95 protein-coding genes (2 of these 95 only partly in view) are annotated in these 115343 nt (G+C 45.2%); 62 read left to right on the top strand and 33 right to left on the bottom strand.

Going from position 1 to position 115343, the window contains the following annotated elements; genetic code table 11:
* From K7B07_RS08435 to K7B07_RS08290, 30 genes are all read left to right on the top strand, one after another.
* A protein-coding gene (locus tag K7B07_RS08435) for a CusA/CzcA family heavy metal efflux RND transporter (RefSeq protein WP_223708899.1) crosses the window boundary here: on the top strand, nucleotides 1-3413 show its 3' portion. The gene continues 967 nt to the left of window position 1, outside the view; the window shows 3413 of its 4380 coding nt (coding positions 968-4380); its start codon lies beyond the left edge, outside the window; its stop codon occupies nucleotides 3411-3413.
* A 16-nt stretch (nucleotides 3414-3429) separates the two neighbouring features.
* Complete coding sequence (locus tag K7B07_RS08430; RefSeq protein WP_223708898.1) at nucleotides 3430-4659, top strand: efflux RND transporter periplasmic adaptor subunit; 1230 nt, start codon at nucleotides 3430-3432, stop codon at nucleotides 4657-4659.
* A gap of 74 nt (nucleotides 4660-4733) precedes the next feature.
* Entirely contained in the window at nucleotides 4734-5084 is a 351-nt protein-coding gene (locus K7B07_RS08425) for a SpoIIAA family protein (RefSeq protein WP_223708897.1), read from the top strand.
* A gap of 144 nt (nucleotides 5085-5228) precedes the next feature.
* On the top strand, nucleotides 5229-6104 hold the full coding sequence (locus K7B07_RS08420) for a bestrophin family protein (RefSeq protein ID WP_223708896.1): 876 nt from the start codon (nucleotides 5229-5231) through the stop codon (nucleotides 6102-6104).
* Between the two features lie 16 nt (nucleotides 6105-6120).
* A complete protein-coding gene (locus tag K7B07_RS08415) occupies nucleotides 6121-7017 on the top strand; it encodes a cation diffusion facilitator family transporter (protein WP_223708895.1) in 897 nt (298 codons plus the stop codon).
* A gap of 111 nt (nucleotides 7018-7128) precedes the next feature.
* The gene (locus tag K7B07_RS08410) at nucleotides 7129-7344 is read left to right on the top strand and encodes a hypothetical protein (protein ID WP_223708893.1); all 216 of its coding nucleotides are present in this window, start codon (nucleotides 7129-7131) and stop codon (nucleotides 7342-7344) included.
* Nucleotides 7344-7943 carry an LTA synthase family protein gene (locus tag K7B07_RS08405; protein ID WP_223708891.1) on the top strand — a complete coding sequence of 200 codons (600 nt, stop codon included), beginning with the start codon at nucleotides 7344-7346 and terminating at the stop codon, nucleotides 7941-7943. Before K7B07_RS08410 ends, K7B07_RS08405 begins: the two co-directional genes overlap by 1 nt.
* Nucleotides 7944-8014: 71 nt before the next feature.
* Nucleotides 8015-10534, top strand: coding sequence for a heavy metal translocating P-type ATPase (locus tag K7B07_RS08400; protein ID WP_223708890.1), 2520 nt, complete (start codon nucleotides 8015-8017; stop codon nucleotides 10532-10534).
* A 262-nt stretch (nucleotides 10535-10796) separates the two neighbouring features.
* The gene (locus tag K7B07_RS08395; RefSeq protein WP_223708888.1) at nucleotides 10797-11507 is read left to right on the top strand and encodes a DUF2490 domain-containing protein; all 711 of its coding nucleotides are present in this window, start codon (nucleotides 10797-10799) and stop codon (nucleotides 11505-11507) included.
* Nucleotides 11508-11548: 41 nt separating this feature from the next.
* Entirely contained in the window at nucleotides 11549-12997 is a 1449-nt protein-coding gene (locus K7B07_RS08390) for a S41 family peptidase (protein WP_223708887.1), read from the top strand.
* 145 nt (nucleotides 12998-13142) lie between these two features.
* Nucleotides 13143-14027 carry a phosphatase PAP2 family protein gene (locus K7B07_RS08385; protein WP_223708885.1) on the top strand — a complete coding sequence of 295 codons (885 nt, stop codon included), beginning with the start codon at nucleotides 13143-13145 and terminating at the stop codon, nucleotides 14025-14027.
* Nucleotides 14014-15597, top strand: coding sequence for a phosphoethanolamine--lipid A transferase EptA (eptA, locus tag K7B07_RS08380; RefSeq protein ID WP_223708884.1), 1584 nt, complete (start codon nucleotides 14014-14016; stop codon nucleotides 15595-15597). Before K7B07_RS08385 ends, eptA begins: the two co-directional genes overlap by 14 nt.
* A 758-nt stretch (nucleotides 15598-16355) precedes the next feature.
* The gene (locus K7B07_RS08375; RefSeq protein WP_223711351.1) at nucleotides 16356-18659 is read left to right on the top strand and encodes a TonB-dependent receptor; all 2304 of its coding nucleotides are present in this window, start codon (nucleotides 16356-16358) and stop codon (nucleotides 18657-18659) included.
* Between the two features lie 616 nt (nucleotides 18660-19275).
* Nucleotides 19276-19896 carry a conjugative transposon protein TraK gene (gene traK / locus K7B07_RS08370; RefSeq protein WP_223708882.1) on the top strand — a complete coding sequence of 207 codons (621 nt, stop codon included), beginning with the start codon at nucleotides 19276-19278 and terminating at the stop codon, nucleotides 19894-19896.
* A 3-nt stretch (nucleotides 19897-19899) separates the two neighbouring features.
* A complete protein-coding gene (locus tag K7B07_RS08365) occupies nucleotides 19900-20382 on the top strand; it encodes a hypothetical protein (protein WP_223708881.1) in 483 nt (160 codons plus the stop codon).
* A 2-nt stretch (nucleotides 20383-20384) separates the two neighbouring features.
* The gene (gene traM / locus K7B07_RS08360; protein ID WP_223708880.1) at nucleotides 20385-21638 is read left to right on the top strand and encodes a conjugative transposon protein TraM; all 1254 of its coding nucleotides are present in this window, start codon (nucleotides 20385-20387) and stop codon (nucleotides 21636-21638) included.
* 26 nt (nucleotides 21639-21664) lie between these two features.
* Nucleotides 21665-22552, top strand: coding sequence for a conjugative transposon protein TraN (gene traN, locus K7B07_RS08355; RefSeq protein ID WP_223708879.1), 888 nt, complete (start codon nucleotides 21665-21667; stop codon nucleotides 22550-22552).
* Nucleotides 22553-22573: 21 nt separating this feature from the next.
* A complete protein-coding gene (locus tag K7B07_RS08350; protein ID WP_223708878.1) occupies nucleotides 22574-23098 on the top strand; it encodes a hypothetical protein in 525 nt (174 codons plus the stop codon).
* A 32-nt stretch (nucleotides 23099-23130) separates the two neighbouring features.
* Entirely contained in the window at nucleotides 23131-24018 is an 888-nt protein-coding gene (locus tag K7B07_RS08345; protein WP_223708877.1) for a hypothetical protein, read from the top strand.
* An 11-nt stretch (nucleotides 24019-24029) separates the two neighbouring features.
* Nucleotides 24030-25526: a hypothetical protein gene (locus K7B07_RS08340; RefSeq protein WP_223708876.1), complete on the top strand. Its 1497-nt coding sequence runs from the start codon at nucleotides 24030-24032 to the stop codon at nucleotides 25524-25526.
* A 47-nt stretch (nucleotides 25527-25573) separates the two neighbouring features.
* A complete protein-coding gene (locus K7B07_RS08335) occupies nucleotides 25574-26710 on the top strand; it encodes a hypothetical protein (RefSeq protein ID WP_223708875.1) in 1137 nt (378 codons plus the stop codon).
* Between the two features lie 17 nt (nucleotides 26711-26727).
* A complete protein-coding gene (locus K7B07_RS08330) occupies nucleotides 26728-27708 on the top strand; it encodes a bifunctional DNA primase/polymerase (protein WP_223708874.1) in 981 nt (326 codons plus the stop codon).
* On the top strand, nucleotides 27708-28520 hold the full coding sequence (locus K7B07_RS08325) for a DNA adenine methylase (RefSeq protein WP_223708873.1): 813 nt from the start codon (nucleotides 27708-27710) through the stop codon (nucleotides 28518-28520). Before K7B07_RS08330 ends, K7B07_RS08325 begins: the two co-directional genes overlap by 1 nt.
* A gap of 134 nt (nucleotides 28521-28654) precedes the next feature.
* A complete protein-coding gene (locus K7B07_RS08320) occupies nucleotides 28655-29293 on the top strand; it encodes a hypothetical protein (protein ID WP_223708872.1) in 639 nt (212 codons plus the stop codon).
* Nucleotides 29294-29379: 86 nt separating this feature from the next.
* Complete coding sequence (locus tag K7B07_RS08315) at nucleotides 29380-30168, top strand: hypothetical protein (protein WP_223708871.1); 789 nt, start codon at nucleotides 29380-29382, stop codon at nucleotides 30166-30168.
* A 6-nt stretch (nucleotides 30169-30174) separates the two neighbouring features.
* The gene (locus K7B07_RS08310; RefSeq protein WP_223708870.1) at nucleotides 30175-31086 is read left to right on the top strand and encodes a hypothetical protein; all 912 of its coding nucleotides are present in this window, start codon (nucleotides 30175-30177) and stop codon (nucleotides 31084-31086) included.
* Nucleotides 31087-31310: 224 nt separating this feature from the next.
* A complete protein-coding gene (locus tag K7B07_RS08305; RefSeq protein WP_223708869.1) occupies nucleotides 31311-32147 on the top strand; it encodes a DNA adenine methylase in 837 nt (278 codons plus the stop codon).
* A 3-nt stretch (nucleotides 32148-32150) separates the two neighbouring features.
* On the top strand, nucleotides 32151-33359 hold the full coding sequence (locus K7B07_RS08300; RefSeq protein WP_223708867.1) for a metallophosphoesterase family protein: 1209 nt from the start codon (nucleotides 32151-32153) through the stop codon (nucleotides 33357-33359).
* Nucleotides 33349-35136: an ORC-CDC6 family AAA ATPase gene (locus K7B07_RS08295; RefSeq protein ID WP_223708865.1), complete on the top strand. Its 1788-nt coding sequence runs from the start codon at nucleotides 33349-33351 to the stop codon at nucleotides 35134-35136. The genes K7B07_RS08300 and K7B07_RS08295 overlap by 11 nt, the downstream gene beginning before the upstream one ends.
* 1 nt (nucleotide 35137) lies before the next feature.
* Nucleotides 35138-36046 (top strand): hypothetical protein, encoded by a 909-nt coding sequence (locus tag K7B07_RS08290; RefSeq protein WP_223708864.1) that lies wholly within the window; start codon nucleotides 35138-35140, stop codon nucleotides 36044-36046.
* Nucleotides 36047-36412: 366 nt separating this feature from the next.
* Here K7B07_RS08290 and K7B07_RS08285 read toward each other — a convergent pair whose 3' ends face one another.
* A complete protein-coding gene (locus K7B07_RS08285) occupies nucleotides 36413-38173 on the bottom strand; it encodes a choice-of-anchor Q domain-containing protein (protein ID WP_223708863.1) in 1761 nt (586 codons plus the stop codon).
* A 374-nt stretch (nucleotides 38174-38547) separates the two neighbouring features.
* Here K7B07_RS08285 and K7B07_RS08280 point away from each other — a divergent pair, with 374 nt between their 5' ends.
* From K7B07_RS08280 to K7B07_RS08270, 3 genes are all read left to right on the top strand, one after another.
* On the top strand, nucleotides 38548-38922 hold the full coding sequence (locus tag K7B07_RS08280; protein ID WP_223708862.1) for a chorismate mutase: 375 nt from the start codon (nucleotides 38548-38550) through the stop codon (nucleotides 38920-38922).
* Nucleotides 38923-39087: 165 nt separating this feature from the next.
* Nucleotides 39088-40716 carry a sensor histidine kinase gene (locus K7B07_RS08275; protein WP_223708861.1) on the top strand — a complete coding sequence of 543 codons (1629 nt, stop codon included), beginning with the start codon at nucleotides 39088-39090 and terminating at the stop codon, nucleotides 40714-40716.
* Nucleotides 40717-41460, top strand: coding sequence for a LytR/AlgR family response regulator transcription factor (locus K7B07_RS08270; RefSeq protein WP_223708860.1), 744 nt, complete (start codon nucleotides 40717-40719; stop codon nucleotides 41458-41460).
* A gap of 69 nt (nucleotides 41461-41529) precedes the next feature.
* Here the strand turns inward: K7B07_RS08270 and K7B07_RS08265 are convergent, their stop codons facing one another.
* Nucleotides 41530-43032, bottom strand: a complete 1503-nt coding sequence (locus K7B07_RS08265; RefSeq protein WP_223708859.1) for a hypothetical protein — start codon at nucleotides 43030-43032, stop codon at nucleotides 41530-41532.
* A 218-nt stretch (nucleotides 43033-43250) separates the two neighbouring features.
* On the opposite strand from K7B07_RS08265, the gene rbsK reads away from it, so the two are divergent.
* From rbsK to K7B07_RS08230, 7 genes are all read left to right on the top strand, one after another.
* The gene (rbsK, locus tag K7B07_RS08260) at nucleotides 43251-44174 is read left to right on the top strand and encodes a ribokinase (protein WP_223708857.1); all 924 of its coding nucleotides are present in this window, start codon (nucleotides 43251-43253) and stop codon (nucleotides 44172-44174) included.
* A gap of 20 nt (nucleotides 44175-44194) precedes the next feature.
* Nucleotides 44195-45235, top strand: coding sequence for a nucleoside hydrolase (locus K7B07_RS08255; RefSeq protein WP_223708855.1), 1041 nt, complete (start codon nucleotides 44195-44197; stop codon nucleotides 45233-45235).
* A 27-nt stretch (nucleotides 45236-45262) separates the two neighbouring features.
* Entirely contained in the window at nucleotides 45263-46267 is a 1005-nt protein-coding gene (locus tag K7B07_RS08250) for a GRP family sugar transporter (RefSeq protein ID WP_223708853.1), read from the top strand.
* A 376-nt stretch (nucleotides 46268-46643) separates the two neighbouring features.
* Nucleotides 46644-49865: a SusC/RagA family TonB-linked outer membrane protein gene (locus K7B07_RS08245; protein WP_223708851.1), complete on the top strand. Its 3222-nt coding sequence runs from the start codon at nucleotides 46644-46646 to the stop codon at nucleotides 49863-49865.
* A gap of 11 nt (nucleotides 49866-49876) precedes the next feature.
* The gene (locus K7B07_RS08240) at nucleotides 49877-51856 is read left to right on the top strand and encodes a RagB/SusD family nutrient uptake outer membrane protein (RefSeq protein WP_223708849.1); all 1980 of its coding nucleotides are present in this window, start codon (nucleotides 49877-49879) and stop codon (nucleotides 51854-51856) included.
* Between the two features lie 50 nt (nucleotides 51857-51906).
* Nucleotides 51907-53106 (top strand): nucleoside hydrolase, encoded by a 1200-nt coding sequence (locus tag K7B07_RS08235; protein WP_223708847.1) that lies wholly within the window; start codon nucleotides 51907-51909, stop codon nucleotides 53104-53106.
* Nucleotides 53107-53178: 72 nt separating this feature from the next.
* Nucleotides 53179-54849, top strand: coding sequence for a DUF4978 domain-containing protein (locus K7B07_RS08230; RefSeq protein WP_223708845.1), 1671 nt, complete (start codon nucleotides 53179-53181; stop codon nucleotides 54847-54849).
* A 152-nt stretch (nucleotides 54850-55001) separates the two neighbouring features.
* On the opposite strand, the gene K7B07_RS08225 is transcribed toward K7B07_RS08230, so the two are convergent.
* Nucleotides 55002-55748, bottom strand: coding sequence for a DeoR/GlpR family DNA-binding transcription regulator (locus K7B07_RS08225; RefSeq protein ID WP_262903499.1), 747 nt, complete (start codon nucleotides 55746-55748; stop codon nucleotides 55002-55004).
* Between the two features lie 218 nt (nucleotides 55749-55966).
* Here K7B07_RS08225 and K7B07_RS08220 point away from each other — a divergent pair, with 218 nt between their 5' ends.
* The 10 genes from K7B07_RS08220 (at nucleotide 55967) to K7B07_RS08175 (ending at nucleotide 71713) form a co-directional block, all read left to right on the top strand.
* Nucleotides 55967-59026 (top strand): SusC/RagA family TonB-linked outer membrane protein, encoded by a 3060-nt coding sequence (locus K7B07_RS08220; RefSeq protein WP_223708841.1) that lies wholly within the window; start codon nucleotides 55967-55969, stop codon nucleotides 59024-59026.
* A 17-nt stretch (nucleotides 59027-59043) separates the two neighbouring features.
* Nucleotides 59044-60843, top strand: coding sequence for a RagB/SusD family nutrient uptake outer membrane protein (locus tag K7B07_RS08215; protein ID WP_223708840.1), 1800 nt, complete (start codon nucleotides 59044-59046; stop codon nucleotides 60841-60843).
* 24 nt (nucleotides 60844-60867) lie between these two features.
* Nucleotides 60868-62079 (top strand): BT_3987 domain-containing protein, encoded by a 1212-nt coding sequence (locus K7B07_RS08210; protein ID WP_223708838.1) that lies wholly within the window; start codon nucleotides 60868-60870, stop codon nucleotides 62077-62079.
* Nucleotides 62080-62129: 50 nt separating this feature from the next.
* On the top strand, nucleotides 62130-63329 hold the full coding sequence (locus K7B07_RS08205) for a glycoside hydrolase family 172 protein (RefSeq protein WP_223708836.1): 1200 nt from the start codon (nucleotides 62130-62132) through the stop codon (nucleotides 63327-63329).
* A 111-nt stretch (nucleotides 63330-63440) separates the two neighbouring features.
* A complete protein-coding gene (locus K7B07_RS08200; protein WP_223708834.1) occupies nucleotides 63441-64262 on the top strand; it encodes an N-acetylmuramic acid 6-phosphate etherase in 822 nt (273 codons plus the stop codon).
* Between the two features lie 25 nt (nucleotides 64263-64287).
* On the top strand, nucleotides 64288-66222 hold the full coding sequence (locus K7B07_RS08195; protein ID WP_223708832.1) for a hypothetical protein: 1935 nt from the start codon (nucleotides 64288-64290) through the stop codon (nucleotides 66220-66222).
* A complete protein-coding gene (locus K7B07_RS08190) occupies nucleotides 66222-67535 on the top strand; it encodes a sugar MFS transporter (protein WP_223708830.1) in 1314 nt (437 codons plus the stop codon). The genes K7B07_RS08195 and K7B07_RS08190 overlap by 1 nt, the downstream gene beginning before the upstream one ends.
* Nucleotides 67536-67564: 29 nt before the next feature.
* A complete protein-coding gene (locus tag K7B07_RS08185) occupies nucleotides 67565-69433 on the top strand; it encodes a beta-N-acetylhexosaminidase (RefSeq protein ID WP_223708828.1) in 1869 nt (622 codons plus the stop codon).
* Nucleotides 69434-69461: 28 nt separating this feature from the next.
* Nucleotides 69462-70328 carry an N-acetylglucosamine kinase gene (locus K7B07_RS08180; protein ID WP_223708826.1) on the top strand — a complete coding sequence of 289 codons (867 nt, stop codon included), beginning with the start codon at nucleotides 69462-69464 and terminating at the stop codon, nucleotides 70326-70328.
* A gap of 41 nt (nucleotides 70329-70369) precedes the next feature.
* The gene (locus tag K7B07_RS08175; RefSeq protein ID WP_223708825.1) at nucleotides 70370-71713 is read left to right on the top strand and encodes a DegT/DnrJ/EryC1/StrS family aminotransferase; all 1344 of its coding nucleotides are present in this window, start codon (nucleotides 70370-70372) and stop codon (nucleotides 71711-71713) included.
* 150 nt (nucleotides 71714-71863) lie between these two features.
* Here the strand turns inward: K7B07_RS08175 and K7B07_RS08170 are convergent, their stop codons facing one another.
* The 6 genes from K7B07_RS08170 to K7B07_RS08145 all read right to left on the bottom strand — a co-directional run bounded on the left by K7B07_RS08170 (nucleotide 71864) and on the right by K7B07_RS08145 (nucleotide 75772).
* Entirely contained in the window at nucleotides 71864-72070 is a 207-nt protein-coding gene (locus K7B07_RS08170) for a hypothetical protein (RefSeq protein ID WP_223708823.1), read from the bottom strand.
* 220 nt (nucleotides 72071-72290) lie between these two features.
* Nucleotides 72291-72536 carry a hypothetical protein gene (locus tag K7B07_RS08165; protein ID WP_223708821.1) on the bottom strand — a complete coding sequence of 82 codons (246 nt, stop codon included), beginning with the start codon at nucleotides 72534-72536 and terminating at the stop codon, nucleotides 72291-72293.
* A 256-nt stretch (nucleotides 72537-72792) separates the two neighbouring features.
* A complete protein-coding gene (locus tag K7B07_RS08160) occupies nucleotides 72793-73002 on the bottom strand; it encodes a hypothetical protein (RefSeq protein ID WP_223708819.1) in 210 nt (69 codons plus the stop codon).
* Between the two features lie 227 nt (nucleotides 73003-73229).
* Nucleotides 73230-73895, bottom strand: coding sequence for a response regulator (locus K7B07_RS08155; RefSeq protein WP_223708818.1), 666 nt, complete (start codon nucleotides 73893-73895; stop codon nucleotides 73230-73232).
* Between the two features lie 5 nt (nucleotides 73896-73900).
* Nucleotides 73901-75463 carry a tetratricopeptide repeat-containing sensor histidine kinase gene (locus K7B07_RS08150; RefSeq protein WP_223708817.1) on the bottom strand — a complete coding sequence of 521 codons (1563 nt, stop codon included), beginning with the start codon at nucleotides 75461-75463 and terminating at the stop codon, nucleotides 73901-73903.
* Nucleotides 75464-75604: 141 nt separating this feature from the next.
* Nucleotides 75605-75772 (bottom strand): hypothetical protein, encoded by a 168-nt coding sequence (locus K7B07_RS08145; RefSeq protein WP_223708816.1) that lies wholly within the window; start codon nucleotides 75770-75772, stop codon nucleotides 75605-75607.
* Nucleotides 75773-76138: 366 nt separating this feature from the next.
* Here K7B07_RS08145 and K7B07_RS08140 point away from each other — a divergent pair, with 366 nt between their 5' ends.
* Complete coding sequence (locus K7B07_RS08140) at nucleotides 76139-77128, top strand: hypothetical protein (protein ID WP_223708815.1); 990 nt, start codon at nucleotides 76139-76141, stop codon at nucleotides 77126-77128.
* A gap of 267 nt (nucleotides 77129-77395) precedes the next feature.
* Here K7B07_RS08140 and K7B07_RS08135 read toward each other — a convergent pair whose 3' ends face one another.
* The 3 genes from K7B07_RS08135 to K7B07_RS08125 form a co-directional block, all read right to left on the bottom strand.
* Nucleotides 77396-78088 carry a hypothetical protein gene (locus K7B07_RS08135; RefSeq protein WP_223708814.1) on the bottom strand — a complete coding sequence of 231 codons (693 nt, stop codon included), beginning with the start codon at nucleotides 78086-78088 and terminating at the stop codon, nucleotides 77396-77398.
* A 26-nt stretch (nucleotides 78089-78114) separates the two neighbouring features.
* Nucleotides 78115-79128 carry an alpha/beta fold hydrolase gene (locus K7B07_RS08130; protein ID WP_223708813.1) on the bottom strand — a complete coding sequence of 338 codons (1014 nt, stop codon included), beginning with the start codon at nucleotides 79126-79128 and terminating at the stop codon, nucleotides 78115-78117.
* A 153-nt stretch (nucleotides 79129-79281) separates the two neighbouring features.
* Nucleotides 79282-80430: a helix-turn-helix domain-containing protein gene (locus tag K7B07_RS08125; protein ID WP_223708812.1), complete on the bottom strand. Its 1149-nt coding sequence runs from the start codon at nucleotides 80428-80430 to the stop codon at nucleotides 79282-79284.
* 234 nt (nucleotides 80431-80664) lie between these two features.
* Here K7B07_RS08125 and K7B07_RS08120 point away from each other — a divergent pair, with 234 nt between their 5' ends.
* Both K7B07_RS08120 and K7B07_RS08115 read left to right on the top strand, forming a co-directional pair.
* The gene (locus tag K7B07_RS08120) at nucleotides 80665-83580 is read left to right on the top strand and encodes a family 78 glycoside hydrolase catalytic domain (RefSeq protein WP_223708811.1); all 2916 of its coding nucleotides are present in this window, start codon (nucleotides 80665-80667) and stop codon (nucleotides 83578-83580) included.
* A gap of 122 nt (nucleotides 83581-83702) precedes the next feature.
* Nucleotides 83703-85238: a choice-of-anchor I family protein gene (locus tag K7B07_RS08115; protein ID WP_223708810.1), complete on the top strand. Its 1536-nt coding sequence runs from the start codon at nucleotides 83703-83705 to the stop codon at nucleotides 85236-85238.
* A gap of 4 nt (nucleotides 85239-85242) precedes the next feature.
* Here K7B07_RS08115 and K7B07_RS08110 read toward each other — a convergent pair whose 3' ends face one another.
* The 7 genes from K7B07_RS08110 to K7B07_RS08080 all read right to left on the bottom strand — a co-directional run bounded on the left by K7B07_RS08110 (nucleotide 85243) and on the right by K7B07_RS08080 (nucleotide 92183).
* Nucleotides 85243-85632 (bottom strand): VOC family protein, encoded by a 390-nt coding sequence (locus K7B07_RS08110; protein ID WP_223708809.1) that lies wholly within the window; start codon nucleotides 85630-85632, stop codon nucleotides 85243-85245.
* Between the two features lie 65 nt (nucleotides 85633-85697).
* Nucleotides 85698-87689: a tetratricopeptide repeat-containing sensor histidine kinase gene (locus tag K7B07_RS08105; protein WP_223708808.1), complete on the bottom strand. Its 1992-nt coding sequence runs from the start codon at nucleotides 87687-87689 to the stop codon at nucleotides 85698-85700.
* A 222-nt stretch (nucleotides 87690-87911) separates the two neighbouring features.
* Nucleotides 87912-88757 (bottom strand): formylglycine-generating enzyme family protein, encoded by an 846-nt coding sequence (locus K7B07_RS08100; RefSeq protein ID WP_223708807.1) that lies wholly within the window; start codon nucleotides 88755-88757, stop codon nucleotides 87912-87914.
* Nucleotides 88754-89503, bottom strand: coding sequence for a hypothetical protein (locus K7B07_RS08095; RefSeq protein ID WP_223708806.1), 750 nt, complete (start codon nucleotides 89501-89503; stop codon nucleotides 88754-88756). The genes K7B07_RS08100 and K7B07_RS08095 overlap by 4 nt, the downstream gene beginning before the upstream one ends.
* A gap of 16 nt (nucleotides 89504-89519) precedes the next feature.
* On the bottom strand, nucleotides 89520-90251 hold the full coding sequence (locus K7B07_RS08090) for a hypothetical protein (RefSeq protein WP_223708805.1): 732 nt from the start codon (nucleotides 90249-90251) through the stop codon (nucleotides 89520-89522).
* A gap of 36 nt (nucleotides 90252-90287) precedes the next feature.
* Nucleotides 90288-90785: a GNAT family N-acetyltransferase gene (locus tag K7B07_RS08085; RefSeq protein WP_223708804.1), complete on the bottom strand. Its 498-nt coding sequence runs from the start codon at nucleotides 90783-90785 to the stop codon at nucleotides 90288-90290.
* Between the two features lie 27 nt (nucleotides 90786-90812).
* Nucleotides 90813-92183: a M20/M25/M40 family metallo-hydrolase gene (locus K7B07_RS08080; RefSeq protein ID WP_223708803.1), complete on the bottom strand. Its 1371-nt coding sequence runs from the start codon at nucleotides 92181-92183 to the stop codon at nucleotides 90813-90815.
* Nucleotides 92184-92290: 107 nt separating this feature from the next.
* On the opposite strand from K7B07_RS08080, the gene bshA reads away from it, so the two are divergent.
* Nucleotides 92291-93418, top strand: coding sequence for an N-acetyl-alpha-D-glucosaminyl L-malate synthase BshA (bshA, locus tag K7B07_RS08075; RefSeq protein WP_223708802.1), 1128 nt, complete (start codon nucleotides 92291-92293; stop codon nucleotides 93416-93418).
* 85 nt (nucleotides 93419-93503) lie between these two features.
* On the opposite strand, the gene K7B07_RS08070 is transcribed toward bshA, so the two are convergent.
* The 11 genes from K7B07_RS08070 to tsaB form a co-directional block, all read right to left on the bottom strand.
* Complete coding sequence (locus tag K7B07_RS08070) at nucleotides 93504-94106, bottom strand: 3-keto-disaccharide hydrolase (RefSeq protein ID WP_223708801.1); 603 nt, start codon at nucleotides 94104-94106, stop codon at nucleotides 93504-93506.
* Between the two features lie 142 nt (nucleotides 94107-94248).
* On the bottom strand, nucleotides 94249-94647 hold the full coding sequence (locus tag K7B07_RS08065; RefSeq protein ID WP_223708800.1) for a GreA/GreB family elongation factor: 399 nt from the start codon (nucleotides 94645-94647) through the stop codon (nucleotides 94249-94251).
* 278 nt (nucleotides 94648-94925) lie between these two features.
* On the bottom strand, nucleotides 94926-96269 hold the full coding sequence (gene argH / locus K7B07_RS08060) for an argininosuccinate lyase (RefSeq protein WP_223708799.1): 1344 nt from the start codon (nucleotides 96267-96269) through the stop codon (nucleotides 94926-94928).
* A gap of 49 nt (nucleotides 96270-96318) precedes the next feature.
* Complete coding sequence (locus tag K7B07_RS08055; RefSeq protein ID WP_223708798.1) at nucleotides 96319-96684, bottom strand: four helix bundle protein; 366 nt, start codon at nucleotides 96682-96684, stop codon at nucleotides 96319-96321.
* Between the two features lie 67 nt (nucleotides 96685-96751).
* A complete protein-coding gene (locus tag K7B07_RS08050) occupies nucleotides 96752-97816 on the bottom strand; it encodes a M20 family metallo-hydrolase (protein WP_223708796.1) in 1065 nt (354 codons plus the stop codon).
* Between the two features lie 28 nt (nucleotides 97817-97844).
* Nucleotides 97845-98642: an acetylglutamate kinase gene (argB, locus tag K7B07_RS08045; protein ID WP_223708794.1), complete on the bottom strand. Its 798-nt coding sequence runs from the start codon at nucleotides 98640-98642 to the stop codon at nucleotides 97845-97847.
* A gap of 18 nt (nucleotides 98643-98660) precedes the next feature.
* A complete protein-coding gene (locus K7B07_RS08040) occupies nucleotides 98661-99629 on the bottom strand; it encodes a Rossmann-fold NAD(P)-binding domain-containing protein (protein ID WP_223708792.1) in 969 nt (322 codons plus the stop codon).
* 109 nt (nucleotides 99630-99738) lie between these two features.
* A complete protein-coding gene (locus K7B07_RS08035) occupies nucleotides 99739-100887 on the bottom strand; it encodes an aspartate aminotransferase family protein (RefSeq protein ID WP_223708790.1) in 1149 nt (382 codons plus the stop codon).
* 146 nt (nucleotides 100888-101033) lie between these two features.
* Nucleotides 101034-101678: a rhodanese-like domain-containing protein gene (locus tag K7B07_RS08030; protein WP_223708788.1), complete on the bottom strand. Its 645-nt coding sequence runs from the start codon at nucleotides 101676-101678 to the stop codon at nucleotides 101034-101036.
* Nucleotides 101679-101765: 87 nt separating this feature from the next.
* The gene (locus tag K7B07_RS08025; RefSeq protein ID WP_223708787.1) at nucleotides 101766-102104 is read right to left on the bottom strand and encodes an ArsR/SmtB family transcription factor; all 339 of its coding nucleotides are present in this window, start codon (nucleotides 102102-102104) and stop codon (nucleotides 101766-101768) included.
* A 104-nt stretch (nucleotides 102105-102208) separates the two neighbouring features.
* Nucleotides 102209-102871, bottom strand: coding sequence for a tRNA (adenosine(37)-N6)-threonylcarbamoyltransferase complex dimerization subunit type 1 TsaB (gene tsaB / locus K7B07_RS08020; RefSeq protein ID WP_223708786.1), 663 nt, complete (start codon nucleotides 102869-102871; stop codon nucleotides 102209-102211).
* 73 nt (nucleotides 102872-102944) lie between these two features.
* Between tsaB and K7B07_RS08015 the strand changes: the two genes are divergently transcribed.
* Together K7B07_RS08015 and K7B07_RS08010 are read left to right on the top strand one after the other, a co-directional pair.
* A complete protein-coding gene (locus K7B07_RS08015) occupies nucleotides 102945-103325 on the top strand; it encodes a RidA family protein (protein ID WP_223708785.1) in 381 nt (126 codons plus the stop codon).
* Nucleotides 103326-103499: 174 nt separating this feature from the next.
* A complete protein-coding gene (locus K7B07_RS08010) occupies nucleotides 103500-105344 on the top strand; it encodes a 2-oxoacid:acceptor oxidoreductase subunit alpha (RefSeq protein ID WP_223708784.1) in 1845 nt (614 codons plus the stop codon).
* Nucleotides 105345-105422: 78 nt separating this feature from the next.
* On the opposite strand, the gene K7B07_RS08005 is transcribed toward K7B07_RS08010, so the two are convergent.
* The 3 genes from K7B07_RS08005 to K7B07_RS07995 all read right to left on the bottom strand — a co-directional run bounded on the left by K7B07_RS08005 (nucleotide 105423) and on the right by K7B07_RS07995 (nucleotide 106921).
* On the bottom strand, nucleotides 105423-106031 hold the full coding sequence (locus K7B07_RS08005) for a porin family protein (protein WP_223708783.1): 609 nt from the start codon (nucleotides 106029-106031) through the stop codon (nucleotides 105423-105425).
* 78 nt (nucleotides 106032-106109) lie between these two features.
* Nucleotides 106110-106544: a class I SAM-dependent methyltransferase gene (locus tag K7B07_RS08000; RefSeq protein WP_223708782.1), complete on the bottom strand. Its 435-nt coding sequence runs from the start codon at nucleotides 106542-106544 to the stop codon at nucleotides 106110-106112.
* Nucleotides 106541-106921 (bottom strand): YybH family protein, encoded by a 381-nt coding sequence (locus K7B07_RS07995; RefSeq protein ID WP_223708781.1) that lies wholly within the window; start codon nucleotides 106919-106921, stop codon nucleotides 106541-106543. The genes K7B07_RS08000 and K7B07_RS07995 overlap by 4 nt, the downstream gene beginning before the upstream one ends.
* Before the next feature lie 96 nt (nucleotides 106922-107017).
* On the opposite strand from K7B07_RS07995, the gene K7B07_RS07990 reads away from it, so the two are divergent.
* From K7B07_RS07990 to K7B07_RS07965, 6 genes are all read left to right on the top strand, one after another.
* A complete protein-coding gene (locus tag K7B07_RS07990) occupies nucleotides 107018-108562 on the top strand; it encodes a patatin-like phospholipase family protein (protein WP_223708779.1) in 1545 nt (514 codons plus the stop codon).
* A gap of 116 nt (nucleotides 108563-108678) precedes the next feature.
* Nucleotides 108679-109305: an endonuclease III domain-containing protein gene (locus K7B07_RS07985; RefSeq protein WP_223708778.1), complete on the top strand. Its 627-nt coding sequence runs from the start codon at nucleotides 108679-108681 to the stop codon at nucleotides 109303-109305.
* 279 nt (nucleotides 109306-109584) lie between these two features.
* A complete protein-coding gene (locus K7B07_RS07980; RefSeq protein ID WP_223708777.1) occupies nucleotides 109585-110163 on the top strand; it encodes an RNA polymerase sigma factor in 579 nt (192 codons plus the stop codon).
* 34 nt (nucleotides 110164-110197) lie between these two features.
* Complete coding sequence (locus K7B07_RS07975) at nucleotides 110198-111244, top strand: FecR family protein (RefSeq protein ID WP_223708776.1); 1047 nt, start codon at nucleotides 110198-110200, stop codon at nucleotides 111242-111244.
* Nucleotides 111245-111269: 25 nt separating this feature from the next.
* Complete coding sequence (locus K7B07_RS07970; protein ID WP_223708775.1) at nucleotides 111270-114632, top strand: SusC/RagA family TonB-linked outer membrane protein; 3363 nt, start codon at nucleotides 111270-111272, stop codon at nucleotides 114630-114632.
* Nucleotides 114633-114652: 20 nt separating this feature from the next.
* A protein-coding gene (locus K7B07_RS07965) for a RagB/SusD family nutrient uptake outer membrane protein (RefSeq protein ID WP_223708774.1) crosses the window boundary here: on the top strand, nucleotides 114653-115343 show its 5' portion. It continues 1100 nt past the right edge of the window; 691 of the gene's 1791 nt are visible here — the first part of the coding sequence; the start codon lies at nucleotides 114653-114655; its stop codon lies beyond the right edge, outside the window.

Below are 115343 nucleotides of genomic sequence, written 5' to 3'. Positions count from 1 at the left end.
CCGAGGGGGTTATAGTTGAATCATACTTAGACAGAAGCGCGCTGGTTGACCGGGCCATTGGGACGGTAGCCAAGAATCTAATTGAAGGGGCGCTAATAGTGATATTTGTTCTGGTTCTTTTTCTTGGCAATTTGAGAGCGGGTTTGGTGGTTGCGTCTGTGATTCCTTTGTCAATGCTGTTCGCCATTGCTTTGATGCAAGTCTTTGGGGTTTCAGGAAATCTAATGAGCCTTGGGGCGATAGATTTTGGCCTAATTGTAGATGGCGCCGTAATTATTGTGGAAGCGACCATGCATACGCTAGCTGCACGAGGAATCATAAAAGTATACTCCCAAAAGGAAATGGATGAGAAGGTGGAAAAGTCGGCTGTGCGAATGATGAGTGCAGCAGCTTTCGGACAAATTATCATTTTGATCGTATATCTGCCCATTCTCGCATTGGTAGGAATCGAGGGAAAAATGTTCCGTCCGATGGCCCAGACAGTATCATTCGCGATTTTAGGAGCTTTTATTCTTTCGTTGACGTATGTTCCTATGGTGTCTTCGTTACTATTAAGTAAGAAAGTATCTCACAAAAAGAACTTTTCGGATCGCATGATGGATTTTTTCCAGCGTGTTTATTCACCAATGATCCATGCTGCATTACGCAAGCGTTTATTGGTGGTAATTTCCGCGGTAGCGCTATTAGTGATAAGTGTTTTCGTATTTATGAGGATGGGAGGAGAATTTATTCCAACTCTTGAAGAAGGAGATTTTGCCATAGAGACACGACTTCTGACAGGTAGTTCGCTTTCTCAGTCCATTGACAAGGTCAACCAGGCGTCCAAGATTCTGGTGGATAAGTTTCCTGAAATCACAGAGGTTGTTGGAAAAGTCGGTGCAGCTGAGATACCAACGGACCCGATGCCAATGGAAGCAACCGATCTTACAGTTATTCTCAAGGATAAGAAGGAGTGGGTAAGTGCGAAAAATAGAGAGGAACTGGCAGAGAAAATGACAAAAGCGTTGGAAAATATACCCGGTGTAACCTTTGGGGTTTCCCAACCTATCCAGCTTCGCTCGAATGAACTCATTTCTGGTGTTCGTCAGGATATTGGTATAAAGATATTTGGTGACGATTTACAGGTACTCACTGATATTTCGCAAAAAATAGGTAAAATAGTTAGTACTGTTAATGGGGCAAAAGACCTTTATCTGGAACAAGCCACTGGTCTGCCGCAGATCGTGGTTAAAATAGATAGGGATGCGATAGCGCGTTACGGCTTGAGTATAGAAACGGTAAACCAGGCAGTTAGTGCCGCGTTTGCCGGACAAAGCGCTGGATTAGTTTATGAAGGTGAACGCCGGTACGATTTGGTTGTCCGGTTATCTAAAGAAAATCGCCAAGATATCAAGGATGTAAAGAATATATACATCACTTCTCCCAACGGGGACCAGGTTCCGTTAGATCAGTTGGCCTCTGTTCAATTTCAGGTGGGTCCTAATCAGATCCAACGGGAGGATACAAAAAGAAGAATCATTGTCGGCCTTAATGTTCGGGGACGCGACATAGCAAGTGTTGTGGAAGAGATTACTCAAAAGATAAATAAAAGCATAAAGCTTCCCGCGGGATATTATATCACCTATGGAGGTCAATTTGAAAATCTGCAGGAGGCCAAGCAAAGGCTTTCTATTGCAGTCCCGGTGGCTTTATTACTTATCCTTTTGCTCTTGTATTTTTCTTTTGGATCTGTAAAACAGTCGCTTTTAATCTTTAGTGCGATTCCCATGGCGGCTATTGGAGGTGTATTTGCTTTGTTAATTCGTGGTATGCCTTTTAGTATTTCTGCTGGAGTTGGATTTATCGCCCTTTTTGGGGTAGCTGTGTTAAATGGAATCGTACTGATTACTGAATTTAACCGACTTAAAAAGGAAAATATGTATGAATTAAAGGATATAGTCCTTAAAGGCACGGCGATCCGGTTAAGACCCGTATTGATGACCGCTGCTGTTGCGTCACTCGGTTTTTTCCCGATGGCTATTTCTACTGCAGCTGGGGCGGAAGTTCAAAAGCCACTGGCCACTGTGGTGATAGGCGGGTTAGTTACATCAACTATACTTACACTTATTGTATTGCCTGTTTTGTATACGTATTTTGAGACCTTTAAAGGCAAGATCAAGAAAACAGGGCCAGTTGCCACAGCAATTATTTTGGGCTTGCTCTTAATTTCTCCTACAGTTAAGGCACAAGAAGTCACAGGTAAGCCGCTAACAATGCAAGATGCGATTTCAATCGCACTCCAAAATAACCAAGCTGTCAAATCTTCTCAATTGCTCATTCAGCAACAGCAAGCCCTGAAAGGAACTTCGACAGATCTCGGTAAAACTAATTTTGGATTTCAATATGGTCAGTTCAATACGGGTTTTATAAATGATAACAACATAAATGTGCAGCAGAGTATACCCTATCCTGGACTGTTCAGCAGTCAGAAGAGGCTTAGTCAGGCAAAAATCGAAGGAGCAAAGGTTAACCTGGAAGTAACCAGAAATGAGCTAGTGTATCAGGTAAGAAACACTTACACACAGTTAGCCTACTTGCTTGGGTTGAGAGAATTGTATCAAAATCAAGATACAATCTATCGCAACTTTCAGAAGGCTGCTTCATTGAGGTATCAGTCTGGTGAAACAAATCTTTTGGAAGAAACAACCGCTAAAACGCAGTATAATGAAATTCTCAATCAGATGGCAAAGAATGAGGCGGAAATAGCAATTTTTACTGCTGAGCTGCAGCGTTTGTTAAACAATAAAGACAGCGCTAAAATATCTACGACTGAATTCAGAAAGTTGTTTTTTGATTTAGAAAAGTTTGACAAGACCGTGGCATCTAATCCTATTCTGGCTTATCAAAAGCAGCAAATTGAAATTGCGGACAAAGCCATTGGAGTTGAACGCGCAAAGGCTGGGCCAGATTTCAATGTTGGTTATTTTAATCAGTCCATTAAAGGGAATTACACCGTAGGTGGACAAAATCAATACTTTGGAGGAAGTAAACGATTTCAGGGATTACAGGCCGGCATTTCGATACCGTTATTTTTTAAACCATACGGATCGCGTATAAAAGCTGCGAAGATAGAACGAATGGTTGCAGAATCGGAATACAATCTCTATGAAACCAATTTGTCTAAGCAGTTTAGTCAGGCGTATCAGGATATGATCAGAGACAACCGAAGTCTCGAGTATTACGAAAAGAGCGCTCTTCCTAATGTCGATCTTATTTTGAAACAAGCACAAATTGCCTTTCAAAATGGAGAAATTGCCTATGTAGAATTTCTGCAAGCGTTGCGCACTTACACGGATATCCGCTTCAACTATCTTGGCACTGTAAATCAGTATAATCAGTCCATATTCAAATTACAATATCTAATTGGTCAATAATATTAATTATTTCAGAATGAAAAGAAATATCAAACTAAAATGGTGGTTGACTTGTATAGTTTTTACTGCCTTGTGGATTAGCTCATGCGGAAATAAAAAATCTTCAGAAAACGCAAGCGATCAAAAAAAGACAGAAACGCACGATGAAAGTATCGTAGAGCTCAACCAGGGACAGTATCAGACAGCAGGGATTATTTTAGGATCTCCTCAGAAAAGACCATTGAGCGGAATTCTGAAGGTAAATGGATATATAGATGTTCCACCTCAGAATCTTGTTAGTATAACGACTCAAATGGGAGGAATTGTTAAGTCTACACCGCTGCTCCAGGGAAGTCAGGTGAGAAAAGGACAAGTCATCGCGGTTTTGGAAAATCAGGAATATGTTCAAATGCAGCAGGATTACCTGGAGAGCAAGAATCAATTGGAGTTGGCCGATTCAGAATTTAAACGTCAGCAGGCATTGGCAGAACAGAATGTAAATTCGGCGAAAATATTGCAACAGGCAAAGACGAACTATCAAAGTCGATTAGTACAGGTGAGCGCACTTAAAGAAAAGCTCCAGCTTATCAATATAAACACCGAGAAACTATCCGCAGCAACTATTCGAAGCAGGATTGAAATATATTCGCCAATTACTGGTTACGTAACAAAGGTAAATGTGAATTCTGGCAAGTTTGTTAACCCGAATGATGTAATGTTTGAGATTGTAAACGCTTCTAACCTGCATGTGGAGCTTAATGTTTTTGAAAAAGACGCAAGCAAGATAAAGCCAGGCCAGAAGGTACATTTTACTTTAACAAACGACACAACTGATCGAACAGCAAAGGTACAACTGGTTGGCAAGGAGATTAATCCAGATAAGACAATTACCGTTCATACGATAGCAGATGGCACAAGTGGTCACTTTATTCCTGGCACTTATGTAAAAGCGTTTATTGAAACAGGTAGTACGGAAGTGTTATCACTGCCAGAAGAGGCTGTTGTTGATTTTGAGGGCAAGCAATATATTTTTATCAATGCTGATAGTTCAGGAAACACACCAGAGAGGTCAGATACAGTAAACAAAAAAAGCCCTAACCAAGAGCAGGTACATCGATTCCAGATGGTTCCCGTGGAAGTGGGTATCTCTGATGCCGGTTTCATTGAAATCAGGACCCAGGAAGGCTTGGACGTTACAGGAAAAGTTGTTTTGAAGGGGGCCTATGATCTATTGTCCAAAATGAAGAATAGCGAAGAGGAAGAATAGATATTTAAAGGGTAATATTTTTTCATCTAAGTATGTTCAGCCATAGCTGTACATACTTAGTTAATCAATAAGAGATGTTAAAGATTCTTGGTCAATCGCAGGGAAACATAATCGCGATAAAGGTTGTTGAACATTTCGCTAAAACAGATTACCGGGCGTTGCTTCCTATTATCGTAAATCGTCATAACGCATTTAAACAAATAAAGTGGTATATCGAAATAGAAAGTTTTACGGAGGATGAATTAAAGCGGTTCATCAATAGCCTAAGATCTGAGTTTGAGTACAATGAGAAGTTTGTAAAGATTGCGATGGCTGTTGATGAGAAGTGGCAGAATATGATATCGACATTTGTAACTCAGACAACAGGAGTTAGATTTTTTTCTTTGGGGGATAATGTTAGTGCGTTCAATTGGTTAAAAAGCTAGAGTATGTGATGCCCATACTCCACTCATTTTTTATATGACATAATACTAAAGGGGGCGACAATCTGAATTCAGAGTTTATGATAAGTAAATTTCACATAAGCAATAATGATTATTATGAGCGCTATACATGAATAACTTATGCTATTGAATCGAAAAATATCGATTGGGTATTTTATCAACAAAATTAAGGGACAAATCGTCCTCGTTTCGGCATTTGCATTAATCATAGGACTGCTGGATTGCCTACCGGTATTTCAGAAAACCATGATCCCGTTAAGTGTCCCTACTCTTGTGGGAACGGCTGTTGTGATAATACTTACGTTCCGGACAGCACAATCTTATGAAAGATGGTGGGAAGCACGGGCCGTTTGGGGTGCAATTGTCAACGACTCTCGCACTTTCATCCGGCAGTTGATTCAGTGTATACCTAACCGGGACAGGGATACTATTAAGGATTTTGCAGACCGGCAGATTATTTGGGCTTATGCGTTGGGCGAGGCCTTGCGTCTACGCGGTTTTTCTCCCAGAGTTTTGGCCTATCTTAAAATCTATCGTATTAGTTCAGTCAATATTCCCAACGCACTGTTGGAAGCCCACTCGACTGAAATAAAGCAGCTTGCCGGAAATGGGGTGATATCTGATATACAGCAGGTACAATTAAATGAAACTTTGGCAAGACTTTGTGACAGCATGGATAAAAGTGAACGGATAAAAAATACCGTGTTTCCAAGATCCTACAGTATTCTCGTACATACTTTAATTTATGTATTTGCTGCTATTCTTCCTTTCGGATTGGAAGAATCACAACTTGGTGTAGAGATGGTAATAACAATTCTAATTCCAGTATTATTCATTGCGATTGAAAAAACAGCTATCCTCATGCAGGATCCGTTTGAAAATACGCCAGTTGATCTGCCCGTGACTTCTTTGGCAGAAACAATTGAAATCAACATCAGGCAAATGACCCAAGATGAGAATATTCCAGCAAAGACAGAAAGCGATTCATATTTCGAAATGTAATTAATACTAAAAAATTATGAGTGATACAAATAAGCAAGCAGTTTCGGCCGGAAGTAAACACAAAAAGGCGCTTCTTGTTGTGGTTTCTTTGAGCGGAACCTACCTGATCGCGGAAGTAATAGGTGGTATTGTCACTAAAAGCCTGGCATTGCTTGCTGATGCAGCTCACATGCTCACCGATGTTGTTGGGCTACTCTTAGCATTTATTGCCATTAAAATTGGCGAAAGGAGAGCCAATGACCAGAAAACATTTGGTTATTATCGTTCAGAAATTCTGGCCGCGATGATCAATGCGGTAGTGTTACTTTGCATTTCCATTTATGTACTATACGAAGCATGGCAAAGATTTAAAAACCCGCCAGAGATTCAAAGTAAGTCAATGTTGATCGTTGCTGGTATCGGGCTAATTGTAAATATCGTTGGAATGATGATTCTTAAAAAAAGCACGGGTAAGAGTCTGAATATGAAAGGTGCTTACTTTGAAGTTCTTTCAGATATGCTTACCTCAATTGGTGTGATGATTGCCGGCATAATAATGCTTACTACTGGTTGGTATTATGCAGACCCTCTCATTTCTGCAGCTATTGGTTTATTGATTTTTCCGCGAACATGGAGATTGTTGATGGAGGCAATAAATGTATTATTGGAAGGAACACCAAAGGATGTAAATATCGCTGACTTACGCAAATCGATGGAACAAGTATCTGGGGTAAAAGGAGTACATGATATACATGTTTGGGCGCTTACATCTGGAGTGAATGCTATGAGCGCTCACGTTCTTGTTGGTTACTGTGAAGATTACAATGCTCTGCTAAAAGTATTAATTGAAAAGGTGACAACAGATTTTAAGATCAGCCATACTACTTTCCAGATAGAAACTGAAGGATACGCTGTTCAAGAAACTCACTTGTAAATAGAAGTTGTTTGACTGCTCCTATTCGGCAGATGGTTCGTCAAATGCAAAACAGAGTAATAATATTAGCACCCGTATTTTATATACGGCGGCGATGGTTATTTCGATAATATGAACGATTTCTTCGGAGGTCAGGGATTTGATATTATAGATAGGAATAGAGGAAATCCTTTGTCAGATCAGATTGCGGTAAAGCGGTATAATATACCTGACAGTGAAGTGAGTTTTGAAAACGCCTGGGGTGTTTGTGACGAAGACTTATATAAACAGGCGATTAAATATGTAGACAAAAGTTCTGCGAAAAATACGCCATTTTTCAATTTATAATGACTACTTCCAACCATAAGCCATATACTTTTCCTAAAGGAAAGATTGACCTGTCCCAGGGTAATCGCGATGCCGCTGTCAAATACACAGATTACGCACTGGGAAAATTCATTGATGCTGTAAAAAAGAAATCTTGGTTTAATAATACAGTATTTCTTATTGTAGCGGATCATTGCGCAAGTAGTACCGGTAAATGGGAAATAGATGTTGCAAAGCATCATATTCCTGCAATTATCTATAATCTTTCCGATCAAGCCAAAATCATCAATAGATTAACCTCGCAGATTGACCTGATGCCGACATTATTTGGATATCTGAATTGGAGTTACAATACAGAACTCTATGGATTGGATATCAACCAAATACCAAACGGTGAGGATCGGGCATTCATTGGCAATTACAGAACATTGGGAATGCTGAAAGGGAACCTATTTACACAGCTAGATGACCGCAAGAGAATAAGGCAATTTAATGTTTCTGAAAAAGACAGGTCTTTAAATGATGTTAAAGATCAAAACAAGCAGATGATTTTAGAGACTATTTCAAATTATCAAACAGCAAGTGAACGGTTTAAGAATGGAAAGATGAAAGTGAATTAGCATATCCGCTATAATGAGGATTAATGGGAAGTGCAATTTTGCAATAAAATCGGCCCCTTAATTAAATATAAATGAAAAAAACAGAAATAGATTTGGATAGACTTCTGCCGGATATTCCGGATGAAGGAGACTGCTGTGTTAAGCGAATGATTGATTTGTTAGAAGGAAGACAAGGAATTGAAAAAGTGCATTTAAAGACAAAGGGAGGTCAGGAAAAATCACGATTTTGCTTTCATTACAACCCTGCAATTATTTCCCTAAGCCGTGTCCAAAAGCTAGCTGCGGATGCGGGGGCAGATTTCACAAAAAAGTATGGGCACCTTTTAGTCCAACTTGAAAATGTACGGCATCCCCGTCATGCAAGAGTCATAGAAAACGGCTTAAAAAGGATAAAGGGGCTTACAGAAGTATCTGTTTCCAGAACCGGGGTCATAAGCCTGGAGTTCGACAAAAACCAAACAAATGAAAAGGAGGTTTTCAAAGTTATAAATGGTTTTGGCCTTAAAATCCTGGATGTAAAAAATCAACACGATCATTTTGGAAAGCATGAAGGTGAAAATATGGAGCATACACATAAGGAAGATGGTACAGGCAAAGATAGTCATGGGCATGACTATAACCACGATCATGACCATACGCATGACCACAAGGGTATTTTTGGAAAAAATTCAGAACTGGTTTTTAGTATTATATGTGGAGCCCTACTCGGTATAGGTTTCGGGCTATCATTTATTACAGGCCTATCTGAATGGATTCCAAGGGGATTTTATTTTGCAGCTTACTTTTTTGGCGGCTTTTATGTCACAAAAGAGGCTTGTGAGGCGATTTCCAAGGGGGAATTTGAAATAGATTTTTTGATGCTCGTTGCTGCTGTTGGAGCAGGTGTCTTAGGTCAATGGGCGGAGGGAGCTTTGTTATTGTTTTTGTTTAGCCTGGGGCATGCCTTAGAACACTTTGCGATGGAAAAGGCTCGTAAATCAATTGCGGCATTAACCGATCTCGCTCCAAAAACTGCCTTGCTCAAGGTTGGCGAAAACGTTAGGGAAGTACCTATAGAGCAATTAAAAGTGGATGATATAATCATGGTGCGGCCACATACGAAAATTGCGGCAGATGGAATAGTTTTGGCAGGAAACAGCAGTGTTAACCAGGCACCTATTACGGGAGAAAGCATCCCTGTTGATAAGTCTGCCATTGATAATTCTGATCAGAATATTTCAGATTCTAATAAGTTAGATACCGAGCATCGGGTTTTCTCTGGCTCGATTAATGGAACTGGGTCTCTTGAAATAAAGGTTATGAAACAGGCAAGTGATTCCACAATTTCCCGGGTAATTAAAATGGTAAACGAGGCTCAGACGCAAAAATCACCCACCCAACAGTTTACCGATAAATTTGAAAAATACTTTGTTCCCTCTGTGCTTATTCTTGTTGCTTTGCTTTGTTTCGCCTTTCTCGTTCGGAATGAAACTTTTAATGAAAGTTTTTACCGCGCAATGGCTGTCTTAGTGGCAGCAAGCCCCTGTGCATTAGCAATCTCTACTCCAAGCGCCGTATTAAGCGGTGTAGCACGTGCTGCACGCGCCGGCGTGTTAATAAAGGGCGGGCGTCCGTTGGAGGATTTAGGTTCTTTGACTGCGTTAGCGTTTGACAAAACGGGTACCTTGACTGAAGGCAAGCCAAAGCTAACTCAGGTTGTCCCCCAAAACGGTATTAGTGTAGAGGAGTTACTAAAAATCGTTGTTGCTGTCGAAAGCTTAAGTGACCATCCTCTGGCTAAGGCTATTGCAAGAGACGGAAAGGCACGTCACAATAATGTCCGGCTACCTAAAGCTTCGGATGTAGAAGCAATAATGGGTAAAGGAATTAAGGCTATTTTAGAAGGTGCTACCATCTATATCGGAAACCTTACTCTCTTTGAAACACTTGATGACGTAAAGCCGTCGAAAGACTTTCTTAAAACTGTTCATCAATTGGAGGAAAATGGGAATACCACGATGATAGTTAGAAAAGAAAAAGATTATATCGGTATGATAGCTGTCATGGATACACCTCGTGGAGAAGCAAGAAAGACGCTTGTTGCACTGAGGCAAGTAGGTATTCATAGAATGGTAATGCTCACTGGAGATAATCAGAAAGTCGCCGAAGCTGTAGCTAGCCAGATTGGTATCACCGACGTACTAGGCGGACTTCTTCCAGAACAAAAGGTTGAGGTAATAAAAAAAATCCGCCGAGAAGAAAATAAGCTGGCAATGATAGGCGATGGCGTAAATGACGCTCCGGCTATGGCAAATAGTACCGTTGGGATTGCAATGGGGGCCGCTGGTTCAGATGTTGCGCTGGAAACAGCAGATATTGCTCTTATGGGAGATAAATTAAACCTACTCCCATTTGCAATTGGTTTGAGTCGTAAGGCTAAGGGGATTATCAAACAAAATCTTTGGATAAGTCTGGGAGTTGTGGCCATGTTGATTCCCCTTACAATTTTGGGTATCGCTACTATCGGACCAGCTGTTATCGCGCATGAAGGTTCTACACTAGTTGTTGTCTTCAATGCGCTACGGCTGCTTGCTTATAAAAATGATCAGTGACAGATCTCAATATACAAGCGAGTTCAGTTGAACGTAAAAGCTGCAAAACGGTTTGAAATGGTGAGACTGTAATACGGATCACAAATGAACATAAAGTCATTAATAGAATAGATACAGTATATCAGGGTGATCCCTGAAATAACCCTTCAGCAATGCGACTTTCAAATTGATTTAGGTTGGGCCAAAGCATTTAAAAATCAACTTGTTGAAATTCAAAATAAAATATATAATAAATAAATGCTTTTTAAATTACTTACACTGCATGATCCGAAGATTTTTATTTCAGGCATTTTCATCGGCGTTAGCAAATTTATGTCTGGCGCAAAGCGAAACAAACCCTGAGCATCTTTCGGGATTTATGGCTACGTCCGTGACCTACAATTATGCCCCGAAATGGATCGCGTGGATGGAGCTGCAGGCACGATCCATTGAGCAATTCAAAACCATAGACTATTATGAAGTGAAAGGAGGAACGGGCTATAATTTCAATGCCTATAACCAGGCGCTGATTGGGGTTGGACGCTATGCTACCTATGGACAAAAAAGCCTCTCCCAGGAAGAATTAAGGCTTTGGCTGCAATACACGTTTAGTCATGCTATTTCAAGAATTGATTTTGACCATAGGTTAAGAGCGGAGCAGCGGTTCTTTCATCAACTGAAAACAGAACAAAGATCAAATGATCAGCGATACCGGTATCGTTTAAGCGCGACAATACCTATCAACAGGAAAAGGGTAATAGCAAAAACATTTTTTGTAAATACTTTTGATGAACTGTTTTTGGGTCCCAAAGAAAATGCATTTAAAAGAAACCGCGTGTATTCAGGAATCGGGTACCAGTTTAATGGGAATATTGGAATAGCAACAGGGTACTTATGGCAACGGGAGTTATCTCGATCTGGCAACAGAAGCCTGCATTTTATCCAGCTGGCTGCAAATATTGTTATAGATCGCTGGGGTGATAAGGATAACTAAAAATTGTATTTCTGGTGTACGTTCATCTCAAAAATTATAAAATGCGTAGTATTTTTTTTGTAGTAATCTTGCATTCATTTATCCCTATCACGAATGCTCAGCCCAAATACGCAAAGCAACAAATCATCGAGGATTTGAAAATATTGAAGGACATTATAATTGAGACAAATCCTATCTTAACGAAGGAGCAAAAAGATAGTATAGAGGGAAAACTCTCTCAGGCGCTAAGAATGTTTCCTGCTGATAGTGCAAGTAGTGTTGAGATGATAAAATACTTTAAATCTCAAAATATTAATACCTTTTATGATGATCACGCCAATATTATTTTGGGGGAGAAAGCCCTTCCAACATCAGCAGCTTTCTTTCCCCTTCCTTTATACAGTATTGATAGCGCTCTTTTAGTAAATATTGAAAATGGTCCCGTCCCTTACGGTAGTATTATTGAAAGTATCAATGGTCTTCCAATAGCTGAAATCGTAGGTAAACTAACAAAAGGTAATGAGCAAGGTAGCTTTGGCAAATACATGTTGAACACATCCTTCTCTTTTTTATTTTTTCTCGCTTATGGTGCTGCAGACAAATTTGATATTAGTTATAAAGATGATATAAAAAATACAAAAAGAAACAACGAAACTTGTAAGGCAATAACTTTAACAGAAGCATTGAAAATGAATAGTGGTGCGATCTTCCCGTTAAATCGCAATAACGCTCAAAATCAAGTAAACATACAAACGCAATTTGATAACAACTCAAAGACATATTATCTGAAACTGAATTCTTTTGGATTGTCAGAGGGCAATGATAGCTCCCTCGCCTATCTGCAATTTCTGAGTTTATTTAATAAGGTGTTTATGGATATTCGACTAAAGTCTGCAAAAACTTTGATTTTGGATATTCGGGGTAATCCTGGTGGTAAAATGGAGATACCGGGTTTATTATTCTCTTACTTAAGGGATACCGTCTTTAATGAAGTGCTTTATGAAAAGATGCCACCCATGAAAAATATACCATTCAAGTACTTAAAAACTATTGACAATAATTTTATTGGATCAAAAAGTGAACTTCGAAAGCGGCTATATCGTTTGTACGACGGGTTTAGCGAAAATCAGAGTCAAGCAAATAGAATAGTGATATATAAAAGGAAGCCCAATCCATACTTTTTTTCCGGAGATACCTACCTGCTGGTAGATGGGGGTACCTTTTCAGCTGCTGCATATTTTGCGGCGTTGTTTAAGGTATATAAGCGAGGCTCAATAATTGGCTCGCCGATTGGAGGGCCTCTTAATAAGATTACTGCCGGACATCTTTTGCAATATGAACTTCCTAATACAAAGGTTGTTATAACCGTTCCTTTGATGTTGATAACATTTGGCAAGGATAATTTGGTAGACGAATATATCACACCTGACTACTTGGTACCTTTTCAACAGGAATATCAGTATTTTCTTTTTAAGAAAGACTGGGGCAAAGATATTAATACAATTCCATAGTTTGTTCATCTGTTCTTAGGATGCCTATCATCAAAATAATTAGCCGAAGTGAAACGAATTAATCAACTATCTATAATTACAGCTTAACGAACATTTTTCCCTTCAATGGCAGATCAAGTCGTAGTAATAACTATTACAAGTAAACATGGACAAGCAAAAAAAATTTACAGTTTTTAATAGTTGGATTGGTGCATTCGCCATCCGGAGCAACAATATCATTAATAACTATTCAAGGCTCAAGGTATTTTTGTTTATTTTACCCGCTTTTTTACTGGCTTCAATGGTCTTGTTGCTGTATAGTCAAAATGCATTAAATGTTGACAGATACATACAAATTCAAGAGGAAACCTTCTTTTTTATTAATTATAATCTGGGACAATATCCAAATCTTCAATTTAACCTTACCCAATTGGGCGATGCACTCATTTTTTTATCTTTTTTGAGTATTTTTATTGTGTATGCACCAAAAATCTGGGAGGCTTTAATACCTGGCTTGCTGGTTTCTGCGCTGTTTTCCTGTTCGCTAAAAAAGATATTTGTGGTACCTAGACCTGCAGCACTATTCAATAGTAATAGTTTTATTATCGTCGGGAAAAAATTATCGGGGTTTAACAGTTTACCTTCGGGGCACTCCATTACCATTTTTACGATTCTTACCGTGTTATTGTTTGCATTTACACCTCAAAAGCTGAAGTATAAAATTCTTTTTTTTCTTTCCGTAATCATCATAGGTTTGGTGCTTGTCTTTACGAGGGTGGGTGTAGGAGCGCATTACCCGCTCGATGTCATCACAGGAGGTATTATAGGGTATATTTCGGGGCTTATAGGTATTTTTATCAGCCGGAAATACAAATTTTGCACATGGGTTAACAATAAAAGATTCTATCCGATATTTATTCTGTTATTCCTGATTGGTTGTGTCATATTAATCAACAAAATAATTAATGAAAATCTAATAATATTTTATTTGTCACTTGCCAGCCTGGTTGTTTCACTGTATAAAATTATTACTATTTATGCTAAAAAATAATTTGAAATTAAAGCAGTTTTATAGTACAAAGCTAAAGCCGCTCTTTAATTTAAAGCTAATCCAGTTTGCCTTATTAATGGGTTTTTTGAATTTCCTGTTCTTTCATTTTCCATTCTACACCTTTGTTTTTAATAACGTTGATTATAAAAGTTTAAACGGTATTATTATAATTGCAAGCCTAATAATTCTCATGTTGGTTGCAAACGCTTTTGTTTTTTACCTGATATTCTTCCTCTCGCGGTTTGTTGGGAAATTTTTATTGGTTTTAATATTTATTCTCAATGCAATTGCCCTTTACTTTGTCAATACTTACCATATTATTGTAGATGGAATTATGATGGGCAATGTGCTCAATACCGATTACGGAGAAGCCAGCAGTTTTTTTTCTATTAAATTGATTATATACATAATCCTATTGGGAGTTATTCCTGCCATTTACATCATTAAAGTAAAAATAACAAGCGTTTCGTTAAAGCGGTTTTTAATCACCTCCTCGCTTACTTTATTATTTATGATTACGCTGGCATTTATTAATTCAAGTAATTGGCTATGGATTGATAAAAATTCAAAACAATTAGGAGGGCTTGCGATGCCCTGGTCCTATTTCGTAAATACCGGTATTCATTATGTTCATCAATACGAAAAAAATAAAAAAGAAATTTTATTACCAAATGCAACATTAAAAGATAGCGCTAAAGCCGTTGTAGTCTTAGTCATAGGAGAATCTGCAAGAAGGGAAAACTTTTCTTTGTACGGCTACTCAAGAAACACGAATCCACTACTTTCCCAAACTCCGAACCTATTTCATTTTGACGCCACGTCCTGTGCTACATATACTAGCGCAGGTGTAAAATGTATTTTGGAGCACGCCCCTACCAACGATTTGTATGAAATCTTACCCAATTATTTATATAGAAATAATGTAGAAGTTATATGGAGATCCACCAACTGGGGAGAACCCCCTGTTCATATTCAAAATTATCAAAATAAAGATGGGTTAATGCAAAATTGCAAAGGCGACAGTTGTAATTACGACGCAATCCTTTTAAGTGGCCTGAAAGAACAAATCCTGATCAGCAAAAAAAATAAAATATTAGTTGTCCTGCACACAAGTACAAGCCATGGTCCTACGTACAGCAAGAAATACCCTCCGCAATTTGAAACCTTTAAGCCCGTTTGTAATAGCGTTGAATTGGGAAATTGTTCTCAAAAAGAACTGATTAATGCCTATGACAATACTATTGTCTATACTGACTATCTCTTACATAATGTAATTGAAGATTTAAAACAATTAAATGGCTATAAAAGCACAATGATTTTTGTGTCGGATCATGGAGAATCTTTAGGCGAAAAAAATCTATATATGCACGGGGTGCCTTTGAGTATCGCTCCCAAGGAACAATACGAGATCCCATTTATCGTCTGGTTATCTGATAGTTCAAAACAACTCAAACCCAATAAACAACTGACCCAAAATCATATATTTCATAGTGTTTTAAATTTTTTAAGTATCCAAAGCCCCATTTATAATGAAAACATGAACATTTTTAAACAGTACACTAAAAAATAGAGATATTTTTTTTAGGTCTTTGCTTGGGCGTATTACCCTGTATTTAAAGATTTCTAGTAAAAAAAAATGCCGCTTAAAATAGGCGTAACGCCACGAATTGCATTGATCCTTACCTTTATAGACTTATCATAAGCGAAACTAATGTAGGAGCCATTCTGACACTGTTCTAGAAAATTTTATATTCTTAGGCTTATTTTACATTATCGAATCAAATTAACTGGATATGATATTTAATTAGAAAATACTGCATGAAAATCGATAATCTCCAAAAAAGAGAGAAAATAATTCGCCTAGGATTAAGAAATTTTGGCGAAATATTTCCCATCTACTAATATCTCACCATAACCGCCCTTGATTAGGTACAAGAGGAAGGAAAACTAACCAGATCTTTAAATTTTGATTTGTGCTTGAATTCGTCAGTACTACTAGGCAAAAGCTTTTCCCAAATAGCAAAGAGAATATTTTGATTCAATTAAAACAACAGTTTCTCCTAACTCAAAAATTGATATTATTCGATGGTAGATATTTTGGAACAAACTTCATTTGCTGGACAAATAGCTAGAGCGTTTTACCAATATGACTTTTCTGCTGCGTGGCATTTATATATACCTCTATTTAAAGCGAGTTAATTTTTCGCTTATCGTAAATGGTTATTCCCATGATTTAATACTTTCGAATCGTTACAACTAGTAAATAATATTTTAATGTTTATGAGGGAATTTAGACATCAACATCAAATAGTGATATTTTTTGTGTTAATGTTAGTAGCCAGCGACCTGTTGGCGCAGTCCGGAGCGATAAAAGGAAGGGTAATTACGAGCGATCATCAGCCCGCATCTTATGTAACTATTACTGTTGTCAACACTAACCGGAGCGCCATAACCGATGAAGCCGGTTTTTACACGCTTACTAAGATCCCGATTGGAAATTATGAGCTGGAAGCTTCTTTTATCGGATACGAAACCTTAAAAAAATCGGTAACTGTTGCTTCGAACAGGACGGTGGCAGCCGATTTTCAGATAACCATCTCCAATAGCCAGCTACAGGAAGTGATCGTTACTAATTCTAAAAACAAATTTGTTTACAAATCCAGTGAATTTGTGGCACGTATGCCTTTGAAAAACCTGGAAAATCCCCAGGTTTATAATGTAGTAGGCCGTGCTCTCATACAGGAACAGGTTATTATAGAGCGTACCGATCTTTACCGTAATATCCCCGGTTCTGTTCCTAACTTTTCGGCTGGTGGTTCTATGGGATTAAGCATGAGAGGCTTTTCTACAACCATCGGTATGAGAAACGGTATGGCAACCAGCGCCATTGTACCACTGAATCCTGCCATATTGGAGCGCATTGAATCTATAAAAGGTCCTTCCGGCACTCTGTTTGGTAGTAACAGAAACGTAACTTTTGGCGGTGTTTATAATTATGTTACCAAGCGCCCTTATGAAGAATTTGGCGGAGAAATCAGCGTTGCAGGTGGCAGTTATGAGTTTGGCCGTATATCGGCCGATATCAATACACCTATCAATAAAGATAAAACAGCTTTATTTCGTATCAATGCAGCTGCACAATCGGAAGGCAGTTTCCAGGACCAGGGATTTAATAAGAACTACACGATCGCCCCTACTTTTTCTTACCAGGTGAATGATCGTTTAAAATTCATACTGGATATGGAGATGACTCGTGGCAATTATACCGTTGTTTCATTCGGCCTTGGCAACCTGACCAATATTACCGCCAGGAATTTTAAAGACCTGCCGCTGGATTATAAAAAATCTTATATCAATAACAGTGTTGATGTAAACAACGGTATTAATAATATACAGGCCCAGGTGGAATATAAGATATCCGATAAATGGAAATTACAAACCAATTACCTGTACTCGGTAGGGTACTATAAAAGCCTATACTGGACTGCTCTTAATATGGTCAACGATTCGATGTATTCGAGAGTGGTCAGAAACCAGACCCCTGAAACCTTTGGCAACATAGAAGTACAGCAAAACTTCATCGGCGATTTTAAGATCGGGTCTATTCGTAATCGCCTGGTAGCAGGTATCGACTATAACCATAATTATAATGACCTGTACAGGGCTACTGTCAATTTCGATGTGATCAATATACGCCAACCTTTAAAAGGCATGAGCATACCTGCGCTGGATTCTATGTCGGCAAAACAGGGCTTTTCAACTACCTCAACAGTTGCCAAAAATGCAAGCGTTTACGCCTCTGATGTGGTAAATATTACGGATCATTTACTGGCAATGCTTAGCTTAAGAGTGGACCGTTTTTCTACCAAAGGCACTTATAATGCACTAACCGGCTTATATACCGGTGCCTATGAGCAAACTTCCTTATCGCCCAAGTTTGGCATGGTGTATCAGGTTATCGCTAACCAATTATCAGTGTTCGGGAACTATATGAACGGATTTGTGAACCTGGCGCCGGTAACCCAGCCCGATAATACGATCCTTGTATTGAAACCTCAATACGGAAACCAATTAGAAGGAGGTGTGAAATTTGACCTGTTCAATACACGGCTGGCAGGAAGCATCAGCCTGTATGATATCAGCGTTACTAACTCAACGCGTACAGAATTGATTGATGGAAAAAATTTCACATTCCAGGATGGTACCCAGCGCAGTCGCGGTGTGGAAGCGGAGGTAATTGCCAACCCTATTCCCGGGATGAATATAGTAGCAGGCTATGGCTTTAACGAGAACAGGTATCGCAATGCGGCACCCTCCCTGCAAGGTAAATATGTAATTTTTAGTCCGAAGAATATTGGTAATCTCTGGGTAAGTTATTCCATCCAGGAAAGTAAAGCCAAAGGACTGGGACTGGGTGCCGGTGTGAATTATGTAGACGACTCATGGTTTGATGCCGCCAATAGTTTTAAAGTTCCCGGTTATACCTTGCTCAGCGCCTCGGTATTTTACGATGTTTTAAGATACCGGTTTGCATTGAAAGGAAACAATCTTTCGAATGAGCGGTATTGGAATAATAACGGAACACCGCAAAAACCCTCCAATTTTATAGCCAGTGTCTCATTCAAACTCTAAAGGCAGGTTTAAAAAAATCATTCAATGATTTCATCTCGGGCTCGGATTAGTACCGGGCCTTTTTTTATCAAGGCTCTTATGGGGTATCTATGCTTTTCAACCGGAACACCGAGGTTTACGTAACCCTAGCTTACCGTAACAAGAGAGAACAGGGCTTAACCTCCCGTTTAACAGTTGAATGTAATCGCTGCAAAACAACTGCCTTAAAAGAAACCTACCCGGACTTCTAAAATAATGACAGATACAGAGCCTTTAATCAAAAAGCCATTTTTATTATGGGGGTACATTCCTGAACATTTTTAGCGTAATCATGATGAAATCTGTTTGATTTGCATGCGTATTTATTGTTTTGAGACGCCTCAAATACAACATGTTGGCCTTGAAGACAATCATACTATTTAAACTGTTTGTTTGCATTTAAGATCTAGTGCTGATACCATAGGTCCAAATATTCAACAAATATTTTTATTATTTTATTGGCTTCTGATATCCACCCTTCCTGTACTTAATATCTCGGTTAATTCTTTAAAAATTTTTCCCACCTACCAAAATCTCACAATAACCGCCTTTTTGTAAGCTCACTTTTGTTCCTGTTTACAACAACAATAATGGGAACATGATCAAACAGTTAAAAAATATTGACACCGCCTTTAAGCATATTCGATTGTTTACTGCTGTACTAATCCTTGCGAGTACCTTATTTGCCGGGTTCTGCTTTTACTACTGCATTAAAAAAGTGAGTGAGGCGCAAAGCTCTATTTATGTTATTGCTAATGGTAAAGCGCTTCAGGCAACGGCGTCCAGTCGAAAAAACAACCTTGCTGTAGAAGCAAGAGACCACATTCGGACTTTTCATGACTGCTTTTTTTCCTTCTCGCCTGATGATAAGGCTATTGAAGAGAGTATTCGCAGGGCGCTATACCTGGCAGATGAAAGTGCAAAACAACAATACGATGCGTTGAAAGAAAAAGGATTTTATGCGAGCATTGTAAGCGGTAACATCAGTCAGCAGGTTATTTATGATAGCATTTCTCTTAATCTGGATCAATATCCATATCATTTCCGTTTTTATGGGAAACAGCAAGTCATTCGCTCGAGTGCCACCATTACGCGTAACCTTATTACAGAAGGCTATCTGCGTGAACTCAATCAACGCAGCGATAATAATCCACATGCTTTTCTTATAGAAAAATGGTTCACCATAGACAACAATATTCTTTCCACTACAAGAAGGTAAATCATGTTCAAAATAAAAAGGAGAATACAAAAGCTTGGTACACAATCGGACCTATTTCATCAAATCGGTAAAAGAAGTGCAAAAGGCCAGCGAGATTGTGCGGAATGGATGCATCGGAAAACGAGGCATTGGGAAAAAAAACAGCAGAAAATTTTCTTATTTGTTCTTTGCCTTGTTCTTGGGGGCACAAGCACCTACAGAATAGTTGAACTATTTGAGGGCCAGGAGAGTATTTCTACCTCAAATAAGATAAGGCAACAGCCATTGCCTCGACTGATCCGGCCGTCAGAACCTGTTACATTCCCAATGATCACCGATACCGCTGTTTTCTCCCGCTTCCGGGTGTTCATTGACAGTCTCTTCGAAACACCAGAGGGCAGAAAGCAATATGAACAGTTTTTAAAAGAGCGGCCAGGGTTCTTAGATAGCCTTGCCTTTGCCGAAAAAATCTCAAAACAATCATTCCCTAATCAAATAAAAAAATAAAAATGCAAGACACATTACTCATCCAGGAACGAAAGAGAAAGTTCTTATTGATGATCCCTGTCCTTACGGTTCCCTTTATCGTTTTTCTCTTTTATGCCCTTGGCGGCGGCAAAGGAAATGAACAGACGGAAAACTCACAGAGCAGCGCCTTAAGCACAACACTTCCTGACCCTTTAGTAAATGATCAACAGAAAACGGACAAGTTAAGCTTGTACGAACGGGCTCCCAGAGATTCCGGTCAACCCGGAATCTCTGACCCTTTTGGCTCCTGGAAGCCAGATTCCGCCCGGTCAGCATTTCCGCAAGGAAATAATGCTTTTAGTTACTCACCCGATATACCACTTTATCCTTCTATTCCTCCGTTAAACGAACAGCTTCAAAAATCGAGAGAAGCCCAAATGGAAGAAAAAATTCAACAATTGCAAAAGAGGCTTGAATATCCAGATGAAATTCCTGTGAAACCCAACTCACAGGTTCCCGTCTCAGCCAAAGAAAACACAGCCGAATTAGCACGTCTGGAGTCGATGATGCAGTCTCTTTCTCAGCCTGCTGAAACCAACCCCGAATTAATGCAGGCCGGTAATTTATTGGATAAAATACTCGACGTACAACATCCTGATCGGGTCAGTCAGCGTTTAAAGAAGCAATCGCTGGAGAATAAAGGAAACGTGTTCCCCGTAACAGTTAACCAGGAAAAGGAGATCAGTGATGTGTTTACTAATGATGATCTGAATAAATCTGCAGTCGTCTCCTCTGGCTTTTATGATGAAGATCCCTCCTTTTCGGATGATCAAAATGCAATCCAGGCTGTTGTGCATGAGAGTCAAACACTTGTTACCGGTGGCACCATAAAAATTCGCCTGGAACAGGATGCTTATATCCAGGGCCAATTAATTCCAAAAGGGAGCTTTGTTTTTGGAACCTGCACTTTAAATGGAGAACGACTTGGGGTCACGTTCAGCTCAATCAGAAAAGGCAATTCAATATATCCTGTTTCACTAATTGCCTATGATATGGATGGTCTGCCTGGTATCCGTATCCCCGGCAGCATTAACCGGGATGCATCAAAGGAAAGTTCAGAAAGGGCCATTCAGTCTTTAAGTATTGGAAGCCTTGACCCCTCAATCGGGGCACAAGCAGCATCTGCAGGCATTGAAGCGGCTAAAAACCTCCTTTCCCGAAAGGTGAAATTGGTAAAAGTTGTGGTAAAAGCTGGATACCCGCTACTGATTGCTCCGGATAAAAATAATTCATAATTCTTCATATTAAATATTCATTAGCCATGTTACACTATTTCAAACAGCTATTTTTATTTGCCATCTGCTTTTCGACAACTATTGCGATTCATGCGCAAGAGCAGTCATACATACCAACCGTGATCGCGCCCATGGAACTATCCATCACCAATATTGAAACCAGTGTCCTCATTTTCCCGGAAGCAATCAAAAGTATAGATCGGGGAAGCAAAGACATTTTAACAAAAGTGGTAAAAGATGTTAGCAACGTCCTGAAGTTGAAAGCCGCTTTCGAAAATATCAGTCCCACCAATCTGCATGTTTTTACAGCGGACGGAAAGGTTTATGCTTTTGCATTAAAATATACTCCACAACCTGCTCGCCTTACCATTGATTTAACAAATGGAACTAATGGTGCAGCAAACTCTTCTCCTGTAAAATTTGTAAAAGACCGGCTTAATGACAGTGAGATAAAACAATATTCTGAAAGAATCGCAAGCATGAAGGCGATTCGCAAATGGCCTCATTCTCAAAAGAAAGGCGGATCCCGGCTGTCACTGCACGGAACCTACCTCAAAGATGGAGTGCTATTCTTTCAACTTTCTGTAACCAACAACGCCGAACTACCATATCATATCGATTTTGCAAGAACCTATATCCGGGATAAACGGAAAACAAAGCGCGCTTCAGTAACAGAAAAAGAGGTTCAGCCACTGTATAAAAAAATGACTTCCGACGGAATATCTACCCTCGACCATCCTGTTAATATGGTCCTAGCCTTTGATCAGTTCACGATTGCCGATGGGAAATATTTTGTAATTGAGGTTTTCGAGAAAAATGGAGATCGGGTACTAACCTGCAAACTCAAAGGAAAGCATCTACTAAGGGTGAGGGAACCCCAATTGACGACTGCTCAGGAAATGGCGGCCAATTAAAATTATTACAAAACCTATAGAATGATCAACATGGAAGAACAATCGCAAAAAAGCAGAATGGACAAAGACCTGGAATCCTGGAAACGGATCGAGGACAAACTCGCACAGCGATATGGTAGTAACATCACAAAAGATCGAAGCTTCATGAAAGCAAAACGAGATATCTACAAACATATCCTGAATAAGAATAAAAATAAGCGTCTAAATCTTTACAAAAAGGCAGAACTCAGGATTATTCGGGGTCAGCATCGCAACCTGATACGCCAGATCTATCCTAACCCATACATCCGACTTTTGAGAAACACGTTCATGTTTGCCGCTAATGTCCTGGATGCAACAAGAAAATTCGGCTTCGCAGCAGCAAAATGGTTAATCACACCAGACCGGAATGTAGATCTTAAACCGGTGAATCACCAATACAATCAACAAAGCCGTCCGGGACAAGCAAAGGCTGCTCCGTCACAAAACAAAGCAATAGTACGTCGCCTACCTCAAAGATCACGCCGTCAAATGGCAGTTAATCAAAAAAGAGGCGTTAGGCGATAATTCATTTATTCACTTTATAAAATCTTAAAAATATGGAAACAATAATTGAAAACATTGAAAGCGTCAAAAATAGAATCGATAAAGCCGGTTTTGGCAATCGCTTTGATAAAGAAATTGATGAAGCTGTTGCGGCAGGCAAAACCGAAATCTGCCCATTTTCATCAGAAGTCATTGAAAATAAGCGGATGGATTTTGAGCCTGAAATCAAGATTAAGGATAACAAGGCCTACTATAACGGTTTTAAAGCGACCTTTTATAACGATGATGGAACAACCGTAAGCCAATGGTTTAAAGCTGCAGACCGAGTAAGCATTAATGAAGCCTATATCTTAATGGTGGATCAGCAACAACCAAGAGCAGTACACAAAACGTATTTTGATGACCAAAGTCAAAAATATGGAGCCTGGATTCAGCTGGATTTTAATCAAAAGACGGACAGTGGGAACCATCTTACCAAACGATATGGAGATTTCGATCTGGTTACTAAATTAGGCGATTTTGATTTTGTTGAGCTTTCTTCTGAAAGGCAAAAGATCTCTGCTGCAGCCTACATGTCTGAAGGACGGGAAATAACACTTACCCCAGTGAACCAGGAAAAGTACAGTCAGGTATTCGTCAGGGCAAATCCCGAACGGGGGACATTTACTTTTATGGATGCAGAGGGGAAACTGCTTTACCATGATCAATTCCGGACTCAGGAAGCCCGTGAGCGCATCCAGCAGGAAAAGAACACGAGGCAGGCAAGCGTCAGCTTTGTAAAAGACAATGGCAGCAAACCTTCAGCTGACGAACAATCAAACGCATTGGAAAATTCCGATAATCAAAAAAAAAATTCCAACCCTGATTCAGAAACCCTGAAGCCCAATAAGAGTCCTCGAGTTGTACAGGAAGCAGGAATACAAAGGGGTAAATCGATCTAAAATTGCTTAGAATGGAAAATGAGTTCAAATATAAACTTGAAGTAGAAGGCAAAGATTATGGTAAGAACGAGGGAAACAATGGTGAATACGTCACTCATGTTCCCTTTAAAGAAACCAATCTCTTTATGTCCATAAATGAGGCAATGGATGCTTTAATATTGAAAGATATCAGATCGTTTGAACAAATGTTTGAAACTTCTGAACACAAAAAATATCATGAAATAGCATCCATTCATTCATTGGAAACTGAAGCGCTGCTTCTACAGGTCATCCGGATTTCATTTGAAGATTCCCCCGACGCTTCCCCAACCGCCGGTATTTATTTCAGTTTTGAGGACTGGCCAATTGCGGATTTTGAGGAAAGAACCAGATTTGAGTTTGAAGGGTTTCGTGACTATGACCCTGAAAGTCCATTTTTACTTCTGGGATCTTACTCATACGAGTCCAATTCCGGATTCAATATTGACGTGGATGAGGCAATTACTGACTGGGAGCATAGGTTAAACTATTATGAACAGGAACGGGGTTTTGATGATGACTGGAAATATAAAGTTGAGATTGTAGAGGATACAATTGAAGGAAACACTTTTCAGGATATAAAAAATTATCATTTTCACAAACTATCTCTGGCATTCCGGCAATTGTTAAAAACAAATATCAGCGGATTGGATAAGGATTTAGCAATCATTTCGAAAAAAAATGGCTGGATTTCTGGAGCTAAACTGTCCGGAAGGGATAAAAGACCAATTGCCGAGCTTCTTGCAATAAAAAATCCGGATACAGGAGAAAATGTGCCAGAACCGGGTATCCACCTGAAGTGTCACTTGCCGGTAGGTCAATTAGAACAGAAAGCGGAAATAGATCTTTCCTCCCTGGGAAATTACAATGATAGCGATGAACATTTATTGCTGGCTAATTATTTTGTTGAACCGGGTTACAGGAACGATGATTATTCCCATTATACTGACCTGATTCCTTATGATGGATTTCTGACGCTACTCCTAAATATGGACCAGAAGCAACAGCATAATATTGGGGAGCAGATCCAATCGTCATACACGCTAAGGTTAACCTGGGAAAAAGTGCAAAACGCTGTAGCGAAAGTGGATCTGTTGAATGATGAAGTCATTCAGGAGCAATCACACTATGATGTTGAAAAAGGAATTGAAAACTTACTCAGCCTGGAAGAGCGGCTGTTTGACCAGGACACTGCCAGTGGACTACCCTATCCCTTTTATCTAAGAAAGGCGGAGCTTATCGATAATTTAAAAGACGCCGTGGTGCTATCTAAGTATCAGAAAGTGAATGAAGCTGGCAAAGGAATGTATATGAGCTTTGATAATAATCAGGGTGCTCTTCAACTGCTGATAATGCTGGACTCAGCGTTTAAGAAACGTCAAGTAGAAAATAAAGCTGATTTGGCCGAGAAAACTGACGAAGTTCAGCGAAAGCGAATCAGATCCGAAAGAAACGTCCCTCCACCAGGCACTCAAGGACCCAGGCTATAAAGAAGAACTGAAAGCGAAGACTCTTGTTTATCTCATATGCTAACGACATGGAAAATGAATTCAAATATATCCTGGAACTCACAGGAAATGATTATACAGACGTTTTAGCACGAACTCCAGGGCAGAATTTTCCTGTTCCGTTTAAAGAATGGAATTTTTATAGCGGGATTCAGGAGGCAGTGGAAGAACTGATTTTAAGAGATGTCCGGAGATTTGATTGCGTATACCATAAAATTAAAACGGGTAATTATTATAACTCCGGGAGCATTGTTTCACCTGATAACTCAGAGACGATTCTTCAAATTTCACGACTCCCGTATCTGGGGACTGAGGTCTACGAACAATGTTCCATATTAGAGGGGATTTACATGGATTTTGGTAAGAAAACTGTTAGGGACTTTGAAAATCTTACGGATTTTGATTTCTATTTTCAAAATAATTATGACCCCGGTTCGCAATACTTGGAATTAGCCCTGGCGGTAAATGATTCAAGATATGGTATTGGACTTCACCTGGAATTTATGACGGAGGACTGGCTCTATAGTTTAGAGGAAAATAGAAAACACAAAGAGCTTTATGACAATCGGTGGAAGTATGAAGTTGAAATGACCGAAAGCCCACTGATCTCGCCCGCAACAAAGGAGATCCGACGGTATCATTTTTATAATTTACCGGAGGCTTTTAGATTCCTTTTAGCAAACTCAGATATCAACAGAATGGACAAGGATCTGGAAATGAAGCGTTCCGCAAAGAACTGGATTTCATCCGCCCGGTTAAATTATCGCCATCACGGAAAAATATCGGAAATAGTTACGGCTAAGAAATTCGGCGAAAAGGGAATCATTTCCCAACCCGGAATTCATCTGAGATCGTACATCCCTGTTAGTGAGCTTGAAAAAGAGGCAAAGATTGACCTTTCCGGATTTACCGGTTATGGCCGTCAGGATAATTGTATGCTGCTCGCTGACTACTTCAGGAATTCAACATTGATCAACCCGGTTGAAAAGGATTATAGCCGGATTATTCCCACACCGGCATATTTGGAATTATTGGAAGATTTAAAGAAAAGTGTTACCGAAGAAAAATCTCAAAAACAAAACTCCGCAGGGGATAAAATTGAACAAAAAAGGAAATCTGGCAAACGCAGCATTCAGCTGCAGGGGAAAAGAGGTCATAAACTATAAATTCAAAAACAGCTTTTATGAATGATCTATTGGATACGGCATTAAAATATAGCGCTCTTGGACTATCGGTGATAGCTACTGATGCGCTAAAGCAGAGCGTAGGTAAATGGAAATCGTTTCAGGATACCCGGCCGGATCAATCTCAAATTTCTGAAATGTTCCGTCATCCGGCAGCCCAGGGCGTGGCCCTAGTAACGGGAGCATCGAGCGGCAACCTGGAAGCTATTGATATTGATTCCAAAAATTATCTTCAGGAGGATCTTGTTGCAAAACTTTGGGATGAGATAACGGGAGTTGATAAGAGAATTATAGATAAGGTCGTAATTGCGAGATCGCGCTCCGGCGGTGCCCATATTTACTACCGTTGTGCTGATATTGGTTCCAATCAGCCACTTGCCAGGCGCCCGACGACTGATCAGGAGAAGTTGTTCAATCCAAAGGAGAAAGTGAAAGTGCTTATTGAAACGCGGGGGATTGGTGGTTATATCGTTGTACCCCCTACGCCCGGATATCAATTTGTTCAATCAGATTTTGGGCAAATTCCAGTTATATCAAAAAAAGAACGGGAGGTGTTATTACAAGCCTCCCAACGCTTCAATGCATACCAGGAGCGGAAGATTGAAAGAATACCTCCCAAAAACCGTCCGGCTGGCTGGCTGAGTCCGCTGGATGACTATAATATCAGAGGGGATGTGATTCAATTATTACAAAAACATGGCTGGACGGTCACCGGTCAAACAGGAAAGCGCACATTTTTTAAACGGCCGGGTGAAACAGATAAGCGGAGTTCAGGCAGTTTTAATCATGAGCTAAATTATTTTTCTGTTTTTAGTACGAGCACTGAATTTGTTCCCAAAGCAGGCTATCGGCCCTATGCAGTATACGCAATGCTTGAATGCGGAGGTGATTTTAGCCTCGCTTATAAGAAACTGGCCTCCGATGGATTTGGTCAGACACATACTTTAAAAACACCACAATATAAAAGTTTAAGAATTTAATGAAAACGCCGCTAACCTACTATGGCGGAAAACAGAAATTGGCACCGATTATACTTGACCTCATTCCGAGGCATACATTGTATGCCGAGCCGTTTAGTGGTGGTGCTGCTGTTTTCTTCGCTAAAAGACCATCTGAAGTTGAAGTACTTAATGACAGAAATGGTGAACTAATCAATTTTTACCAAGTGATAAAAGATCAATTTACGGAATTGTTGGCTGAAATAAACAACACGTTGCACAGCAGGCGACTCCACCAGCATGCATGGATTGTATATACCAATCCTGAACTTTTTTCTCCTGTTAAAAGGGCCTGGGCTGTTTGGGTCTTATCGTCTCAGGGATTTGCAGGAAAACTGGACACAGTTTGGGGCTATGATATTGAAGCAGACAGCACCTCCCGGAAAATTTACTTTAATAAAAAGGATTTTACGGATCTCTATAGTCAGCGACTGGAAAAAGTCCAACTTGAAAATGCGGACGCTCTTTACATAATCCGCTCACGTGACAGCCCGGAATCTTTCTTTTACTGCGATCCGCCTTACTTCAATTCAAATATGGGACACTATAAAGGTTATACAATAAAAGATTTCGAGGATTTGCTGGCAATGCTATCCGGCATCGAAGGGAAATTCCTGCTTTCATCTTATCCATCAAAATTACTGAAAACTTATACCGATAAATACCAATGGAATAATATTCAGTTTGAGCAGCTTGTGTCGATTAATCCGATACACGGCAGCCAGAAGAAGAAAATAGAAGTTTTAACGGCTAATTACCCTTTGATGCCGCAGCCACAACAGGTGTTATTCTAATGGAGACATTTTGGAGGAATGAGATTTAATTACTGATCTATAAATCGGCTTTGAACTTGACCCAGAATGTATGGGAATTGCCAGTAAGCGTATGGAGCCGGATTGGATTATTTTATTAATTAAAAATAATAACGATGGGAGAATATGTAAAATACAAAGGAAATGATATAAAGATAGGGACCATGTATAATCTATATTATGTGACCTATGAAAAGTACTCAAAAGCATTTGACGCGGGGCTCTTATCTCGGTCGGACTATAGCAGTGATCCTGCATTGTATTTAAAACCGGAGCATGAATTTGGATATAGATTTCCCTTTCCTGATGAAAAGAAATTGCCCTTTGGCGAAATTGGCCGTAATGATTTTAATAGAGGCATTCCTGTTAAACTGGATGTTGGGTTAATTCCTCTACCTGAAAGCTGGAAAACCGAAGATGGAGTCTGTAATCTGGAGCTATGTCAGCAATATCTTATTCACCGGGAACCTGATGGTCAGCTTTGCCTTGCTCCGGCGTTGAGGGGTCCCGAACTCGGAAACGCCATAATCTTGAATACGGAGTCGGAAATTCAGACACTTGTGTCTCAAATAGAAACGCACCATATTTTGGAGAATGCTGATCAGGAAAGCAAATCATTTTATCAGGAAATTTCAGTTCAACTGTCACACGATTTTAAAATTTTTGAAAAACAACTACAGCATACAGCTGGTATTTTAAGGTCACCCAGAAAGGTCCTGACCGACTCTTTTAAGAGAAAGGGCAAAGGTATATGAGATTTCATACTCCTGTTTGGGTGCCAATTAAATGAGGAGATTCACAATATTTCTTGCTCCTATTTTTTCACCTATAAATTAAAAAAATGAAACAAACCGTTTATTCCTGCTTCGTGGCTTGTGTAGCCCTTGTATTTGCTATTTCAGGCTGTAATAAAAATACAAAGCCTCAACCTTCTTTGCTGGTCGCAAACGACAAGCCTAATAATCCGGCTAATCCTCATGATAGTTTCGGATACTGGCATAATGTAATACTGGATTCTATTGAGCATCAGAGGGAACTGGAGAGAGGATTCTCCTTTACCGGTTCTTGCAATGTTATTCGGAGGTTTTACCAAAGAAAAGAATGGCCCGGTTTGGGTGCTTCTCACTTTGATCCTATTCCTGAAATTGTAATTAGTGCGGCTACGGACATCACAGGATTTATCAACAGATCTTATTGGGGCGACTCCGTTAAGCAAAGACTGCAGCAGTTATTTGCGATTTTGCAACATTCTCCGACGGACAGTTTAGGCTATCCGGGGTTAAAAACCTCGTTACTATCTTTCGAAAAGCAGGTTCAGGAAAGTAAATTGTCAGAGGCAGACAAGGGTGTAATCTTAAAGTGTTCCTCTTTAGCAAGATTCTCTGCTTACCGGTGGATACACCGACCTGCTCTAATGAAAGAATATGATCAGCAAGCATTGCTAAAAAACGCTGAAAGGATTGGGATCGAAGCACCTTCGATTGTTTTGAGGCAAAAGGGCTTGTTCAAGAAGGTTGCTCAATGGATCGCTATTACCATGACTGATATTGGAGGCGCTATAGCCGACCTTAGCGTTGCTACAGGTGCAGAAGCTAGTGATTTTATGTCAGAATTAATGAATTTAAACTAATTGACCATGGATAAAAATACACTCGATGTAAATCTGGATCACTTTCGGGAATTAGCGCGTACGGCATATTCCTTTACTTCATTTGATCCGGATAAAAGAGCAGAAAATACTCTAAAGGAATATGGAGAAGAGTTACGTAATGACCTGAAAGAAATCAGGGATAAATATCCTGCGTCAGTGCAACGAGATCCTCTGGATGAAACCTTATCCAGGTACCGGCAGAAATATGAAAGTTTATTTTCGAGTTGGCTGGGGAGCCACAGCCGGCTGGCAAGTAGCGCTGTCACCGGCCCGGCAAATTTTCCTGTAGCCAGGCAGCAAAAATACAGAAGCTGGGAAGAGAGCAAGTACAAGGAATTCAGAGATTGGCGTGACCGAGCTCTAAAGGCGATAACACGTAGACCCAAAGAGCATATATCGGAATTGGAGGAGGCAAAAAGAAAACTGGCGGATCGGGAAGAATTACAGAGGTTAATGGTCTCAGTGAATAAAGTAATCAGAAAAGGGGGAGCAAATGTCAACGGACAGCTTAAGGAGTTGGGCATGTCTGAGGAGGCAATTCATGAAATACTTACACCAGATTGGGCAAATAGGACTGGATATAAATCTTTTGAGTTAACCAATAATAACGCTGAAATAAGACGCCTCCGCAGCAGAGTGGCAATGCTGGAGGCAAAAGCAATTTTGGCAAAGCAAGATGGAGAGAAAATAGAAGATATAAATGGCGTTAAGTTGATTCACAACTACCTGGAAGATAGGGTACAAGTAAAGTTTGAGGGAAGACCGGATCAGGAGACACTTTCAAAATTGAATGATCGAAAATTTCATTGGACCCCTTCAAAAAAGATTTGGCAGAGGAAATTGACTAATAACGCAATACGAGATGCAGAGAATATTGTGCGTGGAATAAAACGATAGACGTGGCCCGCTCCCATAAGGATAGAAACAGATGGCTTGGACTATTTTTCGCAATTTTCCTGTTTGAGTGATTTTTCCCCAGGGTGTTTGTATTTCTTTTTCAGATGAATCAATTAAATTTGTTTAAAATAAATTTGCAAGTACGTATCAATCAATAATTTATAATAGAGTAGGTGTTGAAGAATAACAGCATAACAATTAGACCGTTTCTATTTTAGCCGTCGATGAGTGTAGAAATTAACGATCATATACTGCCATTTTTAAGGTGGACTGGTTCTAAGCGTTGGTTTACTAGGGATCATTTAGCTCGTTTTTTACCGGCAAAATTTAACAATTACCATGAACCATTTCTTGGAGGTGGGGCTGTATTTTTTTTCATTAAACAAACACTGAAACAGTCTGAAAGACGGTTTTATCTTTCTGATACAAATGAAGATTTGATAAATGTCTATCTACAGATTAAGGATAATCCTTCAGAGGTTATCAGGATTTTAAAACAATTGAAAAACACAAAAGAGGATTATTATCAAATTAGAAAATATAATCCCCGCGGTAATCTTCAAAAGGCTGCTAGATTCATATATTTAAACCGCACTTCTTTTAACGGAATCTATCGTGTAAATGCGAATGGAGTTTACAATGTTCCATATGGACATAGACCAAACGTAGATGTAGTTACCGCTGAGCTTTTGACCAATGTTAGTCGACTACTAAAAAATACTGTTTTTTCAACTCAATCCTTTGATCAGTCATTGACAGAGGTCAAAAAAGGGGATCTTGTTTTTTTGGACCCTCCTTATACTGTAGCCCATGAAAATAATGGGTTCATCGAATATAATCAAAAACTGTTTTCCTGGACTGACCAAGAAAGATTGAAACAAATGACCGAACGAATAACTAAAAAAAAGGCCTATTTTATTTTGACGAATGCAAGTCATCATTCAATCGAATCCCTATATCGAGATGTTGGCACAATAACAGTTCTTTCGCGACCAAGTATAGTTGGCGGACGAATTAAAACGCGAAGCATATACAATGAGTTGATCGTACATAATTTTTGACAAATGGAACCCCAAACTATAAAGCTTGCAATTATTAGTGACCTACATTGTCATCCAACAAGAAGGTCTGTAGACGGAGCGGATGAAGGTAAAAATGAAACATATCTTTTAACTGATAAATTGCGCACACCTTCTAATGATCATCCTGTAGACGATCTTTTGCAAAAAATAGCAAATGACGAAATTGCGGCTGTCGATATTACGTTATGTCCTGGCGATTTTACTGATAAGGCGAATGTGCAGGGGTTCATATCAGGTTGGGGATTCTCCTTGGAGATTCACAGAGCGTTAAAGTCAAGCGAGATTATTGCAACCGTCGGGAACCATGATGTTGACGTTTATGAGAAGACCTCCAATTATACCCTCGAAATTGCGAAAGGAATAAAAAGAGGGTTTCCCATAACGGATGAGTCAGAACAACAAGCATTTTGGAGTAATGGCTGTGTATTTTTAGAACGTGAATGCTGCCGCATACTTTTAATAAACAGCTCACACTTTCATCATAATAAAGGCGCTGCAAAAGTAGGTAAAGTTGACGACGGACTTTTGGAGCATGTTAAAGACTATCTTGCCAAATCGGATAGCAGCAAGATACAAATAGCAATGAGCCATCACCCCCCAATTGAGCATTCAAGAGCTAAATTGGGAGAATTTGATAAGATTCAAAATGGGGAATCGTTGCTTAATATTCTCGGCAAGTATGGGTTTGATTTATTTATTCATGGGCATAAGCATGATCCATTGTTGAGGTACCATAATACAGAGTCAGGTCACAGACTTCCAGTTTTTGCATCTGGGAGCTTTTCATCTTATAGCAATTTAATGTATACCAGTGTTAGGAACACATTTCATTTAATTACTCTCAAAAAAGAAGGAGTTTGTAAAGGCGAAATTAATACTTGGACATTTTTCCCCAACACTGGATGGAGTCAACCTGAGGATGAGACGGCTTTTCCAACTTTCACCGGATTCGGAAATGAACGGAATATAGACGACTTGGTAAATGATCTTCAAACTGCGATTAATAATAAGAACGTCCTAGAATGGGATGAAATGATTAAGCGAGTACCGGACTTGCCTAATTTAATTCCGACAGAAGCGGTTCTCCTAGAAGAGGCGTTGAAAAAGGTGCAACTTCAGTTTGACAAACGTATTGGATTTAAACCAAGTAAATTATTTAATATAGGAAAAATGATGTCTAATGAAGGTTGATAGTATATACCCAGCATATAATGCAAGGCACTTGAAACCCGATCAGGTCGGTGAGTCTTTTATTTGGTCGGATAACTTTAATAAGTTGATTCATGATGGCCACTCAGTGGTCCTTGGAGCCCGAGGTTGTGGGAAAACTACTCTAATGAAAATGCTCACAATTCCGGCTCTAAAATCTTGGAATGATGATCGAGCGATATCAATTAGACAAACCATTCCCTTTTATGCGGTCTATATTTCAACCGACATATATTGGGATGTGAAGAATAATACTTACAGCACCCAACTTGAGAGATTTAATGGGTTTGATAGGATTATTTCATTATTTTCAGTTAATAGTAATGTCTTCACTTCACTTTGTGATACTTTTCAATATATCATTGATGAACAGATAAAGTATTCTGAATCAAATGAAATTGAGTTATGTAAAGCGTTAATCGATGCATGGCAATTAAATAATGTAATACCTAAATTGCCTTTTGTGAAAGAAGCTTTAAATAAACGTGTTGATGAGGTTAATCAGTTAGTCCAAAATCTGATATTTAATTATCAAGAGGGGGATCGGGTGCCTCATTATCCATATTTCAATTTGAGCTTTGAAACCTCAGTGGAGTCTGTTATTCCCATTTTTGAACGTATTTATTCCCTAAGTGGGAAAAAGAAGTGGGCGCTTTGTTTCGATGAGCTGGAGTTCGCTCCCACTTGGTTACAAGACAAATTATTCCGCTCCTTAAGAAGCAGAAAGCAATTTTTATTATATAAACTAAGCGCTAGCCCCATTTTATCTCATGAGCTTGAGAAAATGCTTCAGTCTGAGTATGCCGCTACTTCTGGAAATGATATGCAAATAATAAAAATGTGGAACTCATCTGATAGTGAGACCTTTTCATTACAAATTATTGATTCGCTTTTGCGAAAAAAATTTAATGGGAAAAAGGCAGCGGATTTCTTCGGTTCAAATGAGGTTTACAATAGCTCAAATCTTTATAAGCAAGGATCGACCTTTCACAAAAAGATTATGGAGTTAGCGGGAAAGGATGCATCGTTTGCTAAATTTCTGGAGGGCAGACGGATAAAACCAGACCATCCGCTAATGGAAGATAAACAATTGCGAGATACATTGTTTCGAAAGATAAAGCCCATAGTCTACTTCCGAAATTTTTATATCGACGAAATCAATCTGACCCCAAGAGAAAATAAAATACTATATCGTAGTAGAAAAAAAACGAATGATCTGTTTTCGGGATTAGAGGTCTTGATGAAAATATGTGATGGTAATCCAAGATGGTTGATAGGAATAATAAATTCAATTTTGCTTAAGGCTTCTGATAACGGCGCGGACAAGCAACTTCAGTTCGATGAACTTTACAGCGCAGCATTGAAGTTCAAGAATGTTATTGCCAATATACCAGTTGGGAAGAACACAAACCTACCCTTAATAGATATTATCGATAAAATCGGGCTCTATTTTCGCAATCAAGTCCTTGGGCAAGAGTTTATTATGGACCCCAAGGGTACGTTTCTTGTTGATGAAAAATCAACTGACGTCTCTGATGACATAGTTTTTCTTCTCGAAAAAGCAATTTCGCAAGGCGCGATAATATTATTGGACTCGCAAGATGACGGATTTGATTTTAGAATCCGTAAGAAAAAGTTCAAGTTGTCATATTTATTTAGTCTGTTGTATGATCTCCCGTTAAGGAATTATCCAGATGCTAAACTTTCAGAGTGCATCCGCGGCATTCGTTATTTAAATCAAAAAACTCTGTTCGATTAAAATGAAATTACAATACGGAAAGCAGAGTGAAATCTCTGACATTGAAGGAGCAACTGTTGATCTTTTTCTTTTAGGAGGGAACCACGAAAAAAGGGTATTAACTTTTTATGAAAGAGTTAGATCCAAGGTCAATATTAAAAAGTCCGTTATGTTGTGCTTTAAAGACGAAACAAAAACGGAGTTTGCTGAGTTCGACTGCAAAGTCGTCCATAACTGCGAGCAAATTTATGCTCTACTGGAGGAGTGCATTTCTAATAATATCGCTGATTCGTTTACTATTTTGGTGGATTATTCTTGTATGACTAAGTCTTGGTACTATTCGATAATACTATTTTTGTCTAATAGGATTTTAGATAGAAATGATATTCGAGTAATCTTTAGCTACACTCCCTCAAAGTTTTCAGAACCACTACTCCCAAAGCCAAATTCGGAGATTGCCCCTCTACCGGGTAAATATGTGGTTCCTACTGACAAACCTAAGGCATTAATTGTATGTTTGGGATATGAGCAAAATAAGGCGGAAGGAATAATAGAACACTTAGATCCCAAAGTGTGTCATATCTTCTATACAAAGCCGACTTTAGATCCTCTTTTTTCCGAGAAGGTTGAACTCAATAACCATAATATTTTGAGCGAAAGTAAGAATCAAGTGACTACATATGCTTTTGATGATTTGTTGGGTTTGGAGAGATCTTTGAATGCTCTATATCTGATGTTAAGAAAAGATTATAGTATTATAATCGCCCCGTTAGGGCCAAAGCCGTTTGCGCTTGTTTCAATGATTATGGCGGCGAAATACTCGGAAATTGATATTTGGCGGGTAGGATCGGGTTTTGATATAAATGAGTATGACAGGTCTCCTTTAGAAGGAGATAATTATGTGATCAATGAGATTTTCTTTACGAAGTAACGAATTGAAGCCTGTCTTCAATACAGTGAGCAGGCGTTAGTCATCTTCTATGACATTGTGGCCGTCCGGCAATTCACAAAACTTCAAAAAATCCTCGATGACTAAGTTCGCACCATTTCCGGTCCGCTCTACTTAGCGAAATACGGTACCAAATGTATTTCCTTGTTTTACACGCCCGGCTAACCAGCTTTGGATGAATTATAATTCAACTGCTGGCAGTTCGGTTTTTTCCAATACGCTATTGCGGCAGTCCGGCAATTCACCAAACTTTAAAAAATCTTCAATAACCAGGTCCGTTAATTTCCCGGTCCGCTGCTAACCCGGAATGTCCTGATTGTTCGAGGATATTCCGGTTTTTATTTGACTTTATTGCTGCACCGCCTGCATCACTTTTGAGACCTGCTTTGTACCGTCTTTATCTACCTGTACAATACGTACAAACAGCGTCCCATTTCCGGCCGCTTCCACAGCGGCGTTCTTATGGCATGAAAGAGCGAATGCACCACATACAACTACGGTTATTATAAACATATACCTGCGGCGGCCTGCCAGAACCCCCAGCAGCAAAATCCCGGCGCCCAGGCTCAGTGTGGTTAAGGGTATGGTGCTGCTGTACTCCAAAGCGGTATTGCTGTTGCCCTCTTTGGCGCTGCTCTGTATCGTTTGCACCGTTTTCCAGTTTGCGCCGTCAGGAGAAACCTGTATTAAGAAACGGTCGTTATTGATTTCTGTTTCGGTGTTCCAGTTTACCAAAAGCTGTCCGTTTTTTATAACAGCGCTGATAGCACCAAACATTACAGGAAGGGCCGCCTGAAGCTCATATGCACCCATGTCGATGGCGGCTCCGGCCAAACGCGGATTACCAGCAAAGTCAAGATCATTATTTAAATTACCACCTGCATCAGCGTATAACTGGTTATTACCGGCATTGACGGCGGGGGCGCCCGCTTTCAGGCTATAATCGCCATTGGCAAAGTCGTTAAAGATATCCGTCTCCGAAAAACCAGTGGCGTCTATATTGCCGTTAGTAGTATTACTGCTGCCTTTGAAAAGGTTATTATAGGTTGTTGTGTAGTCAGATAAATTGGTGGGTTCCCAGATAATACTGTTATTCAGATAAAGCTGGACGAGAGTATAAAGACCGTAGGGGGCGCTATTGTTTGCAAGGGTAATATTGCTAAATGTGCTGTTCCCGGTGATGTCGTAAATCCCGCTGCCGAGGTCAGCCGTATTGCTGCTGAACACAACATTGGTTACCCGCAGAGAAACCTCACGGAAATTTTGTATACCGCCGCCTCTGCCGCTGGTGTTTTTCAAAAAAATACTGTGGGTGATGATTGCGGAAGAAACTTCATTAAACATACCGCCTCCTCCATAATCTGCTGTGTTTTCCGAAAAGATACTATGGGTAATAATGGGGGAGGCGTTCAGATAATTGTACATACCTCCACCACCGCCCACTGCCGAATTGCGGGTAAAACTACTATGGGTAATAGCAGGAGAGGCATTGTTTACATTATACATACCGCTGCCAAAATGCCTTCGAACCGGACCACTGCCCACAGTCAGTGCAACGCCGTCGTCCTGATTCGCATTTCCACCGGTTACGGTAAAACCATCCAGCCGGGCGGCCCCCATCTCACCCCCGGAAATAAGCACATGGTAGGCGTTATCAGCATTATTGTTCTGAACGCCCAGGTCGCCGCTGAGCACGGTGCCTTCGTAGCCGGAATCCGGGAGAAGACGGTTGTCCGTCAGACCGGTGATTCCATTGTCAGGGTCAAAACCACCATAGAGCTGTACATTGCCGACCATGAGAAAAGCATTATCTCTGCCGGCATTATTTCCAAAATTGTTGTCTGCCGGACTGTACATCGGTTTGTAGGTACCGGTCGCCACCCAGATCTGCAACGGGTTTGCGGCCGTCCAGTTGCTTTTGTTGTTGTTGGCCCATTTGAGGGCATCGGCCAGCTCAGGGACAGCGTTTGCCCAACTGTTGCCTGTGTGATTACCTCCCGGCACAGTTTTATTCACATAAAGGATATTTTCGGTTGAGGGTGTAAATTGCGCGTGGAGCGCCCCCGCGCCGTATAGACAAAAGAGGAGCAGAAGGTAGTTCTTTTTCATTTTTTGCTTGGGTATTAGTTATGTATGTTTGTAATGGATACTCCATCTCCGGGCGTACAGGCTGCACGGTTTTTATCATTATATTTTAGACAGTGTTGCGACTCGTTTATTTAAACTGCCGGACAAACAGGACTTACATCACGGGAGAAGTAATGAGAATTACTTGTTAATGGACCGCCGCGAATATAAAGAATATTTCACTGTATTTACGGCATATGATTATTCTTCTTTTAAAAATAAATGAATCGTTTCATCGTTATAGTGTAGGTTGATTGCGGTTATGGTCCGTAGTTGAATGGGCCGGTTAAATTTATAACATATCCCACCGGATGTAAGGACGGGACCGCCGGTAGGATAGATCAATTATTTGTTTTATGATAAAAAAAATAATATGCGGTGTAAGCTTTTTTTTCTGTCTTTACAACGGAAAGGCAGGCGCTCAGGACCTGTTGAAAAAAGATACCATCAGCTATTACCGCAGCCAGATCGATTCACTGGACCGGCAGCTGATTGACCTGCTGGGGCAGCGAATGGAGGCCGCACGTGCCATCGGTATGTATAAGATGGATCATAAGATCGGGGTGGTTCAGTCTGCACGCTTTGACGAAGTGCTGAATGCGGCGATCCAACGGGGCAGGACCTGGCAGCTTTCTGAAGCATTTGTACGGGCGTTCTACAACGACATTCATAAGGAAAGCATACATCAGCAGGAGTTGCTGCAGGCAAAAAAGGCAAAAGCTTTAAAATAAGGGTGCAGCGCATTCTTTGGTCAAAAAACGGGAACCAGCATACTGAAACAAAACCTATGCAAAGCTCCACACCGGATCCTCGGAAAAGCAGCAGAATTCACAAGATTTCGTACCTTATACCCATTCCGTCTTTTTAATGGGACCGGACGGATGTAGCTTCACGGTATGAAAAAATTAATCCTTATTTATTTTCTCCTGATTGTAACAAAGGGTCATTCGCAGATCGATTGGAAAAATTATTCCACATCGTTTAATACCGCTGAAAATGCTACATTGGGCGTTGCAATCCCCTACAATGGGATCTATGACAATCTTACGGGAAAAATTGTCGGCATCGCCCATTGGAACCCGCAGGATAACATTTATATCGATGCTGCCCTTAATGATTCCATCCCTTTATATTTTGTTTATGACACTTCGGGTATTTATTTTTTGGCTCCCCAGGTTAATAAGAAGAATACCGGGGAGTATGAGTACTGTGTTTTGCGAAACAATGCGACGGTAGTCAGCCCCTGGACGCATATAAATCGTTTTACTCAAACCGAAATCGGAAGTATAAATCCCGAAATCGGAATGATGGGGCCTTATAGTGCCGGTTTGGGAGAATACCTGGTTGCCCATATCAGGAACAATAACGGGGAAATTATTGCCTCCTGGGTTGTTTATTGGCAGCGGCGATTACCGGAGATCAATCTTTTGTATACTTCTAATAATCCACAGGAGTTTTCCGGCGTTGTAAACAGGAAGGCTGTTTTTGCTGAGGGCCCTGGGGAGATCGGATGGCATCGGCAATACAATAATGTAGGGGGCACACAGAAAAAAGGTTTAAAATTACCGTATAATGAAAATTCTATTGTACTGGATATTGATGCGGAAATTTATAAGAAAGAAGCCCTTGAATACAGCCTTGTAGCTGATGGACAGGTGATAAGGGATTGGGCACCGAATGAGTACGATAATAAATACCTGCTTTTAAAAAATCTCGATCCGGGAGCTTACACGATCCGTATAAGATTTAAACGACAACGGAATAGTATAAGGGAATTCCATTTTTCGATAGGATCTATCTGGTATAAGACGACAGCCTTCAGGGCTGTCATTTTTACGTTCCTGGTTTTGGCCGGAGCATTCTTTATATTCCTTTCAAAATACCGCCGTCAGAAAAAAGCCCTGGCACGGATAAATGAAAAAGCCGAACAGGCTTCGGGAGAGCTGAAGAACATTCATGCGCTTCTGAATCCACATTTTACCTTTAATGCACTTAGCTCCATCCAGGGCCTGGTCAATAAGGGAGATCTGGATGCGGCCAATAAATATTTGTCGTCCTTCGGATTGCTCCTGCGCGAAACCCTCAATGAAAGTCAAACGGACCTTATTGCACTTAATAAAGAGCTGGAGAACCTGGAAATTTATATGGGCCTGGAACAATTACGATATCCCTTTCTTTATAACCTGGATACCGATGAAAATATTGACTTATTCACTTCAACCATTCCTCCTTTTTTATTGCAGCCCTTTGTAGAGAATGCCATTAAACATGGTTTTTCTAAAATGAACGGACAGGGTAAATTGCACCTGCGCATTGTTAAAAATGGAGGTATCATGATGATCGAAATAATAGATAATGGGCCCGGATTCGGGACTGGCGGCTTTAAAGAAGGATACGGGCTTGGTCTGTCCAGGAAACGGATCCGCTTACTCAATCGTGATTATGGAGAAGCGCTGATCAGCTTGCAAATAGAAAGCAGTATTGAAGGAACTTCGATTCTATTAGTATTTAAAAATTGGCTATAAATGATACCCGCAGTTATCGTGGATGATGAGATGAGCAACATCGAGAATTTAACCATCTTGCTCAATAAGTATTGCCCGAAGATTTATGTAGCTGGTACTGCCACGAATGCAGCGCAGGGCCTGCTCCTTATAAGAACAATAAATCCCGCCCTGTTATTTTTAGACATACAAATGCCGGAAAAGGGAGGATTTGACCTGCTTAAAAGTATCGCAACGCCGGATTTTGAAGTGATCTTTGTGACCGCATATGATCAGTATGCCATTCAGGCGATAAAATTTGCGGCAATTGATTATCTGCTGAAGCCGGTAGCTATAAACGAACTGATAAACGCGGTAGACAGGGCGGTGGTGTATGCGGAAAGAAAAATGCAAAATGAACGGCTGACAAACCTGATCCGCTCCATGAATAGTAAAAATCAAATGCGGCTGGCTATTCCCGGAAATAAGGAAACGCTTTTTATCAGTCCTGAGGAGATCCTTTTCTGTAAGGCCGATAATAATTATACGATTTTCTATATGAAGAACAACAGCAAACATACTTCATCAAAACCCATTTTTGAATATGAGACATTACTAAGCGCTGAAGGATTTACAAGGTGTCATCAGTCCTATCTGGTGAATATTCATTTTATTAAAAGCTGGATAAAAATTGATGGCGACCGGCTGCTCCTTGAAGGCGGGCACGAAATACCGGTGGCCAGGAACCGGAAGGAGAAGGTAAAACGGGCCATCGGTATTCAATAAACAGCTATAGCTGAAAAGAGTAAAAGTAACATGAATGTTTGCAGCAGGTATCATTACCGGATACCAGTGCTACTGCGCAATTTGTTTCCCGGATATAAATCGGGCCCGGGCCCATCCGACAAAATCAAAATATTTTAAGAACACCGCTTCGGACCGGTCTTTTGCGATCTTCTTTTCCTGAGCGGCGAGTTTTGTTTTCCAGAGTTGCTGATTTTTCCAATCCCTGTTCAGCGAGGGGTTGATCCGGATCGTCTTAAAAATAAATTGCTCAGTAAGCGAGAGTGCTTTATTACTTTTGAAGATACGTTTATAGGACTGCATTTCATAATCCAGGTATTCAAAATCCTTAAGCTCATAATGGATCAGCAGATTCAGCAACATACAGATGCGGTAGGGAATACTTAGGTACTGTTCCCGTTTGACGAGTACTACCTGGTTGACGTATTTTATTGCTTTTTTAAAATTCCTTTTTCCGAAGTAGGCGAGCGCTATATAAAAATAGAGCTCTTTTTGTTTCTCCGGATCTGCGAAGCGGTAAGCCTCCCAGATCTCTTTGTTCTGTTGTGCGATATGAACCGTTGCTTCTTTATAGTGCGCCTGATCATTGAGATAGGCCAGTTCATAGATAAGCGCTGTTTTTTTTATCAGGAAGCAGAAATGCTCCGGGTATTGCTTCCGGCACAGGCACTTTAGCTTATCCACGTAGAAGGGGATTTCATTCGTTTTCTTAATGGATCTGAGGCTGTCGAGGATGCCGCTCAGCGCGGCGTAGTAATCTATTGGCGGATGTTTCCACCGGTCGGGATTTTTTTCAAAAAGGCGGTTCAGATCATAAAAAGTTTTCAGTGCGGATTTGTAATCGTTGATATGGATAAAATAAAAAGACTGGAACAGCAGGTGCAGTTGCTGGGTTTCCAGGGTCGGCCGTACCCGGGCATTCACCATGCTCAATTCGCTTAACACCAGGTCGTCCGTCTTCCTGGCATCCGTGCGTGTCTGTTTCGCTTCCCGGGTTACCCGGTATTTTAATGATTCGTATAACGAATAATGTTCCTGCATATTCCGGAGGTCCCGCAACAGGTCGCGTGCCGTTCCCTGGTGTTCTATAAGCACTTTTTCCGTGAGGCCGGCAAAGTCGTGGTCCGAATAGAAATCCAGTTCTTCTCTTTTCAGCAGATACTGTAATGCGAGGTATTCCTGGGGCGGAACCATCTTTTTTAACTGGAGCAGTAATTTATAAGCCTCCTGTGTAAGATTGCGCTCCTTAAGGAGATAGACCTGCTGCAGTCCATGCAGGAGTTTATGAACTGTTTCGCTTTTGGCTTTCGCCGTTACCAGCGAATCGGTGATCTGCTGGAAAAGGTATTGTGCGGTCGTGTCGAGGGAGGCGGCAGGTAATCTGTTCTCAAATGCGGTTTTAAGTGTTTCATGATCCCTGAAATCATATTTGTCGATCAGGTCAAACAGCTGCACATATTGTTTTTCCCCGTCCTGTTTTTTTGTGGAAAGTTTAAAGGCCCGCTTTTCCGATTTTGAAAGCGAACTGATCAGTTGAATTACGGCGGCAATCATTTTTATAATTGAGATTATAAAATTTTATGTTTTCTAATGATTCAATAAATTGATTATTATTATATTATAATAAAATTAATTTATTTTATGCTTTTGAAAATAAGAAATCTGTAAAATTATAACAATATATGGCAGATGTGAAGGGCTAATTTTATCAGACGATTTGCAAAAGTCATTTCTGCCGGTTTTTTTAAAATAAGTATAGTAAAGAATTTCTGATGAATCATCCTGAGATAATTGTTGTGGGAAGCACCAATATGGATATGGTGGTGAAAGCGGATCATATTCCGGTACCGGGGGAAACGGTGATCGCGGGCAGTTTTTTTATGAACCCCGGCGGCAAGGGTGCCAACCAGGCGGTTGCTATAGCCCGGCTGGGCGGCTCCGTGGCGTTTGTATCAAAGCTGGGGAATGATGTGTTTGGTAAACAGTCCTCCCAGCTTTTTGATGAAGAGGGAATTGATACCCGCTTTTTATTGTCGGATCCTGAGTTTCCTTCAGGTGTGGCATTGATAACGGTTGATAAGGAGGGCGAGAACAGCATCGTGGTGGCTGCCGGAGCGAATGCCAATCTTTTTGCGGATGATCTCAAAGATGCGCTGAACGCGCTGAAAAAGGCGCAGCTTATTTTGATGCAGCTGGAAATACCCATGGAAACGGTACGGAAAACCGCGGAGTTTGCGAGAGCGAACGGGATAAAAGTAATCTTAAACCCGGCACCTTTCAGCGAAAGTCTTTCAAAGGATGTATTGAAGCATATTGATGTGATAACGCCCAACCAGACAGAAGCGGAGATGCTTTCCGGAGTAAAAATTACAACTATGGAAGATGCGGAAAAAGCCGCCCGGATCATTCATGATATGGGGATCCCGGATGTGATCATTACCATGGGGCCGGAGGGTGCCGTTCTGTTTTCCGGAGGTGTTGTAACAAGGATTCCTGCAACCCGGGTAACGGCGGTTGATACCACCGCTGCCGGTGATGTATTTAACGGAGCGCTTGCCGTGGCACTTTCAGAAGCCAGGACACTGGAGGCGGCAGTAGCGTTTGCCTGCGATGCAGCGGCGATTTCAGTAACAAGGATGGGCGCCCAGTCGTCGATCCCCTACCGGAACGAGATGATCGTGCGGATGATAAAATAGAACAGTTTAAACGATGCGATATGAGAAAAGCAATTCTTGTAAAAGTAGTATTATGGTGTAGTATCGGGTGCTGCCTGATGCCGGCGTCCCTGCATGCGCAAAAAAATGTCCCGCAGATCATCTTTGAAACAGATATGGGCAACGATGTGGATGATGCGCTGGCCCTGGATATGTTGTATAAATACCAGGATAAGCGGAAAGCCAGCCTGCTGGCCATTATTTCGAACAAACAAAGTGCCTACTCCACAGAATACATCGATTTAATGAACCACTGGTATGGTTACCCCGGCATTCCGGTCGGTAAAATAACAGGGGGCGCGGATTCTGAAAATGATGCAAAAAAATATGCGGAGTATGTAAGCCGTTTAAAAGATGAAAAAGGCGGGCCGTTGTTTCAGCGGCCTCCTTTTGATTACCAGGCAATACCGGATGCAGTGACACTGTACAGAAAGATCCTTTCCCGCCAGAAGGACCATGCCGTGACGATCGTTTCCGTTGGCTTCTCCACCAACCTGGCACGCCTGCTGGAATCCGCTCCGGATCATTATTCCAGGATGACGGGCAGGCAGCTTGTTGCAAAGAAAGTAAAGCTGCTTTCGGTAATGGCCGGCGGTTTTACAGAAAAACCAATAGCGGAATATAATGTGGTAAAAGATGTTTCTTCGGCGCAGCAGGTTGCCAAAGACTGGCCGACGCAGATCGTGTATGCGCCCTTTGAGGCCGGGAAGATGGTATTGTACCCGGCCCGGAGCATTGAGAATGATTTTAAATGGACCGCCCGTCACCCGGTAGTGGAAGCCTATAAGTATTATCTGCCCATGCCGTATGACCGTCCCTGCTGGGACCTGCTTTCCGTGCTGTACGCCGTGGAAGACAGCCCTGAATTTTTTACAAAAGGCCCCTGGGGGAATGTGACGGTTGATGACAAAGGCGTTACGCATTTTACCAGGGATGCATCGGGAACCCGTGCCTGTCTGACCCTTACCGAAACACAGGCGGCGAATACGCTGCACCACCTGGTGGAGCTTATTACACAGCAACCGCGGAACCGGAAACAGTAATTCATTCACTTCTAAAATTCAAAACAGGTGTTTATCGTAAATAATTATCAGCTGGCGATCTTTTTTTGTGTGATCACCATGTTGTGCTGGGGCTCCTGGGGCAACACACAAAAACTGGCAGGGCGGTCATGGAGGTATGAATTATTTTATTGGGATTATGTGACCGGTATCCTGCTGTTCGCTGTTGTTTCGGCCTTTACACTGGGGAGCATGGGCGCGGAGGGAAGAAGCTTCCTGGAGGACCTGAAGCAGGCGGAACCGTCCAATATGGGCAGCGCATTCCTGGGGGGTATTGTATTTAATGCTGCCAATATCCTGCTGGCTGCTGCTATTTCTATTGCGGGGTTATCCGTGGCCTTCCCGGTTGGTATCGGCCTGGCACTGATACTGGGAGTGGTGGTGAATTTCTGGGGATCGCAGAAAGGCGATCCGGTATTCCTGTTTTCCGGGGTCGCACTGATCATGATCGCAATCGTTCTGAATGCACTTGCATACAGCAAACAAAGCCGGCAGGCAAAGAAGGTATCATCAAAAGGGCTGATCCTCTCCCTGCTGGCCGGCTTCCTCATGTCGTTCTTCTACCGCTTTGTGGCAGCGTCGATGGACCTGGATGATTTTGTTAACCCTGCAGCCGGGAAAATGACGCCTTACACGGCGATGTTCATTTTTGCCTGCGGCATTTTTGCGAGCAATTTCATTTTTAATACGCTCGTGATGAAACGGCCTTTTGCCGGTGCTCCTGTGTCGTATAAAGATTATTTCAAGGGCGGGTTCCGGATCCATCTGGTAGGTGTGCTGGGTGGTTTGATCTGGGGACTCGGCAACGCCTTTAATTTAATAGCGGCCGGGAAGGCCGGTGCTGCGGTTTCATACGGACTGGGACAGGGCGCCACACTGGTTTCGGCGTTTTGGGGAGTATTTATCTGGAAAGAATTTAAAAACAGTTCAGGGATCGTCAACCGCTACCTGCTGCTGATGTTCCTGTTGTTTATTGCGGGGATACTTCTTATCATCCGTGCCGGAGCGGGATAAGGGTCAAAGGACGGTTAAAAATAGTTATATGAAGAAAGTGCCCGGTTTAAAATCAGGCATGCCAATACAGCAGGAATGCTGATCGCAATTACGGCCTGCCACTCAGCTATAAGTAGTGGCTCCTGAAAAGAGCTGACTGTGTAAGATAACAGGGCAGCGGTCCGCAGCGGAGTGATGCTCCTGCGTAACCGGTTTCGGCGGATAAAAAATTATTGCTGATTGTGTTTGCCGGCAAATCATACCTGCCATTGTTATATGTTTAAACGGTATAAACGAAGATCGTATTGCTGTTTCAGCCAAAAATAAAGGGGCTGCGGTCCCGGATTAAAAAAGATAAGTATTTAATTATTCGGTCTGCCAAAATAATTACGCAATTATGGAAAAGAAAAAAAACATGCGGCATTTATGCCGTGCTGTGAGACGTTTGCTATTATTATCGTTGCTATCAGTAAAATTAAGCCTGCTGCTGAATGCACAGCAAACAACCGTCACCGGTTTTGTTAAGGACAGCAGCGGTCAGCCGCTTTCCGGGGTAACATTATCCGTTAAAGGAACGGACCGGCATACTGTTTCCGGAAAAGACGGAAGCTTCAGCATTGAGGCTGCCAAAGGAGATAGCATCAGGTATTCATCGGTCGGTTATGAGTCCGGGGTATTTGTCGTAAATGACAGCAGTCCCCGGGAGATCATTTTAAATACCGTGAACACGGTTTTAGGTGATATCGTGGTTGTGGGATTTGGCAGGCAGAAAAAGACAAATCTTACAGGAGCGGTGGGGGTTATTGATTCCAGGGCCTTTGAAGCGATACCGGTACAAAATGCAGTACAGGCACTTCAGGGCCGGGTACCGGGATTAAACATCACACAGACTTCCGGAGGTGCCCTGAATGCCCGGGCGGGTATTGATGTGCGGGGACTGGCCACTATCGGGCAGGGCTCTTCCGGCGGGGCATTGGTGCTCATTGACGGGATCGAAGGCGATCTGTTTTCCATAAACCCCCAGGATATCGCATCTGTTTCGGTATTGAAAGATGCGGCGGCTTCCTCCATATATGGTTCCCGTGCGCCGTTTGGCGTGCTGCTGGTAACAACCAAAAAAGGCCAGGCGGGTAAAACAAAATTCAATTATAACAACAGCTTCCGGTATAACAGCGCTATCAATATGCCGAAAGAAATGGATTCCTATACCTGGGCAATTTATTTTAATGAAGCGTCGAACAATGCAGGCTGGGGAGATGTGATCGGACCCGAACAACTGGGCCGGATAAAAGATTATATAGATGGCAACATTAATACCGTTACCATCCCCAATCCCGGTAATCCCAACACCTGGAGCAACGGGTATGAACTGGCGAATGATAATATTGATTACTATAAGGTCTTTTATAAAGAGGTTACCCCGGCGCAGGAGCACAACCTGAGCATCAGTGGCGGCAGCGACCACGTTTCTTTTTATGTTTCCGGAAATTATCTTGATCAGGGAGGACTGATGAAGTTTGGCAGTGACGGACTGAAACGGTATAATCTGTTTGGCAAGCTGGACGCCCGGCTGTCTAAAATAGCCAGTATCAATTACAACAGCCGGTACATACGATCCGATTATCACCAGCCCCGGCACATGAGCAATGATTTCTTCCAGGAGATCGGAAGACAGTCATGGCCCATCGGTCCGCTGTATGATCCGAACGGTTTTTTATTCAACGATCATGCACTGACATTGAGAGATGGTGGTGAAATAAAGAACCAGGCGTCCTCCATTATACAGCAGGCGACCTTAACACTGGAGCCGGTAAAAGGATGGCATATCGTAGGAAGCGTCAATTACAGGAATGAAACGAATTTTAATCACGAGGACGGTAAGCCGATCGTTCAGATGCAGGTGGACGGCATCCATCCGGGCAATGAGTGGTATTATAACTGGGTAAGTGAATCGGCCAGTAAAAACGATTACCTCAATTATAATATCTATAGTGACTACGAAAAAACGATCCGCCAAAAACATTATTTCAAGATACTGGGCGGCTTTCAGGCAGAAGACAATAACTACCGGGACCTTTGGGCATCAAAGGATGGTATTATGGTGCTTACCGTACCTACAATAAATACCACCTCAGGAATGGGAAAGAATGGTGATCTGATCCCTCCTCGTGTATCGGGTGGTTATTCCAGCTGGTCGACGGCAGGATTCTTTGGACGGGTGAATTACAGCTTTAAAGAGAAATACCTTTTTGAAGCGAACCTGCGTTACGACGGAAGCTCCCGGTTCCGCGAGAATAACCGGTGGGGCTTTTTCCCTTCGTTTTCCGCAGGATGGAATATAGCGCGGGAAGCATTTTTTGAGCCGCTATCCGGAATATTCAGCGAGCTTAAACTCAGGGGGTCCTATGGAAGCCTGGGCAACCAGAATACAAGTTCACTGTATCCCACGTATACCACCATGGGATACAGTACGTCTTCGGGCGGGTGGCTCATCAACGGCGCCCGGCCGAATATTTCCTGGGCACCGGGGCTGATCAGCACATCATTGACATGGGAAAAGATACAATCCTGGAACCTGGCACTGGACTGGAGCTTGCTGAAGAACCGGCTGACAGGCTCTTTTGATTACTTTGTACGGAACACCCTGAATATGGTGGGTCCTTCGGATGAATTACCGGTGATATTGGGTACCGGTGTACCGGTTACCAATAATACGGATCTGTCTACAAGAGGTTTTGAGCTGGAACTGGGCTGGAAAGACCGGATATTTAAGGAGCTGGGTTATAATGTACGTTTTGTATTATCCGATGCGCAGGGTAAGATCACAAGATATTCCAATCCCTCCGGTACACTGTCGCAGTATTATGAAGGGATGAAGTGGGGGGAGATCTGGGGCTATCAGACCGTTGGGATCGCCCGGACAAATGAGGCGATGCAGGAGCACCTCAGCGGGCTTCCGAATGGGGGACAGGAGAACCTGGGCAGCAATTGGGTGGCGGGGGATATCATGTATGCCGATATCAATGGCGATGGCAAGATCAATTCAGGAGCTTATACGATCGGCGACCACGGCGATCTGAGAGTAATAGGAAATGCGACCCCGCGTTACAGCTATGGTTTCAGTCTTGGGCTGGACTGGAAAGGCATCGACTTCAGTATCTTCCTGCAGGGGGTGGCCAAAAGGGATTATTTCCAGGGAAGTTTTTATTTCTGGGGTGCAGACGCCGGCGGTCGCTGGAATTCCATGGGCCTGGTACAGCATGCGGATTATTTCAGAGACAATCCCGGTCATCCCCTGGGCCTGAACCCGGACGGCTATTATCCCCGGCCGCTCTGGGGCACCAATAAAAACCAGCAGGTACAGACCCGTTATCTTCAGAATGCTGCTTATTTACGCATCAAAAACCTGCAGCTGGGATACAGTCTTCCTTCAAAAATCATATCGAAGGCCCGATTGGAAAAAGTACGGCTGTTCTTTTCCGGAGAGAACCTGGCAACATTTACAAAAATGTCGAAGCTGTTTGATCCCGAAACCATTTCAGGAGGATCCGGAACCGGAAGGGGCAATGTATACCCGCTTCAAAAAGTCTATTCATTTGGTATCAATGTAACTTTTTAAACTACTCAGTCATGTCAAAGCACATCATACATACAGTAAGTATTCTGCTGGCAGGTTGTTTCCTTACCTCCTGCAACAAGTTCCTGGATAAAGAACCCTTATCCAGTCTTACCCCGGAGCAGTACCTGACCACCGAATCCAATATTGCATCTTATTCAACAGATCTGTACAATACACTGCCGGTGCATGGCCAGTGGGACTGGGGCACTTTTCAGTACGATAACAATACGGATAATATGGCCTATGTAACCCCCAGCGATATCTTTGCCCCCGGCTTCTGGCGGGTCGGACAAACAGGAGGCTCCTACGCTTTTGATATCATTTACCGGTGCAATTATTTTTTTGATAAAGTACTGCCATTGCAGCAGGAAGGAAAGATCACCGGCATTGAGGCCAACATTAAACAGTATATAGGAGAGGTCTATTTTTTCCGGGCGTTCAACTACTTCAGCAAATTAATGGCCCTGGGCGACTTCCCTATCGTAAAAGAGCTGTATGCGAATGATCTTCCAACATTGGTAGCCGTCAGTAAACGGGCTCCCTGTAATGAAGTGGCCCGGTTTATACTGGACGACCTCAACCAGGCGCTGGCACTGATGCCGGACGCGCCGCCGGTGGGTGGCAGGAACAGGCTGAATAAGGACGCTGTAAGACTGTTTAAATCGCGGGTAGCCCTTTTCGAAGGCACATGGCTTAAGTATTTTAAGGGCACTGCATTTGTTCCGAACGGCCCCGGATGGCCGGGCAAAACAAAGAATCCGGATTATGCCTTTCCCTCGGGAAGCATAGATGGTGAGATCGATTTTTTTCTGTCGGAAGCGATGAAAGAAGCAAAAACCGTTGCCGACAAATATGCGCTGGTGACCAATACCGGAACCTATCAGAGCAATGCTTCGGATCCTTCAAATGCTTATTTTGATATGTTTGGTGCCACCAATATGAATCCCTTCCCGGAGATCATTTTATGGAAGCAGTACGACTTTAGTTTGGGAGTGACCAATACCATCCAGGAATTTATGACCAAGGGAAACAACGGCTATGGAACCACGAGGAGCATGATCAATGCTTTTGTGATGACTGATGGAAAACCGATCTATAAGGCCCCTTACAAAACCAGCGATGCAAACGCTTACTGGGGAGATGAGGATCTTCTGCTGGTTACAAAGAACAGGGATTCGAGGGCCCGGATCTTCTTTAAAAAGCCGGGGGATAACAACCTGCATTCTGACCCCGGACAGCAGGGAGTTAAAACAGAGCCCTATCCCGATATTACCTCTGCCACACCATCCCTGAAATACACCACCGGGTATGCGATCCGGAAAGGGCTGAATTTTGACGGCTATCAGACCAACCAGAATTACAGTACGTCCGGCAGTATTATATTCCGGGCAGCTGAAGCCTATTTGAATTATATAGAAGCGTGTTACGAACGGACGGGACAAATAGACGGGATCGCAGACGCCTACTGGAAAGCCATCCGTAAAAGAGCGCTGATCAATGAAGATTATCAGTATACCATCTCATTGACCAGCATGGAGAAGGAAGCGGAGACGGACTGGGGCGCCTATTCGGCGGGAAAGCTGGTGGATGCAACACTGTACAATATCCGGAGGGAGCGGCGTTGTGAACTGATGGCAGAAGGCTTCCGGCCGATGGATATCCGAAGGTGGCGGTCCCTGGATCAGATGATCAGCACGCCGTATCATATACAGGGGATCAATTTGTGGGACAAGACCGCGGCACTGGATGCTTATAAAGGACTGCTGAAAGAAGGCGGGAATGTTTCGCCGAAATCATTTAGTAAATACCTCTCACCCTATCATATCTTTTCAAATAACCGTGTGTATAATGGCTATCGCTGGAACATGGCGCATTATTTAGAGCCCATAGCAATACAGCACTTCCTGATAACCGGGAACGGGGACGCTGCCCGGTCCCCGTTATATCAGAACCCCGGCTGGCCGTTGACGGCGAATGAGAGACCAAAATGATAGTTGCCTCCGGCCTGTCATCGCCGGGTTTATTTTAAATAATATGTATCATGAAAAGAAAATGGGCTGCTTTTTATTTCCTTTGGTTGCTGACCGGTCCCTTTCCGGGAATGGCAGCGCGCGCTGGGTGTGATCATCCTGCGGGAAAGAAGATCCCTGTGGTTGTGGTAACAGATCTGTATTACCCGGCACAGGATCCGGGGGATAATTTTGATCTGATCATGGGGTATGCGTTGCCCGAGATCGATCTGAAAGCTGTGCTACTGGATGCAACCGAGGATTTCAGAAAGGACTCTTCCTTTGTCTTTAATTTGTTTCACCAGCGGGGAGGACCCCGGGAACCGGGTATTATTCCTGTAACGCAGCTGAATTACATCTTTAACCGGGCAGTGCCTTATGGTGTGGGACCAATGCTTCCCATGAGAACGCCCGGTGATAAAATGACCGATCTCCCGGCTTTTCAGCAGCAGGGCGTGCAGCTGCTTATTAAAATACTGCAGGAAAGCAGCACACCGGTGGATATCCTTTCTTTCGGTTCTGCCAGGATCCCCGCCGTTGCCTATAACAGGGCCCCGGAGCTTTTTAAGAAAAAAGTGCGCATGATCCATCTTTCGGGGGGCAACTCTTCCTATAAGAGATCCGTTCGTGAAGAAGGCCGCTGGAATAAAATTCCCGGAGGCGAATGGAACGTGGCCCTGGATACCCTGGCGTTCAGACGGCTGCTGACCTCCGACCTGCCACTATCCGTTTATCCCTGTGCCGGGAAAAAAGGTGTTTTTGAGACGGATCATTACAACACCTACTGGAAATTGAAAAGTCTTGAATTCATTCATCAGATGGCAGCTCCCCTGAAAAATTACCTGGGAATGGTTTTTAATCCGAAGGCACGGTTCGATTTTCTGCGTGTCCTTGATGGTAAAGAGGAGTTCTCATTTCCACAGGAAACACATCATGTATGGGAGACCGCCGTATGGCTGAATGTATCCGGACGGGTGCTGGTCAGAGACCCCGCGGGTGATTATCACATCCTGCCGGGGACATTGGTGAAACCGGCAGATACCGTGATCAGCTATGCAATGCGCCCCTGCCGGTTGACGGTCTTTGATAATGGGGCATTTGATTTCAGGATCGTGGACCATCCCGCTAACAAATGGATCTATTACAGATCCGACCCTGAAGAAAATGAAAAGGCGTTCCAGCGGGCGCTTCCTTTATTGTATCTGTCATTTTTAAACAATACGACACCCTGATAACAATAGAACGATCATCCTGTTTCTGACAGAGACAGCGGATGGAATACTTAACAAATAAAACCTGTTACAATGAAAAAATTTATATCAGTTACGGCAGCTTTCATTTTAGTGTATCAGTCTGGCCTGCTCTTTTCGGGATGCTCCAATAATATCGCTCAGATTGTCCCTCCGGAATCAGCAGCAAACAATCATTCATTGACCACGCTGCCGCAGCTGGAAGTGAGTAAACTTATGACAGCAAATGGCAAGACCTACCTTTCTGTTGACGGAGTTCCCTTTCCGCTGTTTGGGGCACAGATACGGCTGGATGCCTTGCTGAATTGTGACCAGCTGACATTAAATGATGTTGAAAATTATTTTATAAAAGCCAGGGACCTCGGTGTTAATTGTGTACAGGTGCCTGTGGCATGGAATATGATCGAAAAGACAGCAGACAGTCTCGATTTTACGATCGTAGATCGCATTTTGTACTATGCCAACAAATACAATCTGAAGCTGGAACTCCTGTGGTTCAGTACGAATATGGTTGGAGATTCCTTTTCTTACCTGGTACCCCAATATGTACTGAATGATTCCACGAAGCGATTCTGGCGTAATGATGAAGGATGGTTCTGGGATTATTATGGCTATCAGTATACGATGATACTTGATGATACCTGGGTGCTTGAAAAAGAAGTGAATGCCGTAACGCGCTTGTTTGATCATATCCGGACATGGGATGCAGCGAACGGAGAAAAACATCCTGTAATAACCGCACAGATCCATAATGAGCCGGATGCCCTGGTACGTTGGCGGTTAACCCAAAAACAGCTTAAGTATCGTGACGGAACAGCGTTAACAAAGGAGCGGGCATGGAATATGACCCTGAATGCACTGAACGAGATTGGCAAAGCAGTAAAGAACAGCAGCTATAAAGTTGCCACCCGGACCAACCTGATAGGGGGAGACCTTATCAATCCCTATCCTGAAGCAACAAATGCCAAACCCAAAGATGTGTTTGATCTTGATGGCATCGACTTTATCGGGGTGGATTCTTATAAAGAAAATCTGAAAGCGCTAAAAAATGAAGTCATGGCCTATGCATCCATCCCGGGGAACTATGCGTTGGTTGCAGAAAACAAAGGAAGTTACGGAAACGCACCCAGCCTGATCCTTGCAGCAGCGGCGGCAGGCGGAGCTTATAATATCTATGATCTGGCCACAAGCAAATATTTCATCGACCATACCACCATTCCTGCGGAGATCGATCACGGCGTGTATACATGGGATCTGCAGGAAAAATGGTACAACAACCAGTGGTTCACCGATAAGAACCGGCGTATCATAAAAGGACTGGTGGCCGCGTCTGTTGATGTGGCCCGCGTAAGACCGGAAGATTTTGCAGCTTTCAATGTAAGCAATAATTATTCCCTTCAGCAAAAAAACCAGCAAATCCAGACAACCGGTGTCGGGATCAATTGCCAGACAAGCACTAATTCCATAGGGTTTGTTCTGGATATGAAAACGTACCTGCTGGTATATGCGGTTTATGATACCTGGTTCCAGTTCAGCAACGGTAGTTTTGGAACTGTTATTTCGGGAAGATTTAATGCAAACGGAGTGTTTGTGCAGGAAGGCACAGCAACGTTGTCTGGCACAAATGCCCTCGATGCAGCGGGCGGTGTATTGTACAGGATCGAATATACCTCCAGCGGCGCTTTGCAAAGCAATACCGTGCAGTTTATCGGAAACGAGATATAATTGGAAATACCAGGCGGGATCTGATCTGCTCTTTTGATCTGGAACGGTTCAGAATACCCGATTGTTTGCGCAGATGTGTGCGGTAATATCAACCGGATAATGGTTGGATGCAGTGCGTACAGCAGGCAGTTGAACCTTGTTCTCCTGCTGCCTTACTGGATCCGGATGCCGGCATCCCGGTAAACTGCCAATTGCTGATCCCCCGGCTCCAGCTCGGTGATCAGGTAGTGGATCTCATCCAGCTCCGATACCTTGAAGCGTTTGGAAACATTCAGTTTTTCGGAGATGGTCAGCAGGGCGGTCTTCCTCGAGTTCTCGATCATGGCTTTGTTGACCTGCACCGCTTCCCAATCGATATCGGTCAGGCCTTCGGCCGAAAGGGCATTGACCCCCATCAGGCAGAGGTCGGCCTTGATGGCATTCAGCTGATTGATGACGGTGGCACCCACATGGACATTCCCGTTTTTATTTAACCTTCCCCCGATGGTGATCACTTCCAGGTTGGCATGGCGCGAAAGCAGGATGGCGACCTGCGGACTTACCGTAAATATGGTCAGCTTGAGATTTTCGGGTATCACATAAGTCAGTTCCTGCAAGGTGGTACCGCCTTCGCACAACACCACCATATCGTTTTTGAGCAGGGAAAGCGCTTTTTGTGCAATGATCTGTTTGGCCTCTTTGGCGTATACCTCGTTATCAACAGAGAAAGACGACACCAGCGACTTATTGATGGCGCCGCCATGCACTTTGATGATCTTGCCGGTATCCGCCAGGTCTTTCATATCCCTTCTTACCGTATCCTCCGATACGCCCAGCATCACGCTCAGATCGGTCGATAACACCTTATTATGAAGGTTGATCTCCTTCATGATCAGCTTTTGTCTTTCCTCTTTTAACATAACAACCACAAAAATGCAGAATTTTGCTGATTTGAGTAAGCAAAAAGTGCAGTTTCTCAGAAATTCCTGTTCTCAAATGCCTGTAAATCATAGAATGGATGCCTGTAATAATTTTTTTTGCGTTTTTTATTTGCTTATATGCGCAAAATGATTATTTTTGGTTGACGCTTGCTGTTGATGTAATGACTGTTTTTACTTAATTAAGCCATGATTTGCATATGTTATTAAGATCTGTCGCTGTGCCGCCGTTTATTATTTTGCTGATATTTGCGTTAATCGCAGTACCAAAAACCGCAGTATCGCAGGTTGATCCCGCTGCGGGAATGATCAGCGGCAAGGTGCTGGATGATCAGGGTAATAAGATCGAAGGGGCTACGGTTACCGTAGAAGGCGCATCCCGGTCGGTGGTATCCGATAAGGAAGGCGTATTCCAGATCGAAGCCGGCACCAGTGATGTATTGATCATTAGCAGTATTGGTTATAAAGAAACAGCAGTTCCGGTGAAGGATCAGAAGATCCTGCAGGTGACCCTGACGCGCATTGTAGATAACCTGAACGAAGTGGTGGTGGTCGGGTTCGGACAGCAGAAAAAGGTGGCCGTAACGGGGGCCGTATCCACGTTGGCGGTGAAAGAGATCCAGAAATTTTCCACCCCCTCCCTGTCCAATGCCATTGCAGGAAAGATGCCCGGTATCATTACCCGGCAGGCATCCGGCGAACCGGGGTATGATGCCGCTCAGGTATTCATCCGGGGGCTGGCCACCTTTGGAAACAATGCCCCGCTGATACTGGTGGATGGGGTGGAGCGGAATATGAACCAGATCAACGCGCAGGAAGTGGAAAGCTTCACTATTTTGAAAGATGCCACGGCAACCGCGGTATACGGCCTTCGCGGCGCCAATGGTGTCATTATCATCACCACTAAAAGAGGACAGACCGGAAGACCGCAGGTATCTTTCAGGGCAGAAGCGGCAACCCTGCATGCCCTGCGCTTTCCTGAATTTATCAGCGGATATGAGTATGCCGGCCTCTGGAATGAAGCGGCCGCCAACAACGGGCTTGTTGCACGTTGGAAACCCGAAGAACTGCAAAAATTCAAAGACGGCTCTGATCCCTATCTCTATCCGAATTCAAACTGGCTGGATGCGGTGTTAAAGACCAATACCTGGCAAACGATCAATAACCTCAGTATCACCGGCGGATCGGATATCATAAAATATTATGTGAATGTAGGGTATACCCTGCAGGACGGGCTGTACCACACAGATCCGGAGAACGAATACAATACCAATACCCGGATCAACCGGTACAATTTCCGCAGCAATGTAGACATCAACGTTTTTAAGAACTTCATCATACAACTGGGACTGGCGGGCATCATTCAGAAAGGGAACTATCCCGGGTTTGGAGCCCCGGATATCTTTAATGCCATCCGCATCATTTCGCCGATCGCTTATCCCATACAAAACCCGGATGGGTCACCGGGCGGCTCCGCTACCTATATCGGTTTTAACCCTTGGGCAAGGGCCACCCAGAGTGGCTATACCATGCAGGACCTGAATACACAGCAATCCACCTTTAATGCCACCTGGGACCTGTCGGAACTGGTAACACCGGGATTAAAAGTGCGCGGGCTTTTTTCCTACGACAGGAACAGTACTACCAGCAATGTGCGGTATAAGGGATTTGAAGTAAAGCAATACCTGGGTAAGGATGACGACGGCAATGATATTTATTCCAATCCGTTCCGTGAAGAACAGGCTATGACTTACAGTTTGTCGCAGAATGCTAACCGCTCGATCTATCTGGAAGGACAGGTGAATTACAACAGGCGGTTCAATCTGCATGATGTGGGTGCCATGGTGATCTACAACCAGACCGACTATGTAAATCTTACAGCAGGCAGCTCGCTCTTTAATCTTCCTTACCGGAAGCAGGGGGTAGCGGCGCGCGTGAATTATGCGTACGATAACCGTTATTTACTGGAGGGAGATCTCGGTTATAACGGAACGGAAAATTTTCCAAAAGGAAAACGCTTTGGCCTGTTTCCGGCTGTTTCGGGAGGATGGATCATCTCCAATGAAAAATTCTGGAAGGTGAAATTCATCAACCAGCTAAAAATCAGGGCCTCTTATGGTATTGTAGGCAACGACCAGATCGGCGGAGCGCGTTTCCTGTTCCTGACCACAACAAAACTGGATGGACAATCCTATTATTTCGGCCGCGACCAGCAACTATACAGAGGCATGGAAGAAAACCAGATCGGTAATCCGGATGTGACCTGGGAGCGCGCCCGCAAAACCAATATCGGCCTTGACCTGGGGCTGTTTGACAATAAGCTCACCCTGCAGGTGGATGCGTTTCATGAATACCGCACCGGCATCTTGCTACAGCGGGCCACCGTACCGGACATCACCGGTTTCTATCCCTGGTCGATACCCAATGCCAACCTGGGGATCGTTAAGAACAAGGGGATCGACGGCTTGCTTGAGTTTAAGAACAGCTCCGCTTCCGGGTGGTTTTACAACGCGCGTGTCAACCTTACCTATGCCCGGAATAAAGTGATCGAAAATGCCACCGCCATTCCCCCGTATCCTTATTTGGAAACAAGAGGCCTGCGGCTCGGCCAATCCCTGGGATTTGTATCCAACGGGTATTTCAAAGATGCGGCGGACATCGCTATGAGTCCCCTTCAGACATTTGGCCCGGTGCGTCCGGGCGATATCAAATACAAGGACATCAACGGAGACGGGGTCATTGATGCCTACGACCGCATCCCCATCGGCAATCCGCGACTGCCGGAAATGACATTTGGCTTTGGAGGTACCATCGGGTACAAAAATTTTGACCTGAGCGCCTATTTCACCGGGGCTGCCAATACCAGTCTGTATATAGGCGGCATCTCGATGTTTCCTTTTTATGATGGTGTGGGTGTGGGCAACATCACAAGGGAATATTATGACAACCGCTGGACACCGGAAACGCCGGATGCCTTATACCCCGCCGTGGATGTGGGAAACAATCCGAACAATTTTGTCCTGTCCGATAAATGGATCCGCAATGGCAATTACCTGCGTTTCCGGAATGCCGAGATCGGGTACAACCAGCCGGTAAAAAGCGAAAGCAGCATGTTTAAAGCGATCCGGTATTTTATCAATGGCACCAACCTGTTTACCTGGGATCATATCAAATTTATGGATCCGGAAGCGACCGACGGCACGTTCAGTTATCCCCTGCAGCGTTCGGTGAATTTCGGTATACAGGTTGATTTTAAATAACGGCTCAATTTCTGATTATGAAAATACGTTTTGTTGTTGTTCTTTGTCTGATCGGACTGCTCGGCGCCTGTAAAAAAAGCTTCCTGGATAAGCAGCCGGATGAATCGATCACCATAGAAGAGGCATTTAAGAAAAGAAATTATGCGGAGGCTTTTTTAACCGATGCGTATGCATCTATGGGTAATGAATTGTACTTTACAGATTACCTGGGTACCTCGCCCAACCCCTATGTTATCGCATCGGATGAGCTCAACATTCCCTGGCCGGAAAAGTTTGAAAAGCTGATGAATAAAGGCGCCTGGAATCCTTACAATGTAGCAGGGCAGCATTGGAAGAACATGTTTGAAGGCATCCGCAAATGCAATATATTTTTAAAGAACATTCCCATTACCCCGCTGGATGCGGTGTTTACACAAGCTCAGAAGAACCGGTGGATCGGGGAAGCACGGTTCTTACGGGCCTTTTATTATTTTACTTTGATACGGATCTATGGAGGGGTTCCTCTGGTAAAAGAACCGGTAGCGCTCACCGATGATTTTACCCGGTTCAAACGCAATACCTGGGATGAGTGTGTTGATTTCATTGTTAAGGAATGTGATACTGCGGTTACGGTTTTGCCGATTAAATTAACAGACGACCGCGACATCGGAAGGGCAACTGCTGCGGCCGCACTGGCGCTTAAGGCAAGACTGTTATTATATACGGCAAGTCCGCTCTGGAACGGCAACCCGGATTACCGCAATGTGGTGGACAAGGACGGTGTAAGACTTTTTACCCAGCAGCAGGATGACAACCGGTGGGCCGTGGCTGCCGAAGCGGCTAAAGAATGCATCGATAAATGCGAGGCGGCGGGTTATGAGTTGTTCCGTAAGTATCCTGATCCGATAAAGAATTACCAGCAGCTGTTCCTGGAAAATCACAATACAGAAGTATTGTTTGCGCGGAACTGTGGTGTGGACGGTGTTACGGAAAAATGTGCTTTCCCCGGAAGCAAGGGAGGCTGGAACGGTTATAATCCCACGCAGCAAATGGTGGACGCCTATGAAATGCAGGATGGTAAGGCACCCATCACCGGTTATAATACCGATGGTTCACCAAAAATTGATCCAGCTTCGGGTTATGTGGAAGCTGGTTTTGCCGTGGCGGATGATCCGGAAGGACGCTGGTTAAAAGGAGTACGTATGATGTACACCAATCGTGAGCCCCGCTTTTACGCCAGCATCAATTTCAACGGCGGCTATTTTATCGACCGCCGGCTGGAGATCTGGTATTCGGGCGCAGATGGTCAGTACCGCGGCGGAAGGGATTATAACACGACCGGGTATCTGTTAAAAAAGGCGGTTGATCCAACCGTGAATATCAGCCAGGGAAAATTTTCTTTAAAGACCTGGATCTTTTTCCGGCTGGCGGAACTATACCTGGACTATGCCGAGGCGCTTAACGAAGCACAGGGACCGGTGAACGATGTGTATGTTTTTGTAAATAAGATAAGGGACCGGGCCGGTCTGCCTGCATTGCCGGGCGGATTGTCGAAAGAAGCGATGCGGGAAAAGATCCGCCATGAGCGCCGTATCGAGCTTTCCTTTGAAACCCACCGGTATTTCGACTGCCATCGCTGGAAGATCGCGGCGCAAACGGAAGGCGGCCCCGTATATGGTATGAATATTACAACCGGCACGGCGCTGAATGATGAAAGTTTTTATAAGCGCGTTGTGGTGGAGACGCGGGTATTCCAGGCGCCGAAGCATTACCTGTTCCCGATACCACAATCGGAGATCGATAAAAATCCCAACCTTTTACAAAGCCCGTACTGGTAATTAAAACATTTAAATCTGCAATACATGCGTTTGCTTTTTCCGCATCTTATTCTGATCCTGCTGCTCGTTACCGGCTGCAGCAAGGAGGTCATACTTCATACCGATGTATCCGATCTGCACCAGTACGGAAAGATCTATATGCCGCAGGCCACCCGGGGGCTTATTGAGAAAAGAGTGCAGCTTACCGACGCCCCCGACACCATCCTGGTGAACGGGTTTTTAGGCGGTGTATATCCCGCCGGTGCTGAAATTCAGCTGACGGTTAAGGTGGATCCTGCGCTGGTGGACCGGTACAACCAGCTGAACGGGACTTCATTTCAGGCAATGCCGGCAGAAGGATATGCCATACAAAATGAGGCCGCCGTCATCCGCCCCGGTTCCAACAGCACCGCTCCGGTTGCGATCCTGATCCGTAAGGCAGGCATCCTTGAACCGTTTGTATCATACCTGCTTCCTGTTATGATCACAAAGGGTGCCGGTCAGGAGGGGATCCTGGATACTGCCCAGAACTGCGCCTATTTTAAGATCACCGGCTCCTATGTACAGGGACAGGTGCCGCGGGTAAAAGCGGCTTCACTGGGAACGGCCGCCGGGTCCGTGATCATCGATTTCGGAGCGCGTTTTTTGCTGGCCGACAAAGTGTCTGCAAACCTGCTGATGTATACGCCGGATGAAACAGGCGTATTTAATCAGGCGCCTGCCACATTAGGTACCGGCTTCGATGCGTTCAATGCGATCGTATACTTTAATCAGACAAAACTCCTGACGCGGTTTAAGGACGGGGGCCAGGATATACAGCAATTTCCCATTAGCCCGGATGGTGTCATTGATCCTTCCGGTGTCCGGGTGATCGGCTGGGGCTGGGGTGGTGCGCTGGAATTGTTTACATTTAAGAACCTTGTTATTGCACGCGGTGGCAATGGGGAGCTCACACGCTACCCGCTGAACCCCGATGGTAACTGGGATTTCGGACGGATCGCGGTCATCGGCACGGGCTGGAATATTTTTAAACAGATCCTTGCTTACGGCAACTCATTACTGGCGGTGAAGGAAAACGGGGAACTGGTCCAGTATCCCATAACGGATGACGGGATCATCGGTTCGCCTAATACGGTGGGTTCCGGCTGGAACCGGTTCGAAAAGATCATCGTGTCCGGTACCGATCTGCTGTGCCTGGAAGCCAATGGCGATCTGTACCGCTATAAATTCAACCCGGCAGGTTTCTGGCCGCTTTAACAGGACCCGGATGCATTCAAAAAAGAAAACAGCCGTTTAAACCTTGAACAATGAAAAAATATATAGTATGCTTTATCGCATTTTTTCCCTTGCTGTTATCGGGGCAGGAGCTGTTTCAGTTTCCTGAAGATACGGAAACCTCCTGGGTGAGTTTTGAAAACCCTACGGGCAAAAAGGGACAGGGCGGCAAAGAGAATAACGGAGCCAAGGGACATGCCTGGGATAATATACAACCGGGACAAAGTAAGGAGCTGTTCAATGTGCATACTACCGGTATTATTAAACGGATATGGATGACCATTGCCGATCGTTCGCCAAGGACACTGCGATCGGTACGTATCGATATCTACTGGGATGGCGCCGAACGTCCGGCTGTTAGTGCGCCGCTGGGCGATTTTTTTGGTATGGGCCTGGGCAGGATGACGGCATTCCAGAATGCTTTTTTCTCGGAGGCGGAAGGAAAATCTTTTAATTGCTTTATCCCTATGCCATTTAAAAAAGAAGCAAGGATCGTGCTCACCAATGAGTCCCCAGCTGTACAAACCCTTTTCTTTGATGTGAATTTTCTCAAAGTGAAATCACTGGAGAAGGGAGCCCTGTATTTTCATACTTTCTGGAGTAACAATGTGCATACTTCATTGGGGGATGACTTTGCGGTCCTCCCTGAGATACAGGGCCAGGGACGCTTCCTGGGGGCGAATTTCGGAATTATAACGGACAGCAGCTATGGGAACAGCTGGTGGGGTGAAGGCGAGGTGAAAATTTATCTGGATGGGGATCATACTTATCCCAGCCTCGTGGGAACGGGTACTGAAGACTATCTGGGGACAGGATGGGGGCAGGGAACATTTGTGAATGATTATACCGGTTGCCTGTCGGCGGATGAAAAAAGCAGGTGCTGGACATTTTACCGCTACCATGTTCCCGATCCGGTTTATTTTAAGAATAACTGCAGGGTATCGGTTCAGCAAATGGGGGGAGATAACCTGGCGGGTGTCCGTAGTATCTTTAAAAAGGGAGCGGCTTTAATTCCGGTATCCGTAACGGCTTCCGATTACGGAAAGCAATGGAACCTGGCAGCTATGAAGCAGCCGCCGGCGCTGACCGACAGCCATTTTCCCAATGGATGGGTGAATTTCTTTAGAAAGGATAACTATTCCGCAACGGCATACTTCTATCTCGACAAACCGGAAAGCGGTCTTCCGCTGCTTCAGCCACTGAAGGAGCGCCTGACGGGTATTGCGAATTGAAGAAATATAAATGAAATGGAAAAATTACTAAACAAGCCTTAAAATATCGCAGCAAAATTTTAATGAATCCATCAGACAGTATTTGAAAAACGCTTTTAAAAAATAAAATGTATGAATCGTATTACAGAACAGCCTTCTCTTTACAATAACCTGGAAAACCGCTCCGTTGAAGAACTCGTTACCTGGATCAACCAGGAAGATGCCAAAGTAGCCGGGGCCATAGAAAAGGCACTGCCGCAGGTTACGGAACTGATAAAAGAAATCGTGCGTACGCTAAAAGGAGGGGGGAGAATGTTCTACCTCGGTGCGGGCAGTGGTGGCCGGTTATCGGTGCTGGATGCCATCGAACTTCCCACTACCTATGGCATAGAACCAGACCGTGTGAATGTGATCCTGGCGGGAGGCGTAGACAAGCTGGTGCTGGCACTGGAAGAAAAGGAAGATGATGTAGCGGATGCGCTGGAGCAGATCCGGAAGGCAGGCATTTCTGCAAATGATTTTGTGTTGGGGATTTCTGCCAGCGGAACAACCCCTTTTGTTCTGGCAGGGTTAAAGGAAGCAGGCCGCCTTGGTGCGGGAACCGGCTGTATTGTGAGCAATCCCGGGTCACCGGTTGCAGCACAGGCAAAATGGCCGGTGGAGGTCATTACCGGACCGGAATTCATCACCGGAAGCACCCGGATGAAATGCGGTACGGCACAGAAGATGTTGTTTGATATGATCTCAACAACAGTAATGATCCGGCTGGGCCGTGTGGAAGACAACAGCATGGTCAATGTAAAGCTGATCAATGATAAAATAACCGACAGAGCGGTTAAAATACTGATGAAAAAAGCAGGCATTGATAATTATGAGGAAGCAAAAGCGCTGCTTCTGTCCAACGGAAGTGTGAAAAAGGCACTGCTGCAATTGCGCGAAGGTTCAAAACAATAGCTACGGGTAATAAAAACATTTCGTAATGAAGGAGTACAAACAATATTTACTGGTCTGGGCAGCGCTCCTGTTCTTTGTGAACAATCCGGCAGCGCAAACAACTTACAGGGTGGGCTATGGCAGTGCGTCGATCGAGCCGTCCGAAGAGCTGTTTTCAATAGCGCTGGCCGGTTATGGTGCACCTGGTGAGGGGCGGTTCTCACTGGAATGGATCGCGCTGGATCAGCCGGAAAATATTGCTGCGATAGCAGGAAATGACCGGCAGCTGTTTGCATTGGATGAAAAAGGAGTGTTATTGTCGGCGGCTTACAGCGATCAGCCCCTGCGCTGGCGATCCATAGCTGCTGATAAACATTTTACCGCCATCGCTGCAAACAATACCGCACTCTTTGTTTTGTCGGATGCGGGATTGTTATACCAGGCTGCAATAAGCGCCAACCCGCGATTCCGGCTGCTTAAGAACAGTTTGGAACTGGTGTCCGTTACGGCCACAGCCGCAGGTTTGTATGGCCTTACAACCGACGGCGGTGTATACTACCGGTCATTGCAGGGCGCTGCCGGGGCCTGGACTTTTTTCAGCCGGCTGCAGGGCCTGAAACAGCTGGTGGTGTCTTCAGGGCGCCTCATCGGTCTTACAGCGGCAGACGAACTTTACCGCATTGATACCGGCCATCCGGGTATATGGACCAAGATCGCACGGTTCGATAATAACGGGTATGACATAAAGATCTCCGCTCTTGCCATTGCGCACAAGCGCCTGATCGGGTTGTCGGAAGGTAAACTGTACTACAGCAGGCAGAATACCGAGCACAACCTGCGGACAACGGCATTGGCCATCGGACAGGGCAACCGTAAGATCATCCTTGCAGCACTGGACCTTTGCGGTGTCGACGGTTCTTTTACCAACCGGATTAAACGGGAGATCGCCGCGAAGTATCAGATACCCGAAGCAGATATCCTGATCAATGCCTCCCATACGCATTTCGGTCCGTCGGCACAGGATTACAGTACCTGGTCGCCGCATCTTCAAAAACCCGATACCCTTTTTCTTTACGGAGTGGTGCAGAAGGCGGTGCTGCAGGCCGCAGGGGATGCTTTAAAACGAATGCAGCCTTCAACAATTACCTTTCTGCGTGGAAAGGCGCCGATCGGGGTCAACCGTTCATTAAGCCGCGAAGTGGCCAGTTATGATGATGACCTGGATGTATTGAAGATCGTGAGCCGGCAGACCGGAAAACAAACCGTATTATTTCTGGTAGGCTGTCACCCGGTGTTTAATAACCAGGCCACAGGATTCCTTAAGCTCAGCGGTAACTATCCTTCCATAACACGTGAGCTGCTGCAAAAAAAATATGGTATCGATAACAGCATTTTTATACAGGGATGCGCGGGGGATATCAACCCGGCAGACAATGATCCGGCAGTTACTGCTGAAAAGCTGGCCGGAGCTATTCATACATTACTGGAACAAACCGGAACCATTGTCAGTGGTGGTCTTCAATCAAAACAATCTACTATTGAATTTCCCGTAAAACTTCCCTCCCGGGACTCGCTGCTGCGGTTCAGGGAGGCCAACAACCAGACCGGGAATGTGGGGATAGAAAAAAATAAACGCTGGGCCGACCTGATGTTGCAAAAACTGGATGCCGGTAAAGTGCCCGCGGTTATGCCGGTGTATGTGCAAACGATCCATATCGGGAACTGGAACCTGGTGGGTCTTTCCCGGGAAGTGGTTACCGATTACAGTCTGGGCATAAAAAAAATGTACCCCGGAAAGCTGGTGACCGTAGCAGGTTATTGCAACAGTGTGGACAGCTATCTGCCCACATACAAGCATATAAGGGCCGGGACCTACGAAGGGTTTGATTCGTTTTACTGGTATGGCCAGCCCGGCTTCTTTCCGGAAAATGTTTTCGATGTTATCATGGAGGGTGTGAAAAAAATGAATGCAATCAACTAATGGAACAGCAATCAAATAAACCGATCATCAGCATCGGCGTGTTATTCTTTATTTTCGGATTTATCACCTGGGTCTGTTCGGTACTGATCCCGTATCTGCAGCTTGCCTGCGAGCTTAATAATTTTCAGGCGCAGCTGGTCTCCTTTGCTTTTTATATTTCTTATTTCGTAATGGCGCTTCCCGGGGGATGGATCTTAAAATACACCGGATTTAAAAAAGGGATCTCATTGGGCTTGTTTATCATGATGTGCGGATCCCTGCTGTTTATTCCCGGGGCCTTATACCGGACCTATCCCTTTTTCCTGGCAGGTCTTTTTGTACAGGGGGCCGGACTGGCCATACTGCAAACAGCTGCGAATCCTTATGTGACGGTATTGGGCCCGGCAGAGAGCGCTGCCAGAAGGATGAGCATCATGGGGATCTGTAACGGTTTTGCCGGAATCCTCGCCCCCTATATCCTGGGCAAGATCGTGCTGGATGATGCAGATGCCGTTAAAACACAGGTGGAAGCACTGGGCACGATGGAGAAAGAAGCGGCGTTAAATGCACTGGCATCAAAAGTGATGCTGCCCTATGGTATCATCGCTGCCGCGCTGCTGCTATTGAGTATCTGGTTTTATAAGATCTCCTTGCCGGAACCGGAAGAGGAAAAGGCCGAAGAAAATGCTGCATCCGCACAGCCGGATAGAAAGAGCGTGCTGCAATATCCGCAATTGTTGCTGGGCGTAGTAACACTGTTCCTGTATGTGGGTGTGGAGGTGATCGCGGGGAACACGATCATCAGTTATGGTGCCTGGACGGGGATCGCATTGAATACGGCCAAATTCTTTTCTTCCTTTACATTGTTTTGTATGCTGATCGGTTATATCATCGGCATTATTTGTATACCCCGGTATTGCTCCCAGGTACAGGCATTGACGGTGTCTGCGGTGCTGGGCATCATTTTTTCACTGGCCGCCATCCATACCACCGGTGTGGTGTCGGTGGTTTTTATTGCGTTACTCGGACTGGCAAATTCGCTGATGTGGCCGTCGATCTGGCCGCTGGCGATCACCGGTCTGGGCCGGCATACCAAAACGGGGTCTGCCCTGCTGATCATGGCCATCGCCGGAGGGGCGCTGGTTCCGCTTTTGTACGGAAGATTATCGGATGTATTTGATCCGAAGCTGGCCTACTGGATCGTAGTGCCCTGCTATATCGCAATTGGACTGTATGCGCTTTTTAGCCGGGCACGCCTGAAAAAAATAAAAAGTATTGCCGGGCAGACTGGGGCCGATCACAAGGAGGTATCTGTAGCACTAAAACCGGAGTAAACTCCGCATCATGTATTGATCAAAAAAGAATGAAAAATTATTTAATACGACAACTGTTCCTGTATATAAGCCTGGTTATAATGACCGGTAGTGTCTATGCCCGTACTGCAGAAGAAGATCCGGGTATCATACCAGCACCTGCGGAGGTGAAGTGGCTTCCGGGCACATTCCATATTGGTAAGGCGACCGTGATCCTGTATAGTGACGGGGTCGCACAGCAACAGGCCACGCACCTGGGCCGTTTTATAGAACAGGAATTGGCACTAAAGCCCGCGATCCGTAAGAACAGTGGTGCACAAGGCAGCAGTGCTATTGTATTTACCAGCCGGCCGGCGCCGCATCTCGGAAAAGAAGGATACCGGCTGACGATCACACCACAGAAGATCGAGATCTCCGGAGCAGAAGCCGGTTTGTTTTACGGATTGCAATCCCTGATCCAGCTGATGGAAAAATATTCTGGCACACGCCGTTTGCCCTGTATGGAAATTACCGACCGGCCGCGGTATGCCTACAGGGGAATTATGCAGGATGTGGGATATCATATCTTCCCGGTATCGTTCATCAAAAGCCAGATCGATATGCTGGCGCGGTATAAGATGAATGTATACCACTGGCACCTGACAGAAGATCACGGCTGGCGGATCGAAATAAAAAAATATCCGAAGCTCACACAGATCGGATCAATTCGTGCAAGCAGCCAAATCAGTAATGCGAATGAAGCCTATGAAGGACAGGATCATCAGCCTTATGGCGGCTATTATACGCAGGAACAGATCAAAGAAGTGGTAGCTTATGCGGCAGCACGGCAGGTGACCATCATCCCGGAAATTGAAATGCCCGGTCATTCCCTGGCGGCACTGGCATCTTATCCCTACCTGGGTTGCGGCAGTGATCCCGGACCTTACCAGGTTGCCGAAAAATGGGGGATCTATGAGGATGTCTATTGCGCCGGAAAAGAAAGCACCTTCCGGTTTCTCGAAGATGTGCTGACGGAAGTGATGGCGCTGTTCCCTTCCAGGATCATCCACATAGGTGGTGATGAATGCCCGAAGGAACGGTGGAAAAAATGTTCCTTCTGTCAAAAGCGCATCAGGGATCAGCATCTGAAAGATGAGTTTGAGCTTCAGAGTTATTTTATGCAACGGATGGAACGCTTCTTAAATAAGCAAGGGAGAACGGCCATCGGATGGGATGAGATCATGGAGGGCGGGCTTCCGGAAAATACGATGGTGATGTGCTGGCGCGATATTAAGGAAGGTATCAAAGCAGCAAAGCTGAATCACCAGGTAGTGATGTCGCCGGTTACTCCTCTTTATTTTGATTATATACAGGGAAAACGCGAACAGGAACCGTATGCCATAGAATGGGGATATAACCCACTGGCACTGGTATACAGCTATGACCCGGATCCCGGAGCACTGACAGCGGCACAAAAGAAACTAATCGTTGGTGTCAGCGGTGCATTGTGGACCGAGCACATGAACACTCCCCAAAAAGTGGAGTACATGCTTTATCCAAGATTGCTGGCACTGGCCGAAGTGGCATGGACGCCAAAGGACCGGAAAGATTCCGTATCCTTTTTTGAAGAACGGCTGCCGGAACACCTGGCCTGGCTGGACGGTACCCAACGGAACTATCGTGTGCCGGAGCCGGGTGGTGTTTCCGATACCACGCTTTCCGGGGCATCGTTCAAAATTGTATTGAGCCCGCCGGTAAAAGGTGCGCGCATCTTTTACAATTTTGACGGACAGCAGCCCGGTGAAGCAGATTATTTGTACAGGGATCCGGTGATCCTGAAACTGGAAAAAGGAGAAAAACGGCTGCTTAAGACGGTCGCTATAACGCCTTCCGGTAAGCGGAGTGTGGTGACAACGACGGTCTTTCAGAATCCGGGTTAAACAGGATGCAACATTTTAAAAAATAAACATGACGATAATCGCAGACGGAGGCGCTACCAGAACATCCTGGTGCCGGATACAGGTGGATAAGGAACCGGAACTTTTTGAGACCAGCGGGTATCACCCGTTCTATATCAAAGCAGCGGAAATGACAGCGTCGCTCCGGACATCCCTGCCACCAGCCATACTGGCGGACCGGGAGCAGGTAAAGGAACTGTTTTTTTACAGCGCCGGTGGCGGTTATGCGGCAGAAACCGATGCGGTGCTGATCAATGGATTGTCTGCTGTATTTACCAACGCAGGTATTAGCATCGAGACCGACCTGCTGGCGGCTGCGAGGGCCCTGTTACACCGGCAGCAAGGGATGGCTGCGATCCTGGGCACAGGCAGCAACAGCTGCTTATACGATGGCAAAAAGATCATTGCCAATATTGAATCGCTGGGCTTTTTGCTGGGTGATGAAGGCAGCGGGGCCTATATCGGTAAAAAAGTGATCGGTGATTTTATCCGGGACCGGATGCCACCGCAACTCCGGAACCAGTTTGAAACCGCCTGCGGATTAAGTGCAGTGGACCTGCTGACCAAGGTATATACCGAGCCGGAAGCGAATAAATATTGTGCCGGTTTTGCACGCTTCCTGAAAGAACATATAACAGACGCCTATTGCAGTGCTATTGTTGTAGCGGCGTTCCACGATTTTTTTACGAACATCGTGGACCATTATCCGGAAGCCACATCATTTAGTTTTAATGCACTGGGCTCCGTGGCCTTTCATTTTAAGGAACAGTTACAGATGGTAGCAGAAGAACACGGCTTCCAGGTAGGAGCGGTGTTGCCGGCAGCTATCGGCGGACTGATCGCATTTCACAACGAAACACTGACCGAAGAATCATAAACCCGATAATTTAATCATTTTCAAAAGACAAAATTTTAATCATGGAAAAGAAAACAAGCAGACGCAGGTTTATCAGCAGTCTGGGCCTTGCGGGCGCAGGAGCCGTTGCGGGCGTGCCGGTACTGATGCGGTCCACAGCGAATGCAACACCGGCAATACTCGGCGGCAGCAAGGCCATGCCGGCAATCGGCACCTCCTGGCCGATATTCGGACAACTGGAAGAAACCGGATTGATGAATGTGGTAAAAAGCGGCGTTTGGGGGCGTCTTGCCGATAATACAAGAACTGCTGCTTTTGAAAAAGCTTATGCAGCCGCCACAGGAGCAAAAAACGCGCTTGCGGTTTCCAGCGGAACCAATGCGTTGTTTGCCATGCTGGGTGCGCTGGATATCGGCCCCGGTGACGAAGTCATCCTGCCGCCCTATACGTTTATCGCTACCTACAACGTTATTGTGCTGAACTACGCGCTGCCCGTATTTGTAGACACGGATATCGAATCGTTCCAGATCGACGCCCGTAAGATTGAAGCGGCGATAACACCTGCCACCAAAGCCTTGCTGCCGGTGCATATCGGAGGATCGCCTTTTGATATCGATGCGGTACTACAGATCAGTAAGAAGCATAACATCCCGATGCTGGAAGACGCCTGCCAGGCGCACCTGGCAGAATGGAAAGGCAAGGGGGTGGGAAACTGGGGACTGGGCGGGGCGTTCAGCTTCCAGGCCACGAAGAACCTGAACTCCGGAGAAGGCGGTGCCATTATTTCCAATGACGAAACGTTCTACCAGAAATGCTATAGCTTCCACCACCAGGGACAAAGCGCCAACTCGGCGGGCCTGGGTACCGGAAGCGGTACACGCGGATCCAACCTGCGAATCTCCGAGTTCCAGTCGTCCATACTGCTTTCACAATTGTCCCGGTTAAAACAACAGACCGAAACAAGAAACGCCAACGCAGCTTATCTGACGCAACTGCTCAGCCAGATACCCGGCATTATCCCCGCGAAGCTGTACCCGGGAACCACCCGGAGTGCGTATCACCTGTATATGTTCCGGTACGACAGTAAGGCTTTTGCAGGTATGTCAAGAGAAAAATTTGTGGATGCGCTTGCAGCCGAAGGGGTGTTTGCCTCAACAGGATATGGCATGATCAACAAGGAAGATTATGTGACCGGCCTGGCAAAGAACCCGCATTATTTAAAGATATACGGGGAAAAGCGCATGCAGCAATGGCTGGATCAGACCCTGCAGACACCGGTGAACGACCGGCTGACCACCGAAGCGTTATGGTTTACGCAAACCATGCTGCTGGGTCCCCGGTCCGATATGGACAAGATCGCACAGGCGATCCGCAAGATCCACAACCATGCAAAGAAAATCGCATAGCGGGACAATACCTGTCCCTTTAACCATAAGAGCATTCACGAGACGCCCGGAAGGGCGTTTTTTTCTATAAGAGTGTTGTTGATTGAATCTTTCTTAAAAGTGGAATTATTAGAATGTTGCTGACTCACAGATAATATGTTGTGATGTTATTTATAATTCCCATCCGCAAAGCGTCCTGTTCCTTTTTTTTGCACTGTCCAATGTTATTTGTATGATCCGGTAATTACAGTTTTTTAATCCCCTGCAGGTTTCCGTGTGATGATATTTGGTAGCCGTTTTGCTGTTACAGATATATACGGTGGTGGTAGTAGTACAATTGCCGTTAAAGAGCAATAAGGAGAATAATACTATTTTCATTTTCGGACTGATAACCTGTTTTGTTTGATAAAGGCTGGTTCGTTTTTCAGTCCGTTAGCCGGATCGCCGGTGTTGCCGTCTCTTGCGGCAGATGTTTCAATTCTTATCTGGATCTGATTCTATAGCGTTTTCACAGGCCGGCAAACGGCCACGGTTGAATGTGATGGCAGGCCCTGTTTGATCCGCTGTATATTTCAATTCTGGTTGCTGTCTGATGATGTTATATGTATGTTTTATTACCGTTGCGGTTGATATAATAGCGTCCTCCGCGGGGTCCGGTATAAATTTTATGACCGTTATAATATTCCCCGTCGTCTGAGGCACGGGCTTTTGCTTTACGGGTAGGGCCTTTTTTGGCGGTGACAGTTTTTTGAGTGCTGCTTTTTTTCTTTACCTGGGCATCGGAAGGGCTGGCGCCAAACGCCGTAAACAGGACTAGGAGCAGCAGCAGTTTTTTAAATGGCATGATCTTCTGGGTTTAAAATATTAACAGGACAAACAGAACAGAAATTCCGGAGAGGTAAAGCAGCGTTACAATACATCCTTTCGAAGTTTGATTATAGACTTTGTTATATGCTGCCTTTTTCGGATTCGTCACCCAACCCCAACCCCTGGGTGCTTTGAACCCGAGAGAATGCCTGATGTAGCGCCGGACGGATGTTCTGGCCGCGATTCTTTTTGTCAGGGAAAGCTTTCTGTATCCGAATTTCATTCTGTGCTGTTTATTGGGTATGACAGGAAGGGCAACAGTATTTGCAGCCATTAACCTGGGTGTAATGATTTTTGGCTTCGCGGACGGCAGTATGACAGGAGTCATGCACTCCTAGGTAGATCCTGTTTTCGATAGCAGGAAGCCCTGCGCAATTTTGATCGTGGACTTCATGATCTCCGTTGCTTTGTGCATTCTTATTAACGTAGTAACTTTTGCTCATAGTTAAAAAATTTTAGTATGAATCAAAAGTAGTACCTGCGGATGGCCGTTTTTTACGGGAAACCGTAATTGGAAATTTTTTTTCAGGCAACCGGCAGGGTCTGATCACTGGCATAAAAGGGCATCTCTCCGGATCTGAAGGACAGCAGGTATAAGATCGGTTATCCGGATAAAATCTTATGGGGAAAGTGGTGTTGCCGGTGATGATGACCTGATCACAGGTACACGCTATACAATTCCTTTCTCTTTGCAAAAGGCGATCAGCTGCCCGGTTTTGGAGAAGTTAAAGGCGTCTTTCATGATCTTGATCCGCTTTTCGATACTGCTGAGTCCCGAGGGCCGGAGTTGTTTTTGTTCCAGGTAAAAAGGGATATCTTTCTGGTCTATCCCTTCCGCCAGGCAGGAGATAATGGCAATATCTGCCGGAGTGAAATCATGGGCATTCTTTTGCCGGATCTGCAGGAATTGCTGTCTCGGAAAATAACGCTGATTCCGGTCGATCTCCCTGATTGCCGATTTAAGTTCTTTGGCGTCGTTCCGGCCTTTGCAAACATAGCCGTCAATCTCCTGTTTATTAAACAGCATTTCGATGGTGGCCGGTTTTCCGGTTGCGGAAAATACCAGAATCTTCAGATCGGGTTGTATATTGCGGGCCGCAGCAATAAGAGCTGCCCCGCTGGTTATTTTCTGCTGGCGGTGGTCTTCCTCAAAATGAAGATCGGTGATCAGCAGGTCATATGATGCGTTGGCCTCAACGGCCTTTTGAATGCGCAGCAGTGCATCGTCACAATAGTACACATAGTCCGGGTTGGTAATATTCAGTTCTTCCAGGGTTTTCTGTATGGAAAGATTGGAGCTTTCGTAGTCTTCGGCGATAAGTATTTTTTTGATCATATGGGTTATGCAATTGGAATAGTTAATTGGATCTTCATGCCTTTGGATGTTTTGGCGTTAAAGATAATGGTGCCCCCGATATTCATAATACGGGTTTCCGTATTCCGGAGTCCGTTCCCATACCGGAAATCCGGGGAAAGCCCAATCCCGTCATCAGTATAATCGATGGTTAATTGCTTTTCCTGCCTGGTAAATTTGATCACTACATTTTCGGCCCGGCTGTGTTTTTTCATATTCACCATCAGTTCCTGCAGGATGTGCTTCAGTTCTTTTCGGGCCGTAGATTTTATATGCTCCCATAATTCTTTCGAGTTACCCGTGATCAATACCCGGGTGCTGTCGGAACCAAAAGAGGAGAGCAGTTCACTTAGGGATTCGTGAAAAGACCGGGCGGCGTTCTCCGGCACCGGTTCATAAGAGATATTACGGGATTGCTCATATAAAATGCTCATATCGTCGAGCAACTGTTCTTTTCCGCCGGTTTTGTCGTGTTCAATTTTTGAGATTACCCGGTACAGACCGTTGGCCACCACATCATGTACTTTTTGAGAGGTTTTTAGTTGCTGTTCGCGGATCAATCGTTGTTTTCGCTTCCGGTACCAGAAGAAAAGGATCGCCGCCAGCAGTATGGTGCAAAACAGAACGATCCATTGCCGGATGATCTGTACTTTCTTTTCTGCATTGTCCTTTTGCAATATCAGGTTATCAGTTTTGCTCTTTTCCGCATCAAAACGGATGAGTGCGAACTGGTTCTTTGCGTTGTTACGGGTCGTTTGTAAGCTGTCGTTCAGATGCTGGTAGCGGGTAAAGTATTTTTTTACGGCTTCAGGAGGACTGAGTGGTATTAGTTTCAACAAAGCCTCCTGCTCATCGTCGGGACTGCTGAGTTGTTGTGCAACGGAATACATTTTTTCTGCGTAAGTCAATGCCAACCCCGGCTGCGTATGGGCATAATAATCCGACAGATGAGCGTAGCTGGCATTCAAACCCCAATCATTCTTTTCATCTTTCCGGATCTGCAAGGCGTGCAATAAATCAGGCGCTGCCGGGTAGCTGGAGTCCTGCAGCCATTTGGCATAGGCCATATTCGATAGAACCTGAGCATATTTATTTTTGTTGTTTTTTGTTTGTTCCAGGATCGATTGATAAATGGCAATAGCCTGCGCGTACTGCTTTTTTTTCTGATAGTTAACACCCTTATTATTTAAGGCTGTAATTCTGGTCCTATCATCTTTTATATATTTTAGAGCTTGGTCATAGTAATAGATGGCTCTATCATAGTTTTTCAGGTTGGAATTGGTGCGGCCAAATTCATTATAGTTTGATACGAGGAGCCGATCAATCGAATCCAGACCCTTCAGATTATTCATCGAATTCAGAAGAGATTCCTGTGCGCCAAAATAATCGCCCGCCTGACTCTGGATAATCGCCATATAGGTATAAGCCTTTGGAATTAAACTATCCGGGGAACTGGTTGTGGCCTTGTTGAAGTAATAAAAGGCCGAATCGTTTTGTTTATTATAAAAAGCCTCTCCTTTTTTATAATCTGCGATTGTGGCGGATGGCATCGTTTTATGTGGTTGATCACACCCGGAAAAGCAGAGTATGGCACATAGTATGGGTAAGGGCAATGTTCTCAAAACAGCTTTTGACTTAAAGGTAAAAAAAATAAGGCAAGAAATCTTCTTGCCTTATTTGTAGATGCCCCGTTACGGACGGGGTGTTGGCGGAATGGGATCTGTTTCCCCCCCGGTTGAATCGCTTGCGGCGGTTACCTGTACGCCCCCGGTAATAATGGGGCCATTACTGTTGGTTGCTGTTGTAGTGGGATGGCTGGGCCATAATGCCAGAAAAAAGGCAATAAATATTTCTATCATTGTTCGTGATTTTAAATTTTAAAGAATGCTGCTACCGGTATCCGGTGCAGGGATAAAAGCCACGTAAGAAGCGCTTCTTACTTTTTTTGGGAAGGGATGGGAGCTTTGATCACGGAAGCCGGTAAACGCTTCCCAAAACCGGTTATCTGCCGCCGTTTTCGCTGCTCCGGGGAAATCCGTTCTGTACAGTTAATCTCTTAGCAAAGGAGATCGCAATTGATTTCTGAAACAAAGATAGATTGAGGTAATTGGCTGATTGTTAATCTGTTCCGGTAATTCCGGTCATTCCTTTTATTCCATCTGTCATTCCGGGAATACCGGATGGATTCCATAAATTCCGTTAGTTTTACAGGATAATTGTCGACGATGTTTGCGGATTATACAAAACTGGTCCTGCGGGATTATGAGAAAAAAAGGGCAGCAAATGTCCTTTCGATACGCTTGATTCATCCAAGCCCGGCTAAACTCCGGGAAGAGAGTTTAGCTGTTCGCAGCCGGCGATACGACAGGAAAAAAGATGAGGTGGCGCTTGCCGGATTTTTTGGGCATGGCGACGATAAAGAAATGTTGCATGCCATCAAACGGATGGATATTGATAAGTTCAGGCCCCTTGCCAATTTTCTTAAACGGCCATCAATCAATACCGATAAAAAAAATGTTGAACTGCTGGCCTGGCTGATCGATTTTGAATTCCGGCCTTACGAACTGGGAAAGCATTACGACGCTGAAGAGACGGGAACAATGGTTGCAGAAACAGGTGCAACAGGAAATAAGGTTAGTGAGGAAACCGGGGCAGAGGACAAACCGCCAGCAACGCCTCTTCAGGAAGAGCCGGAGGAAGCAGGAATGGAACAGGCGGATCCGGATGGGCCGGTACAACCGGGCGCTGCTGAAGGGCTTCCAATGGGTACCGCGGGAACAGTTGCTCCGGGATCCCGCCCCCGTTTTAAAATGCGTATTGCTGTTATTGTTGTTATTGCAGCGGCATTGACCGGGATAGCGATCTATTGGTTTGGAAAAAATAAAGCAACACCCATCTCAATGGGGCGTTCTTTACGGGGGAATGGAGCTTGTATGTACTGGACCGGGGATCATTACCAGCAGATCTCCTGTACCGAAAAACTGGGCGATACACTGATCCTGGCGCTGGATCCGGAAAAACTCCGTTCGTTTAAAAAGATCACCCGGCCGGATACCATCACCGGACAATCCAAAGGAGGGGTCTGGTATGTGAAAATAAACGGGCAGATCGAATTTTATACCTCGGATGGATATCATCCCACAGACCGCCAACTGCGGCTAAAGCCCGTCACGGACTATATTATTAAGAAGTATATTCACCCGGATCAGGAATAAAAAAAATCCTGTCCATCCTGCTGAAGCCCGGGCAGGACTGCGCACGCATCAGCATAATTCCGGTTTTTCGTAATCGTTCCTTTTTATGCAGGTATACATTTGTCTGAAGAAACAATATGAAGAAGCTACTTCCGGTAAATCCCTTTGCGCCTGTTATTAAAAACCAGAGCTGCTGACTTCATGATACCGGTAAAACCGGTTGTTCATTGAGCCAAAAAAAGTGGTATCCAAAGGGTACCACTTTTTACTTTTATAATCCTGTCCTTGTTATTTTTCACCCAAACTCCCGATCCTGAAATTGCAACCCAGCTGGGCATAAAAAGGCAATATGGGTTTACTTTTAAAATCCTGTGCCAGGATGTTGCCGCCTTTCAGGGTAAGATCATACCTTTTGAAGGAAATACCCGTTTGCAGTCCGTAGTAAAAATTTCCGCCGGTGGCGGGTTCGTACCATCCGTCTTTTACCTCCGGGTATTCTTCTCTGTATTGGTGGCTGTGTTTGAAGTGGGTGGCGATGGCCTTGTCGAAACCGGCTTCGGCACCGGCAAACCACCGCGGGCGGTAATAACCGATGGTACCCGAGCAATCAACACCCCAGTTGGCCAGCCGGACCAGGTCGTTTTCATACCTGCGGAAAACACCCTGGGCTTTAACGGCAAACCGGAAGTCGCCCAGCTGCGCCAGCCGGAGCTGCCCGCCGATCTTTGTTTTAAAATCATCCGTGAGTGTACTGCCGGAGGGAAAGGAATATTCGGCGGTTGCCACCAATGGAAATTTATTGTCTGTCAGTTTATAACTATACCCCACGCCGAATACAAGACCATACTCGGCACCTACGGACGCATGGACCAGCTGCCGGTTGTTATGAATATTGTTCCAGTTAATGGTTTGCGTATATGCGGTAGCCTGGGCTAAAAAAAATGCGATAAAAACGATACCGGATGTACTATACTTTTTCATGCTGAATACTTAATGATTTTTATTGATTACTGGAGCGTGCTGAGGTAGGTGAGGATCTGCGGCAGGGTGGTTCCGGTCCAGGCCTTCTGATTGGTGATGATGCCGTCATGCCCCACACCCGGCACTTTAACCCGGCTTACGGAAGGGTAGGCCGCTGTTATCCGCTGCGCCCAGGAATCCGGATAGGCCCTGTTCTTTTCGCTGTAGAAAAAAAGTACCGGTTTTTTAAAGTCATTCAGACCGGCAGAAAAATCGGTGTTGTATTTTTCGCCAACGTCAAAAAGGGCATCCATGATAACGGCGCCATCCCGCCAGGAAACAGTAGGGTCGAAGGCGCCTTCTCCGGTGATCTCGTTTTTGGAACTGAGCATCGACATTTTATAATCGAGTATTTCATGCTGGTCCTCCTTGCCATTGATGAACTGGTCGAGGTATGCGGCATCATTCAATACCTCGCTCCATAATTTCATCGACCGCGAATCTTTTACATAATGTTCTACATCCTTCCATTGCAGTCCGCCCGGTTCACATACGATGAGTCCCTGTACACGCCCGGGGTATTTCCCGGTAAAACCGGATGCCAGCATACCGCCCCAGGAATGTCCCAGCAGCACCACTTTCTGATCAGGACGGGTACGATAATGTTCTATGACGGCATTCAGCTCGTCGTATAGCTGGTCCATGGCCTTTGCGCCGGGTGCCGTATATGATTTTTTGGGGAATCGTTGGGAAAGCCCGGAGCCGCGCTGGTCGTAGAATACCACGCGGTATCCCCTGGCGGCAAGATCCTTACAGGGGAGCAGGTAGCGGTAGTCGGCTCCCGGGCCGCCATGTAGGGCCACAATCATGGTGGCACCCGCTGGTCCGAATGCTTCCGAATGCAGCAGGGAATTATTTACCTGTATCGCAGGCAGGCCCGGATCCTGATCCACTGTTTTGGCCACAAGGTTGCCGGGGCCGGTGATCGTCCTGTCTTTTGTGGAGCACGAAAAAACAAAAGTAAGAAGTGCGGGTACTAAAAAATAGTTTTTAAAGATCATACATTGAGGTTTGAAATTTGAGCCTCAAAGATGAAGGCGATTGATTGCCCCACCGCCTCAGCAGGAGTATTGATACCTTTTACAATGAAATTGCAATGGGTTTAAGATCAATAATGTATGCGTATTGATACCTTCAGGATGGATGTTGATACCTTATAAGCCCTCCTGCTCTACTTGTTTCTGGTATTCGGTAGGGGTAAGACCCTGGTATTTTTTGAAGTTCCTGTTAAAAGAAGCTTTTGAGTTAAAGCCGCAGTCAAATGCCAGCGAAAGCAGCGTGTATTTTTTATTTGCCGGTTCTGCCAGCAGTTTTAAAAACGCCTCCACACGAAGGGTATTCACGTAATCATAAAAATTTTTTTCTTCCGTGGAGTTGATCACCTGCGACAGGATATTCGGGTGTATCGCTAACCGCTGGCTCAGATCGCTCAGGGTTAATTCGGGGTTGGTGAACAGGCGTTCCTGTTCCATTAACTGTTTGAGTCCGGCCTGTATCTTTTCAATTGCATCCTGGCTCAGCCGCGATTTCTGGTATTTTTTAGGGGCGGTTTGCGGCGTTTCGGCTATAATCAATTCATTTGTTTCCGGAGGATCCGGGTATGTTGCTGCAACCGGTGGTATTATTACTTCTTCCGGACGGTTAAGGATGCCTACCTGCTTGATCCCGAAATAGCCGATGAACAGGATAAAAAAAACGACCACCGTATAAATGGATGCTTCATTCCCCCAGATAACAACCGCCCAGATGACGCCGATACCCAGGATCAGGTACCGGAGCCAGTTCAGGTTTACTTTTTCAGTAGCTGCATATTGTTCCAGGATGCGCTTCCGGTGTTTTCTTAAAAGTAATAATGAAAGGATGATGTAAGCGATGCCGGAGAGAACGATCGCTGCGAATATATAGACCGCCTCCTGTTCATAGCCCCTGCCTTCGTGTTCATATACATATATTTTTCCGGAGCCCGGCAGCGTTAAAAAACCGGCCAGCAGCACATAAAGGACCAGTACCGGCAGAAAATGCCAGATCCACCGGCTTTTCCGGGGGAATTGATTCGTAAGTGCAGCAGTATAGAGGTATAAAAAAGGTCCGTGCGCAAGCGGGAACGGAATACTGATGCCCAGCAGGAACGGCCAGTCCTCGTATTTTTTTGTAAGCACCACGTAAAACAAAAAAAGATGCAGCCCTAAGAAGAACAGCCATGCAGCGAGAATATAATCGGCCTTTGCCTTTCTTTTTTTGGTTAGTAAAAGAGAGGACAGGAAGAAGGTGATAATAATGCCGGTTAAATAAACGATAGCCAAAATAATGATCTTAATAAAACAGGGCAAAAATAAGCAGAAACGGCTGTAGTGGACCTACTGCCTGGGGCGAACCGTGCTTTGCAATTGAAATTCCCGGTCCCTGACACTTCTGTACAGGAGTAATTGTTTATTTCGACCGCCGTTTTTATTTTATAGACCTCCTCTTTTATAAGATCAAATCTGTATTTTAGCGGTTACCCTTTCTAAAGGCTTTTATTCTATCCTAATAAGACGGTGGCAGTGGAGATACCGGGACGGACGGAAATGAAAATGGTGAACGGAAGAACATCCAATGGCCGCTTTGAAACCGGAGGAAGGAGATGCCGCAGGATTGAAACATTCAAAACAGATAACGATAAAATGATGCCAATACCGCGTATGCTTAAAATATGTGCTGCCCTTTTTCTGCTGTTGCCAACTCTGGGGTCCGTGGCGCAGGCGCCGTTGCTTCCCGTAAACCTGAAAGTGGAATACCTGGAAAGGCCCATGGGACTGGATATTCAGCAGCCCCGGTTCAGCTGGACATTGCAGAGCACAAACAAGCAGCTGTACGGGCAAAAGCAAACAGCATACCGCATACTGGTGGCCAGCTCGTTGAAAAAGCTGGATGCCAATATCGGGGACCTGTGGGATTCCGAATGGAAGCCATCGGCACAAATGGGACAGGTCGTTTTCCAGGGAGTGCCACTGCATTCCGATCGCAGGTACTACTGGAAGGTAGCCGTCAGGGATGAAAAAAATGCCGTCTCCGGCTGGAGTGAAAGCACGTACTGGCATACAGGGATCATCCGTCCGCAGGAATGGAAGGCAGGGTGGATCGGATCCCCGGTGGTCTTTGATCCGGCACAACCGGACTGCAATATCCCGGATCCCTGGCTGCGGAAATCGTTCTCCCTGGAAAAACTTCCGGGGCAGGCGGTGCTGTTTGTTGCTTCCGCAGGGTTTCATGAGCTGTATGTAAACGGAAAGCGGGTAGGGGATGCGGTAATGGCAACAGCGGTAACAGATCTTACGAAACGTGCCCGTTATGTTTCCTATGATATTGCCCCCTACCTGAGCAAAGGCAGGAATGTGATCGGTCTCTGGCTGGGCACTTCCTGGTCCATACACGGACCTTATATAACAAAAGACCGGCCCAATACTCCGATCGTGGCCGCACAGGTGGACTTCTATGAAAATGCGGATCCGGGCCCTGAAGCCCGGCCCTTTGCTTCGGTTCATACGGATGCGACCTGGAAAGTTAAAAGCAGTCCGAGCCGGCTATTGGGCGTCTGGAATTCCAACAGGATGGGAGGAGAGCTCTGGGATGCCAATCTTGATGAACCGCAGTGGAACACCATCGGCTATGCGGATGAAGACTGGCGGAATGCTACCAGCTATGATCCCAAACTGAAAATATCCGCCCAGCAGGTAGAACAGAACCGGCTTTTTGATGAGATCCGGCCGGTATCGGTCAAAAAGATCAATGACAGTACCTACCGGGTGGACATGGGCGTCAACTTCGCCGGCTGGACAACGATTGATCTTGAAGGAAAGCCGGGCCACCGGGCGGAGCTGCTTTTTTCCGAACGGGAGAATATGGAAATGACCTTTGGTCTGCACAGTGCCTATATTTTTGATAAAACAGGCAAAGGCACTTTTAAGAATCGGTTCAATTACGGCTCCGGCCGGTGGATCACTATAAAAGGTGTAACGAAAGAACCGGAGCCCGGCGCCATTAAAGGATGGATGGCCCGGACCGCCTATAAGGATGCGGCTACCTTCAGCTGTTCGGATCCTTTGCAGAACTGGATTTATAATACCGTGCGGTGGACGTATGAGAACCTGTCGCTAGGCGGGTTTATCGTAGACTGCCCCCAGCGGGAACGCCTGGGCTACGGAGGTGATGCCCATGCAACCTGTGAAACAGGAATGCTGAATTATCAGGTGGGTGCGCTTTATACCAAGTGGATGGAAGACTGGCGGGATGTAAGCGGTACCGAATCCATTGTGGGTAATATGTATGACACGGCATTTGCCAGAAAGGAAGTGATGAGTGGCCGTCATCTTCATAAAGGTATTCTGCCGCATACGGCGCCTACCTATATGGGCGGCGGCGGTCCGGCATGGGGCGGTATTGTGGTAACGCTGCCCTGGTACTTTTACCGCCAGTATGGAGATGAAACGATCCTCCGGAAGAACTTTTCCATTATCCGCAACTGGGTCGATTTTCTGGAAAGCAATACACGCGACGGCATACTGCAGCGCTTTGGCGGAAGATGGGATTTCCTGGGCGACTGGCTCTGGCCAAATGCCACAGCGGAAGGGATGAACAATGATTCGCCCCAGAACGGGTGCTTTAATAACCTGTACCGCATCTATAACCTGCGGATCGCAGCAAAGATCGCGGACCAGATCGGCGAAAAGGAATGGGCAGCAAAATGGAACGGTCAGGCAGAAGCTTTCAGCACCATCATCCATAAAAAATTCTTCAACCCGGCGGATACTTCCTATGCAGATGGTTCGATGGGCAACCTCGTTGCGGCCCTGCTTGCAGACGTGGTTCCTGATACGGATAAAAAACAGGTTTGGACCCGGCTGGAAAATGAGATACGGGTGCGCCGGAAAGGACACATCCATGTGGGGATAACAGGTGGTGCGCTGCTGTTCAAACTGCTGCGGGAGCAGAACCGGCAGGACCTGTTATTTGAAATGACCTCCAAAACGGATTATCCGGGCTGGGGATATATGAAGGCGAATGGCGCCACAACAATCTGGGAAATGTGGGAAAAAGACCTGCCGGGGCATTCACTGCTGCACAGCTCTTTTTTATATCCCGGCGCCTGGTACATCGATGGTCTGGCCGGTATTAAGGTGGATAAACCGGGCTATGAACGATTTATTATTCAGCCCCCCGGGATCGAAACATCAAAACTGAGCTGGGCAAAAGCAACCTTTGAATCGCCCGCAGGGCTGATCAAAAGCAACTGGAGCCGAACGAACGGAAAACTTCATATGGAAGTGGCGATTCCCCCGAACAGTACGGCCTTGCTGAAGATCGCAGATACTGACGGCCTGCTGCTGAAAGAAAAGAAAGATGCGATCCGTGTGATAGAAAAACGGGATGGCATAACCGTTTACGAACTACAATCCGGATCCTATAGTTTCTGAGCAGGCGGACCTTGTTGCCCGGAATTTTCAGCCACTGGCGATGTACTGTAATAACATTTTGATAAAGGTTTGGTTACAATTTGGTAACCCCCTGCCGATACATTTGCTCAAATTGTATCAGCATGAAACATCGGATGACACTGCTTTTGACAGTGCTGCTTGGAATGACGGCCTGCGATCGCAGCGACAATGATATCACCCCGGAAGAGATGATTATGGAAGATCCTTCCACTTTTAAAAGTGTGGGACAAATTGATGTAGGCGATCAGGGCGCTGCAGAGATATCGGCTTATGACCCGGCTACAAAGCGGCTGTTTGTGGTGAACAACAGCGCCGGTGTTGATAATGAAACGGCCACCAATTTTATTGATGTAGTGGATATCAGCAATCCTGCTGCACCCAAAAAGATCCATTCCATCAGCCTGGCGCCCTATGGCGGCGCGGTAAACAGTCTTGGTGTTTCCGCCGGTAAAGTGGCTGCGGCCATACAGGCTTCCGTAAAAACAGATAACGGCAAAGTGGTTGTGTTCAATACTTCGGATTATACAGAAGTAAAATCGATAACGGTAGGTGCCCTGCCGGATATGATCACCTATACGCCGGATGGCAATTATATTCTTACCGCCAATGAAGGTGAGCCCACTACAGAAAGCTATGCAGTGGATCCCGAAGGAACGGTTTCCATTATTTCCGTTAAGGAGAACTATGCTGTAACCACAGTGAACTTTGCGGCGTTTGCCGGAAAACGTGCGGCCCTGGAGGCAAAGGGATTCCGCATTTTCGGCAAGACCAATGATTTCGTAAAGGACATTGAGCCGGAATATATAACCGTTTCCTCCGATTCAAAAACAGCATGGATCACCCTGCAGGAAAACAACGGCATCGCTAAAATGGATATCACATCCAAAACAATAACGGAAATTTTTCCGCTGGGTTTTAAGGATTATAATATGGCCGGCAATGAGATAGATGTAAGTGATGAGGATGGAAAGACCGAGTTAAAGAACTGGCCGGTTAAAGGCGTATATATGCCGGATGGGATTGCCGTAACGGAAGTAGGCGGTATTCCCTATTTATTTACGGCCAATGAAGGGGATGCCCGTGAGTGGGGTGACTTTGAAGAGCCGGTACGGATAAAAGATGTAAAGCTGGATGCGGCAGCTTTTCCGGATGCGGCTGCATTACAGGCAAAAGCAGTACTGGGCCGCCTGAACATTACAAAATTCCTGGGAGATAAAGATGGCGACGGTGATTATGACGAACTGTATTCCTTTGGTGCCCGTTCTTTCAGTGTATGGAATGGCCTTACCGGTGCCCAGGTTTATGACAGTAAAAACGAACTGGATAAAAAACTGGTCGCCGCCGGAAAGTATGACGATGGAAGAAGCGACGACAAGTCTATTGAGCCGGAAGGCATGGCCATCGGTAAGGTAGGAACAACGCCCGTTGCATTTGTTGGAATGGAACGGGTAGACGCTGTAGCAGTTTACGATATCAGTGATCCAAAACAACCGAAGTTTTTGCAATTGCTGGAGTCCGGTGATGCTCCGGAAGGGGTACTGTTTATTCCTGCCAAGGACAGCCCTACAAAGAAATCGCTGCTCGTGGTGAGCAGTGAAGATGACGGCGTGGTAAAATTATTCAGTCCGGCCGGCTGATGCCTCAGGCTACCAGCTCTACCACATTGCCTTCAGGATCCAGCACCACACTTTCGTAATAGCCGTCACCGGTGGTTCTAGGTTCGCCTGCAATGGTAAAACCATCTGCCCGCAGCTGCTCCGTTAATTGGTCTACCTGCTCTTTGCCGCCTACCGAGATCGCAATGTGTGCGATCCCTTTGGTATAGCCTCGTTTTGGTCCCGCATCGCTGATCTGTGGCATCTGCATCAGTTCAATACGACTTCCCCCGCTGCCAAAGGAAAGAAAATAGGAGTAGAATTCCCTGCGGGGATTGTGATAGCGTTCGCTGCTCACAGCATGGAAATAATTGGTGTAAAAGCGGCGTAATTGTTCGAGGTCGTCTGCCCAGATAGCTATGTGATCGATCTGCATGATTCTTATGTTATCAGTTTCTTTAAATTCATTAGATGTTCTTTCGCCTGGTTTTGTAGCAGTCATCAGGCTACTTTCAGCTCTATATTGACAGTGGTTCCGCTACCGGGCTCAGACCTGATATCCAGTTGCCCGTCCAGGTAATCCACCCGGTTTTTAATATTCTTTATCCCGGACCCTTTTTTTCCTGAAAGATTTTTGGGATTGAAGCCGATCCCGTTGTCTTCCATAGTAATGAAGAAGATGCCGTCATTCTGGCTGCATTGGAGCAAAATGTGACTGGCCGTAGCATGTTTAACGGTATTGGACAACAGCTCCTGTATAATGCGGTAGATATGCACCTGCTTCAACCGGTCAATTCCGGGATGGATATCGATGGGCTGAAAATCGATCTCCAGGCCTTCCTTCATATAAAATCCGCAGAGGTCCTTAAGTGCGGTGACCAGTCCGAATTCGATCAGCGATTGCGGCATCAGGTTCCGGGCTACACGCCGGAGTTCACCCACCGAATGATCCAGCTGTCCCATGATTTTATTGAACGGACCATCGGTTGCTGCAGGAAGGTTGTTTTTTGCCCAGGAAGAGAAGTTGATCTTTACACCTGAAAGCAGGCCCCCCAGCCCGTCGTGCAGATCCCTTGCAAGCCGCTCCCGCTCCCGTTCTTCTCCTTCCAGTATAGATCGGGTAATGGAAAGCTGTTGCTGCTGAGCCAGCTCTTTCAACTGCTGGCGGTGGTTGACGGCCTCCTGTTCCAGCAGCCGTTTATTGCTTTTATAATAAAAGTAGTAAAAGGTGGCAAAGGCCAGCAGCAGCAAGCAGGCACCGCCCAGAACAATGTTGAAAAGACGGGTTTTGCTGGCGTTTAATGCAGCCTGTGCATTGGCGGCCTTTAGTGAGGCTACCTGTTTTTCGGACTCCGCGGTTTTGTAGCGGGCTTCCATTTCGTTAATGTCATTTCTGAAATGACTCTCATGCAGGCTGTCGCTTAACTGACTGTACAACGCCTGATACCTGTAGGCAGCGGGGTAATCTTTAAGTCCGGCGTATACCGCAGCTGCTTTACGGTACACTTCCAGGCGGTTCTGGTCCATTTCCATATTCCGCATATCGGAGGAAAGCGCTTTCAGCACTGTCAGCGCCTTATTGTATTCCTTGGTTTCCAGCAGGCAATCAAGCTTGTAAAAATTCAGCTCATCAATAAAGTATACCTTATTAGGGCCGCTGGCCTTTTCAATAGCTTTATCAAAACTGGCGATCGCTTCTTTATACTTTTGTTGTCCCTTCAGGTACAGCCCTTCAATCATATAATAGCCTGCATACTGATCTGATTCCGGGTATTTGAAGAGGATGGCCTTAAAGGCCTCCAGGGTCTCCTTTGCCTTATCCCATTTTTTTAACAACACATAATTTTCGCCGGAACGCTTATAGGCAGCTATCAGACGGCTTTCCGACTTTAACCGGATCAGTATGGGAATGGCTTTGTCAAAATAGGAGGCCGCTTTTTCATTTTGATCCAGGTTCATAAATGCTACACCGACGCCTACATAGTGGGTAGCCAGGGAGGCGGAATCATTCGCCTGTTCTGCCAGGGGGATGGCTTTTGAAAGCATCAGCTGGATATAACCTTTATCATCATCGGCTTTCTGCAGCATTACAGCGCGGCTGCTCCAGGCAGTGGAGCGGATGGTCAGCGCTTCCTTTACCGGGGAACCGGCCAGTCCTTCCTCTACTTTCTTATAAAGCGCCTCGCTTTGTTCCGTTGCCCCGGTATAAAACAGGTAATAAGCCTCTGTTGCATTGGCCACCTGGATCATAAAAGGGCTGGAAGCAGCCAGTTTTCTTCCGCTGGCAATATAGGCTTTGGCCTTAAGGGTGTCTTTGGAAACAAAGTAGGTCGCCAGCTGAAAGCTGGCCCGGGCCTTAATGCTGTCGCTCACCGGCTGTGAGAGCAACTGCCGGATACTGTCTATATATTGTGGGGAATAAAGATAATACTGTGCATAGGAGGACGTGCACCACCATAACATCAGCAGCAGGATAACAGGTTTTCTATACATGTGTCTCAGATAAAGGTTTTGACAGCACCTGATGTGTAAAACGCCGGATCCGGACCGATCGCAACAATAGCTCCTTATAAAACGGGCACTTCCCGGCAAAGCGGCGTTGCCGTTTTGCTGTAACGGATCTCATGGATCATACCGGCCTGAACACTTTCGGGATCGCTGTAAAGCTAAAGTTCTTTTTTTGATTTCCTGCTGTAACGGATCCGTATTAGATTTTTATTGCATCTGATCTGCACCTCCGGGCTCTTTTACCACCCGGAACCCCAGGTTGCTGAAAGAGGCATGGGGATTTACCGAACCGATGTCAACGGTATTAAAAAAATTACAGGCATTTTTACTGCACCACCAGGAGCCGCCCCGGGCATGGGCCACTTTACGTCCCTTATCCCTGGGCAGGGTACCGCTGCAGAACTCAAATACATTACCCAGCACATCGTACAGTCCCAGGGGATTGGGTTTGAAATGCGCTACAGGCGCCGTATACATAAAACCGTCGGTGCTGTCGGCCTGTAAATGATCCGGCCCCTGCCAGATATTGGCGTACCGGCTGATGGTTGCATCGGTGACACCTTTAAAATATTTTGTAGAGGAACCGGCACGGGCCGCTATTTCCCATTCATCCAGGGTGGGCAGCCGCACACCGGCCCATTTACAATAAGCCAGCGCATCGGTAAAGCTGATGCCCGTAACAGGATGATCCATCTTGTTCTCAATACCACCCCGGCTGCTGCCGTTCGGATACCGCCAGTACGCCGTGCTGTCGGTGATCCAGCGGAACTCTTCAAGGCCCGGTTCAAATACAAGCCCGTTCTTAAAACGCTCGGCTTCTGTGATGTAGCCGGTAGCGGTTATGAATTTTTCAAATGCCGCATTTGTCAGCTCAGTAGTGGCGATACGGAATCCCTTTGTGATGACCCTGCGCGGCGGGTTCTCAACGGAGCCGCTCATCCCCACGGGGTAGCTACCTGGCGGGATCAGGACAAACTGTTGTGCTGCTGCCGTAAAAGATCCGCCCAGCAGTGCGATATAAATGCAGCTTTTTATTTGAAAAATAAGATTCATTGTTTTTTTTGTTCCGCATAATAGGTCCTGGCCCGGCTGATGATGAGCTCCTCATTGGCTTTGTTGTAATCCAGCGCGTTTTCATGGTTACCGTCAACACCATAAAGTTTTTTATACGAAGAGGAATGGAGAAAGGGTTGGAATTTTCCCTGTTTCATCAATAACATCAGTACGGTAAGCAGGTCTTTATCTTTCTTATTGGCGGTATAAAAACCGGTAAGGTAGGGGATCATTTCCCAGCCATTCATTTCCACGATGGCTGTTTTATAATTAACACCCATGCGCCCGCTCCTGGTTGCGGACGCTTTTATCAATGCCATCACCGAATCCCGGTTGTCCCGCAGAAAGCCCAGCTGGCGGTCACTCCAGGTCTGCTCATCACCATCGGATACCAGGTAGCCGAAGATCTCCCTGTGCTCATGGAAATGGATCATGTTGATGCTGCAGTTCTGGGCATACATTTCCGGGTGGATCATGGTATAGGTGAATTTTTCCCGTAGTGAAAGCGATTGATAGGCATCAGGCGAAAGGGCGCTTACGCCTTCATCTGAGTTGTCGCCCGGTACGTCCTTTATGGAAGGGATCATTTTTTTTATCTTTTCCAGTCCGTAAGGCGGTACCGAGATTTTCTGGCGGAATTCCCGGTGCGCCTTTGCTTCCGGGGAAGGTTGCCGGTAAATACCTTCCTGTGCGTAAGCTGTAACTAAAGCGGACCAATGGACCAGGAATAAGAGCAGTTTTCTCAAAGCAATTGTATTTAAATTAATGGTTGTGTTTGCTGCCTGCTTTTTCTTTTTTGTAATAAGCTGCTGCAGTTTTTAAAAGAAATTGCCCGATGGAATCCGTATAATCTATTGCAGACAGGTAGCGGCTGTTTTTCCCGTACAATTGATCGTAATAGGTAGTGTTTACGAATGCATCATAAGCGCCGCTTTTCATCAATGACATCAGGGTGGTGAGTAGGTCACGGTCGTTTTTATCTTTATTATAATAGCCGATAAGGTAGGGGATCATTTCCCATCCTTTGATTTCAACGATCGCTTCCTTGTAATTGAGACCCATTATGTGGCTTTCATCTACATGTTGCCGGATCAGCTTCATCACAAGTTCCCTGTTTTCACGTAAAAAAGCACGCTGACGGCTGCTCATCGTATTTTCATTAAAGCCCGCGCTGAGCCGGCCAAATAACTTCCCGTTTTTAAAAAGCTGGCCCGGGTAGGCACTGCAATTCTGAAGATAGGTTTCGGGATATATCATGGCATAGGTGAATTTCTCGGGCAGGGATAAAGAATCATAAACGCCGGATGGCAACGGCCGGTTTCCAAAGGAGGGGGCCTGTTTCTGTTGTTCCCTTGTTATCAGACCTTTGATTTTTGACAGGCCATAGGAGGGCTCGGAAAGTTCCCTTTTAAAAGGGGATGCGGTGGTGTGCTGACCCCATCCGGCTGCGAAGGTGGTCAGCAGCAGTGTCAGCAACAAAATAGAACGGTTCATAAACGGTTGTTTTATAAAAAAGATCCCTGTTGTAAATCAAAGTTCCTTTTGATAGCCCACTACATCCAGTACTTTCCCGAATTTTTCACCTACGTTTTTAAAATGGGCACATTTGAAATAGCTGTTACGTTCAAAGAAACCAATACTCTGGTCATTATCTCCGGATATGATCGCCAGCAGGTTGTTGAAACCGGCCTGCCGGGCCTGTTCCTCCAGCTGGGTCAATGCCGCTTTGCCGATTCCCCTTGCATAACAATCATGCGACAGGTAAATGGTCAGCTCCGCCGTTTTATCGTAGGCCTGTCTTTTTTTATAATTGGTCAGATAGCAATAACCCACCGGCTGCTGCCCGTCCAGGATCAGCCAGGAGCGGAATCTCGGATGTCCGATATAAATGAACTCCCTTAATTCATCAATGGTCACCGGTTCTGTATGAAAGGTTGCTGTTGAGTGGAGCACATACCAGTCGTAAACCTGCTTTACAAAGTGCAGGTCTTCGGTCGCAAGCTCCTTAAGCAGGATCTGTTGTTCCATAACGAAAATAATAAGACGAAAAAGTGATCAGAATCCATACTGATCCACCAGGTAGATCAGTGCGGCAAGGTTTACAGCGCCGAGGTCCAGTTCGCGTTTGTTTACGGCTTCAAATACGTCTGAACGCGCATGATGAATATCAAAATAGCGTTGGGAATCCGGCAGCAGCTCTCCCATGGGAATGTTCAGCTTTTCATGAATAAACGAAACATCGGTTCCGCCGCCGCCCTGTGTAAACTGGTTTGCCCCATAGGGTTCCAGCAACGGGATCCAGCTTTTAAGTTTATCGAACTGCGCATTGCTGCAGGTAACGCCGAATCCCCTGGGGGTGAACCCCCCGGCATCGCTTTCGAGGGCCAGGAGGTGCTTTTCTTTATTTTTCGCTGCTTCATCCGCATAAGCAGCCCCGCCGCGGGCACCATTTTCCTCATTGGCAAAGAGGACAAAACGAATGGTTCTTTTGGGCTTGTATCCCAGGGCTTTGTAGGCCCTCGCGATTTCGATGGTCTGCGTGATACCGGCTCCGTCGTCGTGCGCCCCTTCACAGATATCCCAGCTGTCGAGGTGGCCGCCAACGGTGATGATCTCGTCCGGGAATTCGGAGCCTTTGATCTCCCCGATGATATTGTGTCCCTTCACGTCCGGCAGAAAATGGCCCATTGTTTTAAGCGATACGGATACGGGTGCGCCTTTGGCGAGTTCCGCTGCCAGCCAGTCGGCATCCCTTAACCCGATGGCAACCGCCGGTATTTTTTTGTAAGCAGAATCATAACGGGTACCTCCTGTATGCGGGTTATTGTCCACACTGTGGCTCATGCTGCGCACCATGCTGGCCAGGGCGCCATATTTTGCCGCCAGTGAAGTGCCGCGTGTGCGGTACTTCACCGCATCGCCGTAGGCTTCAAAAGTCCGTACGAACCGGGGATTGAAATGATAGTTATAAAAAACAATTTTTCCTTTTAACTGATCCTTTTTTGCTTCCAGGTCTTCAAAAGAGTTGATGAGCACTACGGGTGCTTTTATACCCTTGCTTCCGGTGCCTTCCGTATTCCCCAGGGCCAGTATATCCAGCTCTTTTTTGGTTCCATTGGCCAGGAGGGCCGTTGCCTGGTCGGTTCCTCCCTGTACCCAGTGGGGCACCATACATTCCTGCTTGAATGTGTTTTCGCTGCCGCTTTTCCGGAGCAGGTTATAGCCCCATTCTTCGGCCTTATACATCTGGGGAGAGCCCGCCAGCCGTCCGCCGATGGTCTTGGTAAGGGTCCTCAGGTTTTCATAGGCCTGGCTGTTTACCAAAATTTCATCTGCGATCTTTCTGATAAAATCTGCATCTTTTGTCTGCGCCTGAACGCTGACTGAAAAAAATATCCCGGCGATCAAAAACAATTTTTTACCCATGCTGTTATTTGTTTTCTGTAAAGGTAAAATTTTACCTATGATCCGGTTCTGAAAGTTCTCGGAGAAGAAACGGACCTGTAATTATCAAGCAAAACATATCTTTGGGTATGCGAATTGGAATCGTTTGTTATCCTACCTACGGCGGGAGCGGTGTATTGGCAACAGAGCTGGGGAAAGCCCTCGCGGAGAAAGGCCATTTTGTACATTTTATCACTTACCAGCAACCGGTAAGACTGAACGGGTTCATCCCCAATATTTATTACCATGAGGTGCAGGTACCCAAGTACCCGTTGTTTGATTTTCCTCCCTATGAAACGGCGCTGGCGAGCACCATGGTGGATGTGATCAAAAACCACAACCTGGACCTGCTGCATGTGCATTATGCCATTCCCCATGCCTCGGCGGCTTATATGGCCAAAAAGATCCTGGAGCTGGAAGGAAAGAATATCCCGGTTATTACCACCTTACACGGCACCGATATCACGCTGGTAGGCCGGGATAAGACCTACGCGCCCGTGGTGGCTTTTTCGATCAACCAGAGTGATGTGATCACGGCAGTATCCAATAACCTCCGGGAAGAAACCTATAAAAACTTCGACATCCGCAAGGATATCGAAGTGGTCTATAATTTCATCGATGTAACAAGGTTCAACCACAAGCCGCTGGATGCATTTAAAAAAGTGCTGGCACCAAACGGGGAACGCATCCTGCTGCATGCATCCAATTTCCGTAAGATAAAACGGATACAGGATGTGGTAAAAGTGTTTTACGAAGTGCAAAAAACCATACCGGCCAAGCTGTTGCTGGTGGGTGACGGCCCCGAACGGCAGACTGCTGAAGAGCAGGGCAGGGAACTGGGGATCTTTGATAAGCTGGTATTTGTAGGAAAACAGGAGCAGATGGAAGAGATCTTTGCCGTGGCAGACCTGTTCTTGCTTACCTCGGAATATGAAAGTTTTGGATTGGCGGCACTGGAAGCAATGGCATCAAGAGTTCCGGTGATCTCTACCAATGCGGGCGGACTCGCAGAAGTGAATGTAGAGGGGGTAACAGGTTTCCTGGCGGACGTGGGAGATGTGGCAACTATGAGTGAGAAAGCGCTTTATATTTTAAGCGATGATAAAATACTGGCCGAGTTTAAACAACGTGCCTTTGATCATGCGCAGCAATTCAATATTGACGCGATCATACCGGAATACGAGGCCATTTACCGGAGGTTCTGTAAGGACTGTTAGAGGGAAAAGTGAGTGCTAAAAGCAATCAGCCTTCAGCTTTTAGCAACTGCTTATAGCTGAAGGCTGACATCTGAAAGCTGACAGCTTATAATTCTTTCAGTTTAAAATTCTTCCATCTTACCTTAATGCCGCCACCATCGTGGATCTGAAGTGCAATAAAACCGTTTGCCTGTCCGATCTTTTCATCTTTAAAATAAACCATCTGATGACCGTTCAGCCAGGTGGTCACTTCATCTCCCACCACCTTAATGCGCATGGTGTTCCACTGGCCTTCCTTTAAAATCTTTTCATCTTCGGGTTTGGGTTTGATGAGCCAGCCGCGGCCATAGGACTCATAGATACCGCCGGTGTTGTGATTGAGCGGTGCAACTTCTACCTGCCAGCCACTGATCTTTACACCATCAATATCCGAACGGAAGAAGACACCGCTGTTGCCGTTGGCTTCCTGTTTGAACTGCAGGGTAAGGTCAAAGTTCTTGTAGGATTTTTCGGTGGAAAGATACCCGTATTTTTTATCAGGTCCGCTTTCACAAACCAGTTCTCCCTTATCTACATACCATTTTTCAGTGCCATGTATCTTCCAGCCGGTGAGGTCTTTACCGTTAAAGAGGGTTGCTGCTTTTTTCTTTTGAGCGTTTGCCCCAAGAAATACCGCGCAAAGCAGGAATAATAAGAAACCTTTTTTCATTTTCAATAAGTTTTAAATTTAGTAAGCGATCGAAAACGTCTAAAATAATCGAAATAATGAATGGAACCTTGAATTTGGTGTTGTTTTTATTAAAAGCCCGGGTCGGGAATTCTGTTAACAAACGAAAGTTCAGTTCCGGAGATCAGGCTTTTGCAGCCATTATATTCTCCACGGCCACTACTTCCAGTTCTTTCAGTCCGGACGGCATCTTCCAGGAAACGGTATCGCCTGTTCTGAATCCGATGATAGCTGCCGCCATGGGAGTGAGTATGGATATTTTTTTTGCATGGATGTCTGCTTCCGCCGGCATCACGATCTGAAAATCTTTTTCCTTCCCCGTCTGAATATCCAGGATACGGACGGCAGACCCGATGCGGATGGTATCGGCCGGTAGGGCCTCGTCCTTAACAACAACGGCCCTGCTTAATTCGTGGGCAAGGGTATTGCCCTGTTCTTCTGTTTTTTTGTCCGGGGCAACTATGGCTGTAAGTTTTTTATAATCGGTTTCGCAAAGAATAACCGGGTTACTGTTCGTACTCATAATTAAAAAGATAAATGATTAGAAAAAATAATGCAAAACGAAGCGCCGGAAAGCTGTTACAGGAGCTGACCAGCGGGGCACAGGAGATAGGCCTTTGTATGTATAAAATACAGATGCATCGGGGCAAAGTTACCTCAAAACCGGGAGGTCGCCAAATCAGCAGGGTTTTATACCCCGCAGACTGCACCGATCAGGCGCAGATGAATTGGTGCTGATCAGCGGATCATCCGGGAAGACCGGCAGGAAAAAATATGCGGAAATTGGCAGGAAAAGCCCGGCTACTCCGCCTTCAGCAACTGCTGATACGCCTGGTGTACTGCCTCAAAATCAAAGGATGCTACGGTTTGCGTCATCAATTGACGGATCTGTTCCGTACATAAATTCTGGATGCTTCCTTCATGCGGATTATTGATGGCAGATTGTTCCGGTACCTTATAGGTACCGTCTTCTACAGATTTCCCCACCTGGATATAGGCATCACGGAAGGGAGTACCTTCCAGCACCAGCTGATTAACCAGGTCCACGGTGAACAGGTATTTGTATTTTTCGTCTTTTAAAAGATCGGGCTTCACTTCGATATTGGAGAACATCAGGCCTGCCATCTCGATGCAATCTCTTAATATGCTGAACGCAGGGAATAAATGTTCCTTCAGCAATTGCAGGTCGCGGTGGTAGCCGGACGGAAGGTTGGTGGTCATCAGGGTGATCTCGTTGGGCAGGGCCTTGATGCGGTTGCAATGCGAACGGATAAGCTCAAATACATCCGGGTTCTTTTTATGCGGCATGATGCTGCTGCCGGTGGTGAGCTCCGGCGGAAAACTGATAAAGCCGAAGTTCTGGTTCAGGTATAAGGTAGCATCCATGCTCATACGGGAAAGTGTGTCTGCAATGTTCGCCAATGCCTGTGCCACCACCCGCTCGGCTTTCCCGCGCCCCATTTGTGCATATACCACATTATAATTGAGCGTGGCAAATCCCAGTAATTCTGTTGTAAGCGTACGATTAATAGGGAAGGAGGAGCCATATCCCGCAGCAGATCCCAGCGGGTTCTTATTGATGATATCATAAGCCGCCTTCAGACTGATGAGGTCATCCACCAGACTTTCGGCATAAGCGCCAAACCAGAGTCCGAATGAGGAGGGCATGGCCAGTTGCAGATGCGTGTAGCCGGGCAGCAGAAAGGTCTTATATTTTTCGCTCTGGGTCTGCAGCAGCTCAAAGAACGGGAGGACCGCTTTAACAGTGGTTTCTATTTCGTCGCGCAGAAATAGTTTCAGATCTACCAGAACCTGGTCGTTACGGCTCCGCGCGCTGTGTATCTTTTTGCCGGCCTCTCCGATGCGTTGGGTCAATAAGAGCTCCACCTGCGAATGAATGTCTTCCACATCCTCCTGCAGTTCAAAATCCCCTTTTTTGATATCGGCATAGATGCCGCGCAGGGCGCCCTGCAACCCGGCCAGCTCTTCTTTTTTTAACAGTCCCACCGATTCCAGCATCTGGATATGTGCCAGCGAGCCCAATACATCAAAAGGCGCCAGGTACAGGTCCATTTCCCTGTCCCGGCCTACGGTAAAGGTTTCTACCTCTTTTAAAGAGTCGGTATTTTTTTTCCAAAGCTTCATTCTGAATTGCGAATTATGAATTAAGAATTATGAGTTCTGTACTGCGAATTTATGCTTTCCTGCCCTGAAGCGTAATGATTGATGCAACAATAATTGATAGGATCTCATTTCCTTCTTTCCAAATAATCTCTATTTGTTCTTTTTTATTGGCATTAAATTCGGTCAACAGCTCGAGAAAATACAAGGTTTCATCCGTTTCTTCTTCGACAATTTTGAGTTTGTTGATAAAGTCTGCTGTTGACTTTGCCCTGCATGCAGCACGATAGTTTGCTCCGGTTGAACTTGAACTTCGAATAATTTGGTTACCGTAATTCTTATTGATGGCATTATAAGGCAGGTCAATTGCAAGTTTGGCCACGGCTATCGAAAAATCTTTGGTCCTTCTTTTTAAAGCCTCTTTATCAAAGCTGCTCATAGTAATAGTAAGGAAGTTTTTTATTTTAAAGAATGGTGTAACAAATTCGTAATTCTTAATTCCAAATTCAGCTCATAACTCTTCCCACGATCTCAATATAATCCTTAATGCCACCTTCGATTTCGTGCAGGTAAATGTATTCATCTGCGGTATGACTGCGGGCGGAATCGCCGGGCCCCATTTTCAATCCGGGGAACGGCATCAGTGCCTTATCGGAGGTGGTGGGTGAGCCGTAAGTGGTTTTTCCCATGGCAATGCCGGCCTGTACGATGGGATGGTCCAGTGAAATAGCAGTGGAGCGCAGGCGGGTAGACCGGGGCTTTACTTCGCTGGAAACATTTTGCCGGATGGCATCCAGGATCTCTTCAAAAGAATACAATTCATTCAAACGCACATCCACTACATATTTGCAGGAGGAAGGCACTACATTGTGCTGTTTGTTCTCGGTTTCGATAACCGTACAGGTCATGCGGCTGTCTCCCAGCAGTTCCGATACTTTTTCAAAGCGATAGGAGTGAAACCATTCGATGTCCGTAAGCGCTTTGATGATGGCATTTTCACCTTCATTACGGGCGGCATGACCGGCTTTTCCGTGTGCGGTGCAATCCAGCACCATCAGTCCGCGCTCCGCTACTGCCATTTGCAGCTTGGTAGGTTCGCCTACAATGGCGAAGTCAATAGCCGGGAGGATGTTTACTGCAGCTTCAATGCCGTTATAGCCGGATATCTCCTCTTCGGCACTGGCTACGAGCATCACATTGTAGTTGAGATTTTCTTTTTCGTAGTAATAGATAAAGGTGGCGATCAGTGATACCAGGCAACCGCCGGCATCATTACTGCCCAGCCCGTAGAGTTTTCCCTCTTTTTCAATGGCTTTAAACGGATCCAGGGTATACTTGGGATTGGGTTTTACGGTATCATGATGCGAGTTCAGCAACAGCGTCGGCCTGGCTTCATCAAAATGTTTGTTCTTGGCGATGATGTTATTTCCCAGCCGTTTGGTGGGGATCCCATACTTGTCCAGATAAGCAATGATCAGCTCCGCAGTCTGGTCTTCTTCCTTACTGAAACTGGGCGTTTCGATCAGTTGTTTTAAGAGTGCGACTGCTTCCTGGTAAAGTTGTTCCTGCATAAAATAAAATTATAGCCCTGGGGCCTGTTTAGAAAATCAATGTTCCTTCGTTATTGTCCGTGGTATTTTTAACCAGGTCGCGGGCATGGCCGATCAGCACCTGGAATACACCGGCGTCAATGGCCGCAAAGGCATTGTCTATTTTAGGAAGAATGCCTTCGAACAGTTTTTTTTCTTCTTTGAGTTGCTGATAGTAGTTGCGGTCCAGCCGGCGGATGACGGAAGCGTCGTTATTAACGTCTTCCAGCACGCCTTTCTTTTCAAAGCAGTAAATGAGCCGTACGTTAAACCTGCCGGACAATGCTACTGCCAGTGATGCTGCAATGGTATCCGCGTTGGTATTTAAGATATGCCCGCTGTTATCATGTGTAAGCGGCGCAAAAACCGGGGTGATCGTATTTTCAAGAAAGAAGCTCAGTGTTTCCGCTCTGATGTTGGCTGTTTCCACATCACCCACCCATCCGTAATCGATCGTTTTTACCGGCCGTTTTTTGGCGGGAATAATATTGGCATCGGCACCGGTAAGCCCGATCGCATCAGTACCCAGTGCCTGCAGCTGTGCCACGATCTTTTTATTTGCCAGTCCGCCATATACCATGGTCACCAGGTCGATGGTGGCATCATCCGTAATCCTCCGTCCGTCTACATAGTTCGACTCGATCCCCAGTTGTGCCCCGATCTTTGTGGCGATCTTCCCGCCCCCGTGCACCAGTATCTTAGCTGCTTTTATTTTTGAGAAGTCTGTCAGAAAGGCTTCCAGTGCAGCAGGATCGTCAATGATATTGCCTCCGATTTTTATGATAAAGAGCTGATCGTTCGTATCCATAACTTATAGAGCAGGGACTCAGATTTTTTGTAATAACTCACTTAATACCGCCTGGGCCGCCCATACGCGGTTGCCGGCCTCCCGGGTTACAATACTATGAGGGCTGTCCAGTACTTCATCACTCAGCTCCACATTTCTCCGCACAGGCAGGCAGTGCATCACTTTTGCATTATTGGTGGCTGAAAGCTTGTCCAGTGTCAGCATCCAGGAAGGGTCATTGTTATAGATCTTGGCATAGTCGTTATACGTGCTCCAGTTCTTCACGTACACATAGTCGGCATCCTTTAATGCCTCGTCCTGATCATGCAGAATGGTGGCCTTTCCGGCAAATGCCGGGTCGAGCTCATAATCTTCCGGATGCGTGATCACAAAATCCACCTCGCCCCAGGCATTCATCCATTGTGAGAAGCTGTTGGCCACACACTGGGGCAGGGGTTTTACATGCGGCGCCCAGGTAAGGACTACTTTGGGTTTCCGTTTTTCCTGAAAGGTCTCTTTAATGGTAATGACATCCGTAAGGCTCTGCAACGGGTGCAGCGTGGCCGTTTCAAGGCTCAGCACGGGGATACCGGAGTATTTGATGAACTGGTTTACATAGAGCTCGCTGTAATCATCTTCTTTATTGGCCAGCGAGGGAAAGGTACGGATAGCCAGGATATCAAAATATTTGCCCATGATCGGCGCTGCATCTTTTACATGCTCTGATGTAGAGCCGCTCATAATGGCTTCTTCTTCAAATTCCAGTTGCCAGCCTTCTGAACCTACATTAAAAACAATGGGTTCCATCCCCAGGTTCTGCGCGGCGATCTGGGTACTTAGCCGGGTGCGCATACTGGGGTTTAAGAACAGGCAGCCGATCCTTTTGCCGGCCCCCAGGGTCTTATCTTTAAACGGGTTGCTTTTATAATCCAGTGCTTTGTTCACCAGCGCCTCAATGTTGGTAACATCGTCCGCACTTATAAAATTTCTTGTTTTTAAAAGAGACATTTTATGCGATTGATTCTTATTGGTTCTTGGTCGTTGATAAAGGCCGGTGCAGCAGTAACCCACACGCCGGCCGGGTCCGGCGCTTCCAGACTTCCGGAACGGGAGCCGGCTAAGCGGTTTCGTGGATGGCGGCGATCTCTTCTTTTACTGCTTCAATAAATTCTTCGGCATCCTTTTTTTTGAGTGCCAGCGAGGGCAGCAGGCGGATCACGTTGGGTTTGGCCTCACCGGTAAAGATCTTGTGCTTTGCCAGCAGGTTCTTTTTTAATGGCCCCAGCTCTTCCGGTACATCAAAGCCGATCATCAGTCCGCGGCCTCTTACATTTTTTATTTCCGGTATGGCCGACAGTTCCTCCCGCAGGTATTTACCCACCATAACGGCGTTGCCCATCAGCTTTTCTTCCCGGATCACTTCCAGTACGGCCAGTGCTGCGGCACAGGCAAGATGATTGCCGCCAAATGTAGTGCCCAGCAGGAAGTGTTTGGGCTGGATATGCGGTGCAATGATAATACCCGCTACAGGAAATCCGTTGCCCATGCCTTTGGCCATGGTGTAAATGTCAGCATTTACACCAGCAAAATCATGACTGAAAAATTTTCCGCTGCGGCCATAGCCACATTGTACACTGTCTGCGATGTATACGGCACCATGCTTCGTGCACAGCGCGCGGATCAGTTTTAAAAAGGATTCACTGGCCACATTGATACCGCCCACACCCTGTATGCCTTCGATGATCACGGATGAAACTTCTTTTCCGTGTTTCTCGAAATAATCTTCCAGTGCTGTTTCATCATTGAAAGGAAGGAAGACCACATTGTCGGTCTCATTAACAGGAGCCACGATATTCTTATTATCGGTAGCGGCTACCGCCAGCGAAGTTCTTCCATGAAAAGCCTTATTAAAAGCAATGATCTTTTTCCGGCCATTGTAAAAGGAAGCCAGTTTTAACGCATTCTCGTTGGCTTCTGCGCCTGAATTGCAAAGGAAAAGCTGGTAGTCTTCCTTCCCGGAAACCTCACCCAGTTTTTTGGCCAGCTCCTGTTGCAGCGGTATGCGGATGGAGTTGGAATAAAATGCAATTTTTTCCAGTTGCGCTTCAATTCGTTTTACCCAATGCGGATGTGTGTGTCCGATACTGATAACGGCATGACCGCCGTAAAGATCCAGGTACTGATCGCCCTGGTCGTCCCAAACATAAGACCCTTTTGCTTTAACAATTGTTACATCGTTCAAGGGGTAAACATCAAATAAATTCATTACCGTTGGTTTAAAAAAAATATGCCTGTAAACAGGCAAACAAGGGCATAAAAATAAGCAAAATAGTTCATAGTTCGCAGTGAATGATGAGGAGTACCCATCGCAGCGCTGCTGCAATTCCTGAACCATGAACTATTTGCCGTGAACTAATTCAGCAATCCCGGTTCCTTCACGATCTCAGCCCGGGGTTCCTCCTTTATTTTTTTCCATCCCCCCGCCACGTTCCTCAGGTTATGAATGCCCTGCCGTTTCAGCACGGATGCGGCTATTACGCTGCGGGTTCCGCCGCCACAATGGAGGTAGAGGTTGTCTTTTTCCTCAATTGCGGAGATCCGCAGCGGGTCGTTCATATCAGTAAGCGGCAGGTTCACGGCATCTTTCAGATGCCCTTCTGCAAATTCGATGGGTTTACGGACATCCATTACGATCAGGTGTTCGTCGAACGGGATATCCATCATCAGCTCGTCGGCTTCCACATCAATGATCATATCCGGAGTGCCGCCGGCATTTTTGAAAGATTCGTACCCGCCGTTCAGTGTACCGGCAACGGTATAGCCCATCCGGCTCAGCCGGGTTTCCGTCCCGGCGGCATCATCTGCCGCTATCAGCAAAACCGGGATCTCCTTTTCCAGTACTGCTGTAACCCATTCTTCAAACTGCTTGGCACCTGCCGGTACATGAATGCTGCCGGGTATAAAACCTTCTTTAAACTGTTCGGTAGTTCTTGTGTCCAGTATTACCGCACCTTTTTGTGCGGTGTCTAAAAAATCATTCAACGCTAACGTCTTCATTTTTTTTCTAATGTTTCTGCAAAGTTATGGGTAAAAAAAAGTACCGCTCCGTTAACGGAGGGTACTTCAATAAGATCTCTTTACGTGTTAACCCAGCAGATCTGAAACGAAACGGTTCAGATCCTTCATGCGATCGGTATTTACGGTGTAGTAAATAAATTTTCCGTCGCGTTCTGTGTTTACAAATTCCGCCTTACGGAGAATCGCAAGGTGTTGTGAGGCTACCGACTGTTCGATACGTAGTTTTACGTAAATTTCAGTAACAGTGATTTTGTCCTGGGTGTCGATCAGCTTCAGAATCTGTTGTCTTAATTTGTGGTTAAAGGCTCGAAGGATCAAGGCGGCTTTTTTTACATTAAGTGTATCAACAGTGATGTGGCTACTGTTTTCTTTTTTTAATGTAAAAGAAATCTGGTAATTGCTCATTGTTCTGTATAAATAGAGTTTATTTGAATGGCCAACAAAGGTATATATCCATTTAATTTATTTGATATTTAACCCTGCCAAAAACGTATATAAATTTCCTTAATTTAATTTTTGTTAAAATACACGGCCTTCAGATAAAAAGGCTCCGTATATGAAAGATCATCAAACTGCTGCTCAACGTATTGCTTAATCGTTAAAACCGGCATGTTGGCCGCGGTATACCGATTGTTGCTAAAGATTGCGTTTGAATGTTTTATGACCTGCTGAAGCTTGGGTACCCCATTGCCGGTGAACAATACACGGCTGCCGTCCAGTAACGCTGCATAGCTGGTGTCATTTACAATAAGGGCTTCCGGTGGTGTCCGAATTGTTAAATCTTTTTCATACACCGCCGTATAAACTTCCATCCTCCGGGCATCAATAACAGGACAGATCAGGTCGGTATCGGCATCGCACACCGCACTGGCCATAATTTTCAGCGTATTGAGACAGATCAGGGGTTTATCCAGGGCAAAACACAGGCCTTTTGCTGTTGCCAGGCCGATGCGAAGACCGGTGTAGGATCCGGGTCCGTTACTAACAGCAATGGCGTCTAAATCATTCATTGAGAGCTGGTTTGAGGTAAAGAGGTTTTTAATGGCATTGCCGATCCAGGAAGCGTGGGCGGTGGGAGTGGGATGTTCCGTATAAGCCAATACGGTTTCATTTTTTGAAATGCAAATAGAAGCACCATCTACAGCGGTATCGATGTTGAGTAACAAAGCCATTCCACAAAAATAACACAAACAGCTTTTTGTACATAAAATCCATTAAAACTATATTCGTTCTCAAAAATCAGCAATGGAAAAAAAAATTGTGAATACAGATAAGGCCCCGGCCCCTATTGGTCCGTACAACCAGGCCATTTTTGCAGGAGATACACTTTATATTTCCGGGCAGGTGTGCATTGATCCTCAAACCGGGGATCTTAACAACGAAAGCCTCGAAGCAGAAACGCACCAGTGTATGCTGAACCTGAAGGCCATCCTGGAGACGGCGGGGCTGGATTTCTCCCATGTGGTAAAATCAACCATCTTTATTACGGATATGAACCGGGTTGCAGCCATCAACAGCGTTTATGGCCAATACTTTACATCGGATTTCCCGGCAAGGGAAACAGTTCAGGTGGCGGCGCTTCCTAAATTTGTAAATGTGGAGATCAGCATGATTGCTGTGCGGTAGGAGCTGTCAGCTTTCAGCCGTCAGCCCTCAGCTTTTACAGGAGGCCCTGCTTATATAGCTAACAACTGGTAGCTGATATTAACCAATGGCCTTCAGCCTGCCATCCATTTTTACAAATTCATGGTAGTACCTCCGGGTAAACTGTTGTACCTTTGCATCCCAATAAATTTTGATATGATTCGAAACCAGGAGGTGCTACAGGATGTAGTCATCAAGTTTGCAGGAGATAGTGGCGATGGTATGCAATTAACCGGAACGCAGTTTACAAATAATACGGCTTTATTAGGTAACGATCTTTCTACTTTTCCGGATTTTCCGGCGGAGATACGTGCTCCGCAGGGCACCCTTCCGGGGGTGAGCGGCTACCAGCTGCGTTTTTCATCAGACAGTATCTATACACCGGGTGATAACTATGACGTATTGGTGGCCATGAATGCCGCAGCGCTGAAGGCCAACCTGGGCGCACTGAAAAAGGGCGGAAAGATCATCGTGAATACCGATGGCTTTGATTCCAAAAACCTGCGTCTTGCCAATTACCCGGAAGGTGAAAATCCCATAGCGGACGACAGCTTACAGAGCTATGAGGTCATAAAAATGGACGTGACCAAAATGACCCGGGAAGCGCTGAAGGAATATACGATGGGTACCAAGGAAAAGGACCGCGCCAAAAACATGTTTGTACTGGGCTTTTTATACTGGATGTACGACCGGAATATGGAAAGCTCTGTTGACTTCTTAAAGGAAAAATTTGGCAAACGTCCGGAGATACTCGACAGCAATATAAAAGTATTACAGGCAGGATATAATTACGGGGAGACCACGGAAACATTTACCACCACCTACAAAGTGGAAAAGGCGCGTATGGACCCCGGAACCTACCGCTCCATTATGGGCAACCAGGCCCTGGCGCTGGGATTGATCGCTGCCTCTCAAAAAAGCGGGTTGCCCATGTTCCTGGGCACTTACCCCATCACACCCGCCTCGGATATCCTGCATGAATTGAGCCGGCATAAGAATTTTGGCATACGTACGTATCAGGCGGAGGATGAGATCGCTGCCATCAGCGCCGCAATCGGTGCTTCCTATGGCGGGTCACTCGGCGTGACCACTACTTCCGGTCCGGGAATGGCCTTGAAAACAGAAGCCATGGGACTGGCAGTAATGCTGGAGATACCGCTGCTGATCATTGATGTACAGCGGGGCGGGCCCTCTACCGGACTACCCACCAAAACCGAACAGTCAGACCTGTTGCAGGCTTATTATGGTCGTAACGGGGAATGTCCCATGCCCGTGATCGCCGCTTCTTCCCCGGCGGACTGTTTTGATGCCGTATATGAAGCTGTAAAGATCAGTGTGCAGCACATGGTGCCGGTGATCTTCCTGAGTGATGGTTATATCGCCAACGGGGCAGAACCCTGGAAATTCCCGACAGAGGATACACTGCATCCCATCCATGTACAGTTCAAAAAAGAGCTGGGGCATCATGAAGATAAATTCCAGCCCTACATCAGGGATGAGAACCTCGTGCGCCCCTGGGTGGTGCCTGGAACAAAGGGGCTGGAACACCGCATCGGCGGAATTGAAAAACAAAATATTACCGGCAATATCAGCTATGATCCTGCCAATCACCAGCAAATGGTGAAGATCCGGCAGGAGAAGGTGGATAAAATTGCAGCCTTTATACCCGAACAAAAGGTGGATACCGGAAAACCTGAGGGAGATGTGCTGGTGCTGGGCTGGGGTTCTACTTATGGTGTCATCAAATCCGCTGTGCTGGAATTACAGTCCCGCGGAAAATCGGTAAGTCATGCACATTTACGGCACCTGCGCCCGTTCCCCAATAACCTGGGTGATCTGTTGCGGCGGTTTAAGACCGTGCTGATCCCGGAGATCAACAACGGACAGCTTATAAAGATCATCCGTGACCAGTTCCTGATCGATGCAAAAGGCTACCATAAGATCATGGGCATACCGATTACCAAGCAGGAGCTGGTAGAAGAGATCGAAAACTATTTATAAAAAATCCGGGTTAAAGGAAAAGGCGGCTGTTGCAAAAATGCATTCCAGCCGCCTTTTCTTTTCGTAATACCCGGTCAATTATCTGAACCGGTACCCTAAGGTGATCCCAAATGCGCTATAGTGGGCCTTTACATCCTTTACTGCCTTTGTAAGACCCAGGTCCCCGTTCAGGTTTAAGGACAACCCGTTTCTCAATTCGTATCCGATCAGGAGTTTTGCACCGGCGTCGGTTCTCTGGAATCCTTCACCGTCCACATCGCTCCAGTCAGCTTTTTCCGACATATTGCCGGAACTGGCTTTTACCTTTCCTATCCCGTAGGAAATATATGGCCCTGCAGCCAGAATGACCTTGTTCCCACCGCTTACTTCCGGGTTATATTTAAAAAGAAGCGGCAGTTGTAAAAACGGCAGGTTTAGTTTTAATTCGCTGCCCGAATTATTATCAAAGGTCCCGGTTGTTTTGAGCCCGTTTTGCAGGTAATTCAGCCCGGGCTGAAATGAAAATTCGTCGGACATTTTAATGTCATAATTAATGCCTACCTGAAACCCTGTTTTTAACTTGGCTCCCGAGACGTCTTTTCCTGTAATATTGGAAAAATTAACGCCGGCCTGAACCCCAAGCCCTGTTTGCGCATTCATAGCTGCTGTGCTCAATAAAGCAAGAAATCCCAATGTAAGATTCTTCATATGCATGTTGTTTTGATGTTTGAAAAATTGCTGCAATATACAGCTTATAGCTGATTATCAGATGTATTCAACGGTTCATCAGTATAAAAAGGCACGGATTGGCAATTCCTTTAAAGGATTTCCGCCATCAATAAACAGCCGCCCTTTTTTTGTCAGCGCCCTGGCAATACAGGTCAGTGCACTTGCTTCCAGCTGCGGATGACGACCGTCCAGCGCTCCCACACGTATGGCAAAGGCAATATCAAAAAGAGGCATGCCGGCGGGCAGTTCAAAATCTTCCACTGCAACCTGCAAAAATTCCAGTTTACCCGTTTTTACTTCAGCTGCAGCATTTTTTTCAGACTGCTGAATGGCTTTGGCTGAGCGGTCGATACCCAGCAAAAAGCCATGCCCGATCCGCTGTACAATTTCTTTTGCCGCAACTCCGGTTCCGCAGCCGATCTCAAGTACCCTGATACCCTCATGAAGCGGCAGCGCATTTACAACGGCATTTAAACGGGGCGATAGGTTCATAGCGCCGGAATTAGGGGTGATACTACTTCTGTTGCGATCACCGGCTGATCGATGATCCAGAGCCAGCTTCCATCGGATTGTTTCCGGGCTACTTCTGCAGTTACGGCGCCGTTGATCAGCCGGGAGGAAGTGAGGGCAATATCACCATTGACGAGTGTCAGTTGTTGTGTACCTCTTTCAAATCGAGGCCGGGTCTCCAGTAATGCTTTGTAAAAACGCTCAATGGCCGGAAGTCCGTGCGCGGTTTGACCGGTAGCGGGATCAGTGATCAGCACCGCCTGTTCGTCGTATAATGACAGCAGCCCATCGAGACGCTGTGTATTTACATATGCAACAAAAAGGTCGGCTATGTCTTCAGGATTAAACGCTTTCTGCATGATGTATATTGTTTTCTGTTTGAAAGGCCTTTTAAACAGTGCGGCTCTTTTTCCCGGAAAGCTGAGGTATGGTACAACCGTTAAAGGGGAAAAGGCATGATCAAATATAGCGATTTTAAAAGAAGTCGGGGGAGATGGCGTATCTTTATAAGGATCATTTTACGAAACAGCAGCACCATGGGCTCCTCTAAAAAATTAACAGTAAATGATTTCCTTTATAGTCCGAAAGTGCTGACCCAGCTGGAAAAATTAAAGGCGGCTTTTGGCGAAAACGGCAACCGGCTGATCATTTCCGACACGCTGGATAAAGACGGCAACCAGTATGTGAACCTGGTTCAGAAAGGCGGAGGTGTGCTGGGAGTGGCCCTGGTTGGATATACCTATATACTCGAACAAATGGGCATCCGTTTTATGCGGCTGGCGGGTACAAGTGCCGGTGCCATCAATACGGCGCTGCTGGCCATTACCGGGAAAAAGGAGGCATCCAAATCTGTAAGGATCCTGGAGGCGATCACCCGCCTGGATTTTTTTGACCTGGTAGACGGACATCCGGCCGCCCGATGGCTGATCAAACGGTTCATCACCAAGACCGGTTTTTTAAAAAAGCTGAAGAATGGTGCAAACGGCCTGGGTATTTTTTATGCCGTACTGCTGGCAACTACATTTGTTTGTTTATGGCTGCTGCCGCATAATACGCCGATGGCACAGCTCACTCAAACACTTGTTGTGGTGCTGCTTGCTGTTACCTTGCTTCTCGGGGTGCTGGCCTGGTATGTAAGCCGCCTGCTGAAACGCCTGCGCCAGAGTGGCTATGGCATCAATCCCGGTGACTTTTTTTACGACTGGCTGAAACAACAGATGAAGGAAAGCGATGTCGACAGCCTGGACGCATTTAACAAAAAGGCCTGTCAGCCCATAACGGGGCTTCACCTCCGCCACGAACATCCGGATGGTCTTGCCGGGCTGGCCCCAGATGTAACCGTGATCGCCTCTGAACTGATCACAGAAAATAAAATTGAATTTCCAAAAATGTGCAACCTGTTCCGGACCGCTGACCGCATCGGGGAACTGCACCCTGCCGGCATGGTACGGGCCTCCATGTCGATCCCGCTTTTCTTTGAATCGTATTTCATTTACGGCATACCCAACTCGGATGCTGAAATAAAAGAAGCATGGATGGCCGCTTTTGGAGAAAAAACCCCACCGGTGGAAGCGCGTTTTGTGGATGGAGGCATTCTTTCCAATTTCCCGATCAATATTTTTTATAATCCCAAAGTGGTGGTGCCGCGCCTTCCTGTTTTCGGCATTGACCTGGATGACAGCAGTCCGGGTGACACCGGTAAGAATGCATCGGCCTGGACCCTGAGCGGTTATTTTTTCCGGATATTCAATACGGTAAGAAATTATTACGATAAGGACTTCCAGTTAAAGAACAAAGTATATTCCCGGGGAATCGGCCGTATTCCGCTGCCGGATTTTAACTGGCTGAATTTTTTTATTACGGACGCCGAAAAGCTGGCATTGTTCGAACGCGGGGCAGAAGCGGCCACAGAATTCTTACTTGGTTTTGACTGGAACGCCTACAAGCAGGAAAGAAGCAGTATGCAGGCAACGCTTGAAAAGAAAGAACAGCAGCCATAGGCTGAGCTTGAGCTGTCAGCCGAAAGCCCTGAGCCTTCAAGTCTCACCTCTCAATCCTCAGGTCTGAGATTGTCAGATCATTCAAAAAATCGTAATTTCAATTCAAATTCCATTTTATGAGCGCCTCTGTCAACTGGCCTAAGGCCGTCCAACCGCTTTTAAAAAAATATAAATCCACCAAACACCCCCTTGACTATAAAAATACCTACCAGCTATTGGTAATGGTGGTACTTTCCGCACAGGATTCCGACCGGCATATCAACCAGATCGCTCCGGCTTTTTTTAAGGCATTCCCTACGATGACCGCATTGTCGAAAGCCACTGCAGCCGCTATCAGCGGGCAGATCAGCGATGTGCGCAATTTCGGCAACAAAGCTGCATGGCTTTCGGAAATTGCCGGCACACTAAAAAAGGACGCTGCTATCCCCATGAACCTGGAAGCATTAACCGAATTGAAAGGCATCGGAAGAAAATCAGCAAATGTAATCCTCCGTGAAAGCGGTAACCCGCCCGAGGGCGTGATCGTAGACCTGCATGTGGTACGGGTAGCTCCCCGCCTGGGGATCGCCACCGGTACCGACCCGAAGAAGATCGAAAAACAGCTCATGGACGTTTTGCCTCAGAAAGACTGGGACGCCGGTATGGCGATGTCCTTTTTAGGAAGGGAGATCTGCAGGCCCACCAATCCGAAATGTGAAGTTTGCGTGATGAATACCGTCTGCAGCTTTTATAACAGTAATTAAATGGCCGGGGGAAGATTCCCTTTTCAGGGTTCATATTATATGATGGCAGGAGTGCGCCCACTCCGCCGGTAAATGCTGATACATGACACAGCAGGATGGTTCAACCCCTGTTATCATCTATTTTTGAAATGGACGGGGCCCTTATGGACATAATAAGGATAGCCGGGTTCTGGAATGAATGATCACTTTTGAAAAAATTATTATGGATTGCCGCTTGAATTTTGAAAGAAATTTTCCATAATTTCCATCGCTCATAATCAGAGTTAATATTTTAAAGGGTTGGAAATTTCCTGGACAGGTATCGAAGTTGGGGACAAAGACGCTTATTCTGATGCGTACAGGCAGCTGTATGAACGTTTTTATAATTACGGTGTAAAACTGGTGAAGGACGACGGGCTTGTGGAAGATGCAATCCAGGAGGTCTTATTATTGTTATGGGTGAACCGGGAGGGACTGCGGTTAATAAAAAACCCTGACGGATATTATTATGTGCTTTTCAGAAGAGCACTAGGCAAGCGGGTTGAAGCGCTGACAAAAACCAAAACCATTGACGGTACGGAATTCGATCCTGAATTTCCGGCAGATGTTGTTATCATTAAGCAGGAAACGGACCAGGCGCTCCGGGAAAAACTAATTACAGCGATCAATACACTTTCATCCCGGCAGCGGGAGGCGCTGTTCCTGCGTTTTTATGAGGGATTCTCTTATGAAGAAACCGCAGCCGTTCTGGGTATTTCAGTAAAAGCAACTTACAAACTCATGGCAAGAAGCCTTCTTGCCCTGCGGGAACGGGTTTCAGTTCCCCTTGTTTACATTTTTTTCTTATTAAAGGAAAATTTTAATGAATGGATGGGGTAATTTTTTGTTTTATTGACTCATCTGTACAAGGGGAATGAAGAAAACGGAAAAATACAGGCAATATGTGCTCGGGGATTTTTTAGACGATAATTATTTCCAGGATTGGATACGGAAGCCGGATGAAGAAAAGAATGCTTTTTGGGAAAAATGGCTGCAGGACAACCCGGATAAAAAAAAGGAGATCGGCTTAGCGAGGGAAATCTTATTGAATATTGATTTTAAGATCAGCCGGCCGGATCCGTTAAAGGTTGAGACCTCCCTGAACCAGGCATTGGCCACTATTGAGGGATTGGAACAAAAACCCGCCCGCTCACGCGGCCTTCTGATAATGGCCAGACGCTGGAGGGTAGCTGCTGTTTTAATTCCGTTGCTGATGATCACCTCCTTGTTTTTTTGGTGGCTGAAAACACCGGAACTGCGTGCCATTAAAACCGGGTATGGAAAAATTTCACGGCTGGTGTTGCCGGACAGTTCCGTTGTGGTATTAAATGCCAATTCATCCGTGAAGTATGAAAAAAAATGGAACAGGGATGCACCAAGGGAGCTATGGTTGAACGGGGAAGCTTTTTTTGATGTCAAACATCTTGACAGCGATCATAAAATAGAAAATCACGAGCGGTTTATTGTTCATACGGAAAACACGGTTGTGGAGGTATTGGGTACGTCATTTGATATCCGGGAAAGGAGGGGGAGAACAGAGATCGCTTTACAAAAAGGTGCCATCCACGTGCTCTTTTCAAAAGCCGGAAGACAACCGGTAATTATGAAGCCGGGAGATATATTGCTGGTAGATTCGGCAAATGTGATCCATCGCACTTCAAATATTGAACATGCGCTGAATGCATCTTCCTGGAAGGAAAAAAAACTGGTGCTTTCCGATCCGACCCTGTCGGAAATTTTTAAGTACCTGGAAGATACTTACGGCAAGTCATTTATCCTGGAAGATCCGGACCTGGCCCGGAAAAGACTGAATGGCCCCATATTAATAGATTCACTGGATGACGCACTTTTTGTGATGTCAACTGCTTTAAATATATCATTCACTAACGAGGGTGATAGCATAAGAGTAAACTTCAAATAGTTTTTCACTTATAATAAATGTCCATATGTTAAAAAAACGCTTGTTGCTTATTGCATCCCTATGCCTGTTGGGGTGTATGTTCTACTGTCCGGCTGTAATGGCACAGGCCGGAGGCAAAAAAGTTTCCATTGAGGAGGCCTTAAATCAGGTAAAAAAAAGGTTTGGTACGCAATTCGTGTATGATCCTGATCTGTTAAAAGGTAAGACGACCAGCTATCCCCTGGATCAGTTAAAATCAAGGGATGTAGAAGATGTACTGAAAGGAATATTGTACCCCAGTAACCTGGTTTTTCTGTATGTAAAAAAGAATTATTATACCATTGTGCCAAAAGAGCGGCTCGGTGCGATTCCCGCTGAAAAACCGGCTGCTGTAGAACGGGAACGGGATGTGGCGCCCGCCATGGAGTCGAGGACGGTTTCTGGGGTCGTGCTATCCGATGCGGGCAGCCCTGTTGCCGGAGCCAGTATTACAGCCCGGAACACAGGGAAGGGAACTGCCACTGATTCAAAAGGGGCATTCACCATTGGTGTAAGCGGCCGGAATGATGTACTGACCATCTCCAATGTCGGATTCAAAACACAGGAGATACCCGTTGGCAGTCAGGCTACGGTAAAAGTGAGTTTGTCTGAGGAAACCGCACAACTGGATGAGGTGGTCGTGATCGGATATGGTACCGCAAAGCGTAAAGATTTTACGGGCGCTGTTACCTCCGTAAAAGTAGAGGATGGGCCGGTAGGCATGCTGCCCAACTCAAGCCCCCTGGATGTGTTGAAGGGCAATGTTTCGGGTTTAAACATAGGAGTGGCAAACGCTGCAGGCAGCCAGCCCTCGATGCTTATAAGAGGACAGAACTCTATAAACGGAGATACCAACCCGCTGATCGTGCTGGATGGGGTTATTTTCCTGGGCAGTCTCAATGATATCAACCCCAATGATATCGCCTCTGTGGATGTGCTGAAGGATGCGGTTTCTGCCTCCGTATATGGATCAAGATCGGCGAACGGGGTGATTGCGATTACCACCAAAAAAGGTAAAAAGGGCAAGCCCTCTATTAACCTGAATGCATCCTACGGTATACAGAGCTGGCAGAACAGACCGGTAATGATGAATGGAGCGCAATGGATTCAATCTGTAAACGACCGGAATAACTATACTCCGGGTTCTACAAACTGGATGAAGACCGGAGAGCTGGAAAATTACAATAACGGCAGGGAAATCAACTGGCTGGATGCGATTACCCGCACCGGTAGTTTTGAGAACTACCAGGCGGCTGTTTCAGGGGCTTCTGAAAACGTAAATTACTACCTGTCTTCTTCCTATAACAATAATAAAGGTATTGTAACAGGCGACCGGTACGATCGTATTTCTGTTTTAAGTAAGATAAATGCCAGGGTTACCAAATGGCTGGAACTGGGACTTGACGGGGCTTACAACGTACTGGACTATTCGGGCGTATCGGCAAATGTACTTTCTGCAGAACAGATGTCGCCTTATGGCGTTATGTACCGGAACGATGAGGGCCAGCTGGAAAAGTATCCGTATACCCAATCGGCAGTAAACCCTTTATGGGGTGTAGGGGATGGTACAACCGACAATCTGGACCGAAGGCATAATTTCAGGTTAAACACCTATGCCGTGGTTTCAGTACCCTGGGTAAAAGGATTAAGCTACCGGTTAAATTATTCGGCGAACCTGGATAAGAATCAATCCGGGGCTTTTTATCACGAGAATTATTATATAGCGGAAGGAGAAGGAATTGAACGATACAGCACCGCTGCAGTTAACGGCTTTCTTTCCAAGGCCAATGGCAACCTGCGGAACATGACCAACTTTAACTACGTTATTGACAATATCCTGAATTATAAGAACCGGTTTGGCCAGCACAGCATCGACCTGACAGCAGTGGCCACAAGAGACTTTACAAGGAATGACAGTGCCAACATCATCGGCTCCGATTTTGCCGCGAACGGCAACTCGTTATTGGGCATCTGGGGCTTGTCGAACGCAACAGTGCAACAAAACGTAATGAACGTAACACAAAGGGCTAATATCGGCTATCTCGCCCGCCTCAACTATGAATATGCCGGTAAATATATGCTGAATGCTTCTTTCAGGAGAGATGGGGCTTCGGTTTTCGGGTCGAATACAAAATGGGGGGATTTTGGTGCCGTAGGCCTTGCCTGGCGCATTTCGGGCGAAGATTTTATGAAAAATATTTCGCTGTTCAATGATCTTAAGTTAAAACTTTCCTGGGGACAAAACGGGAACCAGGGCATCAGCCCTTACGGAACCCTGGCCAAGGTGGTCAATGGTCTTGCCGGCGGTTACCGGTATGAATTTTCCAATACGGGAGGCAATATTTTTTATGGCCTGGCTCAATCCACATTGGGTAATAACGACCTGGGCTGGGAAACAACGGCTGCCTGGAATTTTGGCATTGAGGCTGCGTTGCTGGACAGAAGAATACTTTTTGACCTGAACCTGTACACCTCGAAAACAACAGATCAGTTGTTTGTCCGGGAAATTCCCATCATGACCGGTTTTAAATCCATTAATGCGTCGATGGGCGAAGTGGCGAATAAAGGACTGGAACTATCTGTTACAAGTTTAAATATCCAAAGAAAAGATTTTAACTGGTCCACTACGGTAAACTACTGGATCAACCGGAATAAACTGGTGCATCTTTATGGTACGGATGGAAACGGAGATGGAAAGGAAGATGATGATATCGCCAACAGTCTTTTTATCGGCAGATCCCTGGGTGCCATTTATGGCTACGAGCAAATCGGGATTGTGCAGGAAGCCGATAAGGATTATATAGCATTGAATGGTGCTGCCCCCGGCGATCCTAAGTACAATGACATCGACGGTGTTCCCGGAATATCTGTGAATGACCGGAAAATTCTGGGCTACACCAAAGAAAACTTCAGAATGAGCATCAGCAATACGGTGTCCTACAAAAACTTTGAACTGTATGCCCTGGTTTCCGGTATATTCGGCGGAAACGATTTTTATGTTAACCGCAATACGGGGGCTTACCTGTCACGATCCAACCGGTTTAATGATAATTCCATATATGTTCCTTACTGGACACCGGAAAACCCGGGCAATGTCTATCCTTCGGCCACCTATTCCGCCGATTCAAGATTTTTGGGGCTGCAGTCAAGGAGCTTCGTCCGGTTGCAGGATGTAGTGCTTTCCTATACATTCCGGCAGCCCTGGATGGAACGCCTGCGTGTATCCAATTTACGGCTGTTCTTCTCCGGAAAAAACCTGGTAACGTTCACCCGCTGGGACGGTGGTGATCCGGAACTGGGGAACACAGTAAGAGATAATATCATCCCCGTGCCTACCACTTATTCAGTTGGATTCTCTGCAAGATTTTAAATTCATTTAAACTGATTATCATGAAACAGTTCTTACATATTTTAACAGGATTATTTATTTGTTTTTTAGTGCACTCCTGCAAGTCGGATAAGGATTTTCTTACAGAGAAACCCGAGACCTTCTATACGGTGGATAATGCCTTTTCAACTTCAGCACAGGTGGATCAGGTGCTCATCGGTATTTACTCAAATATCCGGGAGGCCTGGACCAACCCCGGTGAGCAGGCCTGGATGTTCATTTTTAAAGGCAACGGAACGGACGAATTTGATGTGCCCAGTATCAGAAGAGGCGGTACCTTTAACAACTATGCCAATATCAACCCGGACAATGCCAGCTTTTATGATATATACAGTTTTTGGTATGATCTGATCAGTAAAGCCAATTTGGCCATTTATGCGGCCAATCTGCCACAGATAAAGTGGAACTCCGATGAGGAAAAAAAATATGCCCTGGCACAGGCGCGCTTCTTCAGGGCATTTGCCTACAGGAACCTGGGTGAAGAATTTGGCGGTGTGCCGATTGTTACTGAGGTTTCGACCACGCCCAAATACAATTTCACCCGCTCCACCCGGATTGAGACTTACGATTTTGCAATTACAGAAATGGAAGCGGTATTAAATGATTTACCTGCTACCACAGTGGCCGGGGGACGTTTGGTGAAGGGGGCGGCGCAGCATAATCTTTGTGAACTTTATCTTGCAAAAGGTATCG

The organism is Niabella beijingensis (assembly GCF_020034665.1).
Taxonomy (GTDB): domain Bacteria; phylum Bacteroidota; class Bacteroidia; order Chitinophagales; family Chitinophagaceae; genus Niabella; species Niabella beijingensis.
Note: the sequence above shows the minus strand (reverse complement) of the source record. Positions and strands in the feature narration are given on the sequence as shown.

Coding starts and splice junctions, on each gene's coding strand:
- K7B07_RS08245 (WP_223708851.1), top strand. CDS start 46,644: ATGGAAAAGAAAAAAAACATGCGGCATTTATGCCGTGCTGTGAGACGT.
- K7B07_RS08240 (WP_223708849.1), top strand. CDS start 49,877: ATGTCAAAGCACATCATACATACAGTAAGTATTCTGCTGGCAGGTTGT.
- K7B07_RS08130 (WP_223708813.1), bottom strand. CDS start 79,128: ATGATCTTTAAAAACTATTTTTTAGTACCCGCACTTCTTACTTTTGTT.
- K7B07_RS08225 (WP_262903499.1), bottom strand. CDS start 55,748: ATGTTAAAAGAGGAAAGACAAAAGCTGATCATGAAGGAGATCAACCTT.
- K7B07_RS08425 (WP_223708897.1), top strand. CDS start 4,734: ATGTTAAAGATTCTTGGTCAATCGCAGGGAAACATAATCGCGATAAAG.
- rbsK (WP_223708857.1), top strand. CDS start 43,251: ATGAATCATCCTGAGATAATTGTTGTGGGAAGCACCAATATGGATATG.
- K7B07_RS08200 (WP_223708834.1), top strand. CDS start 63,441: ATGAATCGTATTACAGAACAGCCTTCTCTTTACAATAACCTGGAAAAC.
- K7B07_RS08100 (WP_223708807.1), bottom strand. CDS start 88,757: ATGAATCTTATTTTTCAAATAAAAAGCTGCATTTATATCGCACTGCTG.
- K7B07_RS08290 (WP_223708864.1), top strand. CDS start 35,138: ATGAAATTACAATACGGAAAGCAGAGTGAAATCTCTGACATTGAAGGA.
- K7B07_RS08340 (WP_223708876.1), top strand. CDS start 24,030: ATGGAAAATGAGTTCAAATATAAACTTGAAGTAGAAGGCAAAGATTAT.
- K7B07_RS08215 (WP_223708840.1), top strand. CDS start 59,044: ATGAAAATACGTTTTGTTGTTGTTCTTTGTCTGATCGGACTGCTCGGC.
- K7B07_RS08325 (WP_223708873.1), top strand. CDS start 27,708: ATGAAAACGCCGCTAACCTACTATGGCGGAAAACAGAAATTGGCACCG.
- K7B07_RS08015 (WP_223708785.1), top strand. CDS start 102,945: ATGGAAAAAAAAATTGTGAATACAGATAAGGCCCCGGCCCCTATTGGT.
- argB (WP_223708794.1), bottom strand. CDS start 98,642: ATGGATACGAACGATCAGCTCTTTATCATAAAAATCGGAGGCAATATC.
- K7B07_RS08385 (WP_223708885.1), top strand. CDS start 13,143: ATGGACAAGCAAAAAAAATTTACAGTTTTTAATAGTTGGATTGGTGCA.
- K7B07_RS08170 (WP_223708823.1), bottom strand. CDS start 72,070: ATGAAAATAGTATTATTCTCCTTATTGCTCTTTAACGGCAATTGTACT.
- K7B07_RS07970 (WP_223708775.1), top strand. CDS start 111,270: ATGTTAAAAAAACGCTTGTTGCTTATTGCATCCCTATGCCTGTTGGGG.
- K7B07_RS08150 (WP_223708817.1), bottom strand. CDS start 75,463: ATGCCATCCGCCACAATCGCAGATTATAAAAAAGGAGAGGCTTTTTAT.
- K7B07_RS08190 (WP_223708830.1), top strand. CDS start 66,222: ATGGAACAGCAATCAAATAAACCGATCATCAGCATCGGCGTGTTATTC.
- K7B07_RS08295 (WP_223708865.1), top strand. CDS start 33,349: ATGAAGGTTGATAGTATATACCCAGCATATAATGCAAGGCACTTGAAA.
- K7B07_RS08330 (WP_223708874.1), top strand. CDS start 26,728: ATGAATGATCTATTGGATACGGCATTAAAATATAGCGCTCTTGGACTA.
- K7B07_RS08395 (WP_223708888.1), top strand. CDS start 10,797: ATGATCCGAAGATTTTTATTTCAGGCATTTTCATCGGCGTTAGCAAAT.
- K7B07_RS08415 (WP_223708895.1), top strand. CDS start 6,121: ATGAGTGATACAAATAAGCAAGCAGTTTCGGCCGGAAGTAAACACAAA.
- K7B07_RS08410 (WP_223708893.1), top strand. CDS start 7,129: ATGAACGATTTCTTCGGAGGTCAGGGATTTGATATTATAGATAGGAAT.
- K7B07_RS08390 (WP_223708887.1), top strand. CDS start 11,549: ATGCGTAGTATTTTTTTTGTAGTAATCTTGCATTCATTTATCCCTATC.
- K7B07_RS08235 (WP_223708847.1), top strand. CDS start 51,907: ATGAAAAGAAAATGGGCTGCTTTTTATTTCCTTTGGTTGCTGACCGGT.
- K7B07_RS08080 (WP_223708803.1), bottom strand. CDS start 92,183: ATGGGTAAAAAATTGTTTTTGATCGCCGGGATATTTTTTTCAGTCAGC.
- K7B07_RS08310 (WP_223708870.1), top strand. CDS start 30,175: ATGGATAAAAATACACTCGATGTAAATCTGGATCACTTTCGGGAATTA.
- eptA (WP_223708884.1), top strand. CDS start 14,014: ATGCTAAAAAATAATTTGAAATTAAAGCAGTTTTATAGTACAAAGCTA.
- traK (WP_223708882.1), top strand. CDS start 19,276: ATGATCAAACAGTTAAAAAATATTGACACCGCCTTTAAGCATATTCGA.
- K7B07_RS08010 (WP_223708784.1), top strand. CDS start 103,500: ATGATTCGAAACCAGGAGGTGCTACAGGATGTAGTCATCAAGTTTGCA.
- argH (WP_223708799.1), bottom strand. CDS start 96,269: ATGAAGCTTTGGAAAAAAAATACCGACTCTTTAAAAGAGGTAGAAACC.
- K7B07_RS08265 (WP_223708859.1), bottom strand. CDS start 43,032: ATGATTGCCGCCGTAATTCAACTGATCAGTTCGCTTTCAAAATCGGAA.
- traN (WP_223708879.1), top strand. CDS start 21,665: ATGTTACACTATTTCAAACAGCTATTTTTATTTGCCATCTGCTTTTCG.
- K7B07_RS08365 (WP_223708881.1), top strand. CDS start 19,900: ATGTTCAAAATAAAAAGGAGAATACAAAAGCTTGGTACACAATCGGAC.
- K7B07_RS08155 (WP_223708818.1), bottom strand. CDS start 73,895: ATGATCAAAAAAATACTTATCGCCGAAGACTACGAAAGCTCCAATCTT.
- K7B07_RS08040 (WP_223708792.1), bottom strand. CDS start 99,629: ATGTCTCTTTTAAAAACAAGAAATTTTATAAGTGCGGACGATGTTACC.
- K7B07_RS08280 (WP_223708862.1), top strand. CDS start 38,548: ATGATAAAAAAAATAATATGCGGTGTAAGCTTTTTTTTCTGTCTTTAC.
- K7B07_RS07990 (WP_223708779.1), top strand. CDS start 107,018: ATGATCAAATATAGCGATTTTAAAAGAAGTCGGGGGAGATGGCGTATC.
- K7B07_RS08090 (WP_223708805.1), bottom strand. CDS start 90,251: ATGAACCGTTCTATTTTGTTGCTGACACTGCTGCTGACCACCTTCGCA.
- K7B07_RS08175 (WP_223708825.1), top strand. CDS start 70,370: ATGGAAAAGAAAACAAGCAGACGCAGGTTTATCAGCAGTCTGGGCCTT.
- K7B07_RS08135 (WP_223708814.1), bottom strand. CDS start 78,088: ATGAAAAAGTATAGTACATCCGGTATCGTTTTTATCGCATTTTTTTTA.
- K7B07_RS08270 (WP_223708860.1), top strand. CDS start 40,717: ATGATACCCGCAGTTATCGTGGATGATGAGATGAGCAACATCGAGAAT.
- K7B07_RS08335 (WP_223708875.1), top strand. CDS start 25,574: ATGGAAAATGAATTCAAATATATCCTGGAACTCACAGGAAATGATTAT.
- K7B07_RS08110 (WP_223708809.1), bottom strand. CDS start 85,632: ATGCAGATCGATCACATAGCTATCTGGGCAGACGACCTCGAACAATTA.
- K7B07_RS08205 (WP_223708836.1), top strand. CDS start 62,130: ATGAAAAAATATATAGTATGCTTTATCGCATTTTTTCCCTTGCTGTTA.
- K7B07_RS08315 (WP_223708871.1), top strand. CDS start 29,380: ATGAAACAAACCGTTTATTCCTGCTTCGTGGCTTGTGTAGCCCTTGTA.
- K7B07_RS08230 (WP_223708845.1), top strand. CDS start 53,179: ATGAAAAAATTTATATCAGTTACGGCAGCTTTCATTTTAGTGTATCAG.
- K7B07_RS08055 (WP_223708798.1), bottom strand. CDS start 96,684: ATGAGCAGCTTTGATAAAGAGGCTTTAAAAAGAAGGACCAAAGATTTT.
- K7B07_RS08145 (WP_223708816.1), bottom strand. CDS start 75,772: ATGATAGAAATATTTATTGCCTTTTTTCTGGCATTATGGCCCAGCCAT.
- K7B07_RS08185 (WP_223708828.1), top strand. CDS start 67,565: ATGAAAAATTATTTAATACGACAACTGTTCCTGTATATAAGCCTGGTT.
- tsaB (WP_223708786.1), bottom strand. CDS start 102,871: ATGGCTTTGTTACTCAACATCGATACCGCTGTAGATGGTGCTTCTATT.
- K7B07_RS08210 (WP_223708838.1), top strand. CDS start 60,868: ATGCGTTTGCTTTTTCCGCATCTTATTCTGATCCTGCTGCTCGTTACC.
- K7B07_RS07975 (WP_223708776.1), top strand. CDS start 110,198: ATGAAGAAAACGGAAAAATACAGGCAATATGTGCTCGGGGATTTTTTA.
- K7B07_RS08345 (WP_223708877.1), top strand. CDS start 23,131: ATGGAAACAATAATTGAAAACATTGAAAGCGTCAAAAATAGAATCGAT.
- K7B07_RS08115 (WP_223708810.1), top strand. CDS start 83,703: ATGAAACATCGGATGACACTGCTTTTGACAGTGCTGCTTGGAATGACG.
- K7B07_RS08105 (WP_223708808.1), bottom strand. CDS start 87,689: ATGTATAGAAAACCTGTTATCCTGCTGCTGATGTTATGGTGGTGCACG.
- K7B07_RS08065 (WP_223708800.1), bottom strand. CDS start 94,647: ATGAGTACGAACAGTAACCCGGTTATTCTTTGCGAAACCGATTATAAA.
- K7B07_RS08400 (WP_223708890.1), top strand. CDS start 8,015: ATGAAAAAAACAGAAATAGATTTGGATAGACTTCTGCCGGATATTCCG.
- K7B07_RS08255 (WP_223708855.1), top strand. CDS start 44,195: ATGAGAAAAGCAATTCTTGTAAAAGTAGTATTATGGTGTAGTATCGGG.
- K7B07_RS08405 (WP_223708891.1), top strand. CDS start 7,344: ATGACTACTTCCAACCATAAGCCATATACTTTTCCTAAAGGAAAGATT.
- K7B07_RS08195 (WP_223708832.1), top strand. CDS start 64,288: ATGAAGGAGTACAAACAATATTTACTGGTCTGGGCAGCGCTCCTGTTC.
- K7B07_RS08285 (WP_223708863.1), bottom strand. CDS start 38,173: ATGAAAAAGAACTACCTTCTGCTCCTCTTTTGTCTATACGGCGCGGGG.
- K7B07_RS08005 (WP_223708783.1), bottom strand. CDS start 106,031: ATGAAGAATCTTACATTGGGATTTCTTGCTTTATTGAGCACAGCAGCT.
- K7B07_RS08275 (WP_223708861.1), top strand. CDS start 39,088: ATGAAAAAATTAATCCTTATTTATTTTCTCCTGATTGTAACAAAGGGT.
- K7B07_RS08300 (WP_223708867.1), top strand. CDS start 32,151: ATGGAACCCCAAACTATAAAGCTTGCAATTATTAGTGACCTACATTGT.
- K7B07_RS08430 (WP_223708898.1), top strand. CDS start 3,430: ATGAAAAGAAATATCAAACTAAAATGGTGGTTGACTTGTATAGTTTTT.
- K7B07_RS08050 (WP_223708796.1), bottom strand. CDS start 97,816: ATGCAGGAACAACTTTACCAGGAAGCAGTCGCACTCTTAAAACAACTG.
- K7B07_RS08375 (WP_223711351.1), top strand. CDS start 16,356: ATGTTAGTAGCCAGCGACCTGTTGGCGCAGTCCGGAGCGATAAAAGGA.
- K7B07_RS08320 (WP_223708872.1), top strand. CDS start 28,655: ATGGGAGAATATGTAAAATACAAAGGAAATGATATAAAGATAGGGACC.
- K7B07_RS08180 (WP_223708826.1), top strand. CDS start 69,462: ATGACGATAATCGCAGACGGAGGCGCTACCAGAACATCCTGGTGCCGG.
- K7B07_RS08035 (WP_223708790.1), bottom strand. CDS start 100,887: ATGAATTTATTTGATGTTTACCCCTTGAACGATGTAACAATTGTTAAA.
- bshA (WP_223708802.1), top strand. CDS start 92,291: ATGCGAATTGGAATCGTTTGTTATCCTACCTACGGCGGGAGCGGTGTA.
- K7B07_RS08140 (WP_223708815.1), top strand. CDS start 76,139: ATGTTTGCGGATTATACAAAACTGGTCCTGCGGGATTATGAGAAAAAA.
- K7B07_RS08220 (WP_223708841.1), top strand. CDS start 55,967: ATGTTATTAAGATCTGTCGCTGTGCCGCCGTTTATTATTTTGCTGATA.
- K7B07_RS08160 (WP_223708819.1), bottom strand. CDS start 73,002: ATGAGCAAAAGTTACTACGTTAATAAGAATGCACAAAGCAACGGAGAT.
- traM (WP_223708880.1), top strand. CDS start 20,385: ATGCAAGACACATTACTCATCCAGGAACGAAAGAGAAAGTTCTTATTG.
- K7B07_RS08000 (WP_223708782.1), bottom strand. CDS start 106,544: ATGAACCTATCGCCCCGTTTAAATGCCGTTGTAAATGCGCTGCCGCTT.
- K7B07_RS07985 (WP_223708778.1), top strand. CDS start 108,679: ATGAGCGCCTCTGTCAACTGGCCTAAGGCCGTCCAACCGCTTTTAAAA.
- K7B07_RS08030 (WP_223708788.1), bottom strand. CDS start 101,678: ATGAAGACGTTAGCGTTGAATGATTTTTTAGACACCGCACAAAAAGGT.
- K7B07_RS08165 (WP_223708821.1), bottom strand. CDS start 72,536: ATGCCATTTAAAAAACTGCTGCTGCTCCTAGTCCTGTTTACGGCGTTT.
- K7B07_RS08350 (WP_223708878.1), top strand. CDS start 22,574: ATGATCAACATGGAAGAACAATCGCAAAAAAGCAGAATGGACAAAGAC.
- K7B07_RS08305 (WP_223708869.1), top strand. CDS start 31,311: ATGAGTGTAGAAATTAACGATCATATACTGCCATTTTTAAGGTGGACT.
- K7B07_RS08070 (WP_223708801.1), bottom strand. CDS start 94,106: ATGAAAAAAGGTTTCTTATTATTCCTGCTTTGCGCGGTATTTCTTGGG.
- K7B07_RS07995 (WP_223708781.1), bottom strand. CDS start 106,921: ATGCAGAAAGCGTTTAATCCTGAAGACATAGCCGACCTTTTTGTTGCA.
- K7B07_RS08025 (WP_223708787.1), bottom strand. CDS start 102,104: ATGAGCAATTACCAGATTTCTTTTACATTAAAAAAAGAAAACAGTAGC.
- K7B07_RS08085 (WP_223708804.1), bottom strand. CDS start 90,785: ATGGAACAACAGATCCTGCTTAAGGAGCTTGCGACCGAAGACCTGCAC.